General features: G+C 45.9%; 89 protein-coding genes and 1 tRNA gene (1 of these 90 running past the window's edge). 64 read left to right on the top strand and 26 right to left on the bottom strand.

Annotated features, from left to right (window positions below; genetic code table 11):
• From A596_RS13835 to A596_RS13825, 3 genes are all read left to right on the top strand, one after another.
• Positions 1 to 885, top strand: partial view of a hypothetical protein gene (locus tag A596_RS13835; protein ID WP_039915834.1) — the 3' portion only. 876 nt of this gene lie to the left of the window's left edge; 885 of the gene's 1,761 nt are visible here — the last part of the coding sequence; the start codon falls outside the window, past its left edge; it ends in the stop codon at positions 883 to 885.
• 173 nt (positions 886 to 1,058) lie between these two features.
• Positions 1,059 to 2,975: an acyltransferase family protein gene (locus tag A596_RS22175; protein WP_160280144.1), complete on the top strand. Its 1,917-nt coding sequence runs from the start codon at positions 1,059 to 1,061 to the stop codon at positions 2,973 to 2,975.
• Between the two features lie 45 nt (positions 2,976 to 3,020).
• Positions 3,021 to 4,055, top strand: coding sequence for an acyltransferase family protein (locus A596_RS13825; protein ID WP_052417513.1), 1,035 nt, complete (start codon positions 3,021 to 3,023; stop codon positions 4,053 to 4,055).
• A 24-nt stretch (positions 4,056 to 4,079) separates the two neighbouring features.
• Here A596_RS13825 and A596_RS13820 read toward each other — a convergent pair.
• From A596_RS13820 to tviB, 4 genes are all read right to left on the bottom strand, one after another.
• A tRNA-Arg gene (locus A596_RS13820) sits at positions 4,080 to 4,156 on the bottom strand.
• A 79-nt stretch (positions 4,157 to 4,235) separates the two neighbouring features.
• Positions 4,236 to 5,129, bottom strand: coding sequence for an XrtA system polysaccharide deacetylase (locus A596_RS13815; protein ID WP_039915832.1), 894 nt, complete (start codon positions 5,127 to 5,129; stop codon positions 4,236 to 4,238).
• A 119-nt stretch (positions 5,130 to 5,248) separates the two neighbouring features.
• Positions 5,249 to 6,256 carry an NAD-dependent epimerase gene (locus A596_RS13810; RefSeq protein ID WP_039915830.1) on the bottom strand — a complete coding sequence of 336 codons (1,008 nt, stop codon included), beginning with the start codon at positions 6,254 to 6,256 and terminating at the stop codon, positions 5,249 to 5,251.
• Positions 6,257 to 6,272: 16 nt separating this feature from the next.
• Positions 6,273 to 7,547 (bottom strand): Vi polysaccharide biosynthesis UDP-N-acetylglucosamine C-6 dehydrogenase TviB, encoded by a 1,275-nt coding sequence (gene tviB, locus A596_RS13805; RefSeq protein WP_039915828.1) that lies wholly within the window; start codon positions 7,545 to 7,547, stop codon positions 6,273 to 6,275.
• A gap of 225 nt (positions 7,548 to 7,772) precedes the next feature.
• Between tviB and A596_RS13800 the strand changes: the two genes are divergently transcribed.
• The 27 genes from A596_RS13800 to A596_RS13670 all read left to right on the top strand — a co-directional run bounded on the left by A596_RS13800 (position 7,773) and on the right by A596_RS13670 (position 42,135).
• Positions 7,773 to 9,167 carry a TIGR03013 family XrtA/PEP-CTERM system glycosyltransferase gene (locus tag A596_RS13800; protein WP_039915826.1) on the top strand — a complete coding sequence of 465 codons (1,395 nt, stop codon included), beginning with the start codon at positions 7,773 to 7,775 and terminating at the stop codon, positions 9,165 to 9,167.
• 151 nt (positions 9,168 to 9,318) lie between these two features.
• Complete coding sequence (locus A596_RS13795) at positions 9,319 to 9,828, top strand: XrtA/PEP-CTERM system exopolysaccharide export protein (RefSeq protein ID WP_039916214.1); 510 nt, start codon at positions 9,319 to 9,321, stop codon at positions 9,826 to 9,828.
• A 68-nt stretch (positions 9,829 to 9,896) separates the two neighbouring features.
• Positions 9,897 to 11,414 carry an XrtA system polysaccharide chain length determinant gene (locus A596_RS13790; RefSeq protein ID WP_039915825.1) on the top strand — a complete coding sequence of 506 codons (1,518 nt, stop codon included), beginning with the start codon at positions 9,897 to 9,899 and terminating at the stop codon, positions 11,412 to 11,414.
• A 14-nt stretch (positions 11,415 to 11,428) separates the two neighbouring features.
• Positions 11,429 to 12,214 carry a tyrosine-protein kinase family protein gene (locus tag A596_RS13785; protein WP_039915823.1) on the top strand — a complete coding sequence of 262 codons (786 nt, stop codon included), beginning with the start codon at positions 11,429 to 11,431 and terminating at the stop codon, positions 12,212 to 12,214.
• Between the two features lie 30 nt (positions 12,215 to 12,244).
• Complete coding sequence (locus A596_RS13780; RefSeq protein WP_039915821.1) at positions 12,245 to 13,537, top strand: porin family protein; 1,293 nt, start codon at positions 12,245 to 12,247, stop codon at positions 13,535 to 13,537.
• 30 nt (positions 13,538 to 13,567) lie between these two features.
• Complete coding sequence (locus A596_RS13775) at positions 13,568 to 16,201, top strand: tetratricopeptide repeat protein (RefSeq protein WP_235425731.1); 2,634 nt, start codon at positions 13,568 to 13,570, stop codon at positions 16,199 to 16,201.
• A gap of 115 nt (positions 16,202 to 16,316) precedes the next feature.
• Complete coding sequence (xrt, locus tag A596_RS13770) at positions 16,317 to 17,753, top strand: exosortase (RefSeq protein ID WP_039915817.1); 1,437 nt, start codon at positions 16,317 to 16,319, stop codon at positions 17,751 to 17,753.
• Between the two features lie 9 nt (positions 17,754 to 17,762).
• Positions 17,763 to 18,902, top strand: coding sequence for a glycosyltransferase family 2 protein (locus A596_RS13765; RefSeq protein WP_039915814.1), 1,140 nt, complete (start codon positions 17,763 to 17,765; stop codon positions 18,900 to 18,902).
• Between the two features lie 11 nt (positions 18,903 to 18,913).
• Complete coding sequence (locus A596_RS13760) at positions 18,914 to 20,020, top strand: glycosyltransferase (RefSeq protein WP_039915812.1); 1,107 nt, start codon at positions 18,914 to 18,916, stop codon at positions 20,018 to 20,020.
• On the top strand, positions 20,017 to 21,399 hold the full coding sequence (locus tag A596_RS13755; RefSeq protein WP_039915810.1) for a phenylacetate--CoA ligase family protein: 1,383 nt from the start codon (positions 20,017 to 20,019) through the stop codon (positions 21,397 to 21,399). The genes A596_RS13760 and A596_RS13755 overlap by 4 nt, the downstream gene beginning before the upstream one ends.
• A gap of 53 nt (positions 21,400 to 21,452) precedes the next feature.
• Positions 21,453 to 22,460, top strand: a complete 1,008-nt coding sequence (locus A596_RS13750; protein WP_039915808.1) for a CapA family protein — start codon at positions 21,453 to 21,455, stop codon at positions 22,458 to 22,460.
• 10 nt (positions 22,461 to 22,470) lie between these two features.
• Positions 22,471 to 23,478 (top strand): glycosyltransferase, encoded by a 1,008-nt coding sequence (locus A596_RS22170; RefSeq protein WP_152600186.1) that lies wholly within the window; start codon positions 22,471 to 22,473, stop codon positions 23,476 to 23,478.
• Positions 23,479 to 23,483: 5 nt separating this feature from the next.
• On the top strand, positions 23,484 to 24,455 hold the full coding sequence (locus A596_RS13740) for a glycosyltransferase family 2 protein (RefSeq protein WP_039915806.1): 972 nt from the start codon (positions 23,484 to 23,486) through the stop codon (positions 24,453 to 24,455).
• An 88-nt stretch (positions 24,456 to 24,543) separates the two neighbouring features.
• Positions 24,544 to 25,809, top strand: coding sequence for a hypothetical protein (locus tag A596_RS13735; RefSeq protein ID WP_039915802.1), 1,266 nt, complete (start codon positions 24,544 to 24,546; stop codon positions 25,807 to 25,809).
• Between the two features lie 181 nt (positions 25,810 to 25,990).
• A complete protein-coding gene (locus A596_RS13730) occupies positions 25,991 to 26,863 on the top strand; it encodes a hypothetical protein (RefSeq protein WP_039915800.1) in 873 nt (290 codons plus the stop codon).
• Complete coding sequence (locus A596_RS13725) at positions 26,860 to 27,954, top strand: glycosyltransferase (RefSeq protein ID WP_039915798.1); 1,095 nt, start codon at positions 26,860 to 26,862, stop codon at positions 27,952 to 27,954. The genes A596_RS13730 and A596_RS13725 overlap by 4 nt, the downstream gene beginning before the upstream one ends.
• A gap of 23 nt (positions 27,955 to 27,977) precedes the next feature.
• The gene (locus A596_RS13720) at positions 27,978 to 28,871 is read left to right on the top strand and encodes a glycosyltransferase family 2 protein (RefSeq protein WP_052417511.1); all 894 of its coding nucleotides are present in this window, start codon (positions 27,978 to 27,980) and stop codon (positions 28,869 to 28,871) included.
• A 23-nt stretch (positions 28,872 to 28,894) separates the two neighbouring features.
• Positions 28,895 to 29,989 carry an acyltransferase family protein gene (locus A596_RS13715; protein ID WP_039915796.1) on the top strand — a complete coding sequence of 365 codons (1,095 nt, stop codon included), beginning with the start codon at positions 28,895 to 28,897 and terminating at the stop codon, positions 29,987 to 29,989.
• 37 nt (positions 29,990 to 30,026) lie between these two features.
• Positions 30,027 to 31,124, top strand: a complete 1,098-nt coding sequence (locus A596_RS13710) for a glycosyltransferase (protein WP_052417510.1) — start codon at positions 30,027 to 30,029, stop codon at positions 31,122 to 31,124.
• A gap of 33 nt (positions 31,125 to 31,157) precedes the next feature.
• The gene (locus A596_RS13705) at positions 31,158 to 32,150 is read left to right on the top strand and encodes a polysaccharide deacetylase family protein (protein WP_039915794.1); all 993 of its coding nucleotides are present in this window, start codon (positions 31,158 to 31,160) and stop codon (positions 32,148 to 32,150) included.
• Positions 32,151 to 32,216: 66 nt separating this feature from the next.
• Positions 32,217 to 33,449, top strand: coding sequence for an O-antigen ligase family protein (locus tag A596_RS13700; protein ID WP_052417509.1), 1,233 nt, complete (start codon positions 32,217 to 32,219; stop codon positions 33,447 to 33,449).
• On the top strand, positions 33,446 to 34,558 hold the full coding sequence (locus tag A596_RS13695) for a glycosyltransferase family 4 protein (RefSeq protein WP_039915793.1): 1,113 nt from the start codon (positions 33,446 to 33,448) through the stop codon (positions 34,556 to 34,558). Before A596_RS13700 ends, A596_RS13695 begins: the two co-directional genes overlap by 4 nt.
• On the top strand, positions 34,555 to 36,057 hold the full coding sequence (locus A596_RS13690; RefSeq protein ID WP_039915791.1) for a lipopolysaccharide biosynthesis protein: 1,503 nt from the start codon (positions 34,555 to 34,557) through the stop codon (positions 36,055 to 36,057). Before A596_RS13695 ends, A596_RS13690 begins: the two co-directional genes overlap by 4 nt.
• An 18-nt stretch (positions 36,058 to 36,075) precedes the next feature.
• Positions 36,076 to 37,983: an asparagine synthase (glutamine-hydrolyzing) gene (asnB, locus tag A596_RS13685; protein ID WP_039915789.1), complete on the top strand. Its 1,908-nt coding sequence runs from the start codon at positions 36,076 to 36,078 to the stop codon at positions 37,981 to 37,983.
• Positions 37,932 to 40,229 (top strand): GNAT family N-acetyltransferase, encoded by a 2,298-nt coding sequence (locus tag A596_RS13680; protein WP_084128350.1) that lies wholly within the window; start codon positions 37,932 to 37,934, stop codon positions 40,227 to 40,229. Before asnB ends, A596_RS13680 begins: the two co-directional genes overlap by 52 nt.
• Positions 40,214 to 41,110: a glycosyltransferase family 2 protein gene (locus A596_RS13675; protein WP_052417508.1), complete on the top strand. Its 897-nt coding sequence runs from the start codon at positions 40,214 to 40,216 to the stop codon at positions 41,108 to 41,110. The genes A596_RS13680 and A596_RS13675 overlap by 16 nt, the downstream gene beginning before the upstream one ends.
• A 170-nt stretch (positions 41,111 to 41,280) precedes the next feature.
• Positions 41,281 to 42,135: a glycosyltransferase family protein gene (locus tag A596_RS13670; protein WP_152600185.1), complete on the top strand. Its 855-nt coding sequence runs from the start codon at positions 41,281 to 41,283 to the stop codon at positions 42,133 to 42,135.
• 48 nt (positions 42,136 to 42,183) lie between these two features.
• Here the strand turns inward: A596_RS13670 and A596_RS13665 are convergent, their stop codons facing one another.
• The 4 genes from A596_RS13665 to prsK all read right to left on the bottom strand — a co-directional run bounded on the left by A596_RS13665 (position 42,184) and on the right by prsK (position 47,673).
• On the bottom strand, positions 42,184 to 42,810 hold the full coding sequence (locus A596_RS13665) for a PEP-CTERM sorting domain-containing protein (RefSeq protein WP_039915784.1): 627 nt from the start codon (positions 42,808 to 42,810) through the stop codon (positions 42,184 to 42,186).
• A 180-nt stretch (positions 42,811 to 42,990) separates the two neighbouring features.
• Positions 42,991 to 43,965: a fibronectin type III domain-containing protein gene (locus tag A596_RS22940; RefSeq protein ID WP_152600184.1), complete on the bottom strand. Its 975-nt coding sequence runs from the start codon at positions 43,963 to 43,965 to the stop codon at positions 42,991 to 42,993.
• Between the two features lie 258 nt (positions 43,966 to 44,223).
• Positions 44,224 to 45,615 (bottom strand): PEP-CTERM-box response regulator transcription factor, encoded by a 1,392-nt coding sequence (gene prsR, locus A596_RS13645; protein ID WP_039915776.1) that lies wholly within the window; start codon positions 45,613 to 45,615, stop codon positions 44,224 to 44,226.
• Positions 45,616 to 45,624: 9 nt separating this feature from the next.
• Complete coding sequence (prsK, locus tag A596_RS13640; protein ID WP_039915775.1) at positions 45,625 to 47,673, bottom strand: XrtA/PEP-CTERM system histidine kinase PrsK; 2,049 nt, start codon at positions 47,671 to 47,673, stop codon at positions 45,625 to 45,627.
• Between the two features lie 259 nt (positions 47,674 to 47,932).
• On the opposite strand from prsK, the gene A596_RS13635 reads away from it, so the two are divergent.
• Positions 47,933 to 48,331, top strand: coding sequence for a c-type cytochrome (locus A596_RS13635; protein ID WP_039916202.1), 399 nt, complete (start codon positions 47,933 to 47,935; stop codon positions 48,329 to 48,331).
• 185 nt (positions 48,332 to 48,516) lie between these two features.
• On the opposite strand, the gene rep is transcribed toward A596_RS13635, so the two are convergent.
• Positions 48,517 to 50,535, bottom strand: a complete 2,019-nt coding sequence (rep, locus tag A596_RS13630) for a DNA helicase Rep (RefSeq protein WP_039915774.1) — start codon at positions 50,533 to 50,535, stop codon at positions 48,517 to 48,519.
• 234 nt (positions 50,536 to 50,769) lie between these two features.
• Between rep and A596_RS13625 the strand changes: the two genes are divergently transcribed.
• On the top strand, positions 50,770 to 52,479 hold the full coding sequence (locus A596_RS13625; protein ID WP_039915773.1) for an EAL domain-containing protein: 1,710 nt from the start codon (positions 50,770 to 50,772) through the stop codon (positions 52,477 to 52,479).
• Positions 52,480 to 52,491: 12 nt separating this feature from the next.
• Here A596_RS13625 and A596_RS13620 read toward each other — a convergent pair whose 3' ends face one another.
• A complete protein-coding gene (locus A596_RS13620; protein WP_039915772.1) occupies positions 52,492 to 54,000 on the bottom strand; it encodes a YifB family Mg chelatase-like AAA ATPase in 1,509 nt (502 codons plus the stop codon).
• Positions 54,001 to 54,096: 96 nt separating this feature from the next.
• Positions 54,097 to 54,321 carry an accessory factor UbiK family protein gene (locus A596_RS13615; RefSeq protein ID WP_039915771.1) on the bottom strand — a complete coding sequence of 75 codons (225 nt, stop codon included), beginning with the start codon at positions 54,319 to 54,321 and terminating at the stop codon, positions 54,097 to 54,099.
• Between the two features lie 423 nt (positions 54,322 to 54,744).
• Here A596_RS13615 and A596_RS13610 point away from each other — a divergent pair, with 423 nt between their 5' ends.
• From A596_RS13610 to A596_RS13595, 4 genes are all read left to right on the top strand, one after another.
• Complete coding sequence (locus A596_RS13610; protein ID WP_039915770.1) at positions 54,745 to 55,083, top strand: P-II family nitrogen regulator; 339 nt, start codon at positions 54,745 to 54,747, stop codon at positions 55,081 to 55,083.
• A 67-nt stretch (positions 55,084 to 55,150) separates the two neighbouring features.
• The gene (locus tag A596_RS13605) at positions 55,151 to 56,689 is read left to right on the top strand and encodes an ammonium transporter (protein ID WP_268745690.1); all 1,539 of its coding nucleotides are present in this window, start codon (positions 55,151 to 55,153) and stop codon (positions 56,687 to 56,689) included.
• Positions 56,690 to 56,755: 66 nt separating this feature from the next.
• Complete coding sequence (locus A596_RS13600) at positions 56,756 to 58,021, top strand: ammonium transporter (protein ID WP_039915767.1); 1,266 nt, start codon at positions 56,756 to 56,758, stop codon at positions 58,019 to 58,021.
• A gap of 193 nt (positions 58,022 to 58,214) precedes the next feature.
• Entirely contained in the window at positions 58,215 to 58,553 is a 339-nt protein-coding gene (locus A596_RS13595) for a P-II family nitrogen regulator (RefSeq protein WP_007639554.1), read from the top strand.
• Positions 58,554 to 58,623: 70 nt separating this feature from the next.
• On the opposite strand, the gene A596_RS13590 is transcribed toward A596_RS13595, so the two are convergent.
• Positions 58,624 to 58,947, bottom strand: a complete 324-nt coding sequence (locus A596_RS13590) for a hypothetical protein (RefSeq protein WP_039915765.1) — start codon at positions 58,945 to 58,947, stop codon at positions 58,624 to 58,626.
• 298 nt (positions 58,948 to 59,245) lie between these two features.
• Between A596_RS13590 and A596_RS13585 the strand changes: the two genes are divergently transcribed.
• The 8 genes from A596_RS13585 (at position 59,246) to A596_RS13550 (ending at position 69,723) form a co-directional block, all read left to right on the top strand.
• On the top strand, positions 59,246 to 59,563 hold the full coding sequence (locus A596_RS13585) for a hypothetical protein (RefSeq protein WP_039915763.1): 318 nt from the start codon (positions 59,246 to 59,248) through the stop codon (positions 59,561 to 59,563).
• A gap of 321 nt (positions 59,564 to 59,884) precedes the next feature.
• Entirely contained in the window at positions 59,885 to 61,330 is a 1,446-nt protein-coding gene (locus A596_RS13580; protein ID WP_039915762.1) for a high affinity choline transporter 1, read from the top strand.
• Between the two features lie 139 nt (positions 61,331 to 61,469).
• On the top strand, positions 61,470 to 62,411 hold the full coding sequence (hemC, locus tag A596_RS13575) for a hydroxymethylbilane synthase (RefSeq protein WP_152600183.1): 942 nt from the start codon (positions 61,470 to 61,472) through the stop codon (positions 62,409 to 62,411).
• Between the two features lie 3 nt (positions 62,412 to 62,414).
• Positions 62,415 to 63,224, top strand: a complete 810-nt coding sequence (locus tag A596_RS13570) for a uroporphyrinogen-III synthase (protein WP_039915759.1) — start codon at positions 62,415 to 62,417, stop codon at positions 63,222 to 63,224.
• A gap of 30 nt (positions 63,225 to 63,254) precedes the next feature.
• A complete protein-coding gene (locus A596_RS13565) occupies positions 63,255 to 64,382 on the top strand; it encodes a uroporphyrinogen-III C-methyltransferase (RefSeq protein ID WP_039915757.1) in 1,128 nt (375 codons plus the stop codon).
• Positions 64,379 to 65,584: a heme biosynthesis protein HemY gene (locus A596_RS13560; RefSeq protein ID WP_039915755.1), complete on the top strand. Its 1,206-nt coding sequence runs from the start codon at positions 64,379 to 64,381 to the stop codon at positions 65,582 to 65,584. The genes A596_RS13565 and A596_RS13560 overlap by 4 nt, the downstream gene beginning before the upstream one ends.
• Before the next feature lie 28 nt (positions 65,585 to 65,612).
• Positions 65,613 to 68,006, top strand: coding sequence for a penicillin-binding protein 1C (pbpC, locus tag A596_RS13555; RefSeq protein ID WP_039915754.1), 2,394 nt, complete (start codon positions 65,613 to 65,615; stop codon positions 68,004 to 68,006).
• Positions 68,007 to 68,025: 19 nt separating this feature from the next.
• Positions 68,026 to 69,723: an NHL repeat-containing protein gene (locus A596_RS13550; RefSeq protein WP_039915753.1), complete on the top strand. Its 1,698-nt coding sequence runs from the start codon at positions 68,026 to 68,028 to the stop codon at positions 69,721 to 69,723.
• A 53-nt stretch (positions 69,724 to 69,776) separates the two neighbouring features.
• Here A596_RS13550 and A596_RS13545 read toward each other — a convergent pair whose 3' ends face one another.
• Positions 69,777 to 70,985 (bottom strand): DUF418 domain-containing protein, encoded by a 1,209-nt coding sequence (locus A596_RS13545; protein WP_052417507.1) that lies wholly within the window; start codon positions 70,983 to 70,985, stop codon positions 69,777 to 69,779.
• A 245-nt stretch (positions 70,986 to 71,230) separates the two neighbouring features.
• Between A596_RS13545 and A596_RS13540 the strand changes: the two genes are divergently transcribed.
• Positions 71,231 to 72,607: an MATE family efflux transporter gene (locus A596_RS13540; RefSeq protein ID WP_459542205.1), complete on the top strand. Its 1,377-nt coding sequence runs from the start codon at positions 71,231 to 71,233 to the stop codon at positions 72,605 to 72,607.
• A gap of 120 nt (positions 72,608 to 72,727) precedes the next feature.
• The gene (locus tag A596_RS13535; protein ID WP_039915750.1) at positions 72,728 to 73,186 is read left to right on the top strand and encodes a GNAT family N-acetyltransferase; all 459 of its coding nucleotides are present in this window, start codon (positions 72,728 to 72,730) and stop codon (positions 73,184 to 73,186) included.
• Between the two features lie 72 nt (positions 73,187 to 73,258).
• Here A596_RS13535 and A596_RS13530 read toward each other — a convergent pair whose 3' ends face one another.
• The 6 genes from A596_RS13530 to A596_RS13510 form a co-directional block, all read right to left on the bottom strand.
• Entirely contained in the window at positions 73,259 to 74,605 is a 1,347-nt protein-coding gene (locus tag A596_RS13530; RefSeq protein ID WP_052417506.1) for an extracellular catalytic domain type 1 short-chain-length polyhydroxyalkanoate depolymerase, read from the bottom strand.
• A 321-nt stretch (positions 74,606 to 74,926) separates the two neighbouring features.
• Entirely contained in the window at positions 74,927 to 75,148 is a 222-nt protein-coding gene (locus A596_RS23560) for an EAL domain-containing protein (protein WP_039915749.1), read from the bottom strand.
• Positions 75,149 to 75,174: 26 nt separating this feature from the next.
• Positions 75,175 to 75,312: a hypothetical protein gene (locus tag A596_RS23555; RefSeq protein ID WP_235425742.1), complete on the bottom strand. Its 138-nt coding sequence runs from the start codon at positions 75,310 to 75,312 to the stop codon at positions 75,175 to 75,177.
• A gap of 198 nt (positions 75,313 to 75,510) precedes the next feature.
• Positions 75,511 to 75,864 carry a DMT family protein gene (locus A596_RS13520; RefSeq protein WP_039915747.1) on the bottom strand — a complete coding sequence of 118 codons (354 nt, stop codon included), beginning with the start codon at positions 75,862 to 75,864 and terminating at the stop codon, positions 75,511 to 75,513.
• On the bottom strand, positions 75,864 to 76,271 hold the full coding sequence (locus tag A596_RS13515; RefSeq protein WP_152600182.1) for a hypothetical protein: 408 nt from the start codon (positions 76,269 to 76,271) through the stop codon (positions 75,864 to 75,866). The genes A596_RS13520 and A596_RS13515 overlap by 1 nt, the downstream gene beginning before the upstream one ends.
• Positions 76,272 to 76,281: 10 nt before the next feature.
• Positions 76,282 to 77,127 (bottom strand): 23S rRNA (adenine(2030)-N(6))-methyltransferase RlmJ, encoded by an 846-nt coding sequence (locus A596_RS13510; protein ID WP_039916193.1) that lies wholly within the window; start codon positions 77,125 to 77,127, stop codon positions 76,282 to 76,284.
• Between the two features lie 192 nt (positions 77,128 to 77,319).
• Between A596_RS13510 and A596_RS13505 the strand changes: the two genes are divergently transcribed.
• The 3 genes from A596_RS13505 (at position 77,320) to A596_RS13495 (ending at position 84,403) form a co-directional block, all read left to right on the top strand.
• Positions 77,320 to 79,104 (top strand): autotransporter assembly complex protein TamA, encoded by a 1,785-nt coding sequence (locus A596_RS13505; protein ID WP_052417545.1) that lies wholly within the window; start codon positions 77,320 to 77,322, stop codon positions 79,102 to 79,104.
• An 11-nt stretch (positions 79,105 to 79,115) separates the two neighbouring features.
• A complete protein-coding gene (locus A596_RS13500) occupies positions 79,116 to 83,078 on the top strand; it encodes a translocation/assembly module TamB domain-containing protein (protein ID WP_200882926.1) in 3,963 nt (1,320 codons plus the stop codon).
• Positions 83,079 to 83,299: 221 nt separating this feature from the next.
• Positions 83,300 to 84,403: a glycoside hydrolase family 5 protein gene (locus A596_RS13495; RefSeq protein WP_039915742.1), complete on the top strand. Its 1,104-nt coding sequence runs from the start codon at positions 83,300 to 83,302 to the stop codon at positions 84,401 to 84,403.
• Positions 84,404 to 84,502: 99 nt separating this feature from the next.
• On the opposite strand, the gene smpB is transcribed toward A596_RS13495, so the two are convergent.
• On the bottom strand, positions 84,503 to 84,985 hold the full coding sequence (smpB, locus tag A596_RS13490) for an SsrA-binding protein SmpB (protein ID WP_039916189.1): 483 nt from the start codon (positions 84,983 to 84,985) through the stop codon (positions 84,503 to 84,505).
• A gap of 150 nt (positions 84,986 to 85,135) precedes the next feature.
• Here smpB and A596_RS13485 point away from each other — a divergent pair, with 150 nt between their 5' ends.
• From A596_RS13485 to A596_RS13465, 5 genes are all read left to right on the top strand, one after another.
• On the top strand, positions 85,136 to 85,570 hold the full coding sequence (locus A596_RS13485; protein ID WP_039916187.1) for a type II toxin-antitoxin system RatA family toxin: 435 nt from the start codon (positions 85,136 to 85,138) through the stop codon (positions 85,568 to 85,570).
• Positions 85,571 to 85,609: 39 nt separating this feature from the next.
• A complete protein-coding gene (locus tag A596_RS13480) occupies positions 85,610 to 85,915 on the top strand; it encodes an RnfH family protein (protein WP_039915739.1) in 306 nt (101 codons plus the stop codon).
• Between the two features lie 119 nt (positions 85,916 to 86,034).
• Positions 86,035 to 90,027 carry a PAS domain S-box protein gene (locus A596_RS22165; RefSeq protein ID WP_084128346.1) on the top strand — a complete coding sequence of 1,331 codons (3,993 nt, stop codon included), beginning with the start codon at positions 86,035 to 86,037 and terminating at the stop codon, positions 90,025 to 90,027.
• Positions 90,027 to 92,348 carry a PAS domain S-box protein gene (locus tag A596_RS13470; RefSeq protein ID WP_052417505.1) on the top strand — a complete coding sequence of 774 codons (2,322 nt, stop codon included), beginning with the start codon at positions 90,027 to 90,029 and terminating at the stop codon, positions 92,346 to 92,348. The genes A596_RS22165 and A596_RS13470 overlap by 1 nt, the downstream gene beginning before the upstream one ends.
• Positions 92,349 to 92,375: 27 nt before the next feature.
• Positions 92,376 to 92,762, top strand: coding sequence for a response regulator (locus tag A596_RS13465; RefSeq protein WP_039915738.1), 387 nt, complete (start codon positions 92,376 to 92,378; stop codon positions 92,760 to 92,762).
• 6 nt (positions 92,763 to 92,768) lie between these two features.
• Here the strand turns inward: A596_RS13465 and A596_RS13460 are convergent, their stop codons facing one another.
• Positions 92,769 to 93,992 (bottom strand): cyclic di-GMP phosphodiesterase, encoded by a 1,224-nt coding sequence (locus A596_RS13460; RefSeq protein WP_039915737.1) that lies wholly within the window; start codon positions 93,990 to 93,992, stop codon positions 92,769 to 92,771.
• 314 nt (positions 93,993 to 94,306) lie between these two features.
• On the opposite strand from A596_RS13460, the gene A596_RS13455 reads away from it, so the two are divergent.
• Complete coding sequence (locus A596_RS13455) at positions 94,307 to 95,941, top strand: diguanylate cyclase (protein WP_039915736.1); 1,635 nt, start codon at positions 94,307 to 94,309, stop codon at positions 95,939 to 95,941.
• Positions 95,942 to 96,013: 72 nt separating this feature from the next.
• On the opposite strand, the gene A596_RS13450 is transcribed toward A596_RS13455, so the two are convergent.
• Positions 96,014 to 96,469 carry an outer membrane protein assembly factor BamE gene (locus A596_RS13450; RefSeq protein ID WP_039915733.1) on the bottom strand — a complete coding sequence of 152 codons (456 nt, stop codon included), beginning with the start codon at positions 96,467 to 96,469 and terminating at the stop codon, positions 96,014 to 96,016.
• Positions 96,470 to 96,547: 78 nt separating this feature from the next.
• Here A596_RS13450 and fur point away from each other — a divergent pair, with 78 nt between their 5' ends.
• Complete coding sequence (gene fur / locus A596_RS13445) at positions 96,548 to 96,955, top strand: ferric iron uptake transcriptional regulator (protein WP_039915731.1); 408 nt, start codon at positions 96,548 to 96,550, stop codon at positions 96,953 to 96,955.
• Between the two features lie 219 nt (positions 96,956 to 97,174).
• On the opposite strand, the gene recN is transcribed toward fur, so the two are convergent.
• Positions 97,175 to 98,845, bottom strand: a complete 1,671-nt coding sequence (recN, locus tag A596_RS13440) for a DNA repair protein RecN (RefSeq protein WP_039915730.1) — start codon at positions 98,843 to 98,845, stop codon at positions 97,175 to 97,177.
• Positions 98,846 to 98,964: 119 nt separating this feature from the next.
• The gene (locus A596_RS13435) at positions 98,965 to 100,584 is read right to left on the bottom strand and encodes a methyl-accepting chemotaxis protein (RefSeq protein ID WP_039915728.1); all 1,620 of its coding nucleotides are present in this window, start codon (positions 100,582 to 100,584) and stop codon (positions 98,965 to 98,967) included.
• A gap of 439 nt (positions 100,585 to 101,023) precedes the next feature.
• On the opposite strand from A596_RS13435, the gene grpE reads away from it, so the two are divergent.
• The 4 genes from grpE to A596_RS13415 all read left to right on the top strand — a co-directional run bounded on the left by grpE (position 101,024) and on the right by A596_RS13415 (position 106,035).
• Entirely contained in the window at positions 101,024 to 101,590 is a 567-nt protein-coding gene (gene grpE / locus A596_RS13430; protein ID WP_039915726.1) for a nucleotide exchange factor GrpE, read from the top strand.
• 193 nt (positions 101,591 to 101,783) lie between these two features.
• Entirely contained in the window at positions 101,784 to 103,721 is a 1,938-nt protein-coding gene (gene dnaK, locus A596_RS13425; RefSeq protein WP_039915724.1) for a molecular chaperone DnaK, read from the top strand.
• Positions 103,722 to 103,928: 207 nt separating this feature from the next.
• Positions 103,929 to 105,050: a molecular chaperone DnaJ gene (dnaJ, locus tag A596_RS13420; RefSeq protein WP_039915722.1), complete on the top strand. Its 1,122-nt coding sequence runs from the start codon at positions 103,929 to 103,931 to the stop codon at positions 105,048 to 105,050.
• Between the two features lie 136 nt (positions 105,051 to 105,186).
• Positions 105,187 to 106,035, top strand: a complete 849-nt coding sequence (locus A596_RS13415; RefSeq protein ID WP_052417504.1) for a CPBP family glutamic-type intramembrane protease — start codon at positions 105,187 to 105,189, stop codon at positions 106,033 to 106,035.
• A gap of 146 nt (positions 106,036 to 106,181) precedes the next feature.
• Here the strand turns inward: A596_RS13415 and fghA are convergent, their stop codons facing one another.
• Both fghA and A596_RS13405 read right to left on the bottom strand, forming a co-directional pair.
• Positions 106,182 to 107,027, bottom strand: a complete 846-nt coding sequence (fghA, locus tag A596_RS13410) for an S-formylglutathione hydrolase (protein ID WP_039915720.1) — start codon at positions 107,025 to 107,027, stop codon at positions 106,182 to 106,184.
• Positions 107,028 to 107,086: 59 nt separating this feature from the next.
• Positions 107,087 to 108,196 (bottom strand): S-(hydroxymethyl)glutathione dehydrogenase/class III alcohol dehydrogenase, encoded by a 1,110-nt coding sequence (locus tag A596_RS13405; protein ID WP_039915717.1) that lies wholly within the window; start codon positions 108,194 to 108,196, stop codon positions 107,087 to 107,089.
• A 133-nt stretch (positions 108,197 to 108,329) separates the two neighbouring features.
• Between A596_RS13405 and A596_RS13400 the strand changes: the two genes are divergently transcribed.
• The 4 genes from A596_RS13400 (at position 108,330) to A596_RS13385 (ending at position 115,217) form a co-directional block, all read left to right on the top strand.
• On the top strand, positions 108,330 to 109,226 hold the full coding sequence (locus tag A596_RS13400; protein ID WP_039915715.1) for a LysR family transcriptional regulator: 897 nt from the start codon (positions 108,330 to 108,332) through the stop codon (positions 109,224 to 109,226).
• Positions 109,227 to 110,070: 844 nt separating this feature from the next.
• The gene (locus A596_RS22160; RefSeq protein WP_084128344.1) at positions 110,071 to 110,835 is read left to right on the top strand and encodes a thioesterase II family protein; all 765 of its coding nucleotides are present in this window, start codon (positions 110,071 to 110,073) and stop codon (positions 110,833 to 110,835) included.
• 129 nt (positions 110,836 to 110,964) lie between these two features.
• Entirely contained in the window at positions 110,965 to 113,445 is a 2,481-nt protein-coding gene (locus A596_RS13390) for a penicillin acylase family protein (RefSeq protein ID WP_039915713.1), read from the top strand.
• A gap of 32 nt (positions 113,446 to 113,477) precedes the next feature.
• Positions 113,478 to 115,217, top strand: coding sequence for a cyclic peptide export ABC transporter (locus tag A596_RS13385; protein ID WP_052417502.1), 1,740 nt, complete (start codon positions 113,478 to 113,480; stop codon positions 115,215 to 115,217).
• Positions 115,218 to 115,343 lie beyond the last annotated feature (126 nt).

The raw sequence follows: 115,343 nt of genomic DNA, 5'->3' as shown, positions 1-115,343 counted from the left end.
GCAGGTAACTATCAGACATTCTTGTCCTGGGTTATCGCTATTCCTGTATTGTATTTTTACATTGAACACTTTGTTTCAATGGTGTTTAAAAAGCGGCGGCAAACCCTCGTTGATTTTTTGGTTACATTTATTTTGGTGCATGCAACGTTATCGGTTGCTGCAATTGTTGTTGGTCGATTGCCGGAGTTTGGCATAGGCTATCTAAACCAGCCTAGATATGTGCTCGTATATCAATTAATTCCATTTGCTTTGTTCATTAAATATTGTTTCCGGCCCACCTTGACGCAAGGGCAAATAATAGTTGGGAAGATAACCGTAGTTGTTGTTTTGCCGATAATGCTATGTGCCCAGTTTTACTTCAGTACTAGTGCTTATGCGGCTGTTCCCTGGATTTCAAAATGGGTAGATGGACAGTCCAGGGCAATCGCAGATTATGTGAATGATCCCGCGTTACCAGCAGGTAGGTGTACCAGTTTTTCCTCTCCAGTTTGCAAGCTGCCGGAAGCTAAAAGAAACGAATTGTTAAATTTAATGATTAAAAACCAATTAAACCTTTTTAATCATGATTTTCAGTGGAAATATAAAATATTCCCTGTGATACAAATAAAAGCTCCGCCTGTATCCGCTTGGGGGCCACAAGTGATCAGCACCCAATCATCTGACGGTATTTGGATTAAGTTATCAACCCCTATTGTAGGTTCTGATGTTAAAGCCCAAATCAATATTAATGGTAAGCCAGTTGATGAAACTGTGTTTACAGGTGATGTAATTACATTTTATTTACCCGATGAATACAAATCCGTTCCTGGTTTTTACAAAATCGAATATTCAATCGATAATTGGAAATCAAGCATGTTGGTAGGGAAGATAGAGGTTAAAAATTAATTCCATCCAGAACCTTTAAACCTGAACCAACCATTACAATCGTAAAATAACAACACTGATATATTCCAGATGGGTAACGACATCCAGTGTCTTGCTCCTAACCGCCTTTTACCTAATACCACAATGAAAGAAAGAGTGAAGAAGTAGTTATGAACCCGGGATCTAAAAGTTATTTGGAGCATATTGATGGTATTCGGGCACTGGCGGTAATTGCAGTGTTGTTGTTTCACTTCGGTGTCAATGGGTTTGCTGCGGGCTTTATTGGTGTTGATATTTTTTTTGTAATTAGTGGATTTGTGATTTCTCGTTTGTTATTGAGGGAGATGGAGGTTGACCGCACAATTCATTTTGCAAATTTCTACCGTCGTCGTGCACGCAGGTTACTGCCTGCGCTGGCATTTACATTTCTGATTACCTCGATAGGTGTATATCTATTTTTTTCACCAGAAAACCTGGTGGCTTTTGGTGGTTCTTTAACCTCGGCAGCGTTTTCTGTATCAAACTTGTTGTTTTGGTATGAGAGTGGTTATTTTGATGTTGCATCACATACCAAGCCGCTACTGCATACTTGGTCGCTCAGCGTTGAAGAACAGTTCTATGTATTTTGGCCCCTGGTTTTGTGGGCTCTCGTGCGTGCCAGGTTGTTATTAATTGGTATTGTCACTTTATTTGCTGGCAGTTTTTTACTGAACTATCTTTGGGTAGCCAGCAATGAGCCCGATTCTGCATCGGCTATGTTTTTTCTCACTCCATTTCGGGTATTTGAATTTGCCGTGGGTGCACTCTGTGTACTGGTGGAAAAAAAATATAAGCTCACGCGCATCCATCAAAACATAGGATTTCTACTAGGCGTTGTACTAATAACTTACAGCATGGTTACTTTGGATAAATCGTCTGTATTTCCCTATATCAATGCATTGCCAGTTTGTTTCGGTACTGCTTTGCTTATTCTTACCGGGGAGAGTTTTGGTGCGCGAAAGCTGCTAGGTAACGCACCGGCATTAATGATTGGTAAATTAAGTTATTCTCTGTATCTCATGCATTGGCCGGTTTACGTCTTTGCAAGGTATTTAAATATAAATACCATTTCATTAAAAAATACCAGTTTGATGGTGCTGCTGACTTTGGTGTTAGCGATGGTGAGTTATTGGTGTATCGAACAACCTTTTCGCAAAGCTGATGCAAATTATATAAAACGTTGGGGCGTCGCGTTTTGTGTATCGTTAATGCTGTTATTTGGTTTGCTTGGGTTAGGTATGAAATTATCTGATGGCTGGACCTGGCGTTACGATAATAAACCTTTATCGGCATCTGATATTGAGCGCGGAAAATCTGGTCGTTATAAAAATACTCTGAATGCTTGTTCGATACTTGAATTTGAAAATGCCACTAAATGCCCAATGGATAGACCTATTCAGATATTGGTATTGGGAAATTCCCATGAACCTGACGGCTTCAACATGTTTCATTATTTGTATGGCAATAATGAAAACGTAAATTTAATTACTTTTGGTACTACGAACGGCTGCTCTTTGGAAATTAAAGAGGGAGTAATGTATTCACCAGAAAATGAGCTGCAATGTGGGAAGCGTTTTGCCATGCTCGGTGATCCAAAGTTTTTTAATAAAATTACCCATATTGTTTACAGCACTCATACAGGTTTTGAGTACGTGGCCATCAATATGTGGTCGATTCTTGAAAATATGATGCAAAAAAATAAGAATATAAAATTAATTGCTTTAGGTAGCTATCTAGAAACATCAATGGATTGTGCAACTATCAAAAATAATGCGGGAAGCTTTGACGCGTGTAAAAGCCCTGATTATGTAACTTTCTTTAAGCCGAATGAGCGCGCTGAGTCACCCGTGGAGTTGTCAAAGACATTACCCTATTTATATATCAATAAATTCAAGATGCTTTGCCCTACTTCGGAATTGTCGTCATGCTTGACTTTTGCGAACGGCGAACCAATGTTTTACGACGTACATCATCTTTCTTTTGGCTTTGCCACTTATGTGGGGGAGTTGATTGCAAACAATTATGCAAAAGATCTGAAAGCATTGGGTTTGCCGCCGCCTAATGCTCACTAATTTCAGTGAAGAGGTCTTCCATAGATCCACTCATGTTGGTTACCAATGATTCTTTCACAGCTGCTGCAACCACAAAATAATAATCTTGATATTTTTCGGGTAATAGCAGCGTTGCTGGTAATTTATGGGCATGCTTCTACATTTTTACCCGGGGAAGCTGGTAGTGATTTTGTTTTTGACTGGCTTGGATTTGACTATTCGGGCTCCCTGGCGGTGAAATTTTTTTTTATGCTGAGCGGGTTGTTGGTTACGCATAGCCTGCTGGTCCGGCCACAAATTTTTCCATTCCTTCTTCGTCGCGCAGTCAGGATTTTCCCCGGATTATTTGTGTGTATCTTTCTATCTGTGTTTGTGCTTGGCTTGATAGTGACAAGTCTTTCGGTGGAAGAGTATCTGTTACATCCTCAAACCTGGCGCTATTGGTTGCACAATTCATCACTTATTGGATTGCAGTGGGAATTGCCAGGCGTTTTTACGAATGCTCAAACATCAACGGTTAATGGCTCTTTGTGGACGCTTCCATTAGAGGTGATGTGTTATGCAAGCCTTATATTTTTTTATTTGTTGGTACTTAGGTGGCATCATAATTTTGCTGGTTTAATGCTATTGGCAATTATCATCCTGATTTTCTATTGTGTTTCGTTGTGGCCAAGTGAACTAATAAAATTTAAAGAACCCCTTTTGTTAGGTGGTTGTTTTTGCATTGGTGCGTTAGCCACTTTGCTCCGGTACCGATTGGTGCTTGGAATAAAAGGCATTGTATTGTGTTTGGGGGCTGTATTTTTAATGTGGCAAACGCCATTGCAGCAGCTCGCGTTTTATTGTGTATTTTTTTACGTCTGCCTTTATTTAAGCGGCACTGCCTTGTTCACCAAAACCCTGAGGTTTCCTGGAGATCCCTCCTACGGAATTTATATTTATGGCTTCATCATCCAACAATGCCTGGTTATGGTGTATCCGGCACAAGGAATTTTATTTAATCAAATTGCAGCTGCGATCATTGCCATCATCGTTGGTTATTTTTCCTGGTATTTAATTGAGAAGCCTGCAATCCGGATGATGAAGAAAAGAATCCGATAAAAGAATGGATTTTCGGGGTAAAAATGGCGCACCTGACTGGATTCGAACCAGCGACCAACGGCTTCGGAAACCGCTACTCTATCCAACTGAGCTACAGGTGCATATTTTGGGGAATGCGCATTTGCGCAAGGCCCGCGATTTTACTGATCTTGCCTGTGGTCGTCCACCGGCGATGCCTAATTAATTTCCTGCTAATTCCCTGATATTCAGTTCCCGGGTTATTTGGGTTGAGCCAAGGCTTTGGCTCATGGTGCCGAAGGGGAAGTCGCGGATCATATTTTCCAGGCGCGGCATGCAGCGTTTCAGGTTTGTGTAGTGGCGGAAATTGCTGAACCAACTGGCATTGGGGACGCGAGGCTGGTCGGGGTCGATTTCCCAGGGGTGCAGGTAAAAAATCTGCGGCTTTGCTTGATTGTGGCTGGCGCGATTAAATAGCCAACGTGATAGCGCATATGGGTATTGGCGAAAATAGCCACCGCCGGCAGCGGGAACTGATTGTCCCAGTACTTTTGCGGTAGTAAGTGGGAATTCTAATAGCGGAGTGCCGTTGCTGGTAATAATACGGTAGGGCTCTTCAGGGCTACCGGGAATTCCGTAGTTGTCATGGCGAGTCGGGAAAATGCTTGAGTCCCATGTGAAACCCAGTTCGGCAAGAATATCCAGGGCCCACAGCGATTTGCGCGTGATTGAATAACTGGCGGCGCGATAGCCAGTGATAGGTGTTTGTGCCAGGTCTTCCAGGATCTGCTTGGACTTCGCAGTTTCTGCGCGAAATACTTCCGGGGTTTGTTTGTAAATTAACTGGTGGCTGTATCCGTGCGAGGCAATTTCATGGCCCTGCGCACGAATTTTTTTGACCAGTTCCGGATAGCGCTCTGCCACCCAACCCAAAATAAAAAATGTAATTTTGATATTTCTATCATCGAACAACTGCAAGAGTTTTTCGGTATTGGCTTCCACTCGGGATGGCCATTGTGGCCAGTCTTCGGGTTTGATCACCTGGGCAAAGGCGGCAACGTGATAATAATCCTCCACATCGACAGTCATGGCATGGGTGATAGCGGTGTTGTTCATAAAGCCACTCTTTTGTGTTCGCGGTTATGTTCAATAATAGGTTTGGGTTGAAAACCAAAACGGCATCTTGCGATGCCGTTTAGCAAATAAAACTGCACATTCATGCAAACAGTGCAGTTTTATACTTTGTAGTAATCGCGATACCACTTAACAAAGTTTTCTATACCGACTTCGACCGGGGTAGTGGGTTTGTAATCTACATCCTCAATCAATGCATCGACATTGGCGTAAGTATCAGGCACATCACCGGGTTGCATTGGCAATAAATTCTTGATGGCTTTTTTGCCCAAACAATCTTCCAGCACTTCGATATAGCGCAACAGCTCAACCGGATTATTAGAGCCGATATTGTAAATGCGGTAAGGCGCTTTGGATGTCGCAGGATCGGGTTTGTCTCCGCTCCAGTTTGGATTGACGGGAGCTACCTGGTCCACCGTGCGGATAACACCTTCGACGATGTCATCAATATAGGTGAAGTCGCGACGATGGTGACCGTAGTTGAATACATCAATCGGTTCGCCGGCAAGGATTTTTTTGGTGAAGATGAAGAGCGCCATATCCGGTCTGCCCCATGGGCCATAGACGGTAAAAAAGCGCAGGCCGGTGGTGGGGATATTGAATAAGTGGCTGTAGGTATGCGCCATCAATTCATTGGCTTTTTTGCTGGTCGCATACAGGCTGACAGGATGGTCAACGTTGTTGTGCACAGAGAAGGGCATAGACGTATTGAGGCCATACACTGAGCTGCTTGATGCATACACCAGATTGTCGGTGCCGAAATGGCGGCAGCCTTCCAGGATATTCAGGAAGCCGGTGATATTTGCATCGATATACGCTTGTGGATTTACCAGCGAATAGCGCACACCGGCTTGCGCTGCGAGGTTAACAACGCGATCCGGCTTGTGGGTTTTAAATACATTATCGATCGCCGTTTTATCTTCCAGGTTGCAACGGATATCGGTAAATCCGCTGTCGCCAGTTAAACGGGCGAGACGATCTTTTTTGATTTGCACATCGTAATAATCATTCAGGTTATCGATCCCGATAACCTCATCGCCACGGGCAAGCAAACGCTTGGCGAGGGTGGAGCCAATAAAGCCCGCTGTTCCTGTAACTAACACTTTCATAGTTGGTCCTTACAAGTTAGAGGCGTGCATCGACTGCTTCTTTAGGCAATATATGTTTTACGTCAAAGAGCACATGGTTGGGTTTACCGAGTGCGCGAATGGCTTCTGCGCCCAGTTCGCGGAATTTTTGATGGCCGACGCACAGGATGATGGCATCGTAAGAGCCGGGTTGTGGCTCTTTAATTAATTCCAGGCCGTATTCGTGTTGCGCTTCTGCGGCGTCAGCCCAGGGATCATAAACGGATACGTTGGCGTTGTAGTTGCGCAGCTCATTAATAATGTCGATTACGCGAGTATTGCGCAGGTCAGGGCAGTTTTCCTTGAAGGTCAGGCCCATGATCAGGATGTTGGAGTCCACTACATGGCATTTACGTTGGGTCATCATTTTTACGACTGACTCAGCCACAAAGGTGCCCATGCCATCGTTAATGCGGCGGCCTGCCAAAATCACTTCAGGGTTATAGCCAACCTGCTGCGCTTTGTGGGTAAGATAGTATGGGTCAACGCTAATGCAGTGTCCGCCCACCAGGCCGGGGCGGAATGGCAGGAAATTCCATTTGGTACCGGCAGCTTCCAGCACTTCGATAGTATCAATATCCAAACGTTTAAAAATTAATGAGAGTTCGTTGATCAGGGCGATGTTGATATCGCGTTGGGTATTTTCAATAACCTTGGCTGCCTCAGCAACTTTAATACTGCTCGCTTTGTGCGTGCCGACCACAACAATTCGGCGATAAAGTTGATCGACATATTCAGCCACTTCCGGCGTTGAACCCGAAGTGATTTTGGTGATGTTGTGTACGCGGTGTTGTTTGTCACCGGGGTTAATTCGCTCGGGACTATAACCGGCAAAGAAATCCACATTGAATTTCAAGCCGGAAATTTTTTCGATGATGGGGACACAAATTTCTTCTGTGCAGCCCGGGTATACGGTTGATTCGAACACTACTATGGCGTTTTTAGCGATCACCCGGCCCAATAAAGCAGAAGCTTTTTCCAGCGGGGTTAAATCCGGTTGCTTGCTATCGTTGATTGGCGTGGGCACTGTAACAATATAAACATCAGCACCTTTAATGGTTGCTTCGTCAGTGGTATAGCTCAAGTGGCTGGCTTGGCGCAGCTCATTAGCGTCCAATTCAAGCGTGCTATCTACGCCTTGATTCAATGCATCAACGCGGGCCTGATTAATATCAAAGCCGAGGGTGGTGATTTTTTTGCCGAACTCTACTGCGAGTGGCAGGCCGACATAACCTAAACCTATAACGCAGAGCTTGGGATTGGTTGCGAACATGAGAGGTTTCCTTAGCGAAACGGGGATCCAAAGGTGCGCTAAATTACCATATTTTTTATGGCATTTAGATATCAGTCGCTACAATCGGCCGACATTTTGTCTTTAAGTCGCCGGTTTAGTTGCCGATCTGGCGGAATTACGTCATGGATGGTCGAGCTTTTGTCATAAAACTCGCTATAATGCACGCCCTCTTTACCACTCAATGGCTCACTGAAGGAATCGGGTTTGTCTTATATCAGGCTCAATAAGCATTACATACATCTACCTTACCTGTTTCTGGGTATCACCGAGGCCGCCTTATTAGCGTTGGCTGCCTGGTGGTCTCATCACTTTGCCAATGGCGTTGAAGATTTGCCGCGCAGTTGGACACAAATAGCTATCTTCTCAATAGTTCTTTCCTGTTGCACCTTATCTATGGGCGTGTATCTCGCGCTGGTCCGTGAAGGATTTGGCAGCATGGTATTGCGTACTCTGGTGAGTTTCTTTTTATTGGGAAGCCTCAGTCTGTTTTTAATCGGCGTCATATTTGGTGAAGCATTAATTCCCCAGACATTGATTTTTTGGGGGGTGTTGATTGCAACTGCGTTGGTCGTGGTGACCCGTTTTATCTTTTTGAAAGTGGTTGATACCAAGCAGCTGAAGCGGCGTGTTGTTATCTATGGTGCGGGCATCAAGGCCAGGAAGTTGCTCGATGATCTGGCTCCTGAAATAGCAGTTCTTGGTGTAACTATTGTCGGATGTATTCCTAGCGACAATGAGTCAATCCAGGTTGATCCGCAATTAATTATCGGGGAACCCCAGGATTGGCTCGGTTTTGTTAAGCGCGAACAGATCTCCGAGATTGTGATTTCCCCGGATGAGCGCCGCCGCAGTTCTGGCAACGCATTTCCGTTAGGGCAATTTCTTGATTGCAAGCTGGCGGGTATTGATTCCACCGATGCATTGAGTTTTTGCGAGCGCGAATTGGGGCGTATCGATATCAACCTATTGCATCCGAGTTGGATGTTATTTTCCGATGGTTTCAAATATTCCAAGCGCATGTTAATTGCCAAACGCTTGTTTGATCTGGCGTTGGCCTCTCTATTTTTTATTGTGCTTTGGCCATTTATGTTATTGACTGCTATTGCGGTGCGTTTGGACAGTCCTGGCCCGGTGCTTTATCACCAGACGCGCACCGGCTTGAACGGCAAACCGTTTCGTATTTATAAATTTCGCAGTATGCGCCAGGATGCGGAAAAAAATGGCGCGGTCTGGGCCAAGAAAAATGATTCGCGGATAACTCGCGTTGGAGCGTTTATCCGCAACACCCGCCTGGATGAGTTGCCCCAATTGTATAACGTTATTGCCGGCAGCATGAGTTTTGTAGGGCCGCGTCCGGAGCGCCCTGAATTTGTTTCCGAGCTTGCAAAGCAATTACCATTCTATGAAACTCGTCACAAGGTGAAGCCTGGGTTGATGGGGTGGGCACAGCTCAAGTATCCCTATGGCGCCTCGGTGGAAGATGCGAAAAACAAACTCCAATACGATCTCTATTACACTAAGAACCATAGCTTCCTGATGGATATGCTGATTATGATCCAGACGGTTGAAATTGTTTTGCTTGGCAAAGGGGTGCACTGATGTTGATCTGCCGCTCGATTCCACCTTCAAAAGGAGAAGGATTGTGAAAAAAATCATGTGGTTAATGCAGTTAGTGGTTGCTGCAATTGTGTTGTGTGGTTGTGCTAGCAAGCCTTTGAGTACCACTCCACCACTGTCTGATACCGGTGTGATGGATGACTATCGAATTGGTGTGGGCGATGCGTTGCAAATTAATGTATGGCGCAATCCCGAATTGACTGTTGCTGTTCCGGTGCGTCCAGACGGAAAAATCTCCATGCCGCTGATCGGCGATGTTGTCGCTGCCAGCCTTACCGCTACAGAACTTTCACAAAATATCACCAAGAACCTCAGCAGTTTCGTACGCAGCCCGCAGGTTACTGTCATTGTTAGCAATCCCAGCAGCTCCGACTTCCAGCGCCGTGTGCGTATCACCGGTGCAGTAAAGAGCCCCCAATCTATTCCATTTCGTGAGGGGATGACTGTTCTTGACCTGGTGTTGATTGCCGGTGGCCCTAACGAATTTGCCTCGGCGAACAAGGCTCGCCTGTATCGCAAAGTTAATGGGGAGCTCAAGGTGTATAAAATTCGCCTGGATGATTTGATGAGTGATGGCCAGGTTGAAACTAATTACCCCCTGCAGCCGTCTGATATCGTCAGCGTGCCGGAACGGGCGTTTTAAATTGATGCAATGAACAACAAGTCGGGGGCTCAATGCCCCTGCAATGTTTCAATACCTAGAGATCTTACATGGACAAAGCCTACCTGAAAGACTTGTTGAACTCGCTTCGTGCCGAGTTGGTTCGATTTCGCTATGTGTGTGTAGTGATATTTATTGCAATCAGTTTTCTGGTGTTAGTGGTCGGCATTACCTGGCCAAAAACCTATACCACCAGCGCAGTGCTGTTTGCTGATCAAACCAATATTATCGAGCCCTTATTAAAAGGCTCTGCCGAAGTGACCAAAATTGATCGCTCTGAGCAAGCGCGGGAAATTATCTGGACCCGTGCGATTATGCTGGCAGCCGCAAAAGAAGTTGGTTTTTTGCCGAAGAACCCAACGCAAAATGATGAAGAGTTGGCCATCAAGCGGATTCGCAGTGGTTTGAATGTAAAGGGTGAAGGCAATAAAGCGTACTTTCGCATCAGTTATGTCGCTAATAATCCGGATTCCTCATTTGAAATATTGAATGCAATTGTGAATGTCTTCATTGAAGACACTGCCCGGAAAAAACGTGCTGAAAGTTTGGGGGCTTACAACTTTATTGACGCTCAGGTGCAATCCTATAAAAAACAATTGGAGCAAGCGGAACTGAAGTTGAAAGATTTCAATTCGCAAAATACGGATGGCACTGAACAGACAGTGAGTGGACGTATCGCTCAATTGCGTCAGGAAATTGAAGCACTGAAAATTACCATTGAAGAATCCCAGGCGCGTTACAACACCATCCAGCAACAGTTGGGATCTGAAGGGCAGTATTTGCAAACTAAAGGTCGCATTGACGAAGTTAAGCAGCGCAAACAAGCCCTCACATCACAACTTGAGCAACTATTGCTGAGTTACGAAGAAGGTTATCCCGATATTATTTCCATCCGCGCGCAAATTGCGGATTTGGATGCGACTATGCAAAAGTTGCAATCCGCTGGTGATGTATATGCGGATACCCAGAAAACGGAGAATCCGCTTTACGAAGAGTTGCGCAAACAATTAGCTGCTGCCGATGTGGATTTGCGTTCGCAAAAGCGCCGCATGCAATCGTTAACAGCATTGCAAGAGCAAGAATATGAGCGTCAACAACGTGTTGCCGCTAATCAGGCGCAGTTTTCCGAATTGACGCGCGATTACGATGTGATTCGCAAAACCTATGAAGAAATGTTGCAGAAAAAAGAATCGGCCCGCTTATCCATGACCCTGGATATTGAAGGTCAGGGTGTTAGTTATCGCATACAGGAACCAGCAACTTTCCCGCTCAAACCCTCCGGTTTTTATTTTATCCATTTTGCTTTTGTCGGCCCGTTTTTGGGGTTGATAGTACCAATCGCATTGTTGATTGCTTTTGTATTGTTTGATCCGCATTTACGTTCAGCCAGAGCACTGCAAAAACAATTGCCGAATGATATCGAATTAATTGGTGTAATCCCGCATTACCATTCCCCGTTAGGCGATAGATTGCTTAAGAAAGATATGCTGGCGGTATTTTTTGTTTCATTGCTGGCCATGGGGTTGTATGCGGCAATTAGCATTTATTGGCAAATTACCAGGGGCTAATTCAGGTAACGAAAATGGAAAAGACAAAAGAATATAGCCTCAAGCAACTCATGGCAGGTGTCGATTCACTGGTGGAGACGAGTGAACAATTGGTAAAGACCGCCGTGCTTGAGCATCGCAAGCGCGAACAAATTAAAAATATGGAGTTGCCCGTATTGTGGGGGCAGGATGAGCTCTACGAAAAGAAAATCGTTTTTACCGGAATGCGCCAGCGGGAATTGTTGAACGCCTTTCGTGAAGTGCGCATCCGCCTGTTGGAGAAAAATAAAACCGATAACATGGTGGTACTGGTCAGTTCGGTATCTGCCAGTGGCGGTTCCAGTTTTTTCTCTTTTAACCTTGCCGCAACATTTGCGTTGGACCAACACAAAACGGCGCTCTACGTTGATTGTAATCCCTATGCATCTGCAGCTGAACGCTATATCACCCAGGATGTGGAAAACGGCCTTACGCAATATTTGACTGATTACACCGTGCCGTTGAAAAGCATTATTTATCCAAGTGGCATCGAGCGTTTGCGTGTTATTCCCTCCGGTGGTTCCAGTGAATCTGCAGCAGAGTTTTTTAACTCCAAACGGATGGAAGTATTTGTAGCTGAAATTAAATCCCGCTATCCGGATCGTTTTATCGTACTTGATGCACCTTCAGTGCAGGTTTCAACAGAGGCGCGGATTCTTTCACGTTATTGTGATCACGCGCTGCTAGTGGTGCCTTACGGAACTGCCGTTACTGACGAAGTGCTTGCGGCGGTCGATGCTGTTGGTAAAGAACGTTTTGCCGGGTTGGTCTTTAATAACTAGGTTGTACACTGATAAAAGGAGATGCGCTACATGAAAAGAGTTTCCCTCCTTGCATTGGTGATTGCATGTGCTAACGCGTCTGCTGTTGAGGAAAAACAACAAACGTACGGTGCAATATTATCTGCAACCACAGAGCAATCTGATAATGCCTTACGTGCTCCTGAAAATGAAATCAGTGAACGCCAGGATACATTGCAGGCAGGTGTTTTTGCACTCTATGAAAATGATCTGATAGAGCTGGATACCAATTACGCTGCAGCAAAAAAATATTATGACAAGGAGAGCCAGAGAGATCGCGATTCGTTAACCGGTCGCACCAGTTTTAAAATAGGTAAGGATCATCACCTGGTTGATCTGCGTGTTTTGCATGTGCGTCAAAAACAACTGGTTTCTGCTGATGCAATTGATCTTGAAGAAAATCAGGATGAAAAACAGATCCTCACTATCCAGCCGTCATTTCATACGCGAATTACCCCAACAGATACTTTTTTTATCCAGGGTAATGCTACCGATGTGGATTATCGTTACCAGACGCTGAGTAATTCACAGCGAGAAGGCGCAACAACCGGTTTGCAACATTCATTTTCCAGTGTCGACCTCCTTGGTATTTTTATCAGTCATACCGATGTAGATTTTGAATTTCTTCCGGAACTTGATTATCGCATGCAATCCTATGCGGTAAGTTACGCGGCGCAATTGCGCAAACTGCAATACAAACTGGAACTTGGGCAGAGCAAAATGCAATCCCAGTTTGATAAAGGCGATGAAGCAGACACTAATCCTTACTATTTGGTTACTGCCAGTTATGCAACGGGGTACAACCAGTGGGATTTGTCGGTTACAGAGCAAAGCAGCGATTCATCGATGGGCCTGGGTGATAATGCTTTTGGCGAAGATTCAGGTTTCGGTGATTCGGGTTCAAATAAACCGGATCGCATAGTTCTGAAACGTGCCCAGTTATCCTGGAGAACCACAGCACTCTGTGATCGTTGCACATTGAACCTGAGTGGTGTTGCTGAAGAGCGCGAATACCTTACGCAGGAGCGGCAAGAGCAAAGCAATGGGGTTGCATTGGGTGTAGGGTACAACTTATCGCGTTCGGCAAATATTGGTGCGCGCATTCAATTGCGCCAACAGGAATTTGAAGGCAAGAGCCCCATCGAAGACTTTGATACAACCCAAATCGGTGTTTATTACAGTTACAACTTTTCCGGCGGTACCAGCGTACGTTTATTCGCATCTGAGTTTGAACGCGAATCGGATAGCGAGTTACAAGATTATACCGAGCTAAGGTCAGGAATAACGCTTAGCCACAGGTTCTAACCCTTATTGATAACAGGAATGGTAAATTCCATGAAAAAAATTACACAAATAACTGCGCTAGGCCTGGGGCTGTTGCTAGCGGGATGTGGTCAAAACAAACAAGAAAATGCAGAAACCGCATTGCGCCATCAAAATTCTGCCGCTGTTTACCAGCAGCAAGGTCAATTGCGAGCGGCCATGTTGGAGGCTAAAAGTGCAATCCAATTGGTGCCCGATTCACCGGAAGCGTATATTGCATTAGCAAAAATTTATAATCAGACAGGTGCTTACGCTTCTACTATCAATTTATTGGAGTCGCGCGTTGAACAAATTCCTGCTGCGGCCTCGGAATTGGCTGAGGCGCATTTTGCGGTAAAAAAATACCGCACCGCACTTAATATTCTTGAAACGCATCCAGCTCCCGAAGCTTCTCCAGTGTTGGTACAACAGCAACAATTCATTGCTGCCCAAGCCAATATTGCATTAGGCGATAAAGATGCATATCAGGTTGCGTTGGAAAAATTCCGCGCCGCAAATGGCAGCGTTGCTGACATAGGTTATCTCGAAGCAAGTTTCCAGCTCGCGCAGGGTCAAACTGATGAAGCGATTACCTCACTGCAGGCAACCCTCCAAAAAGATCCTAACCATTTAAAAGCACTAATTTTGCTGGGTAATTTATCCGCTTACAAAAACCAATTACAAGATGCTGAGCAACACTACACCAAAGCATTGGGATTGTTGCCCGCTACTGATGTAATCACCATAGACCGGGCCAAAGTGTTGTCGTTACTGACGGATGTCCTCATCCAGCAGGGCCGCACCAGCGAAGCTTATGTCTATCAAAAATTGCTTGCAGAGGCTAACCCCGAACGCAATGCTGCCCAACAAAAATTTACTGATGCAATGGAATACTACCAGCAAGGCAAATTGGGCGATGCTGAGAAATTATTAAAGGAATTGCGCGAGCAATACCCTGACGATAAAAATACAGCAACCTTATTGGGCATGATTGAATTCCAACAAGGCTCTGATAAGAGTGCGATTGATTTATTCGATCAATTTATTGATCCGGAAACTGCTACGCCAACTGTAATTCAAGCAGCGGCTTTAGCGAAATTCCGTTCCAACCAAGTAGATGACGCGGTTAAATTATTAAAAGACGCTGCACAAAGCCAACCTAATAACGCTGCAATACTGGCGACCTATGGCCTTGCTCTTTTGGATCGTGAACCTACCAGTTCCGAAGGCGGAATCGCGCTGGAGAAAAGCCTTGCATTGGATCCGCAGCAACAGCGTTTGCGCATTGCACTTGCAAAACGTTACACCGAATTGCAGCAGCCTGAACAAGCGTTGGCGCAATTGCAAAAAGCTTATGAAGCCAAACCATTGGATTTATTGGTTGAAGAAGCTTATCTGAAAATGTTATTGCAACAAGGTGATGATGATCGCGCCCGGGCAGTTATTAATGATTTGCAGCAAAAATATCCGGATAGCCCTCGCGCCTCTTTCCTTAGTGGTTGGTATTCGTTAACCAAGAAAGAATATGCGGTAGCGGAAAAGCAATTTGAAAAAGCATTATCAATTAAAGATAACACCGAGAAATCCCTCTCTTATGCTGGGCTTGCGCAATTATACAGTGAGCAAAACCAACCCTTAAAAGCAGTGAATGCCTGGCAATCCTTGCTTGAGGCCGAGCCAAAAAATGTTAATGCCTACAGGCCCTGGCTCGCACTTATGGCGCAGCAGGATCGCCTGAAAGAAGCGCAGGAGTTTTTGCAAACCCTGGCCAGTAAATCGGAAGATTGGCAGCCCTCCGCAGTATTGGCGCAATTGTTATTTGTGAGTAAACAAAGCGCTGCTGCTATTCCTTACATTGAAAAAGCATTGGAAAAAAGCCGCAACTCAGACAATGTAAAAAAGATGACCGCAAATCTGTATCACGCCTACAGCGCTGAATTACGTGCGGCTAATAAGCTGGTTGAAGCACAAAGCTATTCAGCAAAAGCGATAGCATTAATCCCGGATAACCTGGATTACCTTGCTGGTTTAATAGAGACCGAGTTGGTTAGTAAAAATATTCCGGAAGCCCAGAAGTTGCTGGATCAATTTACACAGACACAAGAAACCTTGCCAGGGAAAACTTTTTTACAAGGTAAAATCCGTATGGCAGAGGGAAAACCGGAAGAGGCGTTAAAGGAATATCTGAAATCCTGGGCGCTGCAACCTAATGAGCTGGTTGCAGAGACAATATTCACTTATTACACGCAGACTAAAAATGATGCCAGCCGCACTTTTGCTGCAGAGTGGAAAGAAAAGTTACCACAAAGCCGCAAAGCAGGTTTGGTGTTGGCGATGAATGCCCAGGCCAGCAATGACATTCCTACTGCCACCAAATATTACGAAGAAATTGTGCAAAAAGATCCATCTTCGCCTGCAGTACTGAATAATCTGGCGTGGAATTATCATTTGGCTAAAGATCCGCGTGCATTGGAAACTGCCAAAAAAGCCTATGAGCTAGCGCCAACTGTACCGGCAATATTGGACACCTACGGATGGATATTGGTTGAACATGGAAAAGTGGCGGAAGGTGTTGAATTGCTTGAGCGTGCAGTTGCAGCAGATCAAAATAATGTTGAAATAAAGCAGCACTTACAAGAAGCGAAAACAAGGTTAAAAAATCAGTAATATTTAATGTAAAAAATCGAGATAACTGGGCCTCCAATGGCCCAGTTTTTATTTTTAGTCTGACCGGGTTGTTTGCAGAGCAAATAATCACTCCAGGGGTAGTCCAGGCAAAGCCATGGAAAATAACGCACAAAACACAAAGACTTTTGCACCGGCAAAATTACTGCCATTTGCGGTAATTGCTGTGCTGCCCTTACTTTTTTGGCAAACCTTCGCCGGTCTTGCAAGCGAGTGGAGCCAATGGGATCAATCGTTATCCCATGCTTATCCCTTGTTGTTATGGTTTGCCTACCTGTTATTCAAAGCAAGCCCCCTGGCAATTCATCGACAACATATTGCAGTAGATATATTGCTGGTTATTGCATTAATCGGTTTAAGTCTCGCATGGTTTTTGTTTCAGTTGGTCCAAATTAAATTATTTGAACAACTGATACTGTTACCATTGTTGTATTTAAGTATCTCCTGGGTATTTGGATTAAAAACATTTTGGCAGCAACGATTTTTACTACTATTGCCAATTTTTACATTACCGGTTTGGGATTATCTCACTACTCCATTAGTGGAATTGGCGAGCCTGGTGGTAGGTGTGATGGTGCGTTGGATGCAAATACCTGCGTTAATTGATGGCAGCAGTATTTTTATTCCATCTGGCCACATTATGATTGCGGATGGTTGTTCGGGATTGCGTTATTTAATTATTTCCCTGGCGATGGGCCATGCAATAAGTTATCTCAACGGCTATCGCGAAAAAGGCGTAATTGTCTGTTTGATTTTGGCTGGCGTTCTGGGTTTGGTTGCGAATTGGATAAGGATTTTCGGCCTCATCCTGGTAGGTTACTACACTGAAATGCAAAGTTCTTTAATGTCGGACCATGAAACTTTTGGCTGGGTTATTTTTGCCCTTGTTTGTTTTCCCGCGATTTATTTTGCGCCGGTAATTCGCAGGGTCGCACACACGCCTGTTTTAACCCCTTCGGTAGTCGGTTGGAAAAAATTAGCGGTGTTAATACTGCTATTGATACCCGGGGTTATTCTCGCATTTATCATAAACCCGACCGCAGGGACAAAGCCTCCAGTCTACAAATTGGATGCTGATTATTTTCATCAAAGTTATCACCCCATGCCGGTTCAAATGGAGTTGCCTCCCAGTAAAATCCACCATAGCTACCAGGTTGATTCCGCACGTTTGCGAATTGACCAATATTATCCTGAAACCCGCAAAGAGCGCTTGGTTCCTTATATTGCGCATCAGTTCGATACCGAAGCATGGGTGATTGATAGCAGTAAAATCATGGCTGCAAAAAATAACCAGGTGCGTATCGATATCCTTCGGCAGAAATCCGGCGTGCGTAAAGTGGTGCAATTGCAATGGTTCGATGTAGGCGGGTATCGCGCTCCAACAGTGCCAAAGGCCAAGCTACTGCAAATCCCTGCACTGTTAAGCGGGAATAACTATTTTTCAATAATTACACTTCAAACTGAATGTGCAAACAACAGCTGTGATGATGCAGTACAACAACTGCTGGGTATTAACGAATTAATTATCAACTAAAGGTTAACTATGGAACTGCTGTTTTGGTTATCAGGTTTATTGGTTATTTATATTTATGCGGGTTATCCGTTGTTATTGCGTTTCCTGCCGAAAAAGCCAATCAAGCGCGATGCGTTGGCGACAGAAAAGCCGCGCGTTACGGTGTTGATTCCAGCATTCAATGAGGAAAAGGTTATTCGCGCAACCATTGAAAATAAACTTGCGCAAACATATCCCGCTGACCTCATCGATATTATTGTAATTTCAGATGAGTCGGAGGATAAAACTGACGAAATAGTGACAGAAATTGCAGAACAAAACTCGCGTGTGAAATTAGTTCGACAAGTCCCGCGTCAGGGAAAAACGTCGGGTTTGAATTTGGCGATGCCACATACTACCGGTGAGATCATTGTATTTTCTGATGCGAATAGCCATTACCAACCTGATGCGATTGAAAAACTGGTTGCGTGCTTTGCTGATCCGGATGTTGGTTATGTCACCGGAAAAATGGTGTATGTAAACGAAGAAGGCAATGTGATCGGCGATGGTTGCAGCGCCTATATGAAATATGAAAATCATTTGCGCCGCCTGGAAGCTGATGTCTCATCTGTTGTTGGCGTGGATGGCGGTGTGGACGCGGTGAGAAAATCTTTGTACCAACCCATGAGTGCAGATCAGTTACCCGATTTTGTTTTACCACTTAAAGTCGTCACTCAGGGTAAACGTGTTATTTATTGTGAAGAAGCATTGTTGAACGAGGAATCCTTAAGCAATTCCCAATCGGAATTCCGTATGCGTGTACGGGTATCGCTGCGTGCTTTTTGGGCCATGTGGGATATGAAACATTTATTCAATCCCGGTAATTATGGCTTATTTAGTTTGCAATTGTTTTCACATAAATTGTTGCGTTATCTTGCGTTTATCCCTCTGATTCTGGTGTTCGTAAGCAATGGCTTGGTTACCGGTGAGGGTTGGTTTTATCAATATACATTTTTAATCCAGATTATTTTTTACGGCGCGGCAGCGTTTGTGTCATTGAATGATGGAACCAGAAATCGTTGGCTGGCGTTAGCCAATTATTTTTGTTTAATAAATGTTGCGGCAGCAATGGCATTCCTGAAGTTTATTAAAGGCGAAAAAATTGTTATTTGGAAACCCAGGGTCGGTTAGGTGCTATTGCAATGAATATTGCTCATCTTATCGATAGTGGTGGTCTTTACGGTGCTGAACAAGTGCTGCTTACTCTATGCAAGCAGCAACAACGGCAGGGATTAAATCCATTGATTGTTAGTTGTGGTTTGCCTGGTGAAGCGGAAAAACCGCTGGAGCAAGCTGCCCGCGCCCAATCTATCCCGGTGCTTGTTTGGCGTATGAAAGCCGGGATTAATCTGGCGGGGATGCGCCAATTACACGCTGCACTTGTTGAGCAAAAAATCCAGTTGCTGCATTCCCACGGTTACAAATTTAATATTCTGCTCGCCTTGCTTGGGCGTCGCAAAGCAGGCATGCCACTATTATCGACTGTCCATGGTTATGTAAAAGCAAAGTTTCCACACAAAATGTGGCTTTATGAATTGCTTGATCGAATTGCGCTGGGCCGCTTCGATAAAATAATTCTTGTTAGTGATCAAATGCGTCAGCTTAACGCCTTTAGCGGTAATAGTTCGCGCATTGGCGTTATTAGTAATGGCATTGCGGCTGAAAACTCAATGCCTTCGCCTGTGCAGGTCGATGGACTCCTGGAATTGGTAGCAGTTGGCCGGCTTTCGCCCGAAAAAGGATTTGGTTATCTCATTAGTGCATTGGCGGAGTTGAATCGCGACCATCCAACGTGCCGCCTGACATTAATGGGCGCAGGCGGTTTAGATGCGCAGTTAAAACTTCAGGCTGAGCAATTGGGGCAATCCGGGTTTATTCGATTTGCCGGATTTGTCAGTAATGCCCAGGCTCAATTTCATCAGTATCACATGGTGGTCATGCCCTCCTTAACGGAAGGTATTCCTGTAACCTTGCTGGAAGCCATGCGTAATAAAACACCGATTATGGCATCTTCAGTTGGAGGAATCCCCCAGGTGCTTGGTGCAGATAATCCACTGCTAATTGCGCCAGCTTCCGTAGATTCAATTGTAAGTAAATGCCGTGATTGGTTACAAAAAACAATCGCAGAACGAGAACAATTAATAGCGCGTAATTATGCGCGTTATATGCAGAACTATACTGCCGAAGCTATGGCGGCCAGTTATCTCGCTATTTATCAATCTCTCATCGCACAGCGGCTTAGCGTATGAATCCTGTTGTTGAATCTCTTTATTATAAAAGCCCGGTGTTTTTGCAAAACCTTGCCGTGAGTTTGATGGGGTTACGCTTGCGCGCCGAACGCTACCGTCCGGCAGGCGAAGAAAAACTTAAAGAGTTACTCATCAGCAGCCAATTCACTGCGGAGCAAATGTGCGCTTATCAAAGCGAACAATTTGTACAACTTGCGCGGCATGCGATTTACAACACAGAGTTTTATCGTCGCTGGGCAAAAGAACAGGGTATCAGCGTTAGTGATATTCGTTCCCTTGCGGATATAAAACAATTCCCTGTAATTGAAAAAAATTTTATTCGCGAAAATGCTGCGCTGTTTAAAGCAGGCCCGCGTAATGTCACTGCCAAGCCAATGACGTTATTTACCAGCGGGACAACGGGAACACCATTGTCTGTGTTTACGGATCAGGATTCACGTAGCGAACATTATGCTTTTTTTTCTCGCCTGCGCTCATGGTATGGCGTAGATCCTGTTGCGCGCAGGGCTACATTATTTGGTCGTATCATTATGCCGGCGGTACAAAAAAAACCGCCATTTTGGCGTTATGATGCAGCGCAAAAAAATTTGCTAATGTCCTCGTATCACCTGAAACCGGAAAATGTAATTCATTATTACAACAAATTGCGCACATACCAGCCGCAAGAAATTTTTAGTTATCCCTCTAGTATCACGCGCATTGCTGAATTCATTGTTGCTGAAAAGTTGCCACCTTTACCCCTCAAGCTACTGATGACAACTGCGGAAAATTTGCATGAGTGGCAAAAAACGTTATTACAGCAAGCATTCGATGCACCTATTGTGAATCAATATGGGTGTACAGAAATGGCGTTTTTTGTTTCGAGCTTGCCAGACGGCAGTATGCGGTTCCATCCTGAGCATGGTATTGCCGAGGTTCGCACACCGTCCGGCGAAATTGCTGAACAAGGTGAAGGTGAATTGGTGGTAACGGGGTTGGTGAATTATTCCATGCCTGTTATTCGTTACGCTATCGGAGATACGGTCACTATCGGTTCAGCCAATGCAAACGGGTTTCCTGAATTGGTACAAGTGCATGGGCGTAAAGATGATGTGATATACATGTGTGATGGCACACCGGTAGGCAGGCTGGACCCCATTTTTAAAGGTGGAAGTGGCATTAGAGCGGCGCAAATACTACAAGACCAATCCGGTGCAATTAGTCTCCGTTTAGTGCCGGATGAAACTTATACCGAACAAGCCGGCATTGATTTGCGCCGTGAGTTAATAAAACGTGTAGGTGATGATTTACCCATTGAAATAGCGCTCGTCAACGAGATTGCCAAAGAAAAAAACGGAAAGTTTAAACCGGTGATTAGTAATTTTAAGAAAGGTCAGTAGCTGGTAACAGCTAATAGTTGAAACTATTTAAATATACCAGCGGAGCTAAATAGTTGAGCAGTTTAAAATTAATGTTTGTAGGCGATATTTCGTTGGGAGAGCACTATTTTTCTTTTGGGCATGGGCCCAGGTCTACGGCAGACAGGCAAGATATATTCGCATCGGTTAAACCAATATTTGCAGCGGCAGATTATGTTTGCGGAAACTTGGAAGGGCCAATTTCGGATATTGGTTTGAATTCCAAAGATCCGGAAAGTGTTGTTTTTCGTGGCGATCCCCATGCAGCTGGAATGCTTGCTGATGCGGGTTTTAATTTAATGCATGTTGCAAATAACCATATTATCCAACATGGCGAACAAGCATATCGCCATACCCTGGCTCTACTGGAGAGCAACAATATTATTCCCATCGGAAATGTTGGTGACGAATGTATCCTGGAAAAAAATGGAATTAAAATTGCCATAATTGCCGGCTCGGATGTTCCTGATAACACATTTCCCGAACAGCAGCTCTATGAAACCCTGGATGTAGAAAAAATACTGAAAAAGGTTAAGGAAGTTAAGGGTACGGTTGATTGGATTTTACTGTCCTTGCATTGGGGCAAGGAAGAAAAAATCAGTCCTACCCAGGAACAAATTGATATGGCAAACCGCTTTAGGGAGGCTGGGGTAAATTTTATTGTTGGCCATCATCCCCATATATTTTTCCCTGTGGAACGATCAGAGCATTATTTATGTGCCTGGTCGTTAGGTAATTTTATATTTGATCTTCCCTGGGATAAACGGTTGTGCAAGTCTGCGATTCTGGAAATCGACTTAAATAAATATTCGTTTGATGCAAGTGTCCACCCTGTAACTATTTTGCCAAACGGCACGCCGGTTAAGGCCTCAGTGGCAAATAAAATCACGGCTGGAAGTTTTTGCCTATATGAAAATGCTTCTGGGTTCAGATTTTTCTCGTTGATGAAAATAATATTTTTTGCATCGAATTTCTTTAGGGGAAAGGTAAGCCTTAAATTTATTTTCATTAAACGAAAAGTGTTGAAGAAATTTGGCTTTTAAGGTGAATTAATTGAATAGGAAAGTTATCCATATAGTTCATTGGGAGCGTTCGGGAATATTTTCGGTTGCCAATGAGCTGGCTGCTCAAGGCCTTGAAAATGGACATTCACATGCCGTCAGGGTTATTAGAAAGCAAAAAGGATATTGGGATATTTTTTTGTCGCTTTTCCGGATGGCTTCGATTTTTTTCGAGATTATTTTCAAGCGGAAAAATCTATATCACGCGCATTCATTTTTGCCTTTTATGTTTTTGTACCTGATCACCGGTAAGGGTGCGGTAACGTTTCATAATCTTTATCCTTTTTTTTCTTCAGCATCCAAAAAAGACAAGATCAAACGAGATTTAATCCGTAAATTGTTTGCTACTAAAAGCATATCTTCGAGTTCGGTTGGCAAAGCTGTTGCGGATGCAGTGCAGCGGCATCTTGGAATAACCTCAGTCGTGATCTTTAACGGGTTGATGGTAGAAAGATATCACTTTTCAGCTCCCGGTAAAAAAACTATTCTCGGTGCGGCGGGCCGGTTAGATGATCAAAAAAATTTTGAGGCATTGGTTGTGGCATTTTCCCGCTGCAAATGTGATGGGGTTCAATTACATATTGCCGGTGAAGGTGTGAAACGATCAGCACTTGAATTGCTGATTAAACAACACGGTTTGGAAAATAATGTTTTTTTGTTGGGGCATCAAGGCGATATGCCGGCATTTTATGCATCAATAGATGCATTTATTTGTTCCTCATTGTATGAGGGGTTTGGAATTGTATTGGCTGAAGCAATTTTAAGTGGCAAGCCGGTAATAAGTACAAATGTTGGAATAGCTGTGGACCTCGAAGCTATTAGTATTATCAGGAGCGGCTTTGAAATTGATGATCTTGCCAGTGCTATTGATCAATGGCAGAAAATGTCCCTATCAGAAATAGAACTGAGTGCGAATCATAACAGGGCTGCGATTATTGATGAATTTACCATCTCAAAAATATATCAACAATATGTTGAACATGTATGGAGTGGAGTTTGAGTTTTATGAATAATCCGTCACTCCCTTCAGTTTCGATAATTATTCCGGCATTTAATGAAGAGCGATATATTGCCGATTGCCTTAAATCAGTCCAGGCGCTGGATTACCCCTCCGAACTGATTGAAATCATTGTTGTTGACAATGGGTCTAAAGATAGAACGGTGGAGATAGCCAGGGGATTTGGAGTTGATGTTTATGTTGTGCCAAATGTCAGGGTTGGTGCAGTGAGAAATTTCGGTGTGTCTAAATCAAAAGGCGAAATGGTGGCCTTCCTTGATGGGGACTGCATTCCCCCGGTGACATGGCTAACGGATGCCCTGGCTTATATGGAAGCGAATAATTGCGATGTTGTTGGTGGCACTTGTTTGCTTCGAGCAAATCCTTCCTGGGTCGAAACTGCATGGGTCATAAATGTCGACCCTAAAGATGATATAAACGGAACCTTGATTGGTGGAAGTATTTTGCTGAGCAAATCATTATTCCTGAGCGTTAACGGGTTTGATGAGACCTTGACTGCTGGAGAGGATTCCGGATTAGGGCATCGGTTGCGTGAGTTGGGTCATAAAGTTCATATAGCGAAATGTTGTGCCTTTATCCATTTGGGATACCCGACAACGATATCAGAGTTTATGCGCCGGCAGATGTGGCATGCCTCCAGTTATTTGAAAAGCAAGAAGAGTGGTATAGATCCCACTTTTGCACTTACGGTATTTTTTTTGGTGACCTTAATCACATTGCCGCTATCCTTGATTTTCACTGTGCAGGCATTCTTCATGCAGGTGCTAATTTTGTTTGCCATCCCGATTTTATTAACGTTCAAGCGGTTGGTTCGCTCAACGGTAAGGCTTTTCAGTATTGATCGTTATATAAAAATGTACGTTCTGGATTTTTTTTATTTACTCGGAAGGGCTCTTGGACTTTTGAAATCGATCCTGATCGAAATACGTATACTTGACGATAAAAAGGACCATTACTAGTTCGAAAAAAGCTAGGCTTTTGGCATTCAAATGATAATTACTTTGCTATCCTTCAAAGGATATCTACGTCAGAGAGGCTTTTGATTTTATGAAATTTCTCCTACTTTTGCTTGCATTCTTGCCTCTTTCCACATTTGCGCAAGTGACAAGCGTGGATTTGAAAAAGGTTGGCGGCGCCATCGATGTTGTAACGCTGAAAGGAAGCTTTTCGGCAAAAGAAGCCCCTCTCCTTTATGATCAGGCAAATGAGGGTTATGAAAAAGGTATCCTCAATCGAACCTTTGCCACAATAGCCGAAACCCGTGAACTTACCTTGGGTGATACGCGATATAACGCTAAAGCTATCTGGCAAACTGCCAATGCGGGCATTTTTATTCAAAATAACAAGGCATTCGCACGGACAGAGACATCGGGTGCTTATTACTTTGGAAGCAATGCAAATGCCTTTATTGGTGACCCGAGGGTACACTCCCGTTCCGGGACACCCGTTGAGTCTAAAAAGTTATATCTCAGTTGGTGGTTCAAACCGCAAAATGATACCCGTGACTATATCCCTGTTAAGGTCACTAATGTATCAACCGACTTTAAGCCGGTTGAAGGTGATGAGTTTAGTGTTGCGGTAGATAAGGATTGGACTGGCGTTACCCAGGTATATGGCAGGGTCATTAATTACGATCCAGCGAAAAGCGAGCTGGTAGGTAATTTTTATGGACAGGCAAACCCCAATAAAATCATAGGAAAGACTGTCACGCTCAACTCAAATGGTGCGAAGGCAAGTATCGTAGAGGCAACCGGTTGGCGTGGAGCGAATAAATATGTGCGTATTTGGGAAAGTGACGGTTCAGAGGGGAGTTTCAGGATGTCCTGGACCAATACGACAGTCGCAGTAGACAGCCTTGTAACCTATAAGGTGTCCAATGTTATTGCCAGGGAATGGAATCACATGGAGTTATTCATTGACCAAACTGCTAAAAAAGTATGGACCAAAGTCAATGGCTTGGCTGATCAGTCTGGTACTTATGAAGGTGTAGCCGATGTGCCAGGCTATTCTCCGACAATTGGCTTGATTGGGTTTGATGCCAGTGTTGATCTGATCCAAAAGTTCTGGATGGACGATATCTATATGGATAAAAGTTTCCGCAGGATCACGCTGGGCGATGCTGACAAATATACGGCGGTCACGAGTGAAGAAGTGCAGTATTACACCAGCTGGACTGATTCAGAAATCACCTTCAAGCCAAATTATGGTTCTTTAAATCGATCCAAACCTGCATACATTTATATTTACGATGAAAACGGGGTTCCTAATCCGGCAGGAATTAAACTGGAATCACCAATTCTTATGCTGAAATAAAGATCATCTCGAACAAATATTCTGAAATGATGATATTTGAAGGATCGATAAGAAATACTTTACTGTGAGTTACAGTTTCTTATCGATCCACTCTTTAAACAGGCCTGGATTATAGTAATAAAAATGGTCTGATTTCAGGGTATTATAGCGACCTTCGATTAGAGCTATCTGGAAGGACGCTATGCGAGAGTTTTTGGTTTATACCTCGGCGGGTGAAAATGCCAATGTCCATCGATGGGCCAAGCAGGCCCATCGCTCCTACGATATCTGGATAACCAATTACTCGAATACTCCCGGCCTCCATCGTGGTTATGCCGACCACTACAATGAACGCAAAGGAGCCAAGTTTCCCAATTTCAAATGGGTGCTGGAAAATTACAGGGAACATATTTCCGCTTATAAGGCCATTATGATTGCCGATGATGACATCATCCTTTCATGTGCTGACCTGGATGCACTCTTCAGCTTATTAACAGAAAAACAAGCGCCCATTGTTGTTCCTGCCTTTAGTCGCCTGGGGAAAATTTCGCACGATACAACAGCTCGTGAATGGCGTAGCGACTATCGTTATACCAATTTTGCTGAAGTGACTTGCCCGATTATCCGCACCGACTTATTGCTGGATTTCATGGCGATCTACGATGATTCGAATGTGCAATGCCACGGTTTGGATTGGTGGTACCTGAGCTATTGGGGTGATAAGGTCCGCGATAAGATCATCATTTCAGATACCCACTATTGTATTAATCCACGTGATCTTGTTAAGAAAGGCGGGCAGCGTGAAATTGATCGCCATTATTCGGAAGCTGAGCGGCAGGCGCGTTGGCAAGCCAAAAAAGCCGAACTGAATATTCAAAGCTTTCCCAAGGTTATTTCCCGTCGCATACCCAAACCGTTTTCTACGCTTATTCTCCAGACGCCATTTTTTATTGCAGAAATGGTTATTACCTGGCTGTGGGACAAATTGTTACCCGTGTTTCTGGGGCCAATCAAGCGCTTGGTTAAATCTGTATTGCGCAAGCGTATCTCCCCGAGTTCAGGTAAATCGTTATGATGCATGTTGATTTACACTGCGACACGCTGGGCACGCATTTATTACAAATTTTTTCTGGCCTTTATTTATTACAGCAGCGGGGAAAAATCACCCTGGCTGTTAAAGGCGGATTGCCATTGACGCTTGCGCGACCAAATCGTCAATTCCTGGTGTTGCGTGTGGCGCAAAACAAAGCCAGCAGGGATCGTACGACGTTTTTATTTGATCTGCAGGACTCTCCTGCACTTGGATTGCCTGACGCATTGGACCACGTGGATTTTTATGTAAAAAGAAGCCTGGAACCATCGTCATTCCATGGTTTAAGTGAAGTACAAGCAAAAAAATTAATTCCCTTTGGTTTGAATTATCAAGTAGTCAGCTTTTCAGCAAATTATTTTTTGAAAATTGCTGCCGCTGAGTTTTTTTCTCGCCCCTATAGCCCGTTGAATAAAAAACACAATTTTCACGTACATAATTTGAAAGATATTTTCGATTTTGTTGTGCGGGGAAAAAAGAATAATCTTTTATCTGAGAAGGAATTATCGCCTTCCGGCAGTGCAGCTGGAAACGGCAGCGTGATGTTTCAATGCCGATTGTGGGAGCCAATGGGGCTTGCAGAAAAAAATCAGGAAGATGCCAACCAGATTAATCAATCGCGCATTGAATTAATCCGGTCATTAAAAACAGAATTGGGTGAACGTTTTTGGGGTGGATTACAAAATACTGCATATGCCCGGGAGCTGGCACCGGAGCTCATCGCAAGTTTGCCCTCTGTCCGCCGTGAATATATTGCTCGGGTGCGCAAAGCAAGTATTGTTATTTCCAGTGCAGGATTATTGCAATCAAATGGGTGGAAGCTCGGTGAATATGTTGCATTGGGGAAATGTATTCTCTCTGAGCCGATTGCGACGCAGTTGCCTGGTCACTTTGCAGCAAATAAAAATTATATTGCTTATGAGTCGGCCGGAAATTGTCTGGAAATCGTAAAAAGCTTGCTTGATGATGAAATATCAATCGCCAGTATCGAAACTGAGAATCGCCGTTATGCACAGGATTATCTTGCACCCGGTAAGTTGATAGAAAATATTCTTGAAAGAATGAATAGCAAATAAATTTGTCGATTGGGAATTTAAGCATGGCATATGTGGATGGTTTGGTGTCTGTATTGATACCTCTTTATAACCGCGCAAAATATATCGATGAAACAATTACTTCTGCATTGAAGCAGGAATATTCGCATATCGAAATAATTGTCGTCGATGATGGTTCAACTGATGGAGGCGATAAGCTGGTTGAGGCTTATTGCAAAGATTATCCGGTAACCCTTTATCGCCATCCGGGCAATGTAAATCTGGGGCAGTCAATTTCTTTGAATCTGGCGATAACCAAAGCTCGCGGCGAATTTATTGCAATACTGGATAGCGATGATATTTTTTTGCCTAACAAACTATCCGAGCAAGTTACTTTTTTGCGTGAGAATCCGGATGTCGACCTGGTGTATGGCATGGGTTACGGGGTTAACGCCGACGGTGAAATTGTTTACGAGATTTTATGTGAGGCGCATGAGGAGAAAAATGATCCCAATCGGGTTTTGCTTGACTGCTATTTTCATCTGCCGGTGTCGTCATTGTTGCGCAGAAAGGTTTTTGATCTGGTCGGGGGATTTGATGAAAGCTTGCGTGCAGGCCAGGACCATGACATGCAAGTTCGTATGGCTGAAAAAATAAAGCTCGGGTTTTTGCCCCGGCGTGTTTATCACTACCGCCGCCACGGTGACTCTATTAGCAGTACAGGCCTTGAGCGCCGCTGGCGCAATGCAAACATTATCCTTGATAAAGCGGTTAAGCGGTTTAATTATCGCACTGAAACTGTTCGCAAACGCAGGGCAATTATTAATTTTCGCCTGGCACAAGTGTTGTGGTCCCAGAAAACCAATCGTATCGAAGCCGCGCGGCGCTTTATTTATTCTGGCTTGTTGGATCCGCTGCGAGCGCTTCGTGTTATCACTCGCCAAGAGAAAATTAAATAAAGCCGGGTTGTGGGATATTAAACATGCTGTTACATCATGAGCTGACGAACTCGGATAAGCAATACATTAACTATTTGCGTGGAGGCTTAATCCTGCGGGTAGTGTTAATGCATCTTGGTTTGGCCTGGTTTTATTTGCCTTACAGCAGTTATTTTGGCCTTTTTTTTCCGGCGTTATTCGGGGTTTCCGGGATCGTTTCCTATTACTCGTATCGTCGTGCAGGAGACGTGGTTCATTACGTCATTAAAAGGATTGCTCGTATAGTAATTACATTTTATATCATCAGTGGTGGAGCATATTTAATACTTTTTATTATGAATCCCCAGTGGGTGGGTCTATCTGAATTCCTGAATTGGCTATTAATAAATCCTAAATCAGCAGATCAACCTTATCCGATGGGGCAGATCTGGTTTTTGCGAGCGTTAATTTTGCTTACGGTTATCGTGTTGCCGTTTTTCTACTTGTCATTGCGAAATATTAATTACTTGTTAGTTCCGGTATTTATTTCCCTGTTGGTATCGCTCGCACAGCAGTTTGGTGGAGTGGGTTCAGTTTTTATGGTTGCGATTGGTGATTTGAACGAGATCAACACCTACCATCCCCTGGTAAATATGGGATATTTTTGTTTCTGTGCATGGGCATCCTATGTCGGTATTTTAAAGCGAACATCATGGATGTTTTGCCTTGTATTTGTTGGGGCATTGATGGCGTGGGCTATATTCCAACACCAGAACTTTAGCCTGAATCTGGCTGATCACAGCTACTTTCAGGATTTCTTTTATTTGTCTTTGGGATATGCCGGTATTGGCTTGCTATTTGGTTTAAGGACACCGATAACCTTTGTGCTGGAAAAGGTTCCGGCATGCGGCCGGATGTTATTGTTTTTCAGTACCCATGCGTTTTCTATTTTTATGATTCACTCCCTTTATATCTATCTGGCAGAAGCAGTATTTGACCTTAGGGACATGAAAAGTATTAGTGAGATTTTACTCAAAATTATATTTGTTATTTTGGCCTCAGTATTAAGCGCTGTACCCTTGTCATATCTATGCAAAAAAATAACCGGGGTATTAATTGCGAAAATTGATAATCGAAAAAAACAACAAGTGGCAATCTAATTGCTTCTGTTGTTAATTAAATATTGCAGGAATTGGTATGAATAAGGCAGTTTTGCTGGTTATTGATAACATCAGCAATCCTCACGCGGGAACTGAAGGACAGTTTTTGTTGTTAATAAAGCAGTTGCTTGCGAGTGGTTATGTTGTGCGTGTGATGGTATTGTCTGGAAGTGAGTGGTTGCAAAAAAATGGCTTGCCTTGTGACTATGACGTGTTGGGCGGCGCAGCGATCAAATCGCCATTAACCTGGTGGGCTGTGTATCAACATGCTCGCCGTTATCGCCGGTCAGGTTTTAATGTTGCACATGTTTTTTTTAATGATGCATCGGTAATTTGTCCTCCTGTGTTTGCACTTGCCGGTATTAAAACCATTATTTCCCGTCGTGACATGGGATTTTGGTATAACCGTATATACCGTTTGGTGCTGCCTTTTACCGGGCGCTTTGTGAGTTATGCGGTTAGTAATAGTTATGCGGTATCTGAAGTCACCGGCACGGTTGAGCGAATTCCTTCATCGCGGTTAAAGGTGATATATAACGGTTATGCCATTAAACCGGTTGCCGGTGTTGAAGTCCGCGAGCTTGAAGTTTTAAAAGCGCAAGGTGCGAACCTGTTTGGGTTGGTAGCGAATATTCGCCCTATCAAACGCATGCAAGATGCAATTGCTGCGCTTGCATCATTGGATATAAAAATTGGCAATCCACATGTGGTTATTGTCGGGGCCGGTGATGCGAGTGAACTGCAGGCGCTGGCTCGAACATTAGGTGTTGAGGCGCGCGTTCATTTTTTGGGTGGGCGCAGTGATGTGAATGAATGCTTGCGCTATTTTTCCGCAGGTCTTTTGTGTTCGGAATCAGAAGGATTTTCCAATGCTATTGTGGAGTATCAGTTTGCAGGCTTGCCAGTAATTTGTACCAGGACGGGCGGTAATCCGGAGGCGGTAGATAATACGACGGGATGGCTTTACGAAGTTGGTGATGTTGCCGGGCTGGCACAAGCAATGCGTGCACTCCTGGAAAGTCCTGGTGCGGCTGCAAAAAAAGGTGAAAACGCAAAGGCAATTGCCGGAGAGCGTTATAGCGTAAGCGCGATGCGCGACGCTTATATAAGACTCTATGAATCGCTACGTGTTTAACAGTACGAATTGGTGACTTTAAGGTTAACGGTTATGAAATCAAAGATTATTCAAACGTTGGGCGATCTGGGTGGATACAAAATCGCGCGATCACTTACCCGCAAGCAGCCAAAAGTTCTCATGTACCATCGGTTTTCAGAAAAAAAAGCAGGGCTGGAAGTCAGTGCCGCAACATTTGAACAGCAATTGAAAATAATCAAACATAACTTTAACCCTATGACATTGGCTGATCTGGCTGCATATAGGGAGAAAAATTTATCAACACCTGCGAATGCAGTGGTGATTACAGTAGATGATGGTTATCGCGATTTTTATGAGGTCGCTTATCCGCTGCTGGTGCATTATCAAATCCCGGCAACTTTTTTTGTCACCACGGGGTTTATTAACGGTGATATATGGCTGTGGCCAGATCAGGTTGACTGGCTATTAACGCACAAACAATCCAGTGAAAAAGTCATGTTGGCGGGAAGGGAATTTGACTTATCGCAATCGGCAAAAATGCTGTGGTGGCCAATTGTAGGGCATTTCTTGCAGGTGCCGGATGCCCAGCGTCGCAAGGCGTTAACGCTGCTTGAGCAAAGTAGTAATGTTGAGTTACCTAAAATTGCGCCCCACGCTTATAGCGCTGTGAATTGGACGCAGCTCGGCGAGATGCAAAATAACGGGATAGAAATTGGCGGGCACACTGTTAACCATCCGTCATTGGGCGCGATGACAACGGAAGATGCGCGCCGGGAAATTTTTCAATCCTACGCCGATATTACCCATGAGCTCGGCGAACGTCCGCGGACATTTTGTTACCCCAACGGGCAACCGAGCGATTATTCCGAAGATATTAAAAATATCGTCAAGGAAAGTCCTTATCTTGCTGCGGTGACGGCTTTTTCCGATAAATTTAATACCGATTTAAACTATGCCTGGCGACGTTTTGTCGGATGCGAGGACTCATTTCAATTCCACAAATCATTATTTGGTGTGGAACATTTGGGTAATCGTATTCGCGGTACGTCACGCGCTGCCATTTAAACTTATCAACTGCGTACTTCAAAAATGACAAATTCGCTAAGTGTTGGGGCCAAGAGGGATGCTATTGTGCTCTCTACCCTTACATTTTTTTTATTCCAGGCATACCAAATAGATTTTCTATTACACGTCACAAACCGAATTCCCGGGGTCAGTATTATTCGCCCCACACTTTTATTATTTGGTTTGATAACGCTACTGCTAATTGCGCAAAAAGATAAAATAAAAGAGCGAATGGCCCATCCAATTTTAAAGGCTTATGGAGTCTTTATCCTTATTGCATTCCTGTCGCTGCCTTTTGTTACTTATCCCGGTAGTGTAATAAAAGGCAATTTGCCTGTGTTCATCAAGGCGATCGTATTTTTATATTTCACAGCATTGATTTTAGACACCGAAAAACGTTTTAAATGGGCACTGGTTACTTTCGTAGTATGCCAGGTTATCCGCGTATTGGAGCCCCTGTATTTAAACATTACTGATGGCTATTGGGGCGCGCAAACCTGGCTGGACGGTGAGTTTGCGAATCGTTTGTCTGGTGCTCCCTACGATATTATCAACCCCAATGAATTGGGATTTGTAATTGCAACGGTTATCCCTTTCTTGCATTTTTATTTGTTGCCAGGCAAGTGGTACATGAAGCTGTTGTATTTCGGATTATTGGCAGCATTGCTCTATGCATTAATCCTGACTATGTCACGCGGTGCGCTTCTTGCGCTATTGGTGGTTGGCTGGGTGGTATTTAAAGACAGTAAGAATAAGGCATTGCTGATAATAGCCGGAATAATTATGGTGTTTGCTGCATTGGCAGTAATGAACGATGCCCAGCGCGATCGCTACCTGTCCTTATTTTCGTCGGAATCAAAACAATCCAAAAGTGTAGACGGGCGTGTAAACGGCGCTATTCATGAATTTGGCGTTGGTTTAACCCGGCCTATCTTTGGACATGGTTTGGGGACCACGCCGGAAGCAAAAGCCAATAATGGTTTCGGGGTCCAGGCCAGCCATAATATGTATGCAGAAATTTTAATTGAGGTAGGTTTTGTCGGAATGTTTTTTTTCTTCAAATTCATCCGACAGATTTATTTGCAAATAAAAATCTTCATGACCCGGCTGGAGGATATGCAGCCGTTCCATGCTGCAACGTCCAAAGCCGCGAAAGTTGTGTTCTGGATGTTTATTTTATACAGCACTAATTATTGGGGACTAAACCAATATTATTGGTATCACTTTGCCGGGTTGATGGTGGCGCTTGCCTGTTTAACCCAGCCCAGGGATTTAATTGAAGGAAATGCTCGTCAATGAAAGTTTTACTTGTCATTCGCTGGCCCGTAGGTGGTATTCGCACTTATTTGCGCTACATATACACACAAAGTGTATTCAAAGATTGCCAATTTACGTTAATTGCAACCGATGTTGATTTTAAGGGCTTTGCGCGTGAATATTTAACCGAAAACCAGTTTGAGTTTGTATTTACTGATGATAATAACAAGGCGTTGATGGCTGCCTACAAGCAAGTGCTTAGCACTAACAAATTTGATATTGTCCATGCCCATGGTTTTTCCTCCGGAGCGCTGATGGCGAGTTTGCCTCGCCTTATGCCGCGTCGAAGTGTTATGACTGCCCATGATGTATTTCTTCCCCAGCAATTCAAGGGATGGAAAGGAAAATTAAAATTATTGGGCATTAATTTGCTGTTCTCACGGTTTGATCATGTTCTGACAGTGGGGGCTGACGCGTGTAAAAATTTTTCGGAATTTATTCCTGCCCTTCCGCAACGAAAAATAAAAAATATTGATCATGGTGTTGATGCAAAACGTTTTGCTGTGGCGGAAGTGCGACATTACCGTGCTGAATTCGATAGCCAGAATCGCAAGATCATCGGTTTTTTTGGCCGATTTATGTCACAAAAAGGTTTTCTTGATGTAATCAAGGCAATGAAATTATTGAGTGCCAGAATTGCCCCGGAAGAAATGCCGCTGGTGTTGACCTTCGGGTGGGGCGGTTTTATTCGCGAAGATTATGCACTCATTGACCAGCTTGGGTTAAGTGATTATTTCCGGCAATTACCATTTACTGACGATGTGCCTGCTGCAATTAAAGGTGTTGATGTGGTGGTTATGCCATCGCGTTGGGAAGCCTGTGGGTTGCTTGCAATGGAAGTGCTTTGTGCAGGCAAACCATTGGTTGCCACTAATTGCATCGGTTTGCGGTGTGTAGTTGAGGGAACTCCGGCGCGAGTTGTTGACCCTTATAGCCCTGACCAGTTGGCAGATGCAATCCAGGCTGCGCTTGCAGATGAAGGAACAGCATTTAAAGATTTCCAACAGGAAGCAGTTAATCGTTTTGATTTACATCGCCCTGCCCTGGAACTCTATCGTTTTTATCAAGCTATATTGGAAGGTGCCAATTGAAACGCAAGCTGGTTTTTAATACGGCATCAAATATTTTTACGTTATTTTTGAAGCTCGCCATTACTTTTATAATGACTCCCTTGCTCATTAAAAATATGGGCAACCATGACTATGGTATTTGGGAGATGGTTGGTGCCGTTATCGGTTATATGGGCATATTGGATATGGGAATCCGGCCAGCGGTGAGCCGGTTCGCCTCTGCTTTTATTGCACAGAAGGACGAGCCGGCGCTAACCAGGCTTTATGCAACAGCCTGGTACTTTTTATTTGCTGTAGGTTTATTGATTGCAGTAAGCATGGCATTTTGGGCGTTATTTGGAGCAGAGACACTCGCTCCAAAAAGTGAAGATGATTATCAAAAATATGTATGGTTCTTGTTAATTATCGCCATGCAAATGCTGATTACATTTCCCTCATATACTGCAGAAAGCTATTTGGAGGCGTACCAGGAATACTATCTTAAAAATAACATTACCATTATTAACTCCATTGTTGGTGCGATTATTCTGTTTGCATACATTACTCCTGAAAATGCTCTGGTGCTCTTGACGTTATGTAATGCAATTGGTGTATGTAGCAAATATATTTTTCTGGTTTGGCTGATGCAATATCGCCGGCCGTTCCTGAGTTTTCGTTGGTCTTACTTTTCATTAAGACAACTTAAAGAATTGTTGCGTTTCAGTGTGAAGACCCTCATCCAGGGTATTGCCGGGCGTATAGAAAGTGCCACCGATTCACTGGTAATTGGTTTCGCAATGGGGCCTGCATCTGTTCCGCTCTACAGCATCCCCGTTAACCTTATTGGTTATGTGCGTATGATTTCATGGAATTTCACCCATGTATTTATGCCATATTTCAGCGCACTGAATGCCGTTGAGGAGAAACAAAAAATCCAGGAGGTTTATTTAACGGGCAGTAAACTCACAATTGCCCCCACCATTATTTTAACGGTAGGTATTCTGCTGCTTGGCCCCGCTTTTCTGGAAATATGGATTGGAAAAGAAATTGCAGATTCTGCACGATCTTTTTTGTGGGTAATGGTTGGGTTTATTGTGTTGCCATTATTAAATCCTATGTCCAGCCGCTATCTCACGGCGATTGATAAGCATGGTTTTCTCGCTAAATGGCAGCCGCCATTTGCGGTGCTCAATCTTATTCTCAGTTTGTTGCTGATTGGCCCACTGGGCATTTTTGGTGTGGCCTTGGGCTCGTTAATCCCCGGATTAATTTTTCAGCCGATTTTATTGCATGTGGTATGCAAGCATATCGGTTTTAGCCCATGGGTTTATATTCGAACTGCAATAGTTCCGTGGTTATTTCCTGCATTGTTAATGTCCATAACTATTTATGGATTACAGCAGTATTTTGTGATTGATGGATATGTAGTGTTGATATCGGTGGCCACAGTTGGTTCATTGATATTTTGTTTTTTTGCCTGGTGCTTTGCACTGGATGTAGCTGAGCGTAATCAGTTGCTTGGCATAATTCGTCGCCGCTAAATTTCAGGGGTATAGGGCATGTGTGGTTATGCAGGGTTTGCGTTAGGTATTAATGGGGATGTTCGAATAGATGAAGCATTGTTGCGAGCAATGGGGGAGTCTATTCATGCGCGTGGCCCTGATGCACAAGGCGTTTGGGTTCATCAAGCATTGGGCGTTGGATTGGTACACCAGCGTCTTGCTATTCAGGATTTGTCGCCATTGGGCGCACAACCAATGGTGTCACCATCAGGTCGTTATCAAATTGCGTTTAATGGCGAAATTTATAATTTTAAAAAATTAAAAACAGAACTCGAATCATTGGGATATCACTTTCAAGGTGGTTCCGATACTGAAGTTATGCTCGCGGCATTCGAGGCTTGGGGTCTTGAAGCAAGTTTGCCAAAAATGGTGGGAATGTTTTCGTTTGCACTGGTTGATATTGCAGAACAATCCTTATGGTTGGTGCGTGATCGATTAGGCGAGAAGCCGCTGTATTATTCACAAGCCAATGGTAAGTTGGTGTTTGGTTCCGAATTAAAACCGTTGATGTTATCACCCCATGTGGCATCGGATATTAATCCTGGAGCCTTAGCGCTGTTGATGGCTCATAACTATATCCCAGCTCCCTGGACTATTTTTGAAAACACGTTCAAATTGGAACCGGCCCATTGGCTGCGTTTTGATTTGCGGAATCTTGAACAAGCGCCGCAAAAAAAATGCTACTGGAATCCATCGCTGGATTGGAATACGGCACTCACCGCAGATAGTTTGCATGAACAATTGTTGCCGTTATTGAAAGATGTTATTGCCGATCAAATGATTTCTGATGCCCCCCTGGGAGCATTTTTATCCGGTGGTATTGATTCTTCCACCATTGTTGCACTGATGCAGGAGCAATCTGCAAGGCCAGTGAAAACTTTTTCGGTGGGATTTAATGTGCCCGGTTTTAATGAAGCCGAACATGCCAAGGCGGTTGCCCGACATTTGGGAACAGAGCACACCGAGTTTTATGTCGAGCCTGCTGATGCGCTTGCGCTCATTCCCCGGCTGCCAACAATTTATGACGAGCCCTTCGCCGATTCCTCACAGATTCCTACTTTTATTGTGAGTCAAATGACACGGCAAAAAGTAACAGTTGCGTTATCCGGTGATGGCGGTGATGAATTATTTGCCGGCTACAGCCGTTATGCAAGTTACGCGCGGGCATTTGATCAGCGCAAACGCCTTTCACAAGCACTCATGGCATTGTTGCCTGACAGTGTTAGTGCAGGTGTAACACGATTATTAAAAGCGAATCAGCGTGAGTTGCCACCGGCGTTGGTTGAAGAAAAAGTTCGACGTTATCAGCTCGCTTATGCGGCGGACAATGCGCGCGATTATTATCGCTCGCAAGTGAGTTATTGGCTGGATACGGAATCAACGGTTCGCAATTCAAAACGCCTCCCTTATGCGCTCAGTGCAAATGCGTTAAGGGCTGATGCTACAGCTACTTTTCAATGGGGCGATATTAATTCATATCTGCCTGATGATATTTTGGTAAAAATAGATCGTGCAGCCATGGCAAATAGTTTGGAAACACGGGTTCCATTGTTGGATCATCGTCTTGTGGAATTGTCGTTAAAGGTGCCTACGGCGATTAATGTGAAAGGCGGTGTCACCAAGCAGCCATTGCGCCGTATTTTATATGAGCGTGTTCCTCAAGTATTGGTGGATAGGCCAAAACAAGGTTTTGCTGTTCCGGTTGGGCATTGGCTGAAACATGAACTTCGCGATTGGGCCGAAGATTTATTATCGGAAAATGCACTTGCAGAATCAGGAATGCTACATGGGCAGTTGATTCGACAAAAATGGTCGGCGCATTTGCATTCCAGCCATGATTACTCGTTTCATTTATGGTCAATCCTGATGTTCCAATCCTGGTACAGGACATATCAACGCAAATGACGGCGCTTGATCCCAATATCCATATCAGTGTTGAGGCAGTTACTCCGGAATTGCTTAAGCAGGTTCAATCGCTCTATGCCGATGAACCTTATAAAGTTGCGCTTTGGGATTGGCAATTTAAACCGCGTTTAGGTTTGACTCCTGTTGCCGTGGTTGCTCGTTATGATGATGAGGTTATTGGTTTCAATGGCACCATGCCGATCCTCCTTGCTACTCATGACGGACATCAGGTCGAAGCGATTTGGAGTTGCGATTTTATTGTCGATGCAAAATACCGCGGTAAAGGCTTGGGTGGGGCAATAAAGGAAACGCTTTTTCGCACTGTACACAAACCCATTATGTCATTGGGTATTAGCGATAGCGCATATCCGTTATTGCTTAAAAAAGGTGGAAAATCCCCGGTGAACTTATCGGTTTATCATCGGGTAGTTAAACCGGAAAATATAAAATCCAGAATATTTCGCGCCTATTCATTGTTGCGGGCTTTACCTTTACAAATAATGCAGCGCCGCATTCGGCACTCTATTTATATTGAAGAGCTTGCGCATTTACCCAGTGCTACAGTAATTGAGTATTTGTGGGGGCTTTATGGAAAATCCGGCGCAACGCAAGTTGTGCGTAATTACGAATATTTGCATTGGCGTTACGTTGAATATCCTTTTAATAAATTGCCTTCAGGGCAATCCGTCCATCGATTTTTTAGTGTTGCTCGCACTGGACAATCGGTAGCCGGTTTGGTGGTTGTTCGCTATTCGGGCCAGGGCGCCTTAGAAGTTGTGGACTATCTTGGTTGTGTGGACACCGATATTATTTTTGCAATTGTTCGCCAATTACAGGCGCGGTTTCCGCATGTATCACAGATTGGTTGGAATAGCAGCGCAACAAGGCTAGCGACTGCATTGATTGCATGCGGGTTTGTTCGAAAATCCTATGCCAGTCGTTTTGTAGTATTTGATCAGGAAAGCCATCATGGATGGTGCCTTGCGGCGGGCGATTCGGACGGGGACTTTTTGCGTGATGCGCGCGATTATTTTTTACAACCTGAGCGGCATCAGAAACGAATTGATGATGACAGTGAAGAGCTGAATAGCGCATTAGATGTTTATGGGTTGTTTAGGAAAAATCGTATCTATGAGGATAAATCCGGTCTGAATTTTTTTGTTGTCGAAAGTGATAACGATTTTTTATTACTGGGTGATGCGTGGAAAAACTTGCATGAAAGGTCATCTGCAAATTCGTTATTCATGAGTTGGGCCTGGCAATATGCCTGGTGGAAAGTATGGGGCAATAATGAACGATGGCAGTTATCTATTATTGTTATTTACGATGAGGATACATTGCTCGGTATAGTGCCAGTTTATCGGTATTACAAATATGGTTTGGTGCATTACCAGTTTTTGGGAAATGCATGGGGCATACAGCAAAGTGTCCGCTCTGAATATATTGGGCCTCTGTTTATTCGAGAGCGCGAAACCGAATTAACCGATGCATTTGAACGCTATTTTTCGCACTTGGGTTTCGCTGTTCTGGTAATACCTGATACAACACAGGATTTTTTTTCCAAATTACCACAGCTGGTAGTACGCCAGGATAAAGGTTACCGGGTTTCAACGGAAGGGGCCTTTGCTGATTATACCAGTAACCTTAGTGCTCAAACGCGCTTGAAATTATTTGGTCGCCGTCGACAATTGATTGAAAAGGGAATTGAATTAATCCTCGACAAGGTCTCGGATGCCGAGAATGAGCGAGATAATTTTTTTTCTGATCTTAATTCATTCCATTTAATTCGTTGGGGTAAGCCTTGCTTTAATCGCCAGGCAGTTATTTTTCATTTGGGAATGTTGCGCTTAAGTGAAGGATTTGAATCACGGATGAGCAGGTTGTTGATTGGCGATCAGTTGGTGTCACTTTCTTATAATATAGATGTCAATCGTGTTTCCTATAATTTACAGTCGGGCTATATCGAACATTTCGATAAAAAAACGTCGTTAGGTACGCTGCATATGGGGTTGGAAATCGAACGCTCATTTGCAAATAAACAAATAGATGCGTTTGACTTTTTAGCCGGGCAGGGAAAAGTAGAAGATTACAAGCGGCACTATCGAGGAAGCTCAGTAACTTTCTGCACGCGGACGTATTATACAAATCGTCTGGTGTGGTTTATTTATTCTCTCATGTTAAATAGTAAGTCTGCATTCAAAACATTAAAAGGTATATGGCGGAGTAAGAAATGGAAGGCCCTTTAGTATCAGTGATAATGCCGACTTATAATCGTAAAGATTTGATCGTGCTGGCAATTGATAGTGTTATCGCACAGGATTATTCCAATTGGGAATTGTATGTTGTGGATGATGGTTCCAGTGATAATACGGGAGACTTGTTAAAAGATCGTTATGGGCATGACGCTCGCATCCATTATGTATATCAAAAAAATGCCGGACAAAGCTCTGCACGTAATCATGGTATTGAATTGTCACAAGGCGAATACGTTGCGTTCCTGGATTCTGATAATTTATGGAAAAGCAATCGGTTATCAGTTGGAGTAAATATCCTTCGTAGTCATCCGGATGTAGGTCTTTGTTTCGCTGATTCTATTTCAATCGATCTGCAAGGAAATGAATTGGGGCGCAACAATATGCGCCGTCACTCAGGATTCGTTTTTCCAAAAATGATTATTGATAACTTCGTTTCCATGAATACGGTGTTGGTGAAACGATCTATCCTGCCATCTGGCAGACCCTTTAATCAGTTGAACCGTTTGGATGAGGATTATGAACTTTGGCTGGACCTTTCAGTAAACAATAAATATTTTTACATACCAGAATTTTTATCGCTGTATCGCATCGAGGGAGATAGGGTTTCAAATGATTTTATGCGGCGACTGGATGCCAATGAAAAAACCGTAAAAAACATAATCAGTAAATACCAATTGGATGAAAGAGACCCTGAAATAAAGCATGGGTTGGCGAAGCACTATTTGCGGCGGGCAGGAGTCCTTGCGGGGCAGTCGCAGCTCTTGGGGTGTATAAAAGAATTAAAAAAATCCATTACCTATGATTTTTTGCCGATGGCGGTATTTAAAATTCTGGCGAAAGCATTGTTTAAAAAGGTTGGCCTAATAAAGTGAGATCAGATCCGTTAAACATTACAATAGCTCATACTGCAGATGGGCATGGTTTATTAAAAGACGCGCAAATTTTAATGAATATACTTGCCCAACAAGGGCATGACGTCAGGCGTTTGCAATTTGATTTCTATTCCCCCAAGCGAAGGGGTATTTTTAATAAATCCCTGCGCGTGGCTTTATTTAAATTCAATTTAATTTTTTGGGTTAAGCAATGGCAGCGTTTTCGTAGATCCAAGCCGGATTGTTTAACTATTCATTTGGAAAATATTGCTCCCGACGCGCTGTTGAACGGGGGTAAACATGTATTAATTCCCAATCAGGAGTGGTTTAAAACATCCTCAGTGAATTTATTGCAATACATGGATGTGGTTTGGTGTAAGTCTGAAATAGCAAAAATGATTTTTACTGAATTTGAGGTAAAAACCAGGCTGATAAAATTTGTTACGTCACTCTCGGATGATCAGCACCTGCGTAGTGCGCCTAAGCAGAATGCATTTCTCTCTCGTATAGGTAATAGCGGGTTAAGGGGGCTGGAGCAATTAGTGGCATGTTGGGGAAAACATCCTGACTGGCCATCGTTGCATATAGTTATCCCGAAGAAGCGCCAGATTCACCCGTGCCCGGAAAATGTTGTTTACGTTGATGAGTTTCCTGATGCAAAAGATTACATGAGCTTCGCTGCCAGTTTTAAATTTCAGATCTTTACTACTCAGGCAGAAGGTTTTGGGCACTCAATTTTTGAGGCTATTAATTTAGGGGCAGTTGTTTTGGTAACAGATGCTCCACCGATGAATGAATGGTTGGGGAACCGGCAAGCGATACTGATAGGTGCTCGCTATAACGGACAACACAGATTATCGCCACTTTTTTTGGTTACCGAGAGCCAATTGGAATCTTCAGTAAAGACAGCACTAGCGCTTGAAGATAAGCAAATTGGTGATTACCGGGATCAAGGTTACAGGCTTTTGCAGGAAATGGCGGGGGAGTTTAGCGAAAGGCTTAAATCAGCAATAAAAGATCTTTAATTCACGCAAAAAAAATGCCCCGACAGGGGCATTTTTTGTCTTGGTTAATTAAGACTTCAGGCGACGAGCACCGAACAAACCTAACAATCCCATTGCCATCAAGGCGATAGTTGAGGGCTCTGGCACACGTGCTTTAACGCCGATAATCAGGTCGTCGTGGTTATCATCGTCACCGCTGACTCCCCACAGGCCGCCAGTGTCATCAAGAAGCAACAATGCATCGTAATGTACGCCTTTGAAGGTTGTATTCAGTACAATTGCAAAGTTGATTCTGTCAAAAATGGTGTTATTCGCACCGTTTGAAACGGAATTTGGGGCAGTTGGGCCATTGGTAGTGAATGTAAAGCCAATTGCCTCACCTGCCGCATAAGTTTGGTTGTAGCTAAAAGTGCTATCTATACCTTTATTGTTCAGCAGGCCAGAACCGGACAAAAATGAGTTTTTCCAGTCGGCTTCGAATCCCAGCAGGGAGAATTCAAGAAGAAGGTTACCAGCGTTTGACGCTACCAAATTGGTGCCCAAATAATAGGTGCTTGAACCAATATCGCTTTTGAAGTCATTGTGAATTGAAACAGGGGTGCTACCCGTAATTGGATCTATAGTGATCAATCCTGCTTGCGAACTGGCCGCGCTCAATGCGAGCACAGCAGCTGCGATAAATTTAAAGAGTTTCATAACATTCGTCCTTTGGTGTTTATAACCGATAGTGAGTGAGTTAAATCAGGCCATAGCCGCACGTTATGAAAGCACTTTTCGCGCCAATTTTTTTTTATCTTTAAAAAACAATTAATTAGATGATATTTTGGGGTGGGGGCGGGGGAGTGTGTAAATTTATTCGACTCCCCCCTTGATTTGTCAGAGCGGAGTTAGGCTAATAAATTTACTGTAAAGGCCATTACGGTCATAAGCTGCTATTTCAAAGGTATCTCCGTGCGTTGCACCTTCCACAACAAAGCTGTGAATTGTCGCATCATTAATCAATCTGCTAATAAATACAGTGCTTCCACGAGGTTTATGGCGTAATTCATATCCATCTATTTCTTCAAGTTCCAAAAAGCTTCCGTCTTCACGTTTATTCGGAATTGACCAAGTGAGATTAATTGAACCGCTAGCCACAGAGGTGCTCGATTTTGATGAGTTACTATTAGATGTAGATGACGCCGCGCTAGTGTTAGATGTAGAAGACGTCGTCGCGCTGGTGTTAGATGTAGATGACGCCTTACTGCTTGTGGAGCTTCCACTACTCGCACTGCGACTGGAGGCTGATTGTGACGAGCTGGATGAGGCATCTCCTAATGTTTTCGCTTCAATCGGTAAAGTTGCTGGAGACCGGTTTCCGCTTGTATCAACGGCTCTGATGGCATAGCGATAACTGGTGGCCGGGGTTAATCCCTGATCCTCAAAGGTCATTGTATAGGCTGTTGTTGTTCCAATATGGCTGCCGTTACGTATGATTTCATAAGATCCTACACCGGTGTCATCGCTTGCTGCGCCCCATTTAAGTCCAACTTTACGGTTCGATATCATTGTAATTTCCGGGTTGGTAGGTTGGGTTGGGGCTGCATTGGGTTCTTCGTAAACTTCACTGCTCTCCTGGCCGCCAGCGGCTCGTGAATATTCCTGGCGGGAGCTGGAACTCGGTGTGCGGGAGCTGGTCACTATAGAGGATGAGCTTTTCACCGATGAGCGGCTGCTAGTAGCAAGTGATGAGCTAATGTCAGAGCTTGATATGATGGGGGTGCTGCTGCTTGACGCGGGTTGTGGCTTGTTGTTTCCGACTTCGTCTTCGGAGCCTGCACCACCACCGCAAGCTGTGATTAATAGACTCAATGTAACAATTGGGAAAAGTTTTGTTATGACTTTTATCAATGGCGCTGTCATGTTTACTTCCGATGCTCCAATAGCAATAAGCAGTGAATCCCTTCAATCGGGATGATTGAATGTGTTTAGCATTCCCGGTTAGTTTCTTGTACGTAAAAAACGACTTTTTTATTAGTTCGCGATCTTGTCGAGAGAATATGTGATGAGCAGTTCTTCTTTGTGGACTCCATTTTATTCTTTCTGGTTATATAGGTTATGAGACTAATTTTATTGTTCTTCGTTATCGCTTTGGGTGTGTGCGTTGGGAAGGTTCATATCGAACTTCTTAATCAAATCATAAAAAGTAGGTCTTGTAACTCCCAGAAGCTTTGCTGCGGCTGAAATATTGTTATCAGTCATGCTTAGTGCACGTAAAATGGCGCCTCGCTCTGCCTCCTGGCGAACATGTCGTAAATTGAGTGAAAGTTCTCCCGCCTCTGCCAGGCCTAAATCTTCCCGCGTTATATATTTGCCGTCAGCCATGATAACGGCACGTTTTATCTTGTTTTCCATTTCGCGGATATTACCTGGCCAGCCATAATTTTCGATGGCAGCGATGGCATCAGGTGTAAAACCCGTGACGTTTTGGCTGTGTTCCTTGGCGAATTGCAGCTTGAAGTGGCGCGCCAGCAATACTTTATCCCCCAGTCGGTTGCGAAGAGGGGGGATGTTCACTGTCATTTCGCAGATACGGTAAAACAAGTCTTCGCGAAAGCTGCCGTCGCGAACCATAGCTTCGAGGTTCTTATTGGTGGCACAAATAACACGCACATCAACAGGAATTTCCGCCCTGCCACCAACGCGTTCAATAACCCGTTCTTGCAGGAAACGCAAAAGTTTTGCCTGCAAGTTGAGGGGCATGTCACCGATTTCATCAAGAAATAACGTGCCTTCATGGGCAGTTTCGACTTTTCCCAGCGTGGTTTTATTTGCGCCGGTAAATGCTCCTTTTTCATAGCCGAACAGTTCACTCTCAATAAGGTTTTCTGGTACCGCAGCACAGTTAATAGCGACAAAACGCTTGCTTTTGCGTGGGCTGAGTTGATGGATTGCCCGTGCCATCACTTCTTTGCCGGTTCCGCTTTCGCCAAGTAACGTACAAGTGACTGTGGTTGGTGAGATTTTTTCCAACTGGCGACAGATTTTCAACATTTGCGGATCGTTGGTAAGCAATCCTTCCAGCGGTGCTTGTTGCGATATATTCAGGCGACGGTTGTAATCTTCCAGATCGAAAATGTGGAATGCACGCTGGACGATCAAGTCCAGCGTATTGGGATCTACCGGTTTTTGATAAAAATCATAGGCACCCATGGCAACCGCACGCAGCGCGTTATCGCGGTCGGTTTTTCCGGTCATCACAATTATTTTGCTATTGGGAGCGATGCGGAGGATGTCCTGGATGCACTTGAATCCTTCATCAACACCATCTTCGTCCGGGGGAAGGCCGAGGTCCTGGATAATCACCGAAGCTTCATGGAGCCTGAGGGCTGCAATAGCATCCTGGCGATTATTGGCGACGACCGTTTCATATTGATCGAAATGCCAGCGCAACTGGCTTTGCAATCCGGTGTCGTCCTCAACAATGAGAAGAATAGGTTTGGTGGAAGTTGATTTGCTCATGCGATCCCGCTAATCCTTATTCAATGGCAGGGTAATGATGATAGTTGTGCCTTCGCCTACTTCGCTGGCTACATTCAATGTGCCGCTTAATTCGCTAATGTACTCACGCGAAAGGTAGACGCCGATACCCATACCTTTACCGGATTTGGTCGTTTCAAAGGGTTTGAATAATCGGTTGTGGATAAAATCCCAATCCATGCCCGAGCCAGTATCTTCAATGATGATTTTGGCCCAATGATGTTCGATGCGCAGTGTAACATGAACACGGCCATTGTCTGGTGTGGCTTCCTGGGCATTTTTGATGAAGTTGGTGATGGTCATGACCAGTCGCACCTGGTCAGCATTAATCGTGCGTTGGGTGGTTTCAATTTCTGCTGTTAGCTTGGGGCTACTGCGTTGCTGGCATTCCTGAACTGCTTGGGTTACCACGTCAGTAATGGATAGGCGTTTAACCAGATCCGACTCATCCCGGCGCAGTTTTTTCAGCAAATTATTCATGCGATCAACAGAGTTGCTGATAGTTTTAATAGCATCCTCAATAAATGCCGGGTTGCCTTTGTGCTTCTCGGCGTTGCGGACTACCAGTGCCTGCTGGGCGATCAGGTTGTTGAGATCGTGAATGATAAAGGCGACCAGTTTGTTGTAAGTATCAAACTGTCGTCCTTCTACCAATTGTTCCGCCTGTTGGTGGCGTTTTAAGTAGCTGGCAACCTGGCGGCCCATCGTCTTGAGCAGGTCGAGATCTTCCCATGTCAGTGCTTCATCGCCGCCGGGCTTGGTCAGCGCCATAAAGCCCACCAGCTCCTCACCGACAATCAATGGGAACAATAGCCAGAGGTCGGGGATGTTATGGGTCCATCCTGGCAGCAGTTCATTGTGCTGGCCGAGCGCCTGGTTATCGCCATTGTCGGGAATAAAAACCCATTCCGATTCGATAAACGCGCGGCAGAAAGGGCTGTCGACCGGCTCTTCCTGCAAGTCTACAAAGCTCGGCAGATTGGCGCGATACACAGGCTCATAGAACCCTTGTTTGCGCAACCAGATGGCGCCACTTGGAGCCCTGGTTGTTGATGCGACGGCAAAAAATGCACGTTGGTTAACTTCGCTGGCATCCGCCGGTTGGGCGAGGTAGTTAATAAGGCGCAACCATTCATTGCGATAATCATATTTATAGCGAAACAGATGTTTATTGATGAGTACCGATAACCTCATCCGGATGCGGCTGGAAACAAAGACGGTTGCAATCAGCAGTACTGCGCCTACTAGCAATAGACTATAGAAAACCGTCCCCCAGTTGCCGCCGTACAAGCGGACGTAATAACCACCCAATGACAGTACGGTGATCAAAATTCCGACACCTACCAGCGAGGTGGTGTAGAAAGCAATCGGGCGGGAAAGGTTAAAGTTGGCGGGGCGTTCTGCGCGTTGCAGAAGCAGCAAGCCACCCAATGCCATAAACAGGCAGGTGGCGATAGACACGGCGGCGCGCGATTGCCATAGCATCGGGTCTAGCCCTTTAAAAATCAGGGCGTGGGTAAACAAATAGATGTCATAGAGGAATATCGCCGCCAGATTCATGCACAGTAATTTGATTTGGCGATCATTCTCGGCTGCAAAGCGATACAGCTGTTCCACGCTGACCAGCGCGATCACTGCTAAGCTCAATGCAAACCACACCGAAAGGCCCGCCTGGTTCATATTCGGGATAAAGAGCATGGCAATTGCCAGCGCGGTGATAGGCCAGCCACCGGTGAATAAAAGTTGCATGCTAGCGGGCAACTGTTTGCGCCGGGTGTTTTGTTTAACGCTAAGGCCGATACAAAAAACCCAGGCGTTAAAGTGCAAATATTCGAAGATGATCAGTAGATATAGCGGGATGGGATAATCGGAAAAAGACAGCGAGATGCTACCGAGTTGCAACGTATGCATTGCGGCGGCACCGGCAAAAATCCAGGTTTTTTGCTTGCGGGCCAATTGGAATAAATACGTAGCCGTCAGCAGCATAGCCACTACGGCGGCACTGAAATAGGCAACAAAAGTAACGCTGTTATATTCCATAACGGATGAAAGTCCCAATTGGGTATGAAACCGAGTGATAAGCATAACAGCAGATAGCGAGGGGTCAAATCGCGACAAAGCGCTGTAAAGCTGTGAATACGCACTTCGCCTGTAGGGTTATTGCCGCTATAATGCGCGCCGATTTGATGTGCCTCAGAATTTTACGCCTGACGCACTTATAAACTGGGCATGACGGACAGTTGTTTTGATGCATGTTCTGTCACCCGACAATACCTTCGAGGAAACCACCGTGAGCCCCATGAAAAAGCTGTTTGGAATTTTGTTAGTTGCCGGTTTGGTTGCCGGTTCTGCCGTCGCTGAAGATGACGTAAAAACGCGCACTGCTCCGGTTGGAAGCACTTGTTTATCCGGTGAGGCTTGTGCAGCGGCTCCGGCGCCTGCAGCATCTGCAGGTCCAAAATCCGGTAAAGATGTTTATGGTGGTTTTTGTACGACTTGTCATAGCGCAGGCTTGATGGGTGCGCCAAAATTCGGCACCGCTGCTGACTGGGCTCCACGCGCTGCCAAGGGTAAGGAGACGCTGTATACCCACGCTTTGAAAGGCTTCAACTCCATGCCACCTAAAGGCATGTGTGCGGCGTGTACCGATGACGAAATTAAAGGTGCGGTGGATTACATGCTGGATGGCAGTAAATAATCATTTTCCGTCGGCAAAAAAGCGGGTTGCAAGACCCGCTTGCAACACCATCGCAATTCATAAAAACAGTACACGCAAACGTTTTTCCGGTTACAACCCGGTAATCTGCAACCAGTTGGTATTCCGCTCGCCGTGCAGTAACAACAATTTTTTGGATGGCATACGATAATGAATATTCGTATGGGTTAATCGAATAGGTTTAACAAGCTCGACAGTGTTTCTTCACCTTTGGCGAGATTTTTTGCTTCGCTTTGTTCACCAAAGCCTTCCCATTCCACATCTTCCGGTGGTAACTCATCCAGAAAACGGCTGGGGGTGGTTTCGCTCATTTCACCAAATTGTTTACGCTTGCCCGCAAGGGTCATTGATAGCGTGCGTTGCGCACGGGTGATACCTACATAAGCAAGGCGGCGCTCTTCTTCAATGTTGTTGTCTTCAATACTGTTGCGATGCGGCAGTAAATCCTCCTCCATGCCCACCATAAATACATGGGGAAATTCCAGGCCCTTGGAGGCATGCAAAGTCATCAGTTGCACTTGATCACCGGTGTCCTCTTCTTCTTGCCGTTCCATTAAATCGCGCAATACCAGTTTGGCGATGGCGTCTTCCATTCGCGTATCGTCTTCTTCATCGTCGAATTCGGTTTTATCCAGGGTTTTTTGTAGCGACTCCACCAGATAAAACACATTCTCCATGCGTTTTTCCGCCGCTTTGGGGGTGTTGGAGTTCTGGTGCAGCCAGCCTTCGTAATCGATGTCGTTGAGCATTTCGCGGATGGCATTTACCGGACTTTCGCCCGTGCAATTGCGCGCAACCTGTTTAACCCAATGCGCAAAACGCTGGATTCGCTCCAGGTTTTTTTCCGGAATGCGACTTTGCAGGCCGATCTCATCCAGAGCGGCGAATAAGCTGATATTGCGTTCGCTCGCGTAATTGCCCAGGGCTTCGAGGGTGCTGGTGCCAATTTGGCGACGCGGCGTATTGATCACGCGCAAAAATGCACTGTCATCATCCGGATTAACGATCAGGCGCAAATAAGCCATGACGTCCTTGATTTCGGTCTTGGCAAAAAATGACGAACCACCACTCATCTTGTACGGGATTTGATGGTGCTGGAGTTTCATCTCCAGTAAACGCGCCTGGTGATTGCCGCGATAAAGCACAGCGAAATCGCGGAATTTGTATTGCTTGCGCAGGCGCTGGGTAATGATTTCGGTGGCGATGCGTTCGGCTTCCGCCTCTTCATTTTTACAGCGGATCACGCGGATAGGGTCGCCCAAACCCATTTCACTCCATAGCGCCTTGTCATATTCGTGGGGATTGTTGGCGATTAAATGGTTGGCAACGCGCAGGATGCGACTGGTCGAGCGGTAGTTCTGCTCCAGTTTGATGACGCGCAAACTCGGGTAATCCTGCTTGAGCAGCCCCATGTTTTCAGGACGGGCACCGCGCCAGGCGTAAATGGATTGATCGTCATCACCCACCACCGTCAATGCGCCGCGATTGCCAACAATGAGCTGCACCAATAAATACTGGCTGGAGTTGGTATCCTGGTACTCATCTACCAGCAAATAGCGGATCTTTTTCTGCCAGCGGGTGAGAACTTCGGGGTTGGTCTGGAACAATTCCACCGGAATCAGGATCAGATCATCAAAGTCCACCGCGTTGTAGGCGCGCAACGCCTGGTTGTAACGCAGGTAAATCATGGCGATGGTCTGTTCGCCCTGGCTTTGCGCCATACCCAAGGCGCGCTCGGGACTAACCAGATCATTTTTCCAGTTGGAAATCTGGTGTTGGACCAGATCCAGATGGTCGCTGTCCAGATCACCGTCTTTCAGCATTAATTCTTTGAGCAAGGAGCGGGCATCTTCAGAATCGAAGATGGAAAAACCGGGCTTGAAGCCGAGCGCCTTGTGTTCACGGCGGATAATATTCAAGCCGAGGTTATGGAAGGTGGAAACCGTTAAGCCGCGGGACGCGCTGCCTTTCACCAGCTTGCTGGCGCGCTCTTTCATCTCGCGGGCGGCTTTGTTGGTGAAGGTGAGGGCGGCGATGTGGCGCGCCGGTATGTCACACTTTTCGATTAAATAAGCGATTTTACGGGTAATTACGCTGGTTTTACCGCTGCCGGCACCCGCCAGCACCAGGCAGGGGCCATCGATATAGAGCACGGCTTCTTTCTGGCGGGGGTTGAGTTGGGTCACAGCAAATTGCCTGGGGAAAACATCGGGCGAGCATTCTAACAAGCCGCGATGACCTTGCAATCGCGATTTCACCGACTATAACCACAGAATGAAAATTGCGGGTTTGTAGCGGTTAATTGTTATATAAGTAAACGTATAGTTTGCGCCAACTGGCTGCTACCATGATTATCAATGGGGCTAAAAATCGGGTGCTAAAACCACCTCTGGCTGGATGACGGGAAGAGACGGTAAGCGATGGACAAGAAGATAAAAGTGTTGTTTATCGACCGTGAGCAAGGCGAGTACCTGCTCATCGCCGAGATTTTGTCCCACATTCGCCACGTCGAATATGAATTGGTATGGTGCAACCAACTGGAATCAGCGCTTAATAAAATTCTCTCGCAGGAATTTGATGTTGCTTTGCTGGATTATTACTGGGGCAACGCCAGTGCGCGCGATTTATTAAATGCCGCGCGCGTGCAAGCCTGCCAGACCCCGATTGTAGTAATGACTGATGAAATGGAAACCGAAGTAGATCGCGAAGCGATTCGCGCTGGCGCTGCGGATTATTTAATTAAGGGCCAAATCGATCATTTGTTGTTGGAGCGTGCAATTCGCTACGCGATTGAACGTAAACAAACCGAGCAACATCTTTCGCGCCTTGCGCATTATGATCCGCTTACCGATGTGCCCAACCGCATTTTATTCCGCGACCGTCTCGAGCACGCCATCAATTTAGCCGAGCGCGATAACACCAGCTTTACGTTGATGTTTATCGACCTTAACGGCTTCAAACAAGTTAACGATAATTTTGGCCACGATGCCGGCGATGCCATTATTCGTATTTGCGCTGAACGTCTAAACGCATGTTTGCGTCGCAGCGACTCAGTGGCGCGCATGGGCGGCGATGAATTTACGTTATTGCTGCAAAAAATTGCCAACAATACTGATGTTGCGCATATCGCTGAAAAAGTCATTCGCGCCATTGAAATGCCGGCGGATATTAACGGGCATGAAGTGGTTGTAGGTTGCAGTATCGGCATCGCTATTTATCCACAAGCGGGGCGCGATGCCGATACCTTGCTTAAACATGCTGATATGGCGATGTATAAAGCCAAACAAGATCACAATAGTAATTACCGTTTCTTTACCGAAATGATGAACCAGGATGTACGGCGGCAATTGCGTTTGGAATCCGATTTGCGCGCAGCGCTAAAAAAACAGCAATTTGTATTGCACTATATTCCGCGCGTTGAAGTTTCTACGGGTAAAGTCATTGCTCTTGAAGCGCTACTGCGCTGGGATAAACCTGGTGTAGGCTTATTGGATGCAGATGATTTTATCGCGACGGCGGAAGAAACCGGCATACTCACAGCGATTGGATATTGGGCCATTCGCCAGGCTTGTAATGATGTAAAAAATTTGCAGGCATTTTGGGACGGACCGTTGATGATGGCCATTAATTTGTCCGTGCGCCAATTTAAAGATGACAATCTGGTGCACGAAGTCGCGCGCATTTTTGCAGACAGCGATATCCAGCCAGGCGATATTGAATTTGAAATTACCGAAACGGTGTTTGCTGAAAATATCGAACTGGTTTCCTTGTGTATGCGTCCGCTGTCATTTTTTGGAATCAATTTTTTGCTCGATAGTTTTGGTGCGGGTAATTCATCGCTTTTACATTTACAACGATTGCCGATTAGCACGGTAAAAATCGATTTGAATTTTTTGCAGGAATTAAACCGTAGCCACACCGATAAACGCTTGGTGTCAGCGATGATCACCCTTGCGCACAACCTTGGGAAATTGGTTGTTGCGGAAGGCGTGGAAACCAAAGAACAAAAAGATTGGTTGAAGGAAAGGGGCTGCGATTTAATGCAGGGACATTATTTTTCCGCGCCCAAATCCTATATTGAAATTATGAATTGGCTGCAAGAGTCGGCAGCGCGCCAGCAACTCAATTAATTGTACTGCTTGCTAATTGCCGGGTTGGCGATCCAGCGTCCGGTAACTTAAGGCTTCGGTAATATCTACGGTATTTACTGTTTCGCGCCCCCCCATATCTGCCAGCGTACGTGCCAATTTTAATACTCGATGATACGCACGCGTTGATAACCCCAATTTATTAATTGCTTGTTCGAGTAAATTTTTATCGCTGTTTGTTAATTCGCAATACTGTTCCAATTCGGGGGCGCTGAGTTGGTTATTGGCTTTGCCTTGCCGCTGCAACTGGCGTGCACGGGCTTGCTCCACCCGCGCGCGAATCGTTGCTGTTCCATCGCCCAGGGTTTTGCTTTGTAACTCGCCTTGTCGTAATGCCCTGACAGGAACGTGCATATCAATGCGATCCAAAAGGGGGCCGGAAATTTTATTGCGATAGCGTCTTACCTGGTCTGGAGTACAGCGACAGCGATTGGCATCACTGCCGTGGTAGCCGCAGGGACACGGATTCATCGCCGCGATCAGTTGAAACCGTGCCGGAAAGCACGCCTGGTTGCGAGCGCGGGAAATTCGCACTTCGCCGCTCTCCAATGGCTCACGCAGCACTTCCAATACTTGCCGTGAAAACTCCGGTAACTCATCTAAAAAAAGCACACCGGCATGTGCCAGCGAAATTTCTCCCGGCTTTGGATTGGTTCCTCCTCCCACTAAGGCTATTGCGGACGCAGTGTGATGGGGGGATCTAAAGGGGCGCTGCCGCCACTGGTATTCCTTGGCTTGTGCAGCGACGGAATATATCGCGGCGACATCCAGCATTTCCCGCTCGCTTAAGCTGGGTAACAGGCCCGGCAAGCGGCTGGCCAGCATGGTTTTACCTGTACCTGGAGGGCCATAAAACAATAAATTATGGCTGCCACTGGCGGCGATCTCTAGTGCACGTTTGGCATGTGATTGGCCCTTAACGTCGAGGATATCCAACGTATTTTCGGCGGAAAGGAAGCTATCTTGCGCGGGAGCTGCCGGTTTTAGTAGCTCCCGTTGATGCAAATGGGCGCAGACTTGCAGAAGGTTAAGTGCACCAAAGACGCGCGTAATGCTACTCAAAGCCGCTTCGCCCGCGCTGGCCGTGCTAATAATCAAGTCACGCCGGGCGTCGCCGCAAGCGAGGGCTGCAGGAAGGGCTGCACTAATTGGGCGCAGTTCGCCCGAAAGTGCCAGTTCGCCCAAAAACTCATGGCGTTCAAGTTGCTCCAGGGGAATTTGACCGGAGGCTGCAAGAATACCCAGGGCGATAGGCAAGTCATAACGACCACCTTCTTTTGGAAGGTCGGCTGGCGCTAGATTTACGGTTATCCGTTGGGCGGGAAATTCCAGGTGACTGTTGATAATGGCACTACGCACCCGGTCTTTACTCTCCTTCACCGCTGTTTCGGGAAGCCCGACGATAGACAGGCCGGGCAGGCCGTTGGAGATGTGGACTTCGACGGTGACTTGCGGGGCATTGATGCCAAGTTTGGCGCGCGAAAATACGATAGCGAGAGACATAAACGATCCTTGTAGTTGTTTTAACAGCAATTTTTGTTGGGCGGACTATAAATCAGCCATCGCCTTCAAACCAGTGTTTGATGCGACGGGTGTGATTTAGCGCTCCAGCGTTTCCAGTTGTTGTTCCAATTGTTCGAGTTTCTGCCGGGTACGTTGCAGTACAGCTGCCTGCGCATCAAACTCTTCCCGCGTCACCAGATCCAGGCGTGCCAGTGCTGCTTGCAGGGCAATATGGATCTCGCGTTTGGGAATAAGCTGCTCGCCATTGGGAAGGTGCTGCTGGATTTCGTCCAGCAGTTTTTCAGCCAGGTTCCTGATCATTCCTCACTCCTGCGGTCGCCCGCTTTATCTTATATCGGCGCGCAGTGTACTGCGTCCCCCTGTTAATCGCATCCGAAACCCTTCTTCGCAGGTTCGTCTCGCTTCTCTGATTGCTTTCCGGTTGCTTTAAGTGTCGATGTTCATAATTGGTGCCTAAGGTTTATACAGTTGATCAGAAATGGTGCATCACTTGTATTCGAACTTGGATATTTTTGTTTTTCGCGCCAATAAATAGGGTTATCTATTTGATTTTAATGGATTTTATGAAATTGGCCTGCTCTGTGCAAAATCTTACGCGAGTACTTGATGTCGGTTGGAGTGGTTGTTGGAACAAGGTTTTTTTGGCCATCAATCCTCAGCTGGACAGTATTTCCGGTGTTTCCCGCACCGCCTGGTGCGGGGATTTTTTCAGGAGTGCGAACAATGAAATTGGTAACAGCGATCATCAAGCCGTTCAAGCTGGATGTGGTGCGTGAAGCCCTCTCCGACATAGGCGTTCACGGTATGACCGTAACTGAAGTAAAAGGCTTTGGTCGTCAGAAAGGCCACTCCGAACTCTACCGTGGTGCAGAGTACGTGGTGGATTTTTTGCCTAAAACCAAAGTGGAAATAGCCGTTTCTGATGCCCAGACCGATGTTGTGGTCGAGGCCATCACCAAAGCGGCCAATAGCAGCAAGATCGGCGACGGCAAGATTTTTGTTTCCGATCTGGAGCAAGTGGTACGCATCCGTACCGGAGAGACAGGTAACGAAGCTCTTTAAACGATAACAAGCGACCAGCTATGCATGGCTGCTGGCATCAGACAAATCACCTCAGGAGAATACTTTCGTGAATAAACTATTTCGTATGGGCGTCAAGCTCGCTCCGCTGGCCTTGTTGGCAGCGTTGATACTTCCCGCCAGTGGCGTGTGGGCACAGGATGAAGCTGCACCTGCTGCTGAAGCTGTTTCATCGGTTGCTGCTGTAGCCGAACCTGCCGCTGAAGCCGCTGCACCGGTTGAAGCCGCTGCCACTCCTGCAGAAGAAGCTGCCGCTCCCGTTGCGGCCACGTTTGAAAAAGGCGACATCGCCTGGATGTTGACCGCTACCCTGCTGGTTATTTTCATGGTACTGCCGGGCCTTGCGCTGTTCTACGGTGGTATGGTTCGCGCCAAAAACATTCTGTCATTGTCCATGCAGGTGTTCGTGACCTTCTGTTTGATCGCCGTGCTCTGGGCGATTTACGGATACTCATTGGCATTCACCTCGGGCAGTGCCTTCTTCGGCGGGTTTGATCGCCTGTTCCTGAAAGATATGCTTGATGCCGCCGGTAACCTGCTGCCAGCGGCAACGTTCAGCAAGGGTATTTATATCCCTGAATATATGTACGCTGCTTTCCAAATGACGTTTGCTGCGCTGACTCCCTGCTTGATCGTGGGTGCCTTTGCCGAGCGTATGAAGTTCTCTGCAGTGCTGGTATTTGCGGTGTTGTGGTTCACTTTTGCTTACTTGCCAATCGCACACATGGTGTGGTTCTGGGCAGGTCCTGATGCTTACACCACTGCTGAAGCAGCGGCTGAAGCAACTGCTGGTGCTGGTTATATCTTCCAATTGGGGGCGCTGGATTTCGCCGGTGGTACTGTAGTTCACATCAACGCCGGTATCGCTGGTCTGGTGGGTTGCTTGTTGATTGGCAAACGTAAAGGTTTCGGTAATGCGTCTCTGGCGCCACACAATGTTCCGTTCACTATGGTCGGTGCGGCGATTCTGTGGGTAGGTTGGTTCGGCTTCAACGTGGGTTCAAACCTTGAAGCTAACGCCTTCGCTGCACAAGTATTCATCAACACCTTCCTGGCAACTGCTGCTGCCGTATTGGCCTGGACCTTCGGTGAGTGGCTGGTTCGTGGCAAGCCAACAATGTTGGGGGCTGCTTCAGGTGCTATTGCCGGTCTGGTTGCGATTACTCCGGCATGTGGTTGGGTAGGTCCAATGGGTGCACTGGTGATCGGTGTAGCGGGTGGTCTGATCTGTATGCTGGCGGTTCTGAAGTTGAAAGCCTGGTTGGGTTATGACGACTCCCTCGACGTATTCGGTGTTCACTGTGTGGGTGGTATCGTTGGTGCGATCCTGACTGGCGTATTCAACAGTCCTGACCTGGGTGGTACCGGTGTATATGACTACGTCGCCGGAACCTGGGGCTTCGCGGGCATCGGCGCACAAACCTGGATCCAAACCAAAGGTGTATTGATCACCATCGTATGGTCGGGTGTAGTGTCTTTCATCGCGTTCAAACTGGTCGATGTCGTGATCGGTCTGCGTGTAACTGAAGAAGTTGAGACCGAAGGCCTGGATACTGCCGAACACGGCGAGCGTGGCTACCACATGTAATTCCCCTGGCGCTTTGTGGCTTAACTGCAAGGCGCCTTTTTCTTTTCGGGTAACGGGGAACTGCTGATGGAAGAAAACATTTATCACCTCCAATATGCGCTCGATACATTTTACTTTTTGATGTGTGGCGCGTTGGTGATGTGGATGGCAGCGGGTTTTGCCATGCTGGAATCCGGCTTGGTACGCGCTAAAAATACAGCGGAAATACTAACCAAAAACATCGTGCTTTATGCCACTGCCAGTGTGATGTATCTGGTGTGCGGTTTTGCGATCATGTACGGCGACAAATTTTTTGTAACGGGAATTGGTGCAATTGATGTCGACCAAACCCTGAAAAGTTTTACCGAGCGTGAAGGTGGTTTTAGTGGCGGTGCGATTTTTTCACCGGCAGCGAATTTTTTCTTTCAAGTCGTGTTTGCTGCAACCTGTATGTCGATCGTGTCAGGTGCTGTTGCCGAGCGAATGAAACTTTGGGCGTTTTTGTTGTTCTCTCTCATCATGGTTGGTTGTATTTATCCGGTAGAGGGATCATGGGTGTGGGGTTCAGCGGGTGTCTTCGGTTTGAATCTGGATGATCAATTTGGCTTTAAGGATTTTGCCGGTTCCGGTGTTGTGCATTTGACGGGTGCGGCAGCGGCGCTATCGGGAGTTTTACTCCTCGGTGCACGCAAAGGTAAATACGGTCCTGACGGTGAGGTTCATGCGATCCCCGGTGCAAATCTGCCAATCGCAACCCTTGGAGCAATTATCCTCTGGTTCGGGTGGTTTGGTTTCAACGGCGGCTCGGTACTCAAGCTAGGCGATATCACCAGCGCCAACACTATCGCGATGGTATTTGTGAATACCAATGCATCGGCAGCGGGTGGTTTGATCGGGGCGTTAATTATTGCGCGTGTACTATTTGGCAAAGCCGATCTCACCATGATCCTTAATGGTGCACTCGGAGGCCTGGTGGCAATTACCGCAAGCCCTGATACACCGAGCGCAATGGGTTCTGTGTTTATCGGCCTGATCGCCGGCGCTATTGTGGTGTTCTGTATTCTCGGGTTGGACAGGTTGCGTATTGATGATCCTGTCGGTGCAATTTCTGTCCATGGTGGAGCTGGCCTGTACGGTTTATTGGTGGTGCCATTCACCGCAACCGGGACCAGTTTTCTCGGGCAGCTAATTGGCGCCGTGACAATTTTCGGATGGGTATTTATTACCAGCTACCTTGCCTGGTTTGTCATTAAACGTGTGATGGGTATACGTGTATCCGAAGAGGAAGAATTTGAAGGAGTGGATTTGGCTGAGTGTGGTATGGAAGCCTATCCTGAATTTACCAACAAGTAATTGTTAGACAAAAACCGGCCAGTGAGCCTGCGTTGCAGATGCTGGCCTCCCTAAACCAATTTATTACAAAGTTGTTGTTGATGGGCGAAGCTTGGGTGTATCTTTAACTCCAAGTTGTTGGGGTCGAGCCAGGTATCTGATTGGCAAGATTTTCCAGCGCCGCCTCCTTAAGACTCCAGCAAAGGAATTAATAATGAAACTGATTACTGCCGTTGTAAAACCGTTCAAACTTGATGATGTGCGCACTGCATTATCAGATGTAGGTGTTCAGGGTATGACTGTGACCGAAGTAAAAGGCTTTGGTCGCCAGAAAGGTCACACCGAACTTTATCGTGGTGCTGAATACGTTGTTGATTTTCTGCCCAAAGTTAAAATTGAGCTGGCTGTGGACGACTCAATGGTTGAGCAAGCGGTAGAGGCAATTACCAAGGCTGCGCAAACCGGAAAAATTGGCGATGGTAAAATTTTCATCGCACCATTGGATGAAATTATCCGCATTCGCACCGGCGAAACCGGCTCTGACGCTGTGTAAGTTGATTTAATCCTGCGGGGCTTTCGGGTAGCGCGGAGCAATAAAAACGTCACTTTCCAGTGGCGTTTTTTTATGGTAAAAATTTTTGCAAGCTGATGCGTATTTGCCGGATCATACGTTGTTGTTGCACCAATAAATAGCTGGGGAATGCAAGCAGTAACAACAATATTGCGCTGGTTACGGGTGACATATTCAACATTTGTCGAACGAGTAGCACAATTAAAAAACAAAGTGTTGTCAGCAATAAAACGGTAACCAAAGTATTGTTCCAATGACGTGTTTTATTTTCTCGTGCGATTGCATCGGCATAGGCTTTGCTCAGCAATGATTGCTGTTGGTGTGGTGGAAGGTGTGCAACTTCCGGAAAATATTTAGCCAGTTTTTTTGTGTTCATGATTGTTGCAAAATGCCTGGTCTTGATGTCTTTAATTATTGTGTTAAGTGGGATCAGGTAATGTTTTGGTTACTTTTATTATCACCTGATTCCAATGCTAGACTTGCTGATTGTTAATAACTAAAATCCGCCGCACTGGCCCATAGTAAGGCAAAAAAAGCCTAAAAAAGCATCATTAATCATCATGACGATTAAAAGAGTCTGCGCTATAAATTAGCCGGAGTCTCCCATCAAACAGGTAATTTTTGTTGGGGCCAAGAATAAGAGAATTTCATTGTACAAGTTTTCAGGTGACATTATGACTGATGAAGACCCCATTAACGACGAAGAATTAGACGATGCTGGCGTAGAAGGGGAAGAGGACGCCGACGAGGCTGATGAGCCTGGTGATAGTGATGATGCCAGTTTTTCCGGTTCCTCAAGTAAAGCTGCAGCAGCGGAATCAGAAGCGTTAGAGGACTTTAGTATTGCATCGCGCCAAAAAGTGCGGGACGAAATTGAAGATCAGATTGCTGCTTTTTTGGCCCGCGGTGGCAAAATTAATGAAGTTGCACCTAATGTAACGGCGGACCCACCGAAAAAGCCAACACCGGATTATGGTGGTCGCCCTATATAAAACCTGATGGGGTTATCCTTGTTCGGGCCCACCCGGCATCCTGCGTTAATGTAGAAATGTACGGGAATTAGTTTGCTATTCCTATGTTGCGATTCAAAAAAACCCTGCCGTTAGGCGGGGTTTTTTTATGTTTGGAATCATTAGTAATTGGCCTTTAATTAGGCAAGCTAATTGCTATCAAAATGCAATAGAATGCCGTCCGGATCAAACATTACTGGTGTGTGACAGCTGGGGTGGTCAGGGCAAAAGGACGTCAGCCAGTCTGGATTTACGTTTTCAAAATTTCCAAAGGTAAAAACAACAAATGATAAAGGTGAAACCATGCTCTTGACGCTTGTCTTCATGTATTTGGCAGTTACTGTCTCTATAGGTCTCTGGGCCTCCAGACGGGTAAAAGGAACTGCCGACTTCGTGGTTGCCGGTCGCCATCTGCCGCTCATCATGGTAGTGACTACTACATTTGCCACCTGGTTTGGTGCGGAAACCATTATGGGTATTCCAGCGCGATTCGTAGAATCCGGTTTGAATGGTGTTGTAGAAGATCCTTTCGGTGCCGGTATGTGCCTGATTTTGGTGGGGCTGTTTTTCGCCGCCAAACTTTACAAGATGATGTTATTGACTATCAGCGATTATTATCGCGAGCGCTATGGTCGCAAAGTAGAACTTCTGTGTTCATTGATGATTATCCTGAGTTATCTCGGTTGGGTTGCTGCCCAGGTAACAGCCCTGGGGCTGGTATTTAACCTGCTCACTGGCGGTGCATTGGATGTAACCACCGGCATGATGTTGGGCACATTAATCATCACTACTTACACTTTGCTGGGGGGTATGTGGTCGATTGCCGTCACTGACCTCGTACAGATTATAGTGCTGGTGCTTGGCCTTTCGGTGATTGCAATGTACGCTGCTGATCTTGCCGGCGGCGCTGACAAAGTGATCAGCCTTGCGAGTGAAAAAGATTTATTCAATTTCCTGCCCCCACCAGACTTCCATGAAATCCTGTTTTTTATCGGTGCTGCAATTACCTTGATGTTCGGTTCTATTCCCCAACAGGATGTATTCCAACGGGTGATGTCTGCTAAAAACGAAAAAGCAGCGGTGCGCGGCCCGATTATCGGTGGTACCTGCTACATCATTTTCGCGTTTGTCCCGATGTTCCTGGTACTAAGTGCACTGATCATCATGCCGGAGCAAGCCCAGCAATTAATCGCTGATGATCCGCAAAAAGTGCTGCCTACATTAGTGATGGAACATATGCCGTTTGTCATGCAGGTGCTGTTCTTCGGTGCTTTGTTATCGGCATTGATGTCGACCGCATCGGCGACGTTGCTGGCACCCTCAGTCACTTTTATTGAAAACATCTGGCATCAATTTGTGCCGCGCGCCGATGACAAAACTGAATTGCGCAATATGCGTATTTCAGTATTGATCTTTGGTATTTGCGTCTGTACTTATTCGGTAGCCCTCGAAGGTACCTCCATTTATGACTTGGTATCCGGTGCTTACCAGGTTCCACTGGTAGGTGCATTTGTGCCGCTGGTGTCCGGCTTATATTGGAAGCGCGCCACTACACAAGGTGCATTGTTCTCTATCGGCGCCGGTTTAAGTGTCTGGTTATTCTTCACCTTTACTCCCGCTGGCGAAATATTCCCCGCGCAACTGGCCGGGTTATTGGCGGCAGCGACAGGAATGATTGTTGGCTCATTGGGCAAACAAATGATTTCCAATGTCGGTGGCGAGCATTACAAGCTCAATATTTCGAATTAATGACCCAGGTTTACCAATCCGGCGGGTGCCGGATTGGTGAAAAACTACCACGCCGTCTCATCCTCCCGTTTGCTATCCCTATGCATGCAACTCCAATGGTATGATTCCACCCTGAATTCATTGCCGAATGTTGGAATCCATGTCTGCTAATCGCTCGCTGCTCCGTATCGCCACCCGTAAAAGTTTGCTCGCCCTCTGGCAGGCCGAATATGTCAAAGCCGAATTGGAGAAACACCATCCCGGCTTGGTTATTGAGTTGGTTCCACTCACCAGCCGCGGTGACAAAATTCTCGATGTTCCCCTGGCTAAAGTCGGTGGTAAAGGTTTGTTTGTGAAAGAGCTGGAGCAAGCGTTATTAGCCGGTGAAGCCGATATTGCTGTGCATTCCATGAAAGATGTTCCCATGGAGTTTCCCGAGGGCTTGGGCTTGTCAGTAATTTGCCCGCGCGAAGATGCGCGCGATGCGTTTGTCTCCAATCGCTACAACTCGCTCGATGAAATTCCCGCTGGCGGGGTGATTGGTACGTCCAGCTTGCGTCGCCAATGCCAGTTGTTGGCCAGCCGTCCGGACCTGCACGTAAAATTCCTGCGCGGCAATGTGCAGACACGCCTGCAAAAACTGGATGATGGTGAATATGATGCAATTATTCTCGCTGCCGCCGGATTGATTCGCCTGGAATTAAAAGAGCGCATCCGGGCTTACATTACCCCGGAACAAAGTTTGCCTGCCGGTGGTCAGGGAGCAGTGGGTATTGAGTGTCGTATTGATGATGCAGCAACAATCGCCTTGTTAAAACCCTTGCACCACCAAACAACTGCGGAACAAGTATTGGCTGAGCGTGCCATGAATCGCCGTTTGCAAGGTGGCTGCCAGGTGCCTATAGCCTGCTATGCTATTCATCGCGATAATCAATTGTGGCTACGCGGTTTGGTGGGGGCACCCGATGGTAGCGAGATGTTATTTGACGAAATCAGCGGGCCGGTTACGGATGCAGAAAAAATTGGTATCGAATTAGCGGAACGTTTACTCGCCGCCGGCGCCGATAAAATCCTCGCCGAGGTTTATGCGAGCGCGGAATAATTTATGAGCGACTCATTACCATTCCGTGTCGTCATCACGCGCCCGGAAGCGCAAGCAAATAGCTGGGCACAGCAACTGGAAGCGCAAGGTTTTACCACGACCAAATTGAACTTGCTGGAAATCGTTCCAGTCAGTAGCGATGAAAAAATTCGCGCGATAAAAAACAAAATTCTGGATTTTGACCTGTACCAGAAAGCGATTTTTGTCAGCCAGAATGCGGTTGAATTTGGCATGCAATGGCTGGATGAATACTGGCCGCAATTACCCATCGGCATTGATTATTTTGCCGTGGGCGCTACCACTGCAAAAAAACTGTCTGACTATGATATTGCAGTAACTGATCTTGCAGTGAGCGACAACGGTGGTATGACCAGTGAAGATTTATTACGTTCACCGGGATTACAGCAGGTGGACGGCGAAAAAATAATTATTTTTCGCGGCTGTGGCGGGCGTGGCCATATGGCTGAAGAGTTGCGCAAACGCGGCGCCTGGGTAGATTACTGCGAGCTGTATGAGCGACGCTTACCCTCGCATGCGGACGAACAGCTGCGCACACTTTGCAACGATATTGAACAGACGCAACAATTTTTACTGAGTGTGCACAGTGGTGAGAGTTTGGAAAACCTGCTCGGATTAATCAACAATTATCCGACCCAGCATCAGGAAAAATTGCGCGCATTGCCATTGTTGGTCCCTAGCCAACGGATTGCAATGGCCGCGCAAACAGCGGGATTTAACAACACAATTTGTGCAGAAAATGCCACTGATCCGGCTATGACTGCTGCACTTATACGTTTTGCCCGCAATCATTAATCAACGGTTCAAGCCTTATAGGATTTCAGCGTGACTGACCCAATATCTGCATCGACGACCCCACCTGTAAACCAAACGCCAGTGCAGCCACAGCACGTGCCTTATATTGCACCGGTTGCTCCGGCAAAATCCTATGCCGGTGTTTTTTCGCTAATCTGGTTGTTCATTATTTTATTGGTAGTGGCAGTGGGAGCCAGCGCTGTGTTCGCATGGCGCTATATGGAAACGCAGCAACAATTGATCAGCTCGTTGCGTGAGCAAGTCGAGCAAAATGCGTTGACATTGGAAACCAAGCAACAGGCGTTGGAAGATGATTTTGAAAAAGAATTGGTTGAGCAACAAAATAATGTACAAGCCAATTTGAATGATCTGGCTGAGCAACTGGATAGCAACAATGCGCGTTTGCTATCACTGTCCAGCGTTAACCGTGATGAATGGAAATTGCAGGAAGCGCAATATTTATTGCGCCTGGCGGACCAACGCATTCTCCTGGAAAAAGATAGCCAGAACGCATTGGCGTTAGCGCTTTCTGCCGATGATGTACTGCGCGAAATTGATGAAGCTGATTTGATGGGCGTGCGCAAATTACTCACGGAAGAAATCGCCGTGTTAAAACTTGCCGGGGTGATTGATCGCGAAGGCATATTTTTACGCCTTTCGGCATTATCTACCCAAGTGGATGGAATACCTTTTATCGAACCTTTAGGTCAGGAGCAAGACTTATTGGCTGAAGAACCTATCCCTGAAGATGAAACGTTCAAACAGAAAATCACTCGCCACTTTTATGCACTACTGCATAAGCTCGGTTCATATGTGCGGGTGCGCGACCACGGCAAAACCATTAATGCGGTGCTACCACCGGATGAACAAAAATTCCTGCAGCAAAATTTGCGTTTGATGCTGGAGCAAGCGCAAGTTGCGTTGTTGCGTAATGAAAAAGGTATTTATCAGGAGAGCCTGGTAAAAGCACAAAACTGGATCAACCAATATTACGCGTTAAATGAGAAAGCCAAAGCGGTGCTGGAAGAATTGCAATCCTTGCAGCAAGAAGAAATTTCCCCCGAATTAACGAATTTCAGTAACAGCGCATCGGCGCTGGCGGATTACATCGCCAAGCGTGAAAAAATGGCTGCGGCCCGTCGCGGGGTACGCCAATGAAGCGTCGCTTGATAAAAGCCATTTTATTTTTGTTGATTGTTGCCGCCGTCGTTTTCTTATTGGTGCGCGGCGATGGGTACTTGTTGATTTCCTATGGTACAAAAACCATTGAGATGACACTGTGGGTTGCCGCAATCGTCATTGTGATTATCTGGACTTGCATCTGGTTATTGCGAAAAGTCCTTGCGGGTGGTGTCGAAATGGCGCGCCGTTTCCGTGAAATATTTTTGTTTGGCTCAGTTGAACGCGCACAAAAACGTGCTGCAACCGGCATGGTGGATTACCTGACTGGCGACTGGTTTGAGGCGCGTAAAAAATTAACCCGCACACTCGATAAAGTGGAATACCCGTTGGCCAACTATCTCGCCGCTGCGCGCAGCAGTTTTGAAATGGGTGATGAAGCTGAAGCAGAAAATATCCTGGAAAAAGCACTGGCCGTTTCCAACAGCGAGCTGCCGGTTGCATTAATCCGGGCGCGCTTGCATGTGCAGGCAGGTCGTTATGATGAAGCAATTAATATCCTCAAGCCAATTGATATCAAAATGCCACGTCAACCGGCAGTGTTGGATTTAATGCACCACATTTATATTGCGCAAAAAAACTGGCGCGCACTGGAAGAGTTATTTCCATTGATGCGTAAAGCCAAGGTGTTATCTAACGTAGAGTTTGATGCGTTGGAAATTTTATTGGCGACGGAAAAAATGCACGTCCATTCAGCGCAAACCAAAGCGCTATTAATTGCCGAACGTTTGCCTACATTGCAAAAATTGTGGAAATCTTTCTCCCGCAGCTTGCAAAAATCGCCGGAAGTTATTTTTGCTTATGCGCGCGCACTGGCTGAAAATTACCAGGATCAGGAAGCGGAAGTTATTATTCGCAAAGCCCTGGGTAATCAATGGTACGATCCATTAGTAGCGCTTTATGGCCGCTTGCAGGTCAAAGAAATCCACACACAATTGCGCACCGTAGAATCCTGGCTGAAAAGCCGGCCGCAGGATGCCACCTTGTTGTTAACGATGGGGCGGTTGATGGAACGCAACCAGCAATGGGAACTGGCGCGCGAATATTTCCAGCGCAGCCTTAATCAAAAACAACAGTTGGAAACTACCGCAGAATTGGCGCGCCTGATGACGAAGTTGGGCGATCATAAAAAAAGCGCCGAATATTACCAGCAAAGTTTATTGTTGGTTGAACATAAATAATTTTCAGCTAACCGTTTTGGTTTGAATTATGAAACTGTGGCGATGGAGCCGCGTCTGGATAAGTCGCCACAAATTCCTCTCCGGCTTTTTGTTGTTGATCGGTTTTGGTTTTGGCTGGTTACAATGGTCACCGCTTCCTGCGAGCCTTCACTCAACTCCCTACGCCTCTTTATTGCTGGCCCGCGATGGTAGTTTGCTTGGTGCCAGTATTGCTGTTGATCAGCAGTGGCGCTTTGCCCCCGTGGCACAATTGCCTGATAAATATAAAAAATCGTTGCTGCTATTTGAGGATCGCCATTTTTACCAGCATCCCGGTATAAATCCTTTTGCTATTGCGCGCGCTGTGTATGGCAATATTTCTGCTGGAAAAATTACTAGTGGCGGTAGCACCTTGAGTATGCAGCTCGCGCGCTTGTTGCGACAAGAAACCTACCGCCTGGATGAAAAAAACAGCGGGCGCACACTCGACAATAAAATCAGGGAGGCTGTACTTGCGTTGCAATTGGAATGGCATTTCACTAAAGATGAATTGTTAATCCATTACACCAGCCACGCACCTTACGGTGGCAATATTATTGGAATCCGCGCGGCAGCATGGCGTTACTTCGGGCGTTCCCCGGAATATTTATCCTGGTCGGAATCTGCATTATTAGCGGTATTGCCTAACAGCCCGGCGTTAATTCACCCCGGCCGGCAGCGCGATTTATTGTTGCAAAAGCGCAATCGTTTATTGCATCGATTGCATGGACAACATTATTTTTCCGACCTGGATTTGCAGTTGGCATTACTGGAACCGCTTCCGGAAAGGCCGCAAGTGCTGCCACAACTTGCACCGCATCTGCTTTCCACATTAAAGAAAACATTTCCCGAGCAAAAAGTTTTTACTTCCACTATCGATTTATCGTTACAACAATTGATTGGCCAGATTGCGCAACGCCATAGCAACCGGTTGGCAAATGAAGGTGTCAATAATATCGCATTGGTGTTGGTTGATCATCAGAGTATGCAAACCATGGCGTACATTGGCAACGAAGCTTTCCAGAATAAAACGAATGCAGCACCGAATGTCGATATTGTTCAACGTCCGCGTTCTACGGGCAGTATTTTAAAACCCCTATTGTATGGTTTGATGTTACAGGAAGGTGAACTGGCACCCACCAGTTTAATTGCAGATATTCCCACGCAAATTAATGGTTACAGCCCACGAAATTATGACCGAACTTTTCGTGGCGCAGTGCCGGCGCAATTTGCGTTGGCGCATTCCTTAAATATCCCCGCCGTGCGTATGTTGCGCGATTATGGCATCGGTCGTTTCCAGGAAAAATTACAGGCAATGGGTATGACCAGTTTGTTTCGCCCCGCCGATGATTATGGGTTGACATTAATTCTGGGCGGTGCTGAAGGTTCGCTGTGGGAGTTAACCAATATTTATGCGCGTCTCACGGCCACCGCGCGCGACGGTGATATTAATCAACCGGCCACGCAATTATTACTCACAGAAAATAATTCAGAATTGAGCCACGTTAAACCCGTTTTTAATCAGGGTGCTGCATGGTTAACCTTGCAAGCGCTAATCGAAGTTGCTCGTCCGGGTAATGATAATTACTGGCGCGATTTCGCCGGCAGTCAAACGATTGCTTGGAAAACCGGAACCAGTTATGGCTTGCGCGATGCATGGGCGATTGGCAGTAATGGTCGTTACACTCTCGGTGTTTGGGTGGGAAATGCCGGTGGAGAACCGGCAACTTTTATTAGCGGGCAAAGCAGTGCTGCACCCATTTTGTTTGATGTGTTCGATGCATTACCGAATGTAAACTGGTTTGCAAAACCGGCACATGCATTAAAAACCATTTCCGTATGCAAGGATGATGGTTATCTGGCCGGCGGCCAATGTGAAGCAGTGGATATGGAAATTCCTCGCTCCAGTCATTTTGAAAAAATTACCCCTTACCATCGTGTAATCAATGTAGATCGTAATGAGCAATTCCGCGTTCATAATCGCTGTGAAACCGTGAGTAATATGCAAACTGAAAATTGGTTTTTGTTACCGCCCACGCAAGAATTTTATTGGCGGCAACATCACAGTGAATATCGCCCATTGCCACCCTGGCGACGAGATTGTTTGGCTGATTCCGCACAAATGGATGATGACAATCCAATGGAATTAATTTATCCACAAGCACAAAGCCGGATTTATATCCCCGTTGACCTGGATGGCAAACGCAGTCGGGTAATATTCAAAGCTGTACATCGCGATGCAGCTGCAACACTCTATTGGCATTTGGACGATGCATTTCTGGGTGAGACCAAAGTATTTCATGAGCGTGAGGCGTCGCTGGAACCTGGCATACACAGGCTGTTGGTAATCGATAAAAATGGCTATAAACTGGAGCGGCGTTTCAGTGTGATAGGAACAGAATAATTTAATCAGGGAGTAAACTATGCAGAAATCCGTTAATCCAATCGTTGCCACGCTTGTTATTGCATTCTTTGGTGGGCTAATTGCTCTCTATATTTGGGCTGGGCAGCAATGGTTACAGCTGGACAAGTTCGGTTTGGCAAAAAAAGTTGATGATGATAGTTTTGTTGTGCAGTACGGAAATAAATTGTTATGGATCAATAAACATTTTTCTGTTGAGCGCGAGCTATCATTAGGCACTTTTGGCCAGCAGTCGTTTACTGGCGATATCGATTTTTTTGCCAATGGCGATTTACTGTTGGCGCTGGACCAGCAGCCACAACGCATTGCGCAAAAGCTTGCAGTTTTAAGCCGGTCTACGAACCGCAAAACTGATGGTGAAGGCAAGCTTTATCGCTGTAATACGGAATCGCTCACTTGTGTACCGTTCGGGAAAAATTTGCCTGCAATCAATCGAACTTTCCGTCTTTATATTGATGAACAGGACCAGGTTTATCTCGCGGATACATCCCGGCACCAACTCTGGTTATTGGATAAAGACGGAAATATTCTTGCCAACAAAACCGGTTTTCGTTTTCCCAACCAATTAGTGCCGCAAGGAAAAAATCTGGTGCTGGCAGATACCAATCATCACGTCCTGAAAATAATAAAAAGTTCTGTGAATGAATTCGGTGCTGAAACCAGGAAAATACCCGTTGGCTTGGATTCCTTATCTGATTGGTTTAACAAAGGAAAACAACAAACATATTCCTGGCCAGTGGATGTGGTCTGGGAGAAAAATACTTATTGGGTATTGGTTGGAGATGACAATCTTGCCAATAGCCGATTGGCACTTTACAACATTGCCGGAAAATTTGATCGAGAATTGAAATTGCCCGAGGATGCTGATCCGATTTCGATACTGGCATTTGACAATAAAGTGTTAGTGGTGGATATGGCGCTTTATCAATTGCATCAATTTTCTACCACAGGTGATTTTTTAGGTTCAGTTACCATTGCTGGTGCCAATAACACTTTTATAAAAAATGCAAAGGAAGCCAGGATGTGGAAAAACCTGCAAGATAATTCCATTATCGTATTTGCACTTTTTTTAGTGCTTGGTTTTATTGCGGCGATTATTGATCATTTTCGCTCTCGGCATGGGTTACAAAAAATATCTATGCAGCAACAAAAACTACAGGCCTTCAAAGAGATTGGCGAAAGGGGAATATGGTTGGACGTAAAACCGACCTTGCGCAGATCAGCTATGTTCACACCTGTGCTGGTAGTGATGGTGGTTTTATGCATGGCTGTACTTTTCTGGTTAAACCCGCGAGCGGTAGCGCATCACATTCCCCATATTAGTGTACTGGGCACGCTTATTATTTTTTCAATTCCTTACATGCAGGCAACGCGTTGGCGCTTGGGTATTTTTCAGGACAGGATTGAACTTATTGACCATAAAAAAATATCTTACAGCCAATACTACGACCATTTGGTGTGGAACGATTACGCATTTAAAGTAGATAAAGTGGTTGTCCCATTCCGACAAAACGCCAGGGGCGGTTTCTTTCCTCATCAGGAAATTATGGCGTTTGCTGTTCCTTTTTTTGAGGAGAAAAATAAAGTGAGCAAAATTGCTATGCTAAAGTATCAATGGCACAGCCCGGAGAAAATGATGAAGGTAACGGTGCTGGTTGTGGTCTGTTTTGTTGTTGCGTTTATATTTCAAAAAATATAAGCACTGCTAGCAACCTTGTTATGAACAAGGTTGCGCACGTCACACAGAGTCTGTTAGCGCTTGAAGGGAACCTTTGTCGTCATATAAGTAGCACTACGCCATACCCATTCAACGGGCCCATAATAAAAACGTTTTACCCACCAATGCGCGATGGCTATTAATAGTCCATAGAAAGCGATGCCGAGTAAAAGGCTGTTGGTTTGGCCCAGGGTCAAATATCCGCCCAGACCGATGGAATAGAATATTGGAATCCCCACAACTGCCTGTACTAAATAAATACTCAAGCTGATTCGACCACAGGGTGCAAGCAGGTTCAGCGTCTTTGTGGCCGGTCGCCATAAATACAGTTGGATAAATAACAACAGGATGGATGCCATAATCGCTGTACTTAAATAAGAACCGATGATTTGTTCCAGGTACATTTTTGCCATGCCTTTTTCCTGCAAAATAGTGGCAGGCAATTGTTTGATGTAATCATCAAGGAAATAGAACAGCGTTGCTGCAGCCAATGCGATGACCAGTGCAATAACACGCGTTTTGGCAAAGCGTTCGACTTGTGTGAAAAAACCGATGCGCCCCAGGATCAAGCCAGTAATAAATAATCCCACTAATTGAATGCCGCGCCCTGACTCTACAAAGAACAACCATTTGGCGGCCAGGCCATCCCAGCTGTTTATTGCAATCAATTCGGAGAACGTTGTTGCTTTGGCAATTGCACCATAAACTTCCGGAAATGCTGTCCAATGCACCGGTGCGTCATTGGCTCCGGGCCAATTATTCAATGCGGCATAGAACTGGTAGTAAAAGGGTAATTGCACCAGGCAGAGTGCCGCAGCGATGAGCAACCAGCGATTATTGAGTTTTTGCACGAACAGCAAACTTAATCCAATAATGCCGAGCACTGATAGGATATCGCCGAGATACAATAGTGTGTGGATATAACCGATCATTAATAAAATCACCAGGCGCCACGCAAAACGGTAACTAAAATTCACGCCTTTGCGCGCCTGGTTATCCATAATAATAAAAAAACTTAAGCCAAACATCAGTGCAAAGATTGCATAGGCTTTGCCGGCAAATAAAAAGAAAACAATATTGTGTAGCAGCGTTGGGTCCTGGTTAATCCAATACAGTTCAAAATATTCCATAAAATGGACGAGGCAAATTCCCATCAGTGCAAAGCCGCGTATTGCGTCGACCAATTCAATTCTGCGGGGGATGGATGTAGTGAGTGCCGGTTCAGGCGTAGCAGTGTTTGGCATGGAAGCGTTCCGGATAATTAATATTATTGGTGGAGTTTAGCGAGATTTATTATTTTGCTTGCTTAAGAATTGTTAAATCGTTCGAATGCCGGTGCGAACGCTTATCACTTTTGTGCGTTATTGGATATTCAGTATCCGGTTTGCGCAATTGCGTAAAGTGAACCCCGTCCCTTACCACTTTTTAACAATTGTTCTTGCTAAATAAACCCTATAATGATCCATTCTCTTTCTTGCCGGAGCTCTCCGTGGTTGCTACCCCCGAACCTATTTCCATGAATGATAAACGGGCGTTCTCGCGTAGCGTACTTTTATTGTCGTTGCCGGTTGCAGCACAAATGTTGTTGCAATCGTTATTGGGCATGGCCGATGTGATTATGGTTGGAGGATTGGGGGCAACTGCCATTGCGGCAGTTGGCCTCGCTGCAAAAATCCATTTTTTATTACTGGTATTAATGAGCGGCCTTGCAACGGGCTGTAGTATTTTGATCGCGCAGTATACCGGTGCAAAAGATTTTGCCAGCTGCCAGCGCACACTTGCAGTGACGCTCCTGGTGGGAACAGTGGTGATGTTGCCATTTACGCTGGCTTTTGGTTTTGCTTCCAATATATGGGTGAGCTGGGTCAACCCGGACCCGGACGTGGTAAAACTTGCTGCGCAATTTTTAATTATCACTGCACCGGTATTATTGTTGACCCAATGGATTGTTATCTACGAAGCATCCCTGCGTGCACTGGGTAGTACCACTATGCCATTAGTGGCTGGCGTATTTGCAGCGGCATTAAATATTGTAGGGAATTATGCGTTGATTGAGGGCAATTGGGGATTTCCCGCGTTGGGTGTTGCGGGAGCGGCCTGGGCAACATTGTCTGCGCGTATTTTGCAATTGCTCATCGTAGTGGGTTGGGTCTATGCACGCAAACATGGTTTTGCGTTGAGCCTTGCGCAATTGCGTATGGGGTTGGATAAAACCCAGATTAATCGTTACCTCGCTTTTTCAATGCCGCTGGTAGCAAATTACGCAATTTGGGCTGTGGGCAATTCTACCTATCATTTAACGACTGGTTACGCCGGTACGAATGCGTTAGCAGTAATGGGTGTGATAGTACCTATTGAAAGTGCGTTTTTTGCGTTATTTGTCGGCTTTGCCAACGCATCGGCAGTATTAATTGGCCGCGAATTGGGCGCAGGTAATAATGATACCGCATGGCACCTGCATAAATTTTTTGATCGGCTCACCGTTATCTTGCTCATTATTTTTTGTTCGTCGCTGTGGTTTGCGCGGCCCTTGGTATTAACGATATTTGATCAGCTGGATGAAAACTCTACTGATTTATTATTAAATACCCTCGGTGTATTTTGCCTGCTGGTATGGGTCAAGGTAATCAATATGATGCGCATTATCGGGGTGTTGCGCGCGGGTGGCGATAATCGCTTTACACTGATTACCGATACCATTGTGATGTGGGTATTTGGTTTGCCTATTTATATCGCAACGGTATTTCTTGCAAAAATTTCTTTTGTGTATATCTATGCGTTGATGTTTTTGGAAGATGGCTTGAAATTTATCCCGGTAATTCGTCGTATTGGTAGTAAGAAGTGGATGAGAAATTTGACAAGGTAATTTATCGGGAATGTAATTCCTGCTGCCCAGCCGATGGCAGATGTAACAAGCATAGTGACTAACAACCCATCAAAGTAAGACATTTTGTTTATTGTTTGCAGGATATAAAGGAAAATAGTTATGCACATCCGTATAGATGATTTAACCAGCCCTGACATTGCGGAATTACTGAATGAGCATTTGCAGGATATGTATGCGACATCGCCACCTGAAAGTGTGCATGCTTTGGATTTGGACAAATTGCGTAAACCGGAAATTACCTTCTGGAGTGTGTGGGATAACAATGAGCTAGTGGGTTGCGGGGCGATAAAAGAATTGGATCCGACGCATGCAGAAATAAAATCCATGCGTTCATCCAATCGTTTTCGCGGTAAAGGTGTGGGCAAGAAAATGCTCGAGCATATATTGCTGGTGGCAAGCCAGCGTAATTACCAACGGTTGAGCCTGGAAACCGGATCGCAGGATTTTTTTATTCCTGCGCGCAAACTCTATGAGCGTTATGGATTTGAAAACTGCGGGCCGTTTGCTGATTATAAAGAAGATCCCTACAGCGTGTTTATGACGAGAGTGATGGATTAATTATTGTATTGAATTGTTCCGCTCAAGCCGATGGCAAATACCATCGGCTTTTTTATTTTTTAACAGGAATAATCAATTGCACGCAGCGCCCGTTATCACAGGAATTTCTGCGCTAGTGTGGTTACCCTGGAAACCGAACTCAACCGTCTGACCGGGCTGGATGCTGCCATTCCAACTGAGGTTGGTAGCGGTATATGGATTGCTGCCAGTGACTGTGGCATTCCAGGTTCCACTCAGGCTAGTGCCATTAGTGTATCTCCAGCTCACACTCCAGCCGTTAATCGCCGTGGTGCGTTTGTTGGTGATACGAATAGCACCGGTGAACCCGGAGCCCCAGTTATTGGTAATTACATAACTGCAGTTGCCTCCAGTAGTCGCGTTACTGGAGGCAGCGCTACTGCGCGCACTGCTGGTAATAATGATGGAACTGCCCACACTGCTGCGCGAGCTACTGGCCTGGCTTGAGCTAACTGGAGCACGCGAAGAGACGACGCTGGAGGTCACCGCGCTGGTCAGGCCGAAAAAGCGAATCGCTTCTGCGGCGTTAACCGGGATGTTGTGGCCGGTACCCTGCAAGCTAATGGCCTCTACCAGTGCCTGGCCACCGGTAGTGCCGTAACGTGTGCGAGTAGCGCCGGATGACGGTGTGTCCGTGGAAAGCGGTGTCTGGCTAATCCCGTGCACATTAGTCCATTGTTTGATGGCCTCATTAAAATTCGGGTAACGTAGCGTAGTATCCGCCGTACCGTGCCAGAGCTGTACACGCGGACGCGGACCGCTATAACCGGGGTAAGCGTTGCGTACCAAATCGCCCCACTGCTGTGCGGTGCGGCTGATGGTGCCGTTGGCGCAGTCACTATTCCAGGTGCTGCCATTGTTAGTGGCAAAACAAGCGAAGGGAACGCCAGCAAAGGAAGCTCCGGCTTTAAATACATCAGGATAAAGGCCGAGCAGCACTTGCGTCATCATCGCACCGGATGAAACGCCGGTAACAAAAATGCGTGTTGAATCCACGTTATAGTTTTGCTGCACATAGTTCACCATCGACATAATTCCCACCGGATCACTCCCGCCACCCCGCCGCAATGCTTGTGCCGAGGACACATCAAAGCATTGGCCGCTTCGGGTGGCGCTGGGATAAATCACAATAAAACCGTAACGATCAGCAAGCGCCGCAAACTGGGTGCCGGAATAAAGCGCCGGACCAGTTCCCGTGCAATAGTGATTGGCAACCAGGATCGGAGCGTTGTTCGGCAAAGCGTCAGGCACATACAAATGCATGCGCAAATTAGTAGGATTGGTGCCGAAGCTGGTGATTTCTCGCAAGCTTGCGGCATTGGCATCCAGACTGGCGAGTAAAAATCCGCAGGTTAAAACGGGTAGAACTGAGGTAGTGATTTTATGAATTATTTTAATCATGGAAATAATCCTTCGTGAGTGGGCCAATTGGCTGAACCCCCGTTGCACATGAGTGGCCCGAACCCCTTGCACAATGGACAGCGGTAAATACAGAAAGGCGACTAGTATACTAGTTGTGCTTCTTAAGTGATTACAGGATGCGGGTGCCGGTACGAAATGTTGGTGAGCGAGCGGTGTGATAGGTGGAACCAGGTTGCATTTCCTCTTAAAAATAAAATGCCATTTTTCTAATGAAAATGTTGCGATCTATAAAAAGAGTTAACGCTGTTCGGCGGTGTGCAACCATGCTAAAAAATGGATTGGCTAGATTGGCTAGATTGGCTAGATTGGCGACTGCGGCCAGTTCTTACAAAAGTTTTCAACTTCATTAGCGGGCATTGGCCTTGCCCAATAATATCCTTGTGCTTCGTTGCAGCCGAGGCCGCGCAGTAACGCAGCGGTGCTGGAATTCTCTACACCTTCAGCGATTGTTTTCAAGCCGAGGCTGGAGGCTATCTGAATAATCGCACGCACTATCGCCGCGTCGCCGGTTCGATCATCCATCTTCCGCACGAAGGATTGGTCGATTTTCAATGGTCGAGCATATTGCGATTAATCGCAGGATTAAAAAAACGAAAACTGTTGCGCCCTGAATCTTTGGAATGATACATGGCAATGTCGGCTTTTTTTATTAAGGTATTCAGGTCCTCGCCATCTTGCGGGGCCAGTGCGATACCAATAGAGCACGTACAAAAAATTTCGATGTTGCGTACAAATAATTTTCTGACACTAATTGCAAAATATCCGGGCTGGAATGGGTGGTGGCTGGTTCAGACACGCCGGCACCTTGGGTTAACCGACTAAAGGAAATGGAAGAGCCGAATCACCTTTATTTATAGCCGATTTATGTGTGCCTGTTATTGGTTTTATCCAGTTAATTTATCCCTAAACATAAAGAAGACTGCACCCAAAAGGCATAAGCCTGCCCATAAATAATCCAGTTTAAGCGGCTCTTTCATATAGAAAACGGCGAAGGGAACAAATACGCTGAGGGTAATAACTTCCTGCAATATTTTTAGCTGGCCAACACTCATAACGGTATAACCGATGCGATTGGCTGGAACCTGCAATAAGTATTCAAAGAGGGCGATTCCCCAACTGATCAGTGCGGCAATAATCCAGGGTTTTTGATTGAGCTCTTTTAGATGCGCATACCACGCAAAAGTCATAAAAATATTGCTACAAAACAATAAGCCTATGGCAATTAGCGATGCTTGCATTATTTATCCTCCGCATGTTTTTGCTGCAAGTCGAATTTTTTCCCCACAAAATAAGAGCTGCTAATACTTAATACCCAGCTGGCCAGTAAAATCCATTTGCCATCTTGCCAATACGGCGTTGCAAAAATTGAACTGTGTAATTGAGTGAATATTGCCACCACATCAAAAGAAAAAATGCCGCGCTCTGCTTGCTCCTGCAATTTTTCATTAATCGCAATAGCAGTGCTGAATAAATTTTTAAACATCATCACAATAATAAACGTGGCCGGTAGTGCAAAAATACAACCGCGCACATAGTGTTTCAATAAAAATAAACCGGCGCCAGGAAATATAAACGCAGACGCTATTGCCGCACGCGCAGCATGGCTCATGGATTTATTCGCAGGTGCAGTGTGGATGGTTGACATAATTTCACCATTATTTTTCCGCAACTAATTGTTCCAGGCGATAAAAGCCTGCATGTTCTTCACTCAATTGCTCTACTAGCCAGGGTAAAGCTTCTTCCATCGCACTCCAGAGCGTCCAGGGTGGGTTGATCACAATCATACCGCTGGAAGTCATACCGTGTTCCGGATTGTCGGGCAATAATCCCAATTCCAGTAATTGGATGTTCGCGATACCGGATTTTTGTAACGCCAATTCCATTTCATCAATACGCTGGCGCAATACTACCGGATACCAAATTGCAAACGTGCCGGTAGGAAAACGTTTATGGGCTTGTATTACTTGTTTCACTAAATGCTGGTAATCATTTTTAACCTCGTAAGAGGGATCGATTAACACCAGTGCGCGTCGATCTGGCGGCGGCAACAAGGCTTGTAAACCGGCGAAGCCATCTTCATTCAAGACTTTGATGTGTTTATTGTCGCGCATGCAATCGCGCAGGAACTGGAAATCGGCGGGATGCAATTCATGCAGGAATACACGGTCTTGCGGACGCATCAGTGTTTGCATCAACAATGGTGAACCCGGATAAATTTGTAATTGCCCATGTTCATTGACGCTGCGGACAGCGGTGAGATATTGAGTCACCGCAGCGGGTGCCAGAGTGTTATCCCAAAGGCGGCCAATGCCGGTATCGAATTCGCGATTTTTTTGCGCCTGGGGCCCGTTCAATTTATAAACACCGGCACCGGCGTGGGTATCAATAATACGCAGAGCTTTATCTTTTTGTTTCATATACTCAATGATGTGCACCAGCACTGTGTGTTTGAGTACGTCGGCAAAATTGCCGGCATGAAAGCCGTGGCGGTAACTGAGCATGGTAAATTCCGTGGGAATACAGGTAAGATCGGCGCGATTATAGCGGGTGCACAGCACAATTACCCCAATATCAAAGAACATTTACCCGGACGTCAAGGAACATTTACGTGCACAAGAATGTCACAATTGATGCCTTGCATGGCCATGCATGATTTGCGGTTAATAGAGTTGCCGCCTATAACGATGAAGATTATGGAATTACGTACTTCACTATTCCTGCCGTTATTTTCCTATCGCGTGTTTGCGCCAATAATCTTGTTGGCAGCCACTCCGCTTTATGCTGCCGAACCGGAGATTGAGATCGAAGGTGGCACCAAAAGTCTGCGTGAAAATATTCGCCAACACCTCTCCCTTGCCGATGAAAGCTGTAAAGCACCGTTGTGGAGGCTTAACTCGCGCCTGGTTGATGCCGAAGCTGAAATCAATAAAGCCGCGCAGGCACTTGGCTATTACCAACTGGAATACGAGGCCAAGCTCCTTAACAACAAAAATTGCTGGGGTTTGCGCATTACGCTCACTCCTGGCGATCCAGTATTGGTGAAAGAATTACGTATTGAAATCCATGGCGAAGGTACGGACGATAAAATATTCCAAAGCCTTTACGATCAGCCCGGAATTAAAGTTGGCAATCGATTAAACCACGGCCGCTATGAAGCCCTGAAATCGCGCTTTGATACATTAGCGGCAGCGCACGGGTATTTTGATGCTGAATTTGCGCTATCGCGTATTCTGGTGAATGTAGGTGAAAAGTCCGCCGCAATTGAATTGATTTACAACACCGGGCCGCGCTACAAAATTGGTGCTATTAACTTAAAGCACAATATCCTCAGCGAGGAATTTCTACGCCGTTATTACAATATTCAGGAAGGTGATTATTACGATACTGAAAAATTACTGGAATTAAAAAATTTATATAACACCAGCAATTATTTTGCTATTGCGGGGGTAACCCCGGATTTGCAAGCGCTGGAAAATAACGAAGTACAAATCAATATCGACCTTGAAGAAAAAAAGCGTCGCGCTTATTCCATTGGCCTCGGGGTTGAAGCAGACAAACCGCGTGTGAAATTAGGTTTTGAAGACCGATATGTCAATCGCCGTGGCCATTCACTGGCCGCAGATTATTCGATGTCAGAAATCAAAGAAGAAGCGAAGATTAATTATAAAATCCCGTTGCGCAATCCCGCCTATGAATTTGTAAATATTTACACCGGTTATTTGGAAGAAACGGTTGATGCCTATTACAGCGAAAAAGATTTATATGGCGCCAGTTATACCTATTACCAAGACAATAAATGGTTACAGACCTACGCATTGGACTATACCTATGAAGAATCTACTGTGGGTACGGAAAACCCGGAAACTATCGGGTTAATTATTCCCTCTGTAACGTTATCGCGCACTAAAACGGATGGTAACGCTTATCCAATGCACGGTTGGAGCCTTATCAGTAAATTATCCGGCTCACCGGAAAGCCTGGGTTCGGATCGCAGTTTTTTACAGTTGTACAGTCGTGTTAAATATATCAGGCCGCTGGCGTCAGGAAGGTTGTTGTTGCGCACTGAAACAGGTTTGACTGATATTTCCAATGTTGATTTGCTACCTGCATCGGTACGCTACTTTGCCGGGGGTGACGCCAGTGTACGTGGATATGATTACAAATCGCTTGGACCATCGAAAAAAAGCAGGCGTACCGGTGAGATGGAAGTAATTGGTGGTAATAATTTATTTGTGGCGAGTGTGGAATACGATTACCGTTTTGAAGAATCCAACTGGGTTGCTGCCGCATTTTTTGATATGGGGAATGCAATTGATGATGGCGATTTTGACCTGAAGCGTGGTGCAGGCGTCGGTGTGCGTTGGGTATCACCCATTGGCCCTATTCGAATTGATGTGGCCAAAGCCTTGGACCCTGTCACGCAAGATGATAGAACCAAAGGATGGCGCCTGCACATTAGTATGGGGCCAGATTTATAATGCAAGTGCGCATGGTATTAAAAAAAATTCGCCAGGTTTTTTTAGGCCTGCTGGCATTCTTTTTAATTTTATTGGCTACTGTTGTTGCTATTGTTGAAACTGAAACTGGCAGTCGCTGGGTTGTTACACATATTGCTTCGGTTGCAGGAGTAGAATTGCGCGGTGTCAAAGGCGATTTGCGTAAAGGCCTGGATATCGACACGCTGGAATATCGCACTGATCAGCAATTTTATCGCGCACAAAAATTATCGTTTCGCTGGCGCCCTGTGGATTTACTCTATGGTGCACTGGTAATCCAGTCATTGCGTGCTGATGCTGTGGTCATTCAACCTCCGCAATCCGCCCCGAAAAAAGAACCTGTTTCGCCCTTTAACCAATGGCCGCAATTGCGCTTGCCATTGCGCATTTATTTACAACAGGCGCACATTAACAACATCACGTTGGTGCAAGGGAATTCGCAACAACACTGGCGTCAGCTCAGTGGTTCACTGAGCTGGGGGACCTTTAATTTTCGCTATAATGATCTTGCCTTGGTGCACGACAATTATTCGGTGCGCTTGACCGGTGTGACTGAACTTGCATTTCCGTACGTAACCAAAGCCACTGCGCAATGGTTATGGCAAGCTCAGGATCACGATGCACTTAACGCGGGTGCGACATTATTTTCATCGATAATTTCTTCAGCAATTGCACCGGTTCTTCCTTTGTCGTCGTCAGCGCCGCGCCTGTTAATGTTGCGACCAACCTCCGCTGCGCTCGCCTATGCAGGTGTTAGCGAAATCAGCGGCGATTTAAAAGCGTTGCAAATTTCTACCCGGATGAATTCACCGGTGGTGTTATCCGGTGTTATCACAACCAGCATTGTTGATAACAATAATGCGTTACTGCAAGCCCCGCTCCTGCAATTAACCGCGAGCTGGCAACAACAAATTTTACCTGCCCAATGGTGGGTCCCTGGCAAACCTGTACCGGTCACGAGTGGTGAGCTTAATGCAAATGGAAATTGGCAAGGTTACAACGCTAAAGTGCAAGGGGATATTCATTTACCCGGGGCTCCCATGCTCGGTATTAGCGCCGCAGCACACGGCGATTTAAAAAAAATCCATATTGAATTTTTAAATTTTCGCGAACGTTATTTGGCTAATGCCAATAGCAGTAACGCTAATACCAGCAGTTCTTTAGTCCACGTACCTGTAGCGCAAGAATATATTGATAGCGACGCTGGTTTAAGCCTGCAAGGGGATGTGGAATGGTTGCCGCAGGTGAAATGGAAATTAGCTGTTAGCGCCGCGCATTTAAATCTTGCGAGTTTATTGGAGGATTGGCCAAGTAATATCAATGCCTCATTTTCCACGCAAGGCGCGTATAACAGCGCCAATGCAAGTGTTAATGCGAATCCAGGCTGGAATGCACAGGTGCAGGATCTGGATGTGAGTGGTGATATTCGCGGTAATAATTTGTTGGCCAATGGTAGCCTGGCTTACGATGGAAAAAATTTGCACAGCGATGGTTTGCAATTTATTTTTGGCGCAAACCGCTTGCAGTTGAAAGGTGATATAGGTAGTGCGTTTAATCTGGAATGGGATATCAACGCACCTATGTTGTATCAAATTGATAATAGTGTGCAAGGCAGTGTTGTTAGTAAAGGTCACTTGCAAGGCACTGCACAAAAACCCACATTGGAAATAGATACTTCCATCACCCAATTTTCCTGGGGCAATTATTCCGTTGAAAAATTGCAGTTATCGTTAATTCCAAAACAGGAATTGCAAGGGCCGGTCAGTTCACAAGCTGCCGCGGAACCTTCGGTGCCAATTGCTGCACCTGTTGCCGCAAATGTCATTGCTGCTATTCGCGCGGAAGATTATGCATTAACGTTTGCGGCCACCCGCTTACGCCTGGCCGATAATCATTTTTCCAGCTTGATTGTGAATGGCTTTGGTTCGCTCAAACAACATAAACTGGAAGCGCTGGTCAGGCATACCACCTATGGTCGTGTCGATATGAAAATGCGTGGTGAATATAACGAGGCGCAGTGGCAGGGCCAGTTTGAGCAGCTGGCGATAAAGCTGAAGAAAGTGCCGCGTTGGTGGTTAACCTCAAGCCAGCCTATTCGCGTTAATAGCGACGCAATTATTCTGGATCGCCAATGCTTAACCACACGCAGTAACCTTACTGGCCAGGTTGAGCGTATTTCCGAAGTGGAACAGGAGCAGGTTATTGGCGATTGGATGCCCAATGCGACTTTTGTAAAAAATAATTATGATTGGTTGGATGCAAATAAAAAATTACCGGCAAGTCCGATAGAAACCTATTCCTTGCCACAATTATGTATTGATGGCGAATGGGCCAGCACCACTGGCGCACGTATAAATGCCAATCTCGATTCTGTTCCGCTACGGCAATTTTTATCCCTCTTTAAAGTGGAAGTTTATTTCGCGGGCGTTATGGATGGCTCGCTGCATGCAAGGGCGCCGGATTTTTCGTTAGCCAATATGAGTGCCAGCGCCAATGTCAGCACACGCAATGCAGAATTGCGTTACCAGTATGCGGGCGGTACAACGGAAGTTTATCCCTGGCGAAATTTTTCGGTGCAATCCATTTTGCAAAAGGGAAAGTTAACGGCGAATGGGGAAATGGAGTGGACTGGCTATGGGCAAATTACTACCAGTGCCGATGTTGATTTAATACAACAAAAGATTAATAGTGGAAATTTAATTGCGCGCTTTTCCAACCTTGCCCCATTGGAAACGGTGGTGCCATTTGCCAATGATGTGAAGGGTGATTTCCTTGCCGATCTATCAGTGGGCGGAACCTTTGCGCAGCCTTATTTAATTGGCAATGTCAGCTTGCATAATGGTGTTGCCAATTTGCCGCGCCTCGGTTTGGATTTAACCAATATTGAATTGCAAATAAATTCCAGCCAGGCGGGTACCATTAGCCTGGTGAGCCAATTGCAATCGGATAAAGGGCGATTGTCCGTGGTAGGGGATTTAACCAAATTTGGCTCTCCTGATTGGAGCTTGCAAGGCTTTGTCAATGGTAACAATGTCGAAGTTGTTTCCTTGCCTGAATTGAAAGCTACCTTGAGCCCCGATATTAAAGTGAGCGCCAATCAAAATCTGGTAGAACTTTCCGGCAGTGCTGTTATTCCCTGGGCGCGTGCGAATATTAAAACTTTGCCTGAAAGTGCAACCCAGGTTTCGCCGGATGCGGTTGTTGTCGATGATCAATTTGCACATGGTAATACGGAAACACCGCTTAAAATACTGACCAATTTAAACTTGTCGCTGGGTGACGATGTTATTTTTAACGGCTTTGGTTTGAACAGTAAATTAACGGGAAAAATTAATTTACTGAAAGAAAACCAGCGACAATTTTTTACCAGTGGTTATGTCAGCGTCGTGGAGGGTAGTTATAAAGCTTACGGCCAGTCATTGACGATTGATCGCGGGCGTTTGCTATTCCAGGGGCCGTATGAAAATCCCGGTTTGGAAATTCGCGCCTCGCGCATTATTCGCGATGACGACAATACCAAAGTCGGGCTGGATATTTCCGGCACCCTGCAAAAGCCAAAAGCGACGGTGTTTTCATCCGAAAGCATGAGTGAAAGTGCAGCGATGATGATGCTGTTAACGGGCAAACCAATGAGCGAAGCTTCCAAAGCCGATGCTTCATTATTGGTGAGTGCTATGAGTGGGTTGGGAATGGATTCCGGAGGTTCCATTACCGGTGGAATTACCCGTTTTTTCCATGTCGATGAACTGGAAATTAAAGCGGACCAGGGGCTTGAACAAAGTGAATTATGGGTAGGTAAATACCTGACGCCCCGATTATTGGTGCGGTATGTCGTGGGAATTTTTGACCAGGCTTTCAGCCTGGGTATGGAATATCAATTAACAGAACGGTTGCGTATCGAAGCCGAATCCGGTGAAACCCAAAGCGTGGATGTGGTTTATAAAGTTGAACGCTAATTTTTATAAGAATGATAGTGTCAGACGTTAAATAGGGTTAAAACACGATCCAAATGGCTGCGAATTATCTATGCTAGCGAGCGTTTGCCCTGGCAAACCTGTCCGGTTGCCCGATTCCTGATAGTAAATAAGTTAATTGAATCGCTGCATTAATCCGGTACATTTCATAAAAACGTTTAATAAATAGCTACATACAATTAAAAATATCACGAGGCTTTGCCATGAGAACCCTGCGTTACTACCTGACAATTTTTTGTTCATTATTTTTTATTAGCTCGCTGTTTGCCAGTTCCCTTTGTTTTGCTGACAATGCCTGGGAAAATACCAGTGGCTGGTGGAACCAAACCGATGTTCCCGCGTTTGATAAAACCAAAATCGCCAAACAGTTGCCACTGATCAAAGTGCAGGGCAATAAGTTTGTCGATGACGCCGGCAAGGTGATGGTATTTCGCGGCTTGAATATTTCTGACCCGGATAAAATTTCACGCGATAAACACTTCACTAAAAAACATTTTGAAGTTATTCAATCCTGGGGCGCTAATGTAGTGCGTGTGCCGGTGCATCCATCTGCCTGGCGCAAACACGGGAAAAAAGCCTACCTGGCGATGCTCGACCAAACCGTGATCTGGGCCAACGAGTTGGGAATGTATGTGATCCTGGATTGGCATTCGATTGGCAATTTGAAATCGCAAATGTTCCAGAATAATTCCTATTACACTGATAAGCCCGAAACTTATGATTTCTGGCGCACGGTCGCCGAGCGTTATGCCGGTGTTAATGCCGTGGCGTTTTACGAAATATTTAATGAGCCCACGGTATTTAATGGCCGCCTCGGTATAGTCAGCTGGGAAGAGTGGAAAGCCATTAACGAAGAAATTATTACCATTATTCAAGCGCATAATCCTAAAGCCATTTCATTGGTTGCAGGGTTTAATTGGGCTTACGATTTAACGCCCATCGCTAAAACACCTATTGAGCGCGATAACATTGCTTACGTCAGCCATCCTTACCCAATGAAAGTCGACGCGCCTTATGAAAAAAACTGGGACCGCGATTTTGGGTTTGCGGCGGATAAATATCCGGTCTTTGCGACCGAAATTGGTTATCAACTGGCAACCGATAAGGGGGCGCACATACCGGTGATTGATGATGGCAGTTATGGCAAACGCATCACTGATTATTTTGGTCACAAAGGTATTAGCTGGGTGGGTTGGGTGTTTGACCCGGATTGGTCACCGCAAATGTTCAAGGATTACAAAACCTATGAACCTACCATGCAAGGCAAGCATTTCCGTGAAGTGATGTTGAAAGAAAACAAGAAGTAATCAATGCGCGATCGGTAACGCGATCGCGAGCAGGCAATAAAAAATCCCGCACCAGGCGGGATTTTTTTATTGCAGCAGGTTAATGATTTTAATTAATCATTAACCGCGTTGATCTTTCTGGAACAAACGTTGTTTCTCGCGCGCCCAATCGCGCTCTTTTTCGGTTTCACGTTTATCGTGCAATTGCTTGCCTTTAGCGATCGCGATTTCGCATTTCACGATATGTGCCTTCCAGTACAGCGCGATGGGCACAACGGTGTAACCCTTTTGTTCAACAGCTTCTTGCAAACGATTAATTTCGCGACGATTCAGCAATAATTTACGTGTGCGGAACGGGTCGGTAACGAAGTGGGTAGAGGCGCTCAGCAAAGGCTGGATCTGGCAGGCCAATAACCAGGCTTCGTTATTTTTGAAAATCACGTAGCAGTCGGTGATATTGCCTTTGCCCGCGCGCAGGCTTTTCACTTCCCAGCCGGTGAGGGCAATGCCTGCTTCAAAACGCTCGTGCAATTCGTAATCGAATTTGGCTTTTTTATTGAGGGCGATAGTACTGTCGCTATTTTTTTGCGCTTTCTTGGCCATGGAGTCCTGGATTTCCGGATCGAACATCGGGCGGGCATTATATCGGCAATCCGCCGATTATGTCTTGGGTCAGGCTTATACGGGCACCTCATTCCCGATACAATTATTGTATGAGCCCGAATGCGGCTGAATTTGTGTGGGGACAGAAACTTGGCGACAAAGGTAGAAAGATCGGCGCTGGTACATTATTCCGCGCAACAGATGTTTGATCTGGTCAATGATATTGAGGCCTACCCGCAATATATGGAGGGGTGCGTGGGGGCGAAGGTCCTGGCGCGCGGTGATGATTGGCTGGAGGCGCGGCTGGATTTGAGCAAGGCGGGGGTTGCGCAGAGTTTTATCACCCGCAACCAATTGCAAGCCCCGCACAGGATGAGTATGAGCCTGGTGGATGGCCCGTTTAATTATCTGCGCGGTGTATGGCAATTTACGCCGCTGAATGAACAGGCGTGCAAGGTAGGTTTTTTGCTGGAATTCGAAATGAAAAATCGTTTGCTGGGAATGGCGGTGGGCAAACTGTTCGAGTCGGTCGGAACCAAACAGGTGGATGCACTTTGTGCTCGCGCAAAACAGGTTTATCGCTAATCGGTTTCGCAGGCAACAGGTTTACCGGGGATAAGTCGTATGGCGGATTTTGATTTGATTTCCGTAGAAGTGGCTTATGCGCTGCCGCATAAGCAAAAAATTATCGCGTTGCTGGTTGAGCCGGGGACGACAGCGCTGGATGCGGTCCGGCGTTCGCGTATTACCGATCACTTTCCCGGGTTGGATATCAGCAGTGCCAAAATGGGTATTTTCGGACAATCCCTGGGTACAAAAGGCCTGGATTCTGCGGATAAACACGTCCTTCATGCGGGGGACAGGGTAGAGATTTATCGCCCGCTCGCCGCTGACCCGAAAGAGGCGCGCCGCAAGCGCGCAGGCAAGTAAGGCCGATGATCAACACGGGCCTGAACGGGCCTGCTTCACAATAATTTTGCACTACACTGGGGTAATACTTCGCCGCTTTCTTGGGTGGATTTACCAATAACAATTGCCCCGGGACATCCATGCAGTCGAATACTAAACGCCTTTACCAGTGGTTGCCCTGGCTATCTGCTACGGCACTGGCGTTGGTATTTTTACTATTCATGCGCGCCGATTTGCAGGTGCATCAACAAGTGTGGGAAGAGCGCCTGGCCTGGAACGTCCAAACCCAAAAAGATTATATGGAGGCCAGTCGGCGCGACCTTACCCAGCAAGCCATGTTATTGGCGCAGCTATTGGTGCGGGACGTGGCGATTGTTAACGAAATTCGCCGCACCCATGCGGTGTTTGCGAACGCTGATGGCCAGGTTACCCCCGAACAGCTTGGCGCCGCCCGCACCGCGCTGCAAGCCATGTTGCACGATAGCTGGAGCAGTATGGAGGCGCTGGGGGTGCGCCAGCTCAGTATTTATTATTCGCCCGGTGCTATCGCCTTTTTGCGTATGCATCGCCCGGATCGCTTTGGCGATAGCCTGAGTGGTTTGCGCCCCTTGGTCACCAATGCTTTCAGTTCCGGTTTGCCCGGCTGGGGGGAAGATATTTCCCGCCATGGCAGCGGCCATCGCGCGGTGCTACCTATTATGGCGCGGGAAGATCAATCTGGCGGGGTTATTGCCGTGTTGGAGGTGGGGATGTCCTCTATCCCGCAAAGCCGGGATGGTGAGCCGCTGCCGATGCAAATGGCGATGTTCTTGCGCAAGGCAGCTGTTGAGCAAGTATTGTGGGAGCAAATCCGCCAGACCCTTAATCAAAAAAATCCTACCGTCGTTGATGACTGGCGCCTTGAGGAAAGTAGCGACCCACAATTGAATAGCTGGTGGAGTCGCGGCTTGATTCCTATTAACCAGCAGGGGCATTTACTGCAGGACGCCGGTAAAACGTTTCTGGTTTCCTGGTGGCCGGTTAAACAGGTGGAAGTGCCCGATGAGGATTCCGGTTTGGCGATGCTGGTGTGGAATGACATCACCCGGGCCTATGACAGTTACCAGTCTATTCGCCAGCGGGTGATTGCCAAATGGTTGGCGGCATTGGTGTGTGCGCAATTGTTGTTGGTTGGATTTATTCGTTTGAATCGCTCTTACATCAAACAACTTATCAACCATTACAGCCAGCAAATGGGAGCAGAACACGCCCAGAGCGAACAGGCGCGCCAGCGCCTGGCACTGGCATTGCGCAGCAGTGATTCCGGCTTTTGGGAGTGGGATATCGCCCACGATAAAGCGATCTTTTCGCCGGAGTGGCGCCAGTTGTGTGGTATTCCTCCCGAGTCACCGAGCTCGCTGGATCTGGATGAGTGGATGAGTCGGGTCCACCCCGCCGACAAACGCGTGAGTTACAGCGATATTATTCGCCACATCAAAGGCGAGACCGCCATGTACGAAAATGAGTATCGGCTTAAAGTACATGACGGCAGTTACAAATGGATTCTCACGCGCGGCAAAGTCGTGGAGTGGCAGCCCGATGGCAGGGCTGCGCTGATGTTGGGCGTGTACACCGATATTACCGAGCGCAAAAATACCGAGCTGGTCAGCATTCGCCAGCAAGCGGCGTTGCATTCGCTTAATGAAATCGCTTCGCTTTCTGCGGTGGACCCGGCGGAACAATTGCGTTTGGCACTGAGTTTGGGGGCGCGCTATTTGGGGTTGAGCTGCGGTGTTATCAGCGAAATCAATGGTGAGGATTATCGCGTGCATGTGCAGTTTTCTGCGCAGGGCAATAAAGATGTTTCCATCTCCAACCACCTGGGTAAAAATTATTGCGGTATTACCGTCGCGTTGCGCGATGTATTTGCAGAAGATGATATTCCGGCGAGTGAACACAAGCAGCATCCATCGTATTTGCTTACGCAAATTGAAACGTATATAGGTGTGCCGTTATGGATTCATGATCGTATATACGGCACTTTATGTTTCTTCTCGCGCAAAACCCGCCATCACCAATACGATGCCCTGGATAAAGATTTTGTGCGCTTGCTGGCGCGCTGGATAAGTTCTGTCGTCGAGCGCTGGCAGCAGGAGCGCGAAAAAAAAATTATCCTCAACCGTTTCCAAAAACTCAGCGAGCGTTTGCCAGGTTTCCTCTATCAATTCCAGCTGCGCCCCGATGGCAGTTCATTTTTCCCTTATGCCAGCCCCGGCATGAAAAATATTTATAACGTTGCACCGGAAGATGTTGCCACTTCGGCACAAAAAGTATTTGAAGTTATTCATCCGGATGATGTGGGGTGGGTGAGTGAAAGTGTTTCCTATTCCGCATCGCATTTAACACCCTGGGTTGCAACCGTGCGAGTAAACCACCCGGTGCGTGGCATGATCTGGACACATGTCGAATCCATTCCGGAAAAACTGGAAGATGGCAGTGTTCTTTGGCATGGATATGTTTCAGATATCACACCGCTCAAGCAAGCAGAAATACAATTGCAAGAAACCAACTCATTGCGCAAGGCGATCCTGGACGCAGCGAGTGTTGCTATTATTTCCACCGATATTAACGGCACCATCAAAACATTTAATTTGGGAGCGGAATTAATGTTGGGTTACACCGCTGCCGAAATAATTGATAAACAATCGCCAGCAATTATGCATTTACCGGAAGAAATTGTTGCGCATGCGCATCACTTGACGTGTGAGTTGGGCTACGAAGTTAAACCTGGCTTTGAAACCTTTGTTGCCAAAGCGCGTGAAGGCAATAGCGATGAAAATGAATGGCGTTATGTGCGCAAAGACGGCAGCCAATTCCCTGTTATCCTCACAATCTCTGCGCTGCGCGATGTTGAAGGAAAAATTACCGGATTTTTGGGCATCGCACGTGACATCAGTGAAATCAAACGCATCGATCAGATGAAAACCGAATTTATTTCTACGGTCAGTCATGAATTGCGTACACCATTAACCGCAATTAGCGGTGCGCTGGGAATCCTGGTTAATGGCCTCGCTGGCACACTCTCTGAACAATCAACGCGCATGATCCGGATCGCCCACAATAATTCGCAGCGATTAATTCATCTGGTCAATGATTTGCTGGATATGGAAAAACTGGTTGCCGGTAAAATGCATTTTGATTTGCAATCACAAATGTTATTGCCATTGATTCAACAGAGCATGGAATCCAATGCTGCCTTCGCTGCCCAATATGGTGTGACGTACCAGTTATCCCCAACGGCTGTTGATGTAAAAGTTATTGTGGATGCCCAGCGTTTACTGCAAGTGCTGGCCAATTATTTATCCAATGCTGCCAAGTTCTCCCCACTGAATGACCAGGTTGCTGTCAACGTTGAGTTGCATTTTGGTAGTGTCCGTGTTGTGGTGACCGATAAAGGCCCGGGAATTCCGGAATCTTTTCGTGCGCGCCTGTTCCAGAAGTTTTCCCAGGCGGATTCTTCAGACACCCGGCAAAAAGGGGGGACAGGTTTGGGGTTGGCGATTTGTAAGGAAATTATTGAGCGCATGGGTGGCAAAGTAGGTGTTGAATCTATACCCGGTGAGGGCGCCAGTTTTTATTTTGATTTACCCTGTGAAGACGCAACATCAAAAACGCCTTCCACACGTATTGAACCCGGTAAAACCAAACCGCATTTATTAATTGTGGAAGATGATGAGTCTGTGAGTAACCTCTGGCAGTCGGTGCTCACGCGCGCAGAATATGAGTGGGATGCGGTAACCTCGGGAACGGCCGCGCTTGAATATCTGGCATTGCGCCATTACGACTTATTAATTCTGGATTTAAATCTGCCTGATATTTTTGGAGTAGATATCCTTAGTCAAATACGGAAGAGTGAGTCCCTTTTTAATGATCATCCTGTTCCTATTTTGGTGATTTCAGGAGACGTTGATAAAGGGCGAGCAGCGTGTCCACCACAGATTGCCGGGCGTGCGATTTATTGGAAGCAAAAGCCTGTCAAACTTGTCGAGTTCGTAACGGCGATACAAGAGCTTTTGACACAAGCGGCTGTACCCGCCACCCCTTCAGCTTCCTATCCCCCTAAAACCACGGGGCAGGGTTCGGAATCACCGTGATGAAAGCGCCTTTTCCTGACAATGAAGCCGAGCGTTTGGCTTGCTTGTATCGACTGGATGTACTGGATACACCGCCGGAGCAGGCTTTTGATGAGCTGGTCCAACTCGCGGCGATGATTTGCAATGTCCCTGTAGCAGTGGTGTCTTTGGTGGACGAGAAGCGCCAGTGGTTCAAGGCCGCTGTAGGCCTGGATAGCTACGAAACTTCGCGTGACCTGGCTTTTTGCGCCCATGCCATACTTGATCCAAACCAGGTGATGGTGGTTGAAGATGCAACCCTGGACCCCCGTTTTATTGATAATTGCCTGGTGACACAAGCGCCTGGTATTCGTTTTTACGCCGGTGCCCCCCTGAGAGTGAGTGAAGGTATAGCATTAGGTACGCTTTGTATTATTGATTGGGTACCGCGAAAGTTATCACCGCAAGACAAACTGACATTGGAACTGTTAGCGCGTCAGGTGGAGCGTCTTTTTTTGCTCCATCAACGCAATACCCAAATCCGCCACCAGGCAGAGCAGTTCGAAGTACTGTCAAACGCTGCTCCTTTATTAGTGGGGGAATTGGATGCTCAGCAGCGCTATATATTTGTTAACCACAAATACAAAAAGTGGTTTGGCCTGGAACCGGAACAGTTATTGGGGCGAACGCCCGTGGAAATAGGCGGGGAGAATGCCTATATACAATTCCAATCACATTTGTCGCATTGTTATGGCTCGGGCGAGCGAGTGAGTTTTGAATGTTGGGTGAACGATGACCTTTACCTGAAGATCACGTTTATTCCCGTGAAACATCAGGAACAAGTAAAAGGTGTATTTGTTTTAGGTACAGATGTCTCCCACCTTAAACGGCATGAACGCGAATTGGAGCATGAGCGAGCGAGCCTGGCGTCGGTCATCTCAGGGACAGATGCAGGTACTTGGCGGTGGAATGTACAAACAGGCGAGACACAATTTAATGACCGGTGGACGAGTATGTTGGGCTACCGTTTGGATGAGTTGGATGCAAGAAGCGTGGTGACCTGGAGGGAGCTGTTGCATCCGGATGATCGTGAAAAGGTGAAGCAGGTACTTGATCGCTATTTTGCCGGAGAGCTTTCGAATTACGAATCCAAGTTTCGCATGCGTCATAAAGATGGCCATTGGGTCTGGATACAGTCCCGTGGCCGTATTACTGACTACACGGCTGACGGTCAGCCGGAATGGATGTCCGGAACTCATCTTGATATCACCTTGGCGGAAGAAAGCCTTCACGCTATGGTGCAGAGCCAAAAAAAATTAGCGTCACTCTACAATCTTTCTCCGGTGGCAATAACGCTCAATCGTATGGCGACTGGAGAATTTATCGAATGCAATCCCGAGTTTTGCAAACTCACCGGTTATACCCGGGAAGAGTTGGCAGGCATGAGTTATTGGCAGCTTACTCCCAAAGAATACCGGTTGGATGAATCAGAGCAGTTGGAGGCACTGCACATCAGTGGGCGCTATGGCCCTTACGAAAAACACTATATCCATAAAAATGGTCAGCTTGTTGCTGTTCTGTTAAATGGAGTGGTTATTGAGGGCGAAAATGGAGAGCGGCAAATATGGTCAATAGTACAAGACATTACTGAGCGTAAACGTATTGAGCAAATGAAAAACGATTTTGTTTCAACGATTAGCCATGAATTGCGCACACCACTTACCGCTATTTCCGGCGCGCTGGGGGTGGTGGTCAGCGGGATGTTGGGTGAGTTGCCGGAAACAGTAAAAAATATGCTCACCATCGCCCATAAAAATTCCCTGCGTCTCACCTTATTGATTAATGATTTACTCGATATGGAAAAACTCCTTGCCGGTAAAATGGAGTTTGAGTTGCGCGTCCAGCCTTTATTACCAATCGTGCAACAGTCGCTGGAGGGAAATAGTTCCTATGCAGATACTTTTGGCGTAGGTCTGGTCTTGCAAACTGATTTGACTAATGAACAGGTATTGATTGATGCCCAGCGTTTGCAACAAGTGCTGGCCAATCTAATTTCCAATGCTGTGAAGTTCTCATCATCACAAGGGCAAGTGGAAATTGTGGTTAACCGGCAACATAATCATGTAAAGATTGCGGTGGTCGATCATGGGCCCGGTGTAAGTGAAGAGTTTCGTACGCGCATTTTCCAAAAATTTTCCCAGGCTGATTCTTCCGATTCGCGCAGACGCGGTGGCACAGGTTTGGGATTGGCAATTAGTAAAGCATTTGTTGAACGTATGCAGGGCACAATTGGATTTGATTCCGAACCAGGTAAGGGCGCCACTTTTTATGCGATATTTCCTTTGCACGAGCGTGCAGAATAAATTTCCTATTGATAAGGTGATGACACAATGAATCGTGAATTAACCCGGATTTTATATGTTGAGGACGATCCTGATATCCAGGCCATTGCCATGATGGTGCTGGAAACAATTAGCGGTTTTGTGGTGGAGGCTTGTTCCTGTGGCGGCGATGCATTGCAAAAAGCAGTAGCTTTTAATCCGGATTTGATTTTACTCGATGTAATGATGCCCGGTATGGACGGCCCTGAAACATTGAAAGGCTTGCGTGGTTTTTCAGAGCTGGAAAAAACACCGGTGGTTTTTATGACCGCTAAAGTTCAGCCGCAGGAAGTGCAGGCGTATATTGAAATGGGCGCAGTGGGTGTTATTGCTAAACCGTTTGATCCCATGACCCTCGCGCAACAGTTGCGCGATATTTGGGGGCGCCAACAATGATTGTAATCAAGTTATACCCGACCAAAGTACATCCAGGTTTTTGAAGCCCCAATCATCAGGCGATTCACGGCCGATGATTTTCTCTTTGCCTTGTAATTTGGATAAATCCAATATTTCCTGGATGATTGGCATTTTGGTTTTTGCAGAAAAAAATATTTTTACTTTGGGCAAAAGCAAAGATGTATCGTTTTGTTCGATGACCACGGCGAGTCGCCCGCTTTCCAATCTCACCAGTGAACCTGTGGGGTAAATACCTACCGTTTTAACAAATGCCTGAAATACGGCCTCATCAAAATGCCCCTTACTCCATTCGGCCATTTTGCGAATGGAATCGGCTGGTGACCAACCTTTTTTGTAAGGGCGATTGGAGGTAATTGCATCATAGACATCACATACTGAGCCCATTTTCGCGAACAAACTGATATTGCTTCCCTTTAGTCCGTAAGGGTATCCGGTACCGTCGACTTTTTCGTGATGGTGAAGGCAAACGTCCAATACCATCGGTGGGACTTGATAACTTTCGATTAAAATTTTTGCACCGACTTCCGGATGTGATTTCACAATCGAAAATTCTTCGTCAGTCAATTTCCCCGGTTTGTTGAGTACCTTCAATGGAATGGCAATTTTGCCGATATCGTGTAACAAACCCGCCAAACCCGCATCGCGTACCGTGCTTTCATCCAGGCTTAATTGTCGCGCGAGAGCAATCATTAATGCGCATACGGCCACGGAATGCAGATAGGTGTATTCATCGGCTGTTTTTAAACGGGCCAGGCTGATAAGTGCATGTGGTTGACGCAATACCGAGTTGGAAATCTCCTCCACCAATTCTTGTGCTTTTTCAATTTCAATGGCTTTGCCCATGCGGGCATCGCTAAACATTTCGATAACGGCTTTTTTTGCGTTATTACACAATCGTGCAGCAGTACGGATTTCTTCATCAAGTGAAACACGTTCAGTCGATGTTGGTTTTTCTGCCTCTAATAATAACGCTTCAGTTTCTTGTTCAACTTCGGCTTCGGTTTTGCCTGTGATGTCGCCACTCACATCCAGCCCCTGGCTCACGTCAATCCATAGTTCTTTAATGCCACTTGCCAGAATTGCGCGCAGATCTTTCTCGTCTTCCAGCAAAAAGCGGGTTTTCCAAAAAGGATGCTCCATCCATGAACCACAAAATTCACAAATGAACATGCCGAGTTTCATATCTTTAACAGCAATTCGTTTTAACATCAGCTTTTTGGGTTACTTGGTTAAATAAATGAGTGGATACAAACTAATGAGATAACGTGAAAGGGTTAGCAGCTTCCTTGGCTGAGTATAGTCAGGCTTTATGCGTGGGCTGCTAACTTGATACATAATATTTTTTCAAAGAAATAAGGTTTTTTTATACTGTCGATTTACGGTTATTGATGAGAGCTATGGAAATTCGCCAAACTGGCGTTTCACACCTATTATTTAGCTCGATTATTAATAATTTCTGATAAGTAATAAGTTGCGGGTGGGTGTCCTGATTAATACCACCCCTTTCCATAGGCCAGGTATTCATGGACAAAAACGCTGACATCGCAGCCAGACTTCAAGCATTGCGTGATGATTATGCCGCGCGCTTGCCCGCCGAACTGCAACAGCTACGCAAACTCGTAAATGATTTGGCTAACCCTGAATTGCGTGCAGAGGCACTGGGGCAGCTTAATCATCGGCTGCACAAATTAGCGGGTTCCGCTGGTAGTTTCGGCTTTACTGATTTAGGCAAGCAAGCAAAAAAACTGGAGTTACAAGCGCAGGAATGGTTGGCGGGTAAAGCGCTGGATATGGGGTTGCTACGGGTGTTTTCCGTTGCCGTTGCCGCTTTGGGCGGCGATTTGCAGGCAGAACGCAATAACAAACCTATGCCTTTGGTTTCGCAAACAACACCACAAAAAACTAACACGCTTATTTATGTTCTTGAGGATGATCCGGATATCGCCGATGAAGTCTGTATGACGCTGCGCCATTTCGGCCACCAGGTTGAACACTTTGCCACCATTGCTGCTGCCGAGGCGGAAGTACTGCGTCGCCCTCCCGATTTTATGATTTGCGACATCATGTTTGTTGAAGAGGGGCGTGAAGCACCGGAAGCGGTAATGATCTTGCAACAACATCTACCGGCACCGATACCGGTGATTTTTGTTTCCACCCGCACGGATTTTGATGCCTACCATGCGGCTGTACGCGCGGGTGCGGTGGGTTATTTTGTAAAGCCATTGGATACGATCCGGTTGGTGGATTGTTTTGAGTTTTATCTGGATCGTCACCGCAGTGCTCCCCACAGGGTATTAATTATTGATGATGATTTGTCATTGGCTGAGCATTACAAGCTAGTGCTGAAAGCAGCGGGAATTCATGCTGAGATTAGCAATAATCCGCGCAATATTTTTGAGTTATTACAGGACTTCCATCCCGATCTGGTTTTGCTGGATATCAATATGCCAGTGTGTAATGGCATAGAGCTGGCACAAGTTATTCGCTTGAACCAGGATTGGTTGCGGGTTCCGATTACGTATCTATCGTCTGAACAAGATGTTGAGAAACGTGCGGTAGCGCTTGGGCGAGCGGGAGATGATTTCCTGAGCAAACCGTTGAGTGACCGCGAATTGATAACCGCTGTATCCACTCGTGCAGCACGCAGCCGGCAATTGAGCGATGCATTGGATCGCGATAGCTTGACCGGCTTGCTCAAACATTCGCGTATCAAAGAGCAGGTGGATATCGAGCTGAGCCGTACCATGCGCAATGGCGATGAATTGAGTGTGGTGATGTTGGACCTGGATCATTTCAAGCAGATCAATGATACCTACGGGCATCCTGCGGGTGACAAAGTCATCAAAGCTATTGCCCATCTATTGCGCCAGCGTCTGCGCAAAACCGATGCTGTGGGGCGTTACGGCGGCGAAGAGTTTGTGGCGGTGCTGCCGCGTTGCGGGCGAGATGAGGCGCTATTGCTAATGGAGGATGTTCGCCAGCGGTTCCGCGATATCAGTTTCAGCGCAGGTGATATTAATTTTAATGTGAGTCTCTGCGCGGGTATTGCCGCTTACCGTCCCGGTATGGATCGCGCGGAGCAACTACTACAAGAGGCTGATGCTGCACTCTATCGTGCCAAGAGCGAGGGGCGTAACAGGGTTTGTTGCAGTCGCTAGCACTTTTTAATACAAATCATCCCCTTATAAAAACGCCCGGTAAGCCGGGCGTTTTTTGCTTCAAGCAATGATTTAGTTATTACCGTCCGGCAAGGGCACTTCCCTTGGGGTAGCATCTTCTGTTGGTACAGGTACATCGCGATTCATATCTTCCAGGTAGCGGCGTGATTTCTCACCACTCAACGGTGCTTTGCCCGGCAGGTAATCACCTTCGGTTTTTACCAGTTTGTCGTTTTCAAAATAGACCGTGTACAGGTATTGGGTGATTTCGCCTTGCGAACCACGGCGCACGCTGTACGGGTAATCCCAGCGATCATCATTAAACGTATCCGGTACCAGGCTATTGCCAAGGACGAAGCGCACCTGACGTTTGGACATACCCAATTTTAATTGGGAAACCATTTCTTCGGTAATGATATGACCTTGCTGGATGCCGACTTTATAAACACCGGGAAAGCGGAAGCTGGAGCAGGCGGTGAGACTGGTTGCAACAATAACGGCCAGAAAAACACGGCTGGCTAATTTCATACGAGGGCTTCCACTAACGAAAATGAACGCGGATAATACCCGAACCACAGGAACACTGAGAAGGGTTTGGGGGAAATAATGGCAGATGGTAACCACGAGCTGCGCAAGGCTGGCCTTAAAGTCACTTTGCCGCGAGTTAAAATTTTGCAAATGCTGGAGTCCTCTGAGCAGCATCACATGAGCGCGGAAGATGTTTACAAGGCGCTAATGGAGCAAGGTGATGATGTTGGGTTGGCAACGGTTTATCGGGTATTAACCCAATTTGAGACTGCCGGTTTGGTGGTTCGTCATAATTTCGATGGCGGACATTCGGTATTCGAAGTGGCGCGCGGCGAGCATCACGATCACATGGTCGATATAGATGCCGGTACCATCATTGAGTTCCATAACGATGAGATTGAAGCACTCCAAAAGCGTATTGCCGCTGAGTATGGCTTCGAGCTTACCGATCATAGCCTGGTGCTTTATGTGCGCAAAAAACGCTAGGTTATATGAAAATTTAGAGAAAGCAGTGCTTTGGAGTGAAAAACGTTAGAACTTGGGTAAAGAGAATCGTTAACTGGTTTGACCTTTTCGCTGTTTTTTGAAAAATATATTGTTTTTGAAAGAAACGTTAGTGCTTTTGATTTAGGAAACGTTGATTTGTATTACTGCTTGAGGGCGCGTTTATCGCGCCCTTTTTGTTGCCTGCCATTTGTCTCTTTGCTATTGAAGCGCCAGTATTTCACGTGCATGTGCCAATGATTGATCGGTGATTTTCAGCCCACCCAGCATTCGCGCGATTTCTTCGACTCGTACATCGCCACCAAGCTCTACCAGTGTCGATTCTGCAGATTTTCTACTCGCTGTTTTCACTACCTGTAAATGCTGATGCCCTTTGCTGGCAACCTGTGCCAGATGGGTCACACAAATAACCTGTCCGCGTTCGCCCAGTTGCCGTAGTAATTGGCCCACCACATCGCCTGTGGCACCGCCAATACCTACATCTACTTCATCAAATACCAGCGTGGGGATCGCAGAGGTTTGCGCGGTTACTACCTGTATAGCGAGACTGATACGCGATAGCTCACCGCCAGAGGCGATCTTTCCCAGTGGGCGCGGGGCTTGGCCGGGATTGGTGCTGATCAAAAATTCCACTTCTTCCAAACCGTTGGCGCCGGGTTTATCACCCAGCGGGATCAAACTGACGCTAAATTTGGCATTTTCCATTGCCAGCAACTTGAGTTGTTCATTAACTTGTTTGGCGAGTGATGTTCCCGCCCTGGCACGCTTACCCGAAAGTTGTTCGGCCAGTTGGCGATAGATTTTTTCGGCCTGGGCGACTTGTTGGGCCAATTGATCAAGTTTGGCATCACCACCTTGCAATTGCTCAAGCTCGGCGCTTAGCTTGTCGATCAGGTCGGGCAGTTCTTCAGGCTGGATCCGATGTTTACGTGCCAGATCATAAATGATCGACAGGCGCTCATCGACCTGCTGCAGGCGCGCAGGGTCCAATGCAAAACTATCAATATGATGCTCGATTTCATGTTGTGCTTCTTCCACCTGGATTTGCGCACTGGTAAGCAATTCTTCTGCGCTTTTCAGGGCCCCGGATTTTTCCGGCAGGTTGCGCAAAATATGCAGGGCGCGATGCAGGTTAATACTTAAGCCTTGCTCATCATCGCCACAAAATGCTGCCAGTTGTTGGCTGCCGCGCAGGATTTCCTCTGCATTGGCCAAACTGCGTTGCTCGGCTTCCAGTTTTGCCAATTCGCCGGTTTGCAGGTCCAGCTGTTCTAACTCATCTACTTGATAACTTAACAACTGGAAACGTGCATTTACTTCTGCAGCGTTGTCACGCAGATGGATAAAATGCTCCAGTCGGCTCTGCCATTCACGCCATGCCAGGCGAACTTGCCTGGCCAGATCAGTTTGCCCTGCAAATTCATCAACCAGGCGGCGATGGGTATCTTTGACCAACAGCGATTGATGCTCATGCTGGCTGTGAATATCAATAAGCATTTCACCCAGGGTGCGCAGCTGTTGCAGGGTTACTGATTGACCATTGATATAGGCTTTGGATTTGCCATCGCTCGCAACTACCCGGCGCAGCAAGCATTCATGGGGGTGATCGGCTTGTTGCAGATCATTATTGACCAGCCAGTCCGCCGCAGCGGGAATCTTGCGTGTATCAAACGTTGCACAAATATCTGCACGGCTTGCGCCAGCTCGCACCCGCTCCCCATCGGCGCGATCACCGAGGGTTTGACCCAGTGCATCAAGTACGATGGATTTACCTGCGCCGGTCTCCCCGGTAATAACCGTCATACCTGGTTTTAAATCCAGATCCAGGTGATCCACCAGCGTAAAGTTTTGGATATTCAAATGAGTGAGCATAAGCAATCCGGATGATTGGCGGCGCGCAGCACAGGTAATGTGAAATAAAAAAGCCAGATACGTGGTTATTTCGTATCTGGCTATTTATACAGTGTTTGATGGTAAAACAGCAAGCCTGTTTAAAGGCGGAAGCCCTCCAGTTTGCGACTAAGTTCATCTGACGCATCGCGGATTTGCTGCGAGGCTACCAATGTCCCGCGCGCCGCATCCTTGGTTCCCAGGGATGATTGTTCAACATGGCTGACGTACTCCAGAATCAAGCTGCTTGCCTGGACATGCTCAATCAATGAATTACCGATATGGGCCACCATTTTGGCGACCTCATCCGTCTCCTTGCGAACACTTTCCACGATCTCTCCCCCCTGGCGGGTTTGGGCGATGCCGTCTTTCAATTGGGTCACCATATCGTCCATATTTTGTTTTGCCACGCGACTGGAATGTTGGACGGCCGTAATGGTATCGCTGATTTCAGTCGTGGCCTGGGTTGTGCGTTGTGCCAATTGGCGTACTTCGTCAGCAACCACCGCAAAACCGCGCCCCTGTTCACCGGCGCGGGCGGCCTCAATGGCGGCATTGAGGGCTAATAAATTGGTTTGGTTTGCTACTTCACTAATCACCGAAATAACCGCGGAAATACTGTTAATACGGCCAGCCAGATCGTCAATACTGCCTTGGGTCTGAATCACACTATTGTCGATTTCAACAAAACTCTTCACTGCATTGGAAATCAGTTTTTGACCTTGATTAGCCGTTTTGGAGGCGTGGTCAGTCTGGTTGGTCGCAACCTTGGCTTGTTGCATGGCGTCCTTGGTTTGCATATTGAACTCTTCTGCCGAAGACGCGATTTTAATGGTATTGGAGCTTTGGTCTTCTGCCATGGCGGTACTGGTTTCCGCTTTGTGGACGATGTCATCGCTGATTTCGTGCAGGCGCGACACCATGGAGGAGATGCTGCTCAGCATATCGCGCAAATTCTGGCGCATGCGGACTACCGAACCATAGATGCTATCTTCTGGCGCGCGATGTGAGCTGTGCTCGGTCAGGTCGCCATCTGCTACAGCACGTACCAATGTGAGTACTTCTTTCAGTTCTGCACCAAGGCCGTTATCCAGCTTGCGCGCAAACAGTATGACGGGCACCACAATCACCAGCATGACCAGGATACAAATTCCCAACTGCCATTTGGCCGTTTCCCAAAAGCGCGCATTAACCTCGTTAAAGCCGATACCGGTTCCTACCACCCATTTCCAGCGCGGGGATAATTTGGCGATGGAGAGTTTGTCCTCAATTGAGCCATCAGCTTGTTTCTGGGTCCAGTGATAGCGTGCGGTTTGGCCTTGGGCATTGCCTACTGCCTTGAGCAAGATTTCTCCCACGCTGCGGCCATTGCCATCTTTAAATTCATGGAAGCTGGTGCCATGCAATTCCGGGTCGAGCGGTGCAGCAACGAAGTTCATCTTTTCATCGGCGACATACACATACTCCGACTTGTGATAAATGTTATTGCGCAATATTTGGGTGGCAATCTTCTGTGCCGCTTCATCAGTCATTTCACCGCGGGCGGCCATTTGTTCCATCTGGATTACGGTGTCATAGGTGCTGTTAAGCAATTGCTCCACCCGTGCAGCGTTATCCTGGTTGGATGAGTAGCGAACAGTGAACAAACCAATCAGCATCATTCCCAGAAGGCCGAGCAGGATTTGGGCAGATACAATCCAGATTTTAACGCGCAATGACATAGTGAAAGGCCCTCTGGGTGGCGAACTTATAAACAGGTCTCATGGACAATAGGTCTCATGGACAACGTTGTCAAATAGTATTTTGCTGACAATACCAAGTATTTAATGGCGTTATTCCCAACGGTTTGAAGTGCGGGAAAAATTACCTTTTTGGCATATAATTCATTATTTGTTGCACAACATTGGTGCTGTTTTTTCATTGAAATTCGATCAAAAACCAGTTCAGTGCTTTTGAGTATAGGCACAAATTACGGCCCGTTTTGTTCAATATCTGCCCAGCGTAACCATCGGATTTATCCACAAAAACTTTAGCGCCAGCGCTTGAATCTCCTTCTCCCAGCCCCATATAGGCCCCACTGTCTTAATGGGACGCCTTATATGGCTGTTCGAGTTAACCCGGTGGCAATGCCGCCGCCCCAACACGTGATTGGAGAATAAAGTGTCAACTCAAGATTACACCGACATTAAAAATGCAACCGACGCCCAGCCCGCTGATGCAGCCGAACAGGCCCAACCGGAAGCGGCGGAGGTAAATATCGAAACCCTGCAAGCGCAGTTGGCAACGCTGGCGGCGGCTTACGAGTCGGCTAAAGAGCAAGGTCTGCGCGCCCAGGCGGAGGCACAAAACGCACGTCGCCGCGCCGAGCAGGATATTGAAAAGGCCCATAAGTTCGGGCTGGAAAAAATTGTGAATGATCTGCTGCCGGTAGTGGATAACCTGGAGCGTGCGCTTTCGTCGATTGATTCCAGCGACGAAGCCTTGACCGCGATTGCAGAAGGTATCCAGCTAACGCACAAATCATTTGTGGATGCACTGGCTCGCCACCAGGTAGTTGTGGTTAATCCTAATGGCGAGCCTTTTGATCCGAACCTGCATCAAGCGGTATCCGCAGTGCCAAATCCGGATGTAGAACCCAATACCGTTATTAACTGTTTCCAAAAAGGTTACACCCTCCATGGCCGTTTGGTTCGCCCGGCGATGGTAGTTGTTTCCAAGGCGCCGTAAAGCGGTAATGGCCAAATGTGAAACAGGGATTTTTTAGCACCGGGCTTGAATTTAATTACCCGGCGCCAATATAGAAACCAACTGCCAACAAAACGCAAATCCCTGACGATCTGCGACAACTGAGGCAAGAAACCAACAATTCAGTGCAAATTAAATTGCACCCAGCAACAAATAGCATTTTAGGAGCAACACCATGGGCAAAATTATCGGCATCGATTTGGGTACCACCAACTCATGCGTATCAGTATTGGAAGGCGGCAAACCAAAAGTAATCGAAAACGCCGAAGGCGATCGCACTACGCCGTCAATTATTGCATTCACTAATGATGACGAAATTCTGGTTGGCCAATCGGCCAAGCGCCAGGCTGTAACCAACCCACATAACACGTTATTTGCAGTCAAGCGTTTGATTGGCCGTAAATTCAAAGATGATGTAGTGCAAAAAGATATCAAAATGGTGCCCTACAAAATCGTTGCGGCTGACAACGGCGACGCCTGGGTAGAAGTGAAGGGCGATAAAAAAGCACCGCCACAAATTTCTGCTGAAGTGCTGAAGAAAATGAAAAAAACCGCTGAAGATTATCTCGGCGAAAAAGTTACCGAAGCGGTAATTACTGTTCCTGCTTATTTCAACGATTCACAACGTCAAGCTACTAAAGATGCCGGCCGTATCGCAGGCCTGGATGTCAAACGTATCATCAACGAACCAACCGCTGCTGCCTTGGCTTATGGTTTGGATAAAGGCGTAGGTGATCGCACTATCGCGGTATACGACCTGGGTGGTGGTACGTTCGATATTTCTATTATCGAAATTGCTGACGTAGATGGCGAACATCAATTCGAAGTGCTTTCAACCAACGGCGATACTTTCCTCGGTGGTGAAGACTTTGATATGCGCTTGATTGAATTCCTGGCGGAAACGTTCAAGAAAGATACCGGTATCGATCTGCACAATGATCCACTGGCATTGCAACGTTTGAAAGAAGCCGCAGAAAAAGCCAAGATCGAATTGTCATCCAGCCAGCAAACGGAAGTGAACCTTCCGTACATCACTGCTGATGCAACAGGTCCAAAGCATCTGGTGGTAAAACTGACGCGGGCGAAACTTGAGTCGTTGGTAGAAGAATTGGTAACTCGCTCAATGGAGCCAGTGAAACAAGCGATTAAAGATTCGGGTAAATCTATCAGTGATATCGATGATGTTATTTTGGTAGGTGGCCAAACGCGTATGCCGCTCGTGCAAAAAGCGGTAGCGGATTTCTTCGGCAAAGAGCCACGTAAAGACGTGAACCCGGACGAAGCCGTTGCAATCGGCGCAGCGATTCAGGGCGCGGTGTTGGCGGGCGATGTTAAAGATGTATTGTTGCTGGACGTAACTCCATTGACCCTGGGTATTGAAACCATGGGTGGTGTAGCGACTCCGTTGATCGACAAAAACACCACGATTCCAACCAAGAAATCGCAAGTGTTTTCAACAGCAGATGACAACCAGACTGCAGTGACAATTCACGTCGTACAAGGTGAGCGTAAACAAGCATCGCAAAACAAATCGCTGGGTCGTTTTGATTTGGCCGATATTCCGCCTGCACAACGCGGTATCCCGCAAATCGAAGTGACTTTTGATATCGACGCAAACGGTATTTTGAATGTAAGTGCGAAAGACAAAGCGACGGGTAAAGAGCAATCCATCGTGATTAAGGCTTCTTCCGGTTTGAGCGATGAAGAAATCCAGAAAATGGTAAAAGATGCCGAAGCGAATGCTGAAGCGGATCGCAAGTTTGCGGAAATCGTAACTGCACGCAACACGCTTGAAGGTTTGATCCATGCAACAGAAAAAACCTTGAAAGATGCGGGCGACAAAGCGACTGCTGATGAAAAATCGGCAATTGAAGCTGCCCTTACTCAAGCGCGCGATGTAGCCAAAGGTGATGATCTGGCGAAGATCGAAGAAGCAACTACCAAGCTGACTGAAGCATCAGGTTCACTTGCGCAAAAACTTTACGCCGAGCAACAAGCCGGTGCACAAGCGGGCGCTGCAGGTGCGGGCGCACAGCAAGCTGGCGGTAGCAAACCAGCGGACGACGGTGTTGTAGACGCCGAGTTCGAAGAAGTGAAAGAAGACAAGAAATAAGTTTTCGATTGCTTGACGGAAGTATAAAGAACAAATGCGGGCCTATGCCCGCATTTGTCATGTAAGAACAGGCAAATGTAATCCGTATAAAACGTGGCGAATACGGAAAATGTTTTTAATGACTGATCCCGTATTTCGTTAGGCTCCATACGGGCTATGTGAAATTTTTAGTGAAATGTAACTTGCATTTCTTTTATCGGTGTAACCATGGCAAAACGCGATTACTACGAAATCCTCGGCGTCCAGAAAGATGTAGACGCAGCCGAATTGAAAAAAGCTTATCGCCGTGTGGCGATGAAATTCCATCCTGACCGCAATCCGGATGACCCCAAGGCGGAAGAAAAATTCAAGGAAGCCAACGAGGCTTACGAAGTGTTGTCCGACGAAAACAAGCGCGCGGCTTATGATCGTTTTGGTCATGCCGGTGTAGATGGGCAAGCGGGTATGGGCGGCGGCGCTGGTGGTGCAGGCTTCGGTAATTTCAGCGATATTTTTGGCGATGTGTTCGGCGATATTTTCGGTGGCGGGCGCGGTGGTCGTGGCGGCCCGAGCCGCGGTTCGGATTTGCGCTACAACCTCGAATTAAGTTTGGAAGATGCTGTTAAAGGTACCAGCGTACAAATTAAAGTCCCAACGTTGGTGTCCTGTAAAACCTGCGATGGTTCCGGTGCAAAACCGGGCAGCAAACCGGTGACCTGTACTACCTGCGGTGGCCATGGACAAGTGCGTATGCAGCAAGGTTTTTTCTCCGTGCAGCAAACCTGTCCGTCATGTCGCGGCCGCGGAACGATTATTTCTGATCCCTGTAAATCCTGTAATGGCCAGGGGCGTACCGAAGAAACCAAGACCCTGCAAGTTAAAGTACCTGCCGGTGTTGATACTGGTGATCGCATTCGTTTATCCGGTGAAGGTGAAGCGGGCGCTGACGGTGGCCCAAGCGGTGACTTGTATGTGCAGGTCCATGTGCGCGAACACAACATTTTCAAACGCGACGGTGCCGATTTATATTGCGAAGTCCCGATTGATTTCGTTGACGCGGCACTCGGCGGTGAACTCGAAGTTCCCACACTCGATGGGCGTGTAAAATTAAAAGTTCCTGCAGAAACCCAAACCGGAAAATTATTCAAACTGCGTGGCAAAGGTGTTACACCAGTGCGCGGTGGTGGTGTGGGTGATTTGCTTTGTCGGGTTGTCGTTGAAACTCCAGTAAACCTCACCAGCAAACAAAAAGAATTGCTTAAAGAATTTCAGGCAACCATGAAAGGCGGAAAGTATTCCCCCAAACAGTCGAGTTGGTTTGATGGGGTTAAGAAGTTTTTTAATGAGTAATTGACGCTCGGAAAATAAAGGGCCGATTCGCGAGAGTCGGCCCTTTTATTTTAAAGGTAATCTAAATGTAGTTTGGCGGTACTTTCCGGCCATAAACATTAACTCTCAATTTAATTTAACAGTGTTAGGCATCGCTATGTGGACTCGGCGCCTTTTTTCAGGTTATGAATTTATTACTGATAAAAATTTTTCAGGAAAAATATTTTTCGGATTTTTATTGTCGGCTGTAGCAGTGTTAGCGTTGTTGCAATGGCTACCATTGGCTAATGCAATGGCTTTGGTTGTGCTGGCTGGAGCACTGTGGGGTTATCAGACTTTGCCGTTGAATCGTTGGCAGAGGTCAATGTTGTGGTTTTTGCTTGTATCGTTAGCGTTTTGGATTGCGACTTATAAGCCGGAAGGGTTTCTCTATCCATTTGTCTTTGATTTGCCTGGTGAATCTGATTTAGCTCCGCGTTATGAATTCTTTGCAAATTTTGGCAAAGGTCTTTGCGGGCTCCTGTTATTGTATTTTTTTTGGCCAAGGCGGCGCGCTAATGAGTTTGTTGCCGCGCCGAAATATCAATTTTTCATTGCATTGGTCGCGCCAGCTGCTGTTATTGTGGTGGCGGTTCCTGCTCTTGATTTATATCTCCAGCCTAAAGATATTGAGCAAATATTACTGTTTGCAATAGGGAATTTATTAATTATCAGTGTGGCTGAAGAGGTCTTTATGCGGTTGCTATTGCAGCAATCAATACGCAATGCAATAGCTGTTTTTACGATTAATCGCTGGGTGCAGGAATTGGTTTCCTTGCTGGTAGTGACTGCGATATTCGTCGCTGTCCATTCAGGATTAAGCGGGGCTACGATCTGGGTGTATACCCTGGCGGGATTTTTGTACGGTTTAAGTTATACCCTGAGTAAAAATATTTGCTACCCGATTATGATTCATTTCTTTGTTAACCAGATCCACTTTTCTTTCCTCACCTATCCACTTGGATAATCAGCACGTATAGCCTGGGGAAAATCCGGTATTCAGGAATAGATATTTTTGTTACCCAATAAAAACGGAGCAGGCTGCAAACGGCCGCCTGCACGTTACTCTTATTAAGCATTAAGCATTAAGCATTAAGCATTAAGCATTAAGCATTAAGCATTAAGGTAATTGGCGTGATAACGCAAATGGTCTTCAATAAAACTGGCGATAAAGAAGTAACTGTGATCATAGCCAGCATGCAAGCGAAATTTGAGCGGGTGATGATGTTCCGCACAGGCTTTTTGTAATGCATCCGGTTTTAATTGTGTCGATAAAAAATTATCAGCACTGCCTTGGTCAATAAATAACGGCTGTTTTGATTTTCCGTTCTCAATCAGGTAGCAAGTATCATAATCATTCCAGCTTTCCTGGTTATCTCCCAAATATCCTGCAAATGCTTTTTGCCCCCACGGGCAATTGACCGGATTGGTAATTGGCGCAAATGCGGACACAGATTGGTAGCGCTCCGGTGAACGTAAAGCAATAACCAGCGCGCCGTGACCACCCATGGAATGGCCGCTGATCGATTCCTTGCCGTTTAACGGGAAGTTTTTATTTGCCAACTCTGGCAATTCTTTGGTGATGTAATCATACATCCGGTAGTTGTTTTTCCAGGGTTCCTGCGTCGCGTTGAGATAAAACCCGGCGCCGACACCAAAATCATAACTGTCTGAATCGCCCGGCAAATTTAACCCGCGTGGGCTGGTGTCCGGGCAAATAATCGCAATGCCTAATTCCGCTGCAATTTTTTGCGCACCGGCTTTCTGCATAAAATTTTCATCAGTACAAGTAAGGCCGGAGAGCCACCAGAGTAGCGGTACTTTTTCAGTTTCTGCTTGCGGTGGTAAATAAATTGCAAAAATCATTTCGCAATTTAAGGTGGGGGAAACATGCTTGAAGCGTTTATGCCAGCCACCAAAACTTTTATTGGCGGCGATTTCGGTTAATTTTTGGGACATATTATTTTCCATTACAACGCTGTCCATACTGCGAACAGCGTTTTCGTAGATATTTGATATTAATAATGCAATACAGTGCGAATACTTTTGCCTTCATGCAATAAATCAAAGGCTTCATTGATTTTTTCGAACGGCATATCGTGGGTGATAAATTCGTCGATTTTAATTTCGCCTTTCATATAGCGATCAACGTAGCCGGGTAATTGGCTGCGGCCTTTCACTCCACCAAATGCAGAACCTTTCCACACACGGCCAGTGACTAACTGGAATGGACGTGTGGAAATTTCCTGGCCTGCACCGGCCACACCGATAATAATCGATTCACCCCAACCTTTATGGCAGCACTCCAATGCGGAGCGCATTACATTCACATTGCCAATACATTCAAACGAATAATCCACGCCGCCATCCGTCATATCCACAATCACTTGCTGGATAGGTGCGGAATGATCTTTTGGATTTACAAAATCCGTTGCACCAAATTGACGGGCGAGTTCGAATTTATCGGGATTAATATCAATCGCAATAATGCGGTTGGCATTCATCATCTGCGCGCCTTGGATAACCGCGAGGCCGATTGCACCCAAACCGAAAACCGCAATAGTAGAACCGGGGGTCACTTTTGCGGTGTTGATCACTGCACCGATGCCGGTAGTCACGCCGCAACCGAGCAAGCAGATTTTATCGAGCGGCGCGCTCGGCGAGACTTTGGCGAGGGACACTTCCGGCAACACGGTGTATTCGGAAAATGTGGATGTCCCCATGTAATGGAACAGTGGTTTGCCATCCAGGGAAAAACGGCTGGTGCCATCGGGCATTAGCCCTTTGCCTTGCGTTGCACGCACCGCGCCGCACAAATTGGTTTTACCAGAGAGACAGAATTTGCACTTGCCGCATTCGGCGGTATACAGCGGAATCACATGGTCGCCCACTTTCAAACTGGTAACGCCTTCGCCCACTTCCTCCACAATACCCGCGCCTTCATGGCCCAGCACTGCCGGGAAAACACCCTCCGGGTCAGCGCCAGAGAGGGTGTAGGCATCGGTATGGCACACGCTGGTGGCGACAATACGCACCAGCACTTCACCGGCTTTAGGGCCTTGTACATCGATTTCCGCGAGTTCAAGTGGCTTGCCGGCGGCAAGGGCGATAGCGGCGCGTGATTTCATAATGGTTTCCTTAGTGGATAAAAAGCTAATCGACCGTAATCGATAAGCCCGAAAATAGTGTGATCAGTGTAGACTGCTTATTAAATTGCAATAAGCCATTTAAAAATCACTTAATTGTTGCTATGGAGCAATAATGCAGCATTGGGAACGGGTCGAAGGTTTTGTGCAGGTAGTGCGCCATGGCAGTTTTATTGCTGCCGCGCGCTATTTGCAGGTATCCAGCTCACACGTGAGCCGGTTGGTCAGCCAACTTGAACAGCAGCTGGGAACGCAATTGTTGTATCGCAGTACCCGCCAGATCCGATTAACAGAAGCGGGTAGTATTTATTTTGAAGCTTGCCGCCAGTTGTTTGATGGGGTACGCGATGCGGAAGTATTGCTTCAACAGCATCAAGGTTTACCCACTGGTGTATTGAAAATCACGGCACCGGCAACCTTTGGCGATAAATACATCGCGCCACTGGTGAACGATTTCCAACTGCGTTACCCGCAGTTGAAGATCAATATGTATTTCAGCAACCGCCAGGTAGAGATGATTGAAGAAGGCTTTGATCTGGGGATTCGTATGGGTGTTTTGCGCGAGTCCACCTTGATTGCCCGCCGCCTGTGTGACCGGCGCGAATACATTGTCGGTTCACCCGATTACCTCGCGCGTATTGCGCCGCCGCAAACCCTGACTGACCTTGAGCGACACAATTGTTTAATTGGTACGCGCGGTTACTGGTTGCTCCATCACAATGGCCAGCGCAAGGATTTGATAGTGCGTGGTAACTGGCAAGCCAACTCTGGTCCGGCGTTATTAGACGCAGCCCTCAAAGGGCTTGGCCTTGCCCAATTGCCGGATTACTACGTGGATGAATACCTGGCGCAAGGGAAATTATTATCGGTGCTGGATGAATTCCAATCGCCGGAAATGGGCGTCTGGGTGGTCTACCCACAGCAGCGCCATCTCGCGCCCAAGGTGCGGTTGTTTATCGATTTCCTGGTGGAGCAATTTGCAAGCGGTGTCGCAGGCCTTGCCCGGGAGTGATACCTGGATTTTGGAGTCCCTGATCGATGTTCTGTACCTGCTTGTGGTGTAAGTTTAATAAATTTATATGAATCAATAATTTAATTTTAATTTACCGCTTACAAATAATATTCCGGTCACCATTTCTGCCACCAATTTTTTTTGATTCACCAAATGATCGTTCCTTGTGCACGCCACACACAAAGATCATTTAGTCTGAAGGCCCCAAAATCCAATATCCAGTCTTGATGAGATAAGCCAAGGTGCGTTTTATCATCATTTCAGTGAAAGATGAGGCGCTGGCAATATCGGTAACCAGCATATAATTTATGTTTGGCTTTATGTAAGGCAACAAATAAGGTAGGTTTACACACGTTTGTTGATGCCAGTGGAAACGCTGGGACGTTATGTTGCAAATGCCATGGAGGAATCCAACTGAGATAACGTAAGGAAAATCCGTGGTGGATTGGTTAAGCATTTTAAGCGGGTTAACGTTTTTGATCGGTTGAGTCCGACCTGCAGAAAAATAAAGCCCCCGTCGTATCGTTATCACGCAAAAATAAAACGCCCTTGCAATTTCTTTGTAAAAATAGCAGGGCGTTGATATGCTAATATGATTTTTAAGGAGCTAACTTAGGGTTAGCGTGTTGATTGGTTTTCTAAAATCCAGATATAACAATTGATATTCAAATTAGATCATTTTAAATATCTGTGAGTTTGGTTTTAATCATTCACCTTAAATCGAATTCAAAAAAGATATTTGAGTTTCGATGTGAAAGACTAAAAAATTGCGCAGAATATAATTTATCGAGAAATATATTTTTTGGCGCGGGCGAGAATTCAATAAAATAAATAGTTACGAAGCATGATTAGATCCCCCCTTATTTATATCCCCCGGCCTAGTGCCAATGCAAAGATTCGGTTAGTTTGTTTCCCCTATGCTGGGGGGAGTTCCGCAATCTATACCCCTTGGATAGATAAGCTTCCTCAAGAAGTAGAGCTAGCATTAATTCAGTTGCCAGGTAGAGGAGCAAGATTTGGCCAGCAGCCCTATCAAACAATCAACACAATGGTTGAAGATGTGGTCGAGGAATTAGGGAAATTACCACCAAAAGATTTGTTTTTTTATGGGCATAGCATGGGTGCACGAGTTGCTTATGAAGTAACTTTGATGCTGCATAGGGAAAAATGCCCGCTTCCTATTCATATTGTTGCAGCTGGCAGTATGGCGCCTAGAGTTCCCAGAAAAGCTAAAAATAGTTATAATCTGACAGACAATGAATTTATCGAACACCTCATGGAATTAAAAGGCACTCCAGAGGAAGTGTTAACAAATAGAGATTTAATGGAGCTACTGCTGCCAACATTGCGAGCTGATTTTAAGATTGTTGAAACATATATCAATAATAGCACTGTTGTCATCCCGACTAAGTTAAGCGTATTTGCGGGAAAACAAGATTTGACAGTTGAGTTGGCAGAATTAGAACCATGGTTTGATGTATTTCAGGAAAATGATGGCATAAGCTGGTTTGCTGGCGGTCATTTTTTTATTAATGAAAATAGTCATGACGTGCTGACTGTTTTAAGCAAAAAAGTTGAATCCTATTTGCGCCCTGGTTTTGCGTTTTAAATTTCCGCTGATATGCAATATTCTTGCGTGCTGTCCAAGCGCCACGATAATTAAATAAAATCAGTTAAATCTTTGCTGTTTGATGCTGAAGCCCTTTGCATCAAAGGGTCATATTATTAAGGATTAATAATGATTTCCGTAAAAAAAATGCTGATGAACTACCCTTTGCTTGGTAGGTTTGTTCTTTTTTTTGTATTGCCTGTAAGTATTGTTTCCCTTTGTATTTTTTTCTACCTATCGAGAAGCTTGCCTGTTTTAGCTGGTGAGATAAGTGCTGTTGGCTTACAGAATCAGGTAAAGATCACAAGAAACAATTATTCAATTCCGTCCATTCTCGCAAGTACTGACAACGACGCTTTTTTTGCGCTTGGCTATGTCCATGCGCAAGATCGCCTGTGGCAGATGGAAATGAACCGCCGTATTATTTCCGGCCGCATTAGTGAGGTTATAGGGATTAAAGGACTGGGCTCAGATAAATATTTGAGAACGTTAGGTCTTTATAATGACACCAAATCAATGTGGGAAAAGCTGGAACCTGAAACTAAAGTCCTGATTCAATCTTATGTTGATGGTGTAAATGCTGCGATTAAAGATTACAAAGTATTGCCCATTGAATTTTTGTATTTTCAGTTAAATCCCGAGCCTTGGACTGTGTATGACACGCTCGCCGTTGTGGGATCCATGTCATTATTGATGAGCCATAATTATCAGGAAGAGTTAATGCGCTCGACTCTTATTGATGTTTTCGGGATGGCTAAAAGTAAAGATTTATTCCCCAATGCTGCCATTGAAGACGTGGAAAACTTAATTTCATATATGGATCTTATTAAAGCTCAAGGGCATGCAAATAAAAGTTCTCCTGCGATCTTTAATGCATTTGGCCGGCAAAATTTTTTGACTGGTAGTAATAACTGGGTTGTATCTGGCCAATTAACAAATACTGGCGCCCCTTTGCTCGCAAACGATCCTCATCTGGGAACCACTGCGCCTGCAATTTGGTATATGGCCAGTGTTAAGGGAGAGGCAGTTGATGTAGCTGGTGCGACTATACCAGGCTTCCCTTTTGTTATTTCGGGCCATAACAATAAAATTGCCTGGGGAATTACCAATCTTGAAGCCGATGTTCAGGATTTGCGTTTGGAGCAAACTGACGCTAACGCAAAAGATACCTATATAAAGGACGGTATAAATAAAAAATTTGTTACTCGTCGCGAATTAATTAATATCAAGGCTGATTTGTTTAAGAAAGATATTGAGCCTCTCGCTATTGATATTAGAGAAACAGAAAATGGTCCCGTAATTAGCGATGTAATTGGTGGCCCGGATGGAATGGTTTACTCTTTATCATGGGTTGCAAAACTCGGGTTATCCGGCACGGTCGACGCGTTTAAAAAAATAAATTACGCCCATAATTGGGAGGTCTTTCGTAGTGCCTTGCGCAGCTACACCGTCCCTGCACAAAATTTTGTTTATGCAGATATGGAGGGAAATATTGGCCATATCGCTGCTGGTTTAATGCCGGTCCGTAATGGAGGGCATGGCGCTCTTCCTGTCCCAGGTTGGAGCTCGGAATTTGATTGGAAAGGCTGGATTCCCTTTGACTCTTTACCGCAAAGTTTTAACCCTCCGTCAGGTATTATTGTTACAGCAAACAATAAAGTAGTTGCAGATGATTATGCATACTACATTACCAGCGATTGGTTGCCTCCTTATCGGGCTAATAGGATTAATGCGTTATTAAAAGAAAGAATTGCATCAGGAAATAAGTTGTCAGTGGATGATTTTCGCCTCATTCAAGGTGATACCACCAGCCTGGCAGCGCAACAGTTAAATCCATATTTTTTACGCGTTCATCCAACTACTACTACCCAGCAACTCATGCTCGATAAACTAAAAACATGGGATGGCAACCTTGCTTCCGAAAGTGTTGCTGCATCTATTTTTACTGCATGGGTAAAAAACCTGAACAGACTTATCCTGGAAGACGAAGTTGACAGTCGATCATTAAGCCCTAAGCAAAAAATGTATCTGGAATCTTTAATTGATAATGTCGATTATGATTTTTTATTCGCTGTTTTAAATGACGATAAAAACTTGTGGTGTGACTACAAAACAACCATTGCAATAGAATCCTGCGACAAAATTTTTTCTATTTCGCTTGAGCGTGCTGCACAGCAGTTGGATCGGTTTGCAGGTGGTGGTGTTTCTTCATGGAATTGGAAGGATATACATAAAACACAATATGTTCATTTCCCTTTTACCAAGTCCGATTTGTCGATTGGTCTGCCCGGTACTGACAATAAATTTTTACATTTTTTGATGCACAGAGAAATGGGTGCTGGCGGTGATGAAAATACTGTAAATGTTGCTCCGGTGATGGGTGAGAATAGCAATAAAAAATTCTTGCAATTCCTGGGGGGTACCTATAGGCAAGTGATAGATTTAAAAAATTTAAAAGCGTCATTGTTTTCAATCGCGCCAGGGCAATCGGGGAATGTCTTAAGTTCTCACTACGATGATTTAATGGAGTCGCATCAAAATATCGCCTTGATTGATATTGGCGAAGATGCTGGTAAAAGTATAAAAGTACTTACTTTAATGCCCCGGTAAAAAAGTAAGAATACCTGTAAAGGATGATTATAATGATCAATAAAAAGCTATCTTCATATTACGGTTTTATCGCAAACAAGAGCCCAAATTTATATCTTTTTATTATATTTTTAGGGGTTTTTACGGGAGCTGCCTACGCATTTCTTTTTCCTGTTATTTTTTATTCTTTTGTGCCCCAGGATTTTTTGGTCCCACAGTTAGATGGGCAGACAAATTATAATTTTTTCAATTCACCTAATTCTAACATCGCAATATTATTCATGATTAATTGTGCGGTTATTTATTGTTCTAAACTGATTTCTAATATCTCCGTATCTTATTTAGAACAAAAGGCAACACTGGAATTAAAAAATAATTTATATGAAACGATCAGTAATGCCTCAAGTTTTGATATTGAACGAATTGGTACTGAAAAATTAACGTTAGCTCTGGATGCTGACGTATCGAATGCTGTTGCTGGTTCACTTACAATTCCGGCAATGATTACCTCGTTTGTTACTGTGGTTGGGTTGCTCTCGTATTTGGCATACTTAAACAGCAATGTGTTTTCCCTGGTTATTGTTTTTGTAGTTTTGGGTATTGCTATTTATCGGGTGTTGGTAAAGTTTGCGCAAAATTATTTTAGGCGAAGCAGGGAGACTTATGATTCATTGCAGGAAAGTGTTGCTGCGCTCATTTCGGGCGCAAAGGAGCTGAAGGTTAACTCAGGCAAGCGCAAATTACTCTTTTCCGAAGGTTTGGATGCGAATCAAACTTTGTCGTCGACGCAGTATTTAAAGGGCCGAATTATTTATTTTTGCGCATCCGGCGTAACCGATATTATGTTGTTTGCCATTATAGGTATTGCTGCGTTTCATCTTTCTTATGTTTATTTTATCGATCTTAATTCGCAAATTGGCATTGTTATGGTGTTGTTGTACTTGACCGGCCCCATAGTGAATTTGGTGAATTCTGCGTATGTTTTTTTCTCAGGAAAAGTATCGTTTAACAAAATATTAGCGCTGGTTGCCAAGTTGCCAGGTGAAGGTATTAATGCAAACGCAACCCCGTTGCGTGAGTGGAATACGTTGAGCCTGCATAACGTATCTTATGCTTATGAAGGGGATAACGGCGAAAGTTTTAAGGTTGATCGTATCGATTTAACTTTAAAGAAAGGTGAGGTTGTTTATTTGGTTGGAGGTAATGGATCGGGAAAATCAACTTTGGCTAAATTGATAACTATGCATCATTTTGCCTCCAGTGGTTATTTGATGTTGGGAGAAACAAAAATCAATAAGGATAACGTTGAAGCTGCCAGGCAGCATGTAGGAATTGTTTTCACGGATTTTTTTCTATTTAAGAAAATATATGGATATAAAGAGCAATATAAAAGTGTTGTTGAAAGATATTTAAAATTTTTTTGCCTGGATCACAAAGTTACTGTTAATGATAGTGGTGAATTTTCGACGTTGGCACTATCTGATGGGCAGAGGAAAAGATTGGCACTGTTGGCAGCTATCCTGGAAGATAAAGATATTTATGTTTTTGATGAATGGGCTGCTGATCAAGATCCCCAGTTTAAAAAGATTTTCTATGAAAAGATAATTCCTGAATTACAACAAAAAAACAAAATTATTTTATTGATTACTCACGATGATAGCTATTTTCATCTGGCTGATAGGGTAATTCATATGGATTATGGTGTTATTACTTCAGTTGAATTTCCTGGTGCTATAGCTGCCAATTTATTGAAATTGGAGCATTCGGCTTATACAGCAGAGCCTATTGCTTAATGAGTTTTTAAACAGGTTTTATTCGATTTTATGTAGCATTTATATTTGGGTTGCTGCAATTTTTAAGGTGATATTGGAAGTAATTACAAGGTAATGTATGGATATAAGTGATAAGGGTATCAATAT

It is taken from the genome of Cellvibrio mixtus subsp. mixtus J3-8, assembly GCF_000766945.1.
Classification (GTDB): Bacteria; Pseudomonadota; Gammaproteobacteria; order Pseudomonadales; family Cellvibrionaceae; genus Cellvibrio; species Cellvibrio mixtus_A.
This window is presented reverse-complemented; position numbering and strand designations above follow the sequence as displayed.

Coding starts and splice junctions, on each gene's coding strand:
- A596_RS22160 (WP_084128344.1), top strand. CDS start 110,071: ATGATTAGATCCCCCCTTATTTATATCCCCCGGCCTAGTGCCAATGCA.
- A596_RS13795 (WP_039916214.1), top strand. CDS start 9,319: ATGGATGACTATCGAATTGGTGTGGGCGATGCGTTGCAAATTAATGTA.
- A596_RS13625 (WP_039915773.1), top strand. CDS start 50,770: ATGGACAAGAAGATAAAAGTGTTGTTTATCGACCGTGAGCAAGGCGAG.
- A596_RS13520 (WP_039915747.1), bottom strand. CDS start 75,864: ATGCAAGCATCGCTAATTGCCATAGGCTTATTGTTTTGTAGCAATATT.
- A596_RS13465 (WP_039915738.1), top strand. CDS start 92,376: ATGAATCGTGAATTAACCCGGATTTTATATGTTGAGGACGATCCTGAT.
- dnaJ (WP_039915722.1), top strand. CDS start 103,929: ATGGCAAAACGCGATTACTACGAAATCCTCGGCGTCCAGAAAGATGTA.
- A596_RS13615 (WP_039915771.1), bottom strand. CDS start 54,321: ATGATCAGGAACCTGGCTGAAAAACTGCTGGACGAAATCCAGCAGCAC.
- A596_RS13600 (WP_039915767.1), top strand. CDS start 56,756: ATGGAAGAAAACATTTATCACCTCCAATATGCGCTCGATACATTTTAC.
- fur (WP_039915731.1), top strand. CDS start 96,548: ATGGCAGATGGTAACCACGAGCTGCGCAAGGCTGGCCTTAAAGTCACT.
- A596_RS23560 (WP_039915749.1), bottom strand. CDS start 75,148: ATGGATGATCGAACCGGCGACGCGGCGATAGTGCGTGCGATTATTCAG.
- A596_RS13825 (WP_052417513.1), top strand. CDS start 3,021: ATGATTCTTTCACAGCTGCTGCAACCACAAAATAATAATCTTGATATT.
- A596_RS13515 (WP_152600182.1), bottom strand. CDS start 76,271: ATGTCAACCATCCACACTGCACCTGCGAATAAATCCATGAGCCATGCT.
- xrt (WP_039915817.1), top strand. CDS start 16,317: ATGGAAAATAACGCACAAAACACAAAGACTTTTGCACCGGCAAAATTA.
- A596_RS13450 (WP_039915733.1), bottom strand. CDS start 96,469: ATGAAATTAGCCAGCCGTGTTTTTCTGGCCGTTATTGTTGCAACCAGT.
- A596_RS13680 (WP_084128350.1), top strand. CDS start 37,932: ATGGTCAATCCTGATGTTCCAATCCTGGTACAGGACATATCAACGCAA.
- A596_RS13755 (WP_039915810.1), top strand. CDS start 20,017: ATGAATCCTGTTGTTGAATCTCTTTATTATAAAAGCCCGGTGTTTTTG.
- hemC (WP_152600183.1), top strand. CDS start 61,470: ATGTCTGCTAATCGCTCGCTGCTCCGTATCGCCACCCGTAAAAGTTTG.
- smpB (WP_039916189.1), bottom strand. CDS start 84,985: ATGGCCAAGAAAGCGCAAAAAAATAGCGACAGTACTATCGCCCTCAAT.
- A596_RS13550 (WP_039915753.1), top strand. CDS start 68,026: ATGCAGAAATCCGTTAATCCAATCGTTGCCACGCTTGTTATTGCATTC.
- A596_RS13595 (WP_007639554.1), top strand. CDS start 58,215: ATGAAACTGATTACTGCCGTTGTAAAACCGTTCAAACTTGATGATGTG.
- A596_RS13530 (WP_052417506.1), bottom strand. CDS start 74,605: ATGATTAAAATAATTCATAAAATCACTACCTCAGTTCTACCCGTTTTA.
- A596_RS13785 (WP_039915823.1), top strand. CDS start 11,429: ATGGAAAAGACAAAAGAATATAGCCTCAAGCAACTCATGGCAGGTGTC.
- A596_RS13390 (WP_039915713.1), top strand. CDS start 110,965: ATGATTTCCGTAAAAAAAATGCTGATGAACTACCCTTTGCTTGGTAGG.
- recN (WP_039915730.1), bottom strand. CDS start 98,845: ATGCTCACTCATTTGAATATCCAAAACTTTACGCTGGTGGATCACCTG.
- tviB (WP_039915828.1), bottom strand. CDS start 7,547: ATGTTCGCAACCAATCCCAAGCTCTGCGTTATAGGTTTAGGTTATGTC.
- A596_RS13580 (WP_039915762.1), top strand. CDS start 59,885: ATGCTCTTGACGCTTGTCTTCATGTATTTGGCAGTTACTGTCTCTATA.
- A596_RS13775 (WP_235425731.1), top strand. CDS start 13,568: ATGAAAAAAATTACACAAATAACTGCGCTAGGCCTGGGGCTGTTGCTA.
- A596_RS13545 (WP_052417507.1), bottom strand. CDS start 70,985: ATGCCAAACACTGCTACGCCTGAACCGGCACTCACTACATCCATCCCC.
- A596_RS13790 (WP_039915825.1), top strand. CDS start 9,897: ATGGACAAAGCCTACCTGAAAGACTTGTTGAACTCGCTTCGTGCCGAG.
- A596_RS13740 (WP_039915806.1), top strand. CDS start 23,484: ATGAATAATCCGTCACTCCCTTCAGTTTCGATAATTATTCCGGCATTT.
- fghA (WP_039915720.1), bottom strand. CDS start 107,027: ATGTCCCAAAAATTAACCGAAATCGCCGCCAATAAAAGTTTTGGTGGC.
- A596_RS13620 (WP_039915772.1), bottom strand. CDS start 54,000: ATGTCTCTCGCTATCGTATTTTCGCGCGCCAAACTTGGCATCAATGCC.
- A596_RS13710 (WP_052417510.1), top strand. CDS start 30,027: ATGAATAAGGCAGTTTTGCTGGTTATTGATAACATCAGCAATCCTCAC.
- A596_RS13725 (WP_039915798.1), top strand. CDS start 26,860: ATGATGCATGTTGATTTACACTGCGACACGCTGGGCACGCATTTATTA.
- A596_RS13675 (WP_052417508.1), top strand. CDS start 40,214: ATGGAAGGCCCTTTAGTATCAGTGATAATGCCGACTTATAATCGTAAA.
- prsK (WP_039915775.1), bottom strand. CDS start 47,673: ATGGAATATAACAGCGTTACTTTTGTTGCCTATTTCAGTGCCGCCGTA.
- A596_RS13705 (WP_039915794.1), top strand. CDS start 31,158: ATGAAATCAAAGATTATTCAAACGTTGGGCGATCTGGGTGGATACAAA.
- A596_RS13590 (WP_039915765.1), bottom strand. CDS start 58,947: ATGAACACAAAAAAACTGGCTAAATATTTTCCGGAAGTTGCACACCTT.
- A596_RS13495 (WP_039915742.1), top strand. CDS start 83,300: ATGAGAACCCTGCGTTACTACCTGACAATTTTTTGTTCATTATTTTTT.
- A596_RS13695 (WP_039915793.1), top strand. CDS start 33,446: ATGAAAGTTTTACTTGTCATTCGCTGGCCCGTAGGTGGTATTCGCACT.
- A596_RS13780 (WP_039915821.1), top strand. CDS start 12,245: ATGAAAAGAGTTTCCCTCCTTGCATTGGTGATTGCATGTGCTAACGCG.
- A596_RS13405 (WP_039915717.1), bottom strand. CDS start 108,196: ATGAAATCACGCGCCGCTATCGCCCTTGCCGCCGGCAAGCCACTTGAA.
- A596_RS13730 (WP_039915800.1), top strand. CDS start 25,991: ATGCGAGAGTTTTTGGTTTATACCTCGGCGGGTGAAAATGCCAATGTC.
- dnaK (WP_039915724.1), top strand. CDS start 101,784: ATGGGCAAAATTATCGGCATCGATTTGGGTACCACCAACTCATGCGTA.
- A596_RS13400 (WP_039915715.1), top strand. CDS start 108,330: ATGCAGCATTGGGAACGGGTCGAAGGTTTTGTGCAGGTAGTGCGCCAT.
- asnB (WP_039915789.1), top strand. CDS start 36,076: ATGTGTGGTTATGCAGGGTTTGCGTTAGGTATTAATGGGGATGTTCGA.
- A596_RS13560 (WP_039915755.1), top strand. CDS start 64,379: ATGAAGCGTCGCTTGATAAAAGCCATTTTATTTTTGTTGATTGTTGCC.
- A596_RS13470 (WP_052417505.1), top strand. CDS start 90,027: ATGAAAGCGCCTTTTCCTGACAATGAAGCCGAGCGTTTGGCTTGCTTG.
- A596_RS13815 (WP_039915832.1), bottom strand. CDS start 5,129: ATGAACAACACCGCTATCACCCATGCCATGACTGTCGATGTGGAGGAT.
- A596_RS13585 (WP_039915763.1), top strand. CDS start 59,246: ATGACTGATGAAGACCCCATTAACGACGAAGAATTAGACGATGCTGGC.
- prsR (WP_039915776.1), bottom strand. CDS start 45,615: ATGAGCAAATCAACTTCCACCAAACCTATTCTTCTCATTGTTGAGGAC.
- A596_RS13460 (WP_039915737.1), bottom strand. CDS start 93,992: ATGTTAAAACGAATTGCTGTTAAAGATATGAAACTCGGCATGTTCATT.
- A596_RS13385 (WP_052417502.1), top strand. CDS start 113,478: ATGATCAATAAAAAGCTATCTTCATATTACGGTTTTATCGCAAACAAG.
- A596_RS13415 (WP_052417504.1), top strand. CDS start 105,187: ATGTGGACTCGGCGCCTTTTTTCAGGTTATGAATTTATTACTGATAAA.
- A596_RS13570 (WP_039915759.1), top strand. CDS start 62,415: ATGAGCGACTCATTACCATTCCGTGTCGTCATCACGCGCCCGGAAGCG.
- A596_RS13760 (WP_039915812.1), top strand. CDS start 18,914: ATGAATATTGCTCATCTTATCGATAGTGGTGGTCTTTACGGTGCTGAA.
- A596_RS13510 (WP_039916193.1), bottom strand. CDS start 77,127: ATGCTCAGTTACCGCCACGGCTTTCATGCCGGCAATTTTGCCGACGTA.
- A596_RS13810 (WP_039915830.1), bottom strand. CDS start 6,256: ATGAAAGTGTTAGTTACAGGAACAGCGGGCTTTATTGGCTCCACCCTC.
- A596_RS13480 (WP_039915739.1), top strand. CDS start 85,610: ATGGCGGATTTTGATTTGATTTCCGTAGAAGTGGCTTATGCGCTGCCG.
- A596_RS13635 (WP_039916202.1), top strand. CDS start 47,933: ATGAAAAAGCTGTTTGGAATTTTGTTAGTTGCCGGTTTGGTTGCCGGT.
- A596_RS13435 (WP_039915728.1), bottom strand. CDS start 100,584: ATGTCATTGCGCGTTAAAATCTGGATTGTATCTGCCCAAATCCTGCTC.
- A596_RS13505 (WP_052417545.1), top strand. CDS start 77,320: ATGGAATTACGTACTTCACTATTCCTGCCGTTATTTTCCTATCGCGTG.
- A596_RS13765 (WP_039915814.1), top strand. CDS start 17,763: ATGGAACTGCTGTTTTGGTTATCAGGTTTATTGGTTATTTATATTTAT.
- A596_RS13535 (WP_039915750.1), top strand. CDS start 72,728: ATGCACATCCGTATAGATGATTTAACCAGCCCTGACATTGCGGAATTA.
- A596_RS22165 (WP_084128346.1), top strand. CDS start 86,035: ATGCAGTCGAATACTAAACGCCTTTACCAGTGGTTGCCCTGGCTATCT.
- A596_RS13715 (WP_039915796.1), top strand. CDS start 28,895: ATGCTGTTACATCATGAGCTGACGAACTCGGATAAGCAATACATTAAC.
- A596_RS13720 (WP_052417511.1), top strand. CDS start 27,978: ATGGCATATGTGGATGGTTTGGTGTCTGTATTGATACCTCTTTATAAC.
- A596_RS13500 (WP_200882926.1), top strand. CDS start 79,116: ATGGTATTAAAAAAAATTCGCCAGGTTTTTTTAGGCCTGCTGGCATTC.
- A596_RS13665 (WP_039915784.1), bottom strand. CDS start 42,810: ATGAAACTCTTTAAATTTATCGCAGCTGCTGTGCTCGCATTGAGCGCG.
- pbpC (WP_039915754.1), top strand. CDS start 65,613: ATGAAACTGTGGCGATGGAGCCGCGTCTGGATAAGTCGCCACAAATTC.
- A596_RS13610 (WP_039915770.1), top strand. CDS start 54,745: ATGAAATTGGTAACAGCGATCATCAAGCCGTTCAAGCTGGATGTGGTG.
- A596_RS13455 (WP_039915736.1), top strand. CDS start 94,307: ATGGACAAAAACGCTGACATCGCAGCCAGACTTCAAGCATTGCGTGAT.
- A596_RS13735 (WP_039915802.1), top strand. CDS start 24,544: ATGAAATTTCTCCTACTTTTGCTTGCATTCTTGCCTCTTTCCACATTT.